The sequence below is a fragment of the Natronosporangium hydrolyticum genome (assembly GCF_016925615.1).
In the GTDB taxonomy this organism is placed as follows: Bacteria; Actinomycetota; Actinomycetes; order Mycobacteriales; family Micromonosporaceae; genus Natronosporangium; species Natronosporangium hydrolyticum.
The window spans coordinates 4,362,995-4,474,887 of the sequence record NZ_CP070499.1 but is presented as its reverse complement, the minus strand read 5'-3'; the positions used below and the strand labels follow the sequence as shown (position 1 = coordinate 4,474,887).

114 protein-coding genes, 3 tRNA genes and 4 pseudogenes (2 of these 121 running past the window's edge) are annotated in these 111,893 nt (G+C 70.1%); 67 read left to right on the top strand and 54 right to left on the bottom strand.

What is annotated here, in order from left to right:
• From JQS43_RS20110 to JQS43_RS20090, 5 genes are all read left to right on the top strand, one after another.
• Window positions 1-849: the 3' portion of a FecCD family ABC transporter permease gene (locus tag JQS43_RS20110; protein ID WP_420847605.1), read on the top strand. The gene continues 225 nt to the left of window position 1, outside the view; only the last 849 of its 1,074 coding nucleotides appear in the window; its start codon lies beyond the left edge, outside the window; it ends in the stop codon at window positions 847-849.
• Window positions 846-1,874, top strand: a complete 1,029-nt coding sequence (locus JQS43_RS20105) for a FecCD family ABC transporter permease (RefSeq protein WP_239675931.1) — start codon at window positions 846-848, stop codon at window positions 1,872-1,874. Before JQS43_RS20110 ends, JQS43_RS20105 begins: the two co-directional genes overlap by 4 nt.
• Window positions 1,871-2,713, top strand: coding sequence for an ABC transporter ATP-binding protein (locus tag JQS43_RS20100; protein ID WP_420847604.1), 843 nt, complete (start codon window positions 1,871-1,873; stop codon window positions 2,711-2,713). The genes JQS43_RS20105 and JQS43_RS20100 overlap by 4 nt, the downstream gene beginning before the upstream one ends.
• Before the next feature lie 73 nt (window positions 2,714-2,786).
• Window positions 2,787-3,218 (top strand): SPW repeat protein, encoded by a 432-nt coding sequence (locus JQS43_RS20095; RefSeq protein WP_239675930.1) that lies wholly within the window; start codon window positions 2,787-2,789, stop codon window positions 3,216-3,218.
• A gap of 86 nt (window positions 3,219-3,304) precedes the next feature.
• A complete protein-coding gene (locus tag JQS43_RS20090; protein WP_239675929.1) occupies window positions 3,305-4,090 on the top strand; it encodes an alpha/beta fold hydrolase in 786 nt (261 codons plus the stop codon).
• An 11-nt stretch (window positions 4,091-4,101) separates the two neighbouring features.
• Here JQS43_RS20090 and JQS43_RS20085 read toward each other — a convergent pair whose 3' ends face one another.
• Entirely contained in the window at window positions 4,102-6,351 is a 2,250-nt protein-coding gene (locus tag JQS43_RS20085) for an ATP-binding cassette domain-containing protein (RefSeq protein ID WP_239675928.1), read from the bottom strand.
• 115 nt (window positions 6,352-6,466) lie between these two features.
• Between JQS43_RS20085 and JQS43_RS20080 the strand changes: the two genes are divergently transcribed.
• Window positions 6,467-7,234, top strand: coding sequence for a TetR/AcrR family transcriptional regulator (locus JQS43_RS20080; protein ID WP_239675927.1), 768 nt, complete (start codon window positions 6,467-6,469; stop codon window positions 7,232-7,234).
• A gap of 85 nt (window positions 7,235-7,319) precedes the next feature.
• On the opposite strand, the gene JQS43_RS20075 is transcribed toward JQS43_RS20080, so the two are convergent.
• The 5 genes from JQS43_RS20075 to JQS43_RS20055 all read right to left on the bottom strand — a co-directional run bounded on the left by JQS43_RS20075 (window position 7,320) and on the right by JQS43_RS20055 (window position 11,759).
• On the bottom strand, window positions 7,320-8,003 hold the full coding sequence (locus JQS43_RS20075) for a hypothetical protein (protein WP_239675926.1): 684 nt from the start codon (window positions 8,001-8,003) through the stop codon (window positions 7,320-7,322).
• A 261-nt stretch (window positions 8,004-8,264) separates the two neighbouring features.
• Window positions 8,265-8,966 carry a class F sortase gene (locus JQS43_RS20070; RefSeq protein ID WP_239675925.1) on the bottom strand — a complete coding sequence of 234 codons (702 nt, stop codon included), beginning with the start codon at window positions 8,964-8,966 and terminating at the stop codon, window positions 8,265-8,267.
• The gene (locus JQS43_RS20065; protein WP_239675924.1) at window positions 8,950-9,900 is read right to left on the bottom strand and encodes a hypothetical protein; all 951 of its coding nucleotides are present in this window, start codon (window positions 9,898-9,900) and stop codon (window positions 8,950-8,952) included. Before JQS43_RS20065 ends, JQS43_RS20070 begins: the two co-directional genes overlap by 17 nt.
• Window positions 9,901-10,209: 309 nt before the next feature.
• On the bottom strand, window positions 10,210-11,124 hold the full coding sequence (locus tag JQS43_RS20060) for a class F sortase (protein WP_239675923.1): 915 nt from the start codon (window positions 11,122-11,124) through the stop codon (window positions 10,210-10,212).
• 11 nt (window positions 11,125-11,135) lie between these two features.
• Window positions 11,136-11,759, bottom strand: coding sequence for a hypothetical protein (locus tag JQS43_RS20055; RefSeq protein WP_239675922.1), 624 nt, complete (start codon window positions 11,757-11,759; stop codon window positions 11,136-11,138).
• A gap of 298 nt (window positions 11,760-12,057) precedes the next feature.
• On the opposite strand from JQS43_RS20055, the gene JQS43_RS20050 reads away from it, so the two are divergent.
• From JQS43_RS20050 to JQS43_RS26110, 10 genes are all read left to right on the top strand, one after another.
• Complete coding sequence (locus JQS43_RS20050) at window positions 12,058-13,320, top strand: S1C family serine protease (protein WP_239675921.1); 1,263 nt, start codon at window positions 12,058-12,060, stop codon at window positions 13,318-13,320.
• Between the two features lie 142 nt (window positions 13,321-13,462).
• The gene (locus JQS43_RS20045; RefSeq protein WP_239675920.1) at window positions 13,463-14,278 is read left to right on the top strand and encodes a serine hydrolase domain-containing protein; all 816 of its coding nucleotides are present in this window, start codon (window positions 13,463-13,465) and stop codon (window positions 14,276-14,278) included.
• Between the two features lie 186 nt (window positions 14,279-14,464).
• Window positions 14,465-15,088, top strand: coding sequence for a thiamine phosphate synthase (gene thiE / locus JQS43_RS20040; RefSeq protein WP_239675919.1), 624 nt, complete (start codon window positions 14,465-14,467; stop codon window positions 15,086-15,088).
• Complete coding sequence (gene thiO, locus JQS43_RS20035) at window positions 15,085-16,137, top strand: glycine oxidase ThiO (RefSeq protein ID WP_239675918.1); 1,053 nt, start codon at window positions 15,085-15,087, stop codon at window positions 16,135-16,137. Before thiE ends, thiO begins: the two co-directional genes overlap by 4 nt.
• Window positions 16,138-16,139: 2 nt before the next feature.
• The gene (thiS, locus tag JQS43_RS20030; RefSeq protein WP_420847603.1) at window positions 16,140-16,343 is read left to right on the top strand and encodes a sulfur carrier protein ThiS; all 204 of its coding nucleotides are present in this window, start codon (window positions 16,140-16,142) and stop codon (window positions 16,341-16,343) included.
• 2 nt (window positions 16,344-16,345) lie between these two features.
• Window positions 16,346-17,116, top strand: a complete 771-nt coding sequence (locus JQS43_RS20025) for a thiazole synthase (protein ID WP_239675917.1) — start codon at window positions 16,346-16,348, stop codon at window positions 17,114-17,116.
• Window positions 17,113-17,742 (top strand): thiamine phosphate synthase, encoded by a 630-nt coding sequence (locus JQS43_RS20020; RefSeq protein ID WP_239675916.1) that lies wholly within the window; start codon window positions 17,113-17,115, stop codon window positions 17,740-17,742. The genes JQS43_RS20025 and JQS43_RS20020 overlap by 4 nt, the downstream gene beginning before the upstream one ends.
• Entirely contained in the window at window positions 17,739-18,557 is an 819-nt protein-coding gene (gene thiD / locus JQS43_RS20015) for a bifunctional hydroxymethylpyrimidine kinase/phosphomethylpyrimidine kinase (RefSeq protein WP_239675915.1), read from the top strand. The genes JQS43_RS20020 and thiD overlap by 4 nt, the downstream gene beginning before the upstream one ends.
• Complete coding sequence (gene thiC, locus JQS43_RS20010; protein WP_239675914.1) at window positions 18,554-20,182, top strand: phosphomethylpyrimidine synthase ThiC; 1,629 nt, start codon at window positions 18,554-18,556, stop codon at window positions 20,180-20,182. Before thiD ends, thiC begins: the two co-directional genes overlap by 4 nt.
• A 280-nt stretch (window positions 20,183-20,462) precedes the next feature.
• Complete coding sequence (locus JQS43_RS26110) at window positions 20,463-20,588, top strand: hypothetical protein (RefSeq protein WP_275580933.1); 126 nt, start codon at window positions 20,463-20,465, stop codon at window positions 20,586-20,588.
• Here the strand turns inward: JQS43_RS26110 and JQS43_RS20005 are convergent.
• From JQS43_RS20005 to JQS43_RS19990, 4 genes are all read right to left on the bottom strand, one after another.
• Complete coding sequence (locus JQS43_RS20005) at window positions 20,585-21,325, bottom strand: ABC transporter ATP-binding protein (protein ID WP_239675913.1); 741 nt, start codon at window positions 21,323-21,325, stop codon at window positions 20,585-20,587. The two genes, JQS43_RS26110 and JQS43_RS20005, sit on opposite strands and share 4 nt — an antisense overlap.
• Complete coding sequence (locus JQS43_RS20000) at window positions 21,322-22,062, bottom strand: ABC transporter ATP-binding protein (RefSeq protein WP_239675912.1); 741 nt, start codon at window positions 22,060-22,062, stop codon at window positions 21,322-21,324. The genes JQS43_RS20005 and JQS43_RS20000 overlap by 4 nt, the downstream gene beginning before the upstream one ends.
• The gene (locus JQS43_RS19995) at window positions 22,049-24,829 is read right to left on the bottom strand and encodes an ABC transporter permease (RefSeq protein WP_239675911.1); all 2,781 of its coding nucleotides are present in this window, start codon (window positions 24,827-24,829) and stop codon (window positions 22,049-22,051) included. Before JQS43_RS19995 ends, JQS43_RS20000 begins: the two co-directional genes overlap by 14 nt.
• A gap of 167 nt (window positions 24,830-24,996) precedes the next feature.
• The gene (locus tag JQS43_RS19990) at window positions 24,997-25,725 is read right to left on the bottom strand and encodes a hypothetical protein (protein ID WP_239675910.1); all 729 of its coding nucleotides are present in this window, start codon (window positions 25,723-25,725) and stop codon (window positions 24,997-24,999) included.
• A 224-nt stretch (window positions 25,726-25,949) separates the two neighbouring features.
• Here JQS43_RS19990 and murI point away from each other — a divergent pair, with 224 nt between their 5' ends.
• The 4 genes from murI to JQS43_RS19970 all read left to right on the top strand — a co-directional run bounded on the left by murI (window position 25,950) and on the right by JQS43_RS19970 (window position 29,288).
• Window positions 25,950-26,771 carry a glutamate racemase gene (murI, locus tag JQS43_RS19985; RefSeq protein WP_239675909.1) on the top strand — a complete coding sequence of 274 codons (822 nt, stop codon included), beginning with the start codon at window positions 25,950-25,952 and terminating at the stop codon, window positions 26,769-26,771.
• On the top strand, window positions 26,768-27,517 hold the full coding sequence (locus JQS43_RS19980) for an MBL fold metallo-hydrolase (protein ID WP_239675908.1): 750 nt from the start codon (window positions 26,768-26,770) through the stop codon (window positions 27,515-27,517). Before murI ends, JQS43_RS19980 begins: the two co-directional genes overlap by 4 nt.
• Before the next feature lie 116 nt (window positions 27,518-27,633).
• Entirely contained in the window at window positions 27,634-28,848 is a 1,215-nt protein-coding gene (locus tag JQS43_RS19975; protein WP_239675907.1) for a glycosyltransferase, read from the top strand.
• The gene (locus JQS43_RS19970; protein WP_239675906.1) at window positions 28,845-29,288 is read left to right on the top strand and encodes a DUF7144 family membrane protein; all 444 of its coding nucleotides are present in this window, start codon (window positions 28,845-28,847) and stop codon (window positions 29,286-29,288) included. Before JQS43_RS19975 ends, JQS43_RS19970 begins: the two co-directional genes overlap by 4 nt.
• Here the strand turns inward: JQS43_RS19970 and JQS43_RS19965 are convergent.
• Genes JQS43_RS19965 through JQS43_RS19930 form a run of 8 tightly spaced genes read right to left on the bottom strand, consistent with a single transcriptional unit; the run spans window position 29,276 to window position 36,216 of the window.
• Complete coding sequence (locus tag JQS43_RS19965; RefSeq protein WP_239675905.1) at window positions 29,276-30,205, bottom strand: YihY/virulence factor BrkB family protein; 930 nt, start codon at window positions 30,203-30,205, stop codon at window positions 29,276-29,278. The genes JQS43_RS19970 and JQS43_RS19965 overlap by 13 nt on opposite strands.
• Window positions 30,206-30,257: 52 nt before the next feature.
• Window positions 30,258-31,424, bottom strand: a complete 1,167-nt coding sequence (locus JQS43_RS19960) for a cytochrome P450 (protein ID WP_239675904.1) — start codon at window positions 31,422-31,424, stop codon at window positions 30,258-30,260.
• The gene (locus JQS43_RS19955; RefSeq protein WP_239675903.1) at window positions 31,421-32,503 is read right to left on the bottom strand and encodes a glycosyltransferase family 2 protein; all 1,083 of its coding nucleotides are present in this window, start codon (window positions 32,501-32,503) and stop codon (window positions 31,421-31,423) included. Before JQS43_RS19955 ends, JQS43_RS19960 begins: the two co-directional genes overlap by 4 nt.
• A gap of 5 nt (window positions 32,504-32,508) precedes the next feature.
• Window positions 32,509-33,204 carry a lysophospholipid acyltransferase family protein gene (locus tag JQS43_RS19950; protein WP_239675902.1) on the bottom strand — a complete coding sequence of 232 codons (696 nt, stop codon included), beginning with the start codon at window positions 33,202-33,204 and terminating at the stop codon, window positions 32,509-32,511.
• Complete coding sequence (locus JQS43_RS19945; protein ID WP_239675901.1) at window positions 33,197-33,580, bottom strand: lycopene cyclase domain-containing protein; 384 nt, start codon at window positions 33,578-33,580, stop codon at window positions 33,197-33,199. Before JQS43_RS19945 ends, JQS43_RS19950 begins: the two co-directional genes overlap by 8 nt.
• On the bottom strand, window positions 33,573-33,944 hold the full coding sequence (locus JQS43_RS19940; RefSeq protein WP_239675900.1) for a lycopene cyclase domain-containing protein: 372 nt from the start codon (window positions 33,942-33,944) through the stop codon (window positions 33,573-33,575). Before JQS43_RS19940 ends, JQS43_RS19945 begins: the two co-directional genes overlap by 8 nt.
• Window positions 33,944-35,305: a cryptochrome/photolyase family protein gene (locus JQS43_RS19935; protein WP_239675899.1), complete on the bottom strand. Its 1,362-nt coding sequence runs from the start codon at window positions 35,303-35,305 to the stop codon at window positions 33,944-33,946. Before JQS43_RS19935 ends, JQS43_RS19940 begins: the two co-directional genes overlap by 1 nt.
• Window positions 35,302-36,216, bottom strand: coding sequence for a phytoene/squalene synthase family protein (locus JQS43_RS19930; protein WP_239679506.1), 915 nt, complete (start codon window positions 36,214-36,216; stop codon window positions 35,302-35,304). Before JQS43_RS19930 ends, JQS43_RS19935 begins: the two co-directional genes overlap by 4 nt.
• Window positions 36,217-36,344: 128 nt before the next feature.
• Here JQS43_RS19930 and crtI point away from each other — a divergent pair, with 128 nt between their 5' ends.
• The 7 genes from crtI to JQS43_RS19895 all read left to right on the top strand — a co-directional run bounded on the left by crtI (window position 36,345) and on the right by JQS43_RS19895 (window position 41,791).
• Window positions 36,345-37,826: a phytoene desaturase family protein gene (crtI, locus tag JQS43_RS19925; protein WP_239679505.1), complete on the top strand. Its 1,482-nt coding sequence runs from the start codon at window positions 36,345-36,347 to the stop codon at window positions 37,824-37,826.
• Window positions 37,823-38,389: an isopentenyl-diphosphate Delta-isomerase gene (gene idi, locus JQS43_RS19920; protein WP_239675898.1), complete on the top strand. Its 567-nt coding sequence runs from the start codon at window positions 37,823-37,825 to the stop codon at window positions 38,387-38,389. The genes crtI and idi overlap by 4 nt, the downstream gene beginning before the upstream one ends.
• Window positions 38,386-39,381, top strand: coding sequence for a MerR family transcriptional regulator (locus JQS43_RS19915; protein WP_239675897.1), 996 nt, complete (start codon window positions 38,386-38,388; stop codon window positions 39,379-39,381). The genes idi and JQS43_RS19915 overlap by 4 nt, the downstream gene beginning before the upstream one ends.
• Complete coding sequence (gene rph / locus JQS43_RS19910; protein ID WP_239675896.1) at window positions 39,368-40,093, top strand: ribonuclease PH; 726 nt, start codon at window positions 39,368-39,370, stop codon at window positions 40,091-40,093. The genes JQS43_RS19915 and rph overlap by 14 nt, the downstream gene beginning before the upstream one ends.
• Complete coding sequence (gene rdgB, locus JQS43_RS19905; RefSeq protein WP_239675895.1) at window positions 40,090-40,707, top strand: RdgB/HAM1 family non-canonical purine NTP pyrophosphatase; 618 nt, start codon at window positions 40,090-40,092, stop codon at window positions 40,705-40,707. The genes rph and rdgB overlap by 4 nt, the downstream gene beginning before the upstream one ends.
• 78 nt (window positions 40,708-40,785) lie before the next feature.
• The gene (locus tag JQS43_RS19900) at window positions 40,786-40,968 is read left to right on the top strand and encodes a hypothetical protein (RefSeq protein WP_239675894.1); all 183 of its coding nucleotides are present in this window, start codon (window positions 40,786-40,788) and stop codon (window positions 40,966-40,968) included.
• A 145-nt stretch (window positions 40,969-41,113) separates the two neighbouring features.
• Window positions 41,114-41,791, top strand: a complete 678-nt coding sequence (locus JQS43_RS19895; RefSeq protein ID WP_239675893.1) for a hypothetical protein — start codon at window positions 41,114-41,116, stop codon at window positions 41,789-41,791.
• Here JQS43_RS19895 and hutH read toward each other — a convergent pair.
• From hutH to hutU, 5 genes are all read right to left on the bottom strand, one after another.
• Complete coding sequence (gene hutH, locus JQS43_RS19890) at window positions 41,736-43,274, bottom strand: histidine ammonia-lyase (RefSeq protein ID WP_239675892.1); 1,539 nt, start codon at window positions 43,272-43,274, stop codon at window positions 41,736-41,738. The genes JQS43_RS19895 and hutH overlap by 56 nt on opposite strands.
• Window positions 43,271-44,434 carry an imidazolonepropionase gene (gene hutI / locus JQS43_RS19885; protein ID WP_239675891.1) on the bottom strand — a complete coding sequence of 388 codons (1,164 nt, stop codon included), beginning with the start codon at window positions 44,432-44,434 and terminating at the stop codon, window positions 43,271-43,273. The genes hutH and hutI overlap by 4 nt, the downstream gene beginning before the upstream one ends.
• Window positions 44,431-45,735: a formimidoylglutamate deiminase gene (locus JQS43_RS19880; RefSeq protein WP_239675890.1), complete on the bottom strand. Its 1,305-nt coding sequence runs from the start codon at window positions 45,733-45,735 to the stop codon at window positions 44,431-44,433. The genes hutI and JQS43_RS19880 overlap by 4 nt, the downstream gene beginning before the upstream one ends.
• Before the next feature lie 64 nt (window positions 45,736-45,799).
• Entirely contained in the window at window positions 45,800-47,011 is a 1,212-nt protein-coding gene (locus JQS43_RS19875) for an allantoate amidohydrolase (RefSeq protein ID WP_239675889.1), read from the bottom strand.
• Window positions 47,008-48,660: a urocanate hydratase gene (gene hutU, locus JQS43_RS19870; RefSeq protein ID WP_239675888.1), complete on the bottom strand. Its 1,653-nt coding sequence runs from the start codon at window positions 48,658-48,660 to the stop codon at window positions 47,008-47,010. Before hutU ends, JQS43_RS19875 begins: the two co-directional genes overlap by 4 nt.
• Window positions 48,661-48,812: 152 nt before the next feature.
• Here hutU and JQS43_RS19865 point away from each other — a divergent pair, with 152 nt between their 5' ends.
• The 4 genes from JQS43_RS19865 to JQS43_RS19850 all read left to right on the top strand — a co-directional run bounded on the left by JQS43_RS19865 (window position 48,813) and on the right by JQS43_RS19850 (window position 50,985).
• On the top strand, window positions 48,813-49,595 hold the full coding sequence (locus JQS43_RS19865) for a class I SAM-dependent methyltransferase (RefSeq protein WP_239675887.1): 783 nt from the start codon (window positions 48,813-48,815) through the stop codon (window positions 49,593-49,595).
• Between the two features lie 39 nt (window positions 49,596-49,634).
• A complete protein-coding gene (locus JQS43_RS19860) occupies window positions 49,635-49,871 on the top strand; it encodes a ribbon-helix-helix domain-containing protein (RefSeq protein WP_239675886.1) in 237 nt (78 codons plus the stop codon).
• Entirely contained in the window at window positions 49,858-50,205 is a 348-nt protein-coding gene (locus JQS43_RS19855; RefSeq protein ID WP_239675885.1) for a type II toxin-antitoxin system PemK/MazF family toxin, read from the top strand. The genes JQS43_RS19860 and JQS43_RS19855 overlap by 14 nt, the downstream gene beginning before the upstream one ends.
• A 63-nt stretch (window positions 50,206-50,268) precedes the next feature.
• Window positions 50,269-50,985 (top strand): YoaK family protein, encoded by a 717-nt coding sequence (locus JQS43_RS19850; protein WP_239675884.1) that lies wholly within the window; start codon window positions 50,269-50,271, stop codon window positions 50,983-50,985.
• Here the strand turns inward: JQS43_RS19850 and JQS43_RS19845 are convergent.
• The gene (locus JQS43_RS19845; RefSeq protein WP_239675883.1) at window positions 50,982-51,809 is read right to left on the bottom strand and encodes an alpha/beta hydrolase; all 828 of its coding nucleotides are present in this window, start codon (window positions 51,807-51,809) and stop codon (window positions 50,982-50,984) included. The genes JQS43_RS19850 and JQS43_RS19845 overlap by 4 nt on opposite strands.
• An 83-nt stretch (window positions 51,810-51,892) precedes the next feature.
• Between JQS43_RS19845 and JQS43_RS19840 the strand changes: the two genes are divergently transcribed.
• A complete protein-coding gene (locus tag JQS43_RS19840; protein WP_239675882.1) occupies window positions 51,893-52,714 on the top strand; it encodes an MOSC domain-containing protein in 822 nt (273 codons plus the stop codon).
• Window positions 52,715-52,731: 17 nt separating this feature from the next.
• On the opposite strand, the gene JQS43_RS19835 is transcribed toward JQS43_RS19840, so the two are convergent.
• A tRNA-Leu gene (locus tag JQS43_RS19835) sits at window positions 52,732-52,816 on the bottom strand.
• A 64-nt stretch (window positions 52,817-52,880) separates the two neighbouring features.
• Window positions 52,881-53,357 (bottom strand): thioredoxin-dependent thiol peroxidase, encoded by a 477-nt coding sequence (gene bcp / locus JQS43_RS19830; RefSeq protein ID WP_239675881.1) that lies wholly within the window; start codon window positions 53,355-53,357, stop codon window positions 52,881-52,883.
• 90 nt (window positions 53,358-53,447) lie between these two features.
• Between bcp and JQS43_RS19825 the strand changes: the two genes are divergently transcribed.
• From JQS43_RS19825 to JQS43_RS19805, 5 genes are all read left to right on the top strand, one after another.
• The gene (locus tag JQS43_RS19825) at window positions 53,448-55,109 is read left to right on the top strand and encodes a copper resistance CopC/CopD family protein (protein ID WP_239675880.1); all 1,662 of its coding nucleotides are present in this window, start codon (window positions 53,448-53,450) and stop codon (window positions 55,107-55,109) included.
• Between the two features lie 24 nt (window positions 55,110-55,133).
• Window positions 55,134-55,883, top strand: a complete 750-nt coding sequence (locus tag JQS43_RS19820) for a YcnI family protein (RefSeq protein WP_239675879.1) — start codon at window positions 55,134-55,136, stop codon at window positions 55,881-55,883.
• 89 nt (window positions 55,884-55,972) lie between these two features.
• On the top strand, window positions 55,973-56,992 hold the full coding sequence (locus JQS43_RS19815; protein WP_239675878.1) for a hypothetical protein: 1,020 nt from the start codon (window positions 55,973-55,975) through the stop codon (window positions 56,990-56,992).
• Between the two features lie 197 nt (window positions 56,993-57,189).
• Window positions 57,190-57,801, top strand: a complete 612-nt coding sequence (orn, locus tag JQS43_RS19810; protein ID WP_275580932.1) for an oligoribonuclease — start codon at window positions 57,190-57,192, stop codon at window positions 57,799-57,801.
• Window positions 57,802-57,859: 58 nt separating this feature from the next.
• Window positions 57,860-57,935, top strand: a tRNA-His gene (locus tag JQS43_RS19805).
• A gap of 39 nt (window positions 57,936-57,974) precedes the next feature.
• On the opposite strand, the gene JQS43_RS19800 is transcribed toward JQS43_RS19805, so the two are convergent.
• From JQS43_RS19800 to JQS43_RS19790, 3 genes are read right to left on the bottom strand one after another with little or no spacing between them, the layout of a single operon-like run.
• Window positions 57,975-59,105 (bottom strand): SCO6880 family protein, encoded by a 1,131-nt coding sequence (locus tag JQS43_RS19800; protein WP_239675877.1) that lies wholly within the window; start codon window positions 59,103-59,105, stop codon window positions 57,975-57,977.
• Window positions 59,102-60,943: a DUF8175 domain-containg protein gene (locus tag JQS43_RS19795; protein ID WP_239675876.1), complete on the bottom strand. Its 1,842-nt coding sequence runs from the start codon at window positions 60,941-60,943 to the stop codon at window positions 59,102-59,104. Before JQS43_RS19795 ends, JQS43_RS19800 begins: the two co-directional genes overlap by 4 nt.
• On the bottom strand, window positions 60,940-61,230 hold the full coding sequence (locus JQS43_RS19790) for a hypothetical protein (RefSeq protein ID WP_239675875.1): 291 nt from the start codon (window positions 61,228-61,230) through the stop codon (window positions 60,940-60,942). The genes JQS43_RS19795 and JQS43_RS19790 overlap by 4 nt, the downstream gene beginning before the upstream one ends.
• A gap of 329 nt (window positions 61,231-61,559) precedes the next feature.
• Here JQS43_RS19790 and JQS43_RS19785 point away from each other — a divergent pair, with 329 nt between their 5' ends.
• From JQS43_RS19785 to JQS43_RS19770, 5 genes are all read left to right on the top strand, one after another.
• Entirely contained in the window at window positions 61,560-61,913 is a 354-nt protein-coding gene (locus JQS43_RS19785; protein WP_239675874.1) for a hypothetical protein, read from the top strand.
• Window positions 61,914-62,229: 316 nt separating this feature from the next.
• Window positions 62,230-63,003, top strand: a complete 774-nt coding sequence (locus JQS43_RS19780; RefSeq protein ID WP_239675873.1) for a M23 family metallopeptidase — start codon at window positions 62,230-62,232, stop codon at window positions 63,001-63,003.
• 43 nt (window positions 63,004-63,046) lie between these two features.
• A complete protein-coding gene (locus tag JQS43_RS26375; protein ID WP_420847602.1) occupies window positions 63,047-63,745 on the top strand; it encodes a DUF6308 family protein in 699 nt (232 codons plus the stop codon).
• A gap of 58 nt (window positions 63,746-63,803) precedes the next feature.
• Window positions 63,804-64,163: a hypothetical protein gene (locus tag JQS43_RS19775; protein ID WP_239675872.1), complete on the top strand. Its 360-nt coding sequence runs from the start codon at window positions 63,804-63,806 to the stop codon at window positions 64,161-64,163.
• 545 nt (window positions 64,164-64,708) lie between these two features.
• Window positions 64,709-64,999, top strand: coding sequence for a hypothetical protein (locus tag JQS43_RS19770; protein WP_239675871.1), 291 nt, complete (start codon window positions 64,709-64,711; stop codon window positions 64,997-64,999).
• 202 nt (window positions 65,000-65,201) lie between these two features.
• On the opposite strand, the pseudogene JQS43_RS19765 reads toward JQS43_RS19770, so the two are convergent.
• A pseudogene (locus JQS43_RS19765) lies at window positions 65,202-65,570 on the bottom strand (transposase family protein); the annotation flags it as partial.
• A 496-nt stretch (window positions 65,571-66,066) separates the two neighbouring features.
• On the opposite strand from JQS43_RS19765, the gene JQS43_RS19760 reads away from it, so the two are divergent.
• Window positions 66,067-66,375, top strand: a complete 309-nt coding sequence (locus JQS43_RS19760) for a hypothetical protein (RefSeq protein ID WP_239675870.1) — start codon at window positions 66,067-66,069, stop codon at window positions 66,373-66,375.
• A 136-nt stretch (window positions 66,376-66,511) separates the two neighbouring features.
• Here JQS43_RS19760 and JQS43_RS19755 read toward each other — a convergent pair whose 3' ends face one another.
• Complete coding sequence (locus tag JQS43_RS19755) at window positions 66,512-67,918, bottom strand: IS1380 family transposase (protein WP_239675869.1); 1,407 nt, start codon at window positions 67,916-67,918, stop codon at window positions 66,512-66,514.
• Between the two features lie 403 nt (window positions 67,919-68,321).
• Here JQS43_RS19755 and JQS43_RS26370 point away from each other — a divergent pair, with 403 nt between their 5' ends.
• Window positions 68,322-68,813 carry a helix-turn-helix domain-containing protein gene (locus tag JQS43_RS26370; protein ID WP_420847601.1) on the top strand — a complete coding sequence of 164 codons (492 nt, stop codon included), beginning with the start codon at window positions 68,322-68,324 and terminating at the stop codon, window positions 68,811-68,813.
• 238 nt (window positions 68,814-69,051) lie between these two features.
• Here the strand turns inward: JQS43_RS26370 and JQS43_RS19745 are convergent, their stop codons facing one another.
• Complete coding sequence (locus JQS43_RS19745; RefSeq protein ID WP_239675868.1) at window positions 69,052-70,305, bottom strand: IS4 family transposase; 1,254 nt, start codon at window positions 70,303-70,305, stop codon at window positions 69,052-69,054.
• 116 nt (window positions 70,306-70,421) lie between these two features.
• Between JQS43_RS19745 and JQS43_RS19740 the strand changes: the two genes are divergently transcribed.
• The 3 genes from JQS43_RS19740 to JQS43_RS19730 all read left to right on the top strand — a co-directional run bounded on the left by JQS43_RS19740 (window position 70,422) and on the right by JQS43_RS19730 (window position 72,805).
• Complete coding sequence (locus JQS43_RS19740) at window positions 70,422-70,580, top strand: hypothetical protein (protein WP_239675867.1); 159 nt, start codon at window positions 70,422-70,424, stop codon at window positions 70,578-70,580.
• A gap of 499 nt (window positions 70,581-71,079) precedes the next feature.
• Window positions 71,080-71,493, top strand: a complete 414-nt coding sequence (locus JQS43_RS19735; protein ID WP_239675866.1) for a hypothetical protein — start codon at window positions 71,080-71,082, stop codon at window positions 71,491-71,493.
• 1,003 nt (window positions 71,494-72,496) lie between these two features.
• Entirely contained in the window at window positions 72,497-72,805 is a 309-nt protein-coding gene (locus tag JQS43_RS19730; RefSeq protein WP_239675865.1) for a hypothetical protein, read from the top strand.
• A 91-nt stretch (window positions 72,806-72,896) separates the two neighbouring features.
• Here JQS43_RS19730 and tnpC read toward each other — a convergent pair whose 3' ends face one another.
• Together tnpC and JQS43_RS19720 are read right to left on the bottom strand one after the other, a co-directional pair.
• Window positions 72,897-74,372, bottom strand: a complete 1,476-nt coding sequence (tnpC, locus tag JQS43_RS19725) for an IS66 family transposase (RefSeq protein WP_239675864.1) — start codon at window positions 74,370-74,372, stop codon at window positions 72,897-72,899.
• 664 nt (window positions 74,373-75,036) lie between these two features.
• On the bottom strand, window positions 75,037-75,861 hold the full coding sequence (locus tag JQS43_RS19720; protein WP_239675863.1) for a class I SAM-dependent methyltransferase: 825 nt from the start codon (window positions 75,859-75,861) through the stop codon (window positions 75,037-75,039).
• Between the two features lie 337 nt (window positions 75,862-76,198).
• Between JQS43_RS19720 and JQS43_RS19715 the strand changes: the two genes are divergently transcribed.
• Together JQS43_RS19715 and JQS43_RS19710 are read left to right on the top strand one after the other, a co-directional pair.
• On the top strand, window positions 76,199-76,867 hold the full coding sequence (locus JQS43_RS19715; protein ID WP_239675862.1) for a CPBP family intramembrane glutamic endopeptidase: 669 nt from the start codon (window positions 76,199-76,201) through the stop codon (window positions 76,865-76,867).
• A 49-nt stretch (window positions 76,868-76,916) separates the two neighbouring features.
• On the top strand, window positions 76,917-78,005 hold the full coding sequence (locus JQS43_RS19710) for a hypothetical protein (RefSeq protein ID WP_239675861.1): 1,089 nt from the start codon (window positions 76,917-76,919) through the stop codon (window positions 78,003-78,005).
• On the opposite strand, the gene JQS43_RS19705 is transcribed toward JQS43_RS19710, so the two are convergent.
• Complete coding sequence (locus JQS43_RS19705) at window positions 77,961-79,025, bottom strand: TolB-like translocation protein (protein ID WP_239675860.1); 1,065 nt, start codon at window positions 79,023-79,025, stop codon at window positions 77,961-77,963. The two genes, JQS43_RS19710 and JQS43_RS19705, sit on opposite strands and share 45 nt — an antisense overlap.
• Before the next feature lie 400 nt (window positions 79,026-79,425).
• On the opposite strand from JQS43_RS19705, the gene JQS43_RS19700 reads away from it, so the two are divergent.
• From JQS43_RS19700 to JQS43_RS19690, 3 genes are all read left to right on the top strand, one after another.
• On the top strand, window positions 79,426-79,932 hold the full coding sequence (locus JQS43_RS19700) for a hypothetical protein (RefSeq protein ID WP_420847600.1): 507 nt from the start codon (window positions 79,426-79,428) through the stop codon (window positions 79,930-79,932).
• Window positions 79,933-80,164: 232 nt separating this feature from the next.
• A complete protein-coding gene (locus JQS43_RS19695) occupies window positions 80,165-80,749 on the top strand; it encodes a hypothetical protein (protein WP_239675859.1) in 585 nt (194 codons plus the stop codon).
• Between the two features lie 442 nt (window positions 80,750-81,191).
• A complete protein-coding gene (locus JQS43_RS19690; protein WP_239675858.1) occupies window positions 81,192-85,511 on the top strand; it encodes a S8 family serine peptidase in 4,320 nt (1,439 codons plus the stop codon).
• A gap of 47 nt (window positions 85,512-85,558) precedes the next feature.
• Here the strand turns inward: JQS43_RS19690 and JQS43_RS19685 are convergent, their stop codons facing one another.
• From JQS43_RS19685 to JQS43_RS19665, 5 genes are all read right to left on the bottom strand, one after another.
• The gene (locus JQS43_RS19685; RefSeq protein ID WP_239675857.1) at window positions 85,559-86,719 is read right to left on the bottom strand and encodes a hypothetical protein; all 1,161 of its coding nucleotides are present in this window, start codon (window positions 86,717-86,719) and stop codon (window positions 85,559-85,561) included.
• A gap of 60 nt (window positions 86,720-86,779) precedes the next feature.
• Window positions 86,780-87,193, bottom strand: coding sequence for a hypothetical protein (locus JQS43_RS19680; protein WP_239675856.1), 414 nt, complete (start codon window positions 87,191-87,193; stop codon window positions 86,780-86,782).
• Window positions 87,194-87,289: 96 nt separating this feature from the next.
• Window positions 87,290-87,445, bottom strand: coding sequence for a hypothetical protein (locus JQS43_RS19675; RefSeq protein WP_239675855.1), 156 nt, complete (start codon window positions 87,443-87,445; stop codon window positions 87,290-87,292).
• Window positions 87,446-87,485: 40 nt separating this feature from the next.
• Window positions 87,486-88,298, bottom strand: a complete 813-nt coding sequence (locus tag JQS43_RS19670) for an ABC transporter permease (RefSeq protein WP_239675854.1) — start codon at window positions 88,296-88,298, stop codon at window positions 87,486-87,488.
• A gap of 45 nt (window positions 88,299-88,343) precedes the next feature.
• Window positions 88,344-89,303 carry an ATP-binding cassette domain-containing protein gene (locus tag JQS43_RS19665; protein WP_239675853.1) on the bottom strand — a complete coding sequence of 320 codons (960 nt, stop codon included), beginning with the start codon at window positions 89,301-89,303 and terminating at the stop codon, window positions 88,344-88,346.
• An 86-nt stretch (window positions 89,304-89,389) separates the two neighbouring features.
• Here JQS43_RS19665 and JQS43_RS19660 point away from each other — a divergent pair, with 86 nt between their 5' ends.
• A complete protein-coding gene (locus JQS43_RS19660; RefSeq protein WP_239675852.1) occupies window positions 89,390-90,016 on the top strand; it encodes a TetR/AcrR family transcriptional regulator in 627 nt (208 codons plus the stop codon).
• A 72-nt stretch (window positions 90,017-90,088) separates the two neighbouring features.
• Here JQS43_RS19660 and JQS43_RS19655 read toward each other — a convergent pair whose 3' ends face one another.
• The 3 genes and pseudogenes from JQS43_RS19655 to JQS43_RS26105 all read right to left on the bottom strand — a co-directional run.
• On the bottom strand, window positions 90,089-90,346 hold the full coding sequence (locus JQS43_RS19655; protein WP_420847714.1) for an asparagine synthase-related protein: 258 nt from the start codon (window positions 90,344-90,346) through the stop codon (window positions 90,089-90,091).
• A 121-nt stretch (window positions 90,347-90,467) separates the two neighbouring features.
• Window positions 90,468-90,542, bottom strand: a pseudogene (locus JQS43_RS19650) (hypothetical protein); the annotation flags it as partial.
• Window positions 90,543-90,652: 110 nt separating this feature from the next.
• Window positions 90,653-90,880, bottom strand: a pseudogene (locus JQS43_RS26105) (cytochrome P450); the annotation flags it as partial.
• A 14-nt stretch (window positions 90,881-90,894) separates the two neighbouring features.
• Between JQS43_RS26105 and JQS43_RS19640 the strand changes: the two are divergent.
• Window positions 90,895-91,521, top strand: coding sequence for an iron chelate uptake ABC transporter family permease subunit (locus JQS43_RS19640; RefSeq protein WP_275580930.1), 627 nt, complete (start codon window positions 90,895-90,897; stop codon window positions 91,519-91,521).
• Between the two features lie 57 nt (window positions 91,522-91,578).
• On the opposite strand, the gene JQS43_RS19635 is transcribed toward JQS43_RS19640, so the two are convergent.
• Complete coding sequence (locus JQS43_RS19635; protein WP_239675850.1) at window positions 91,579-92,133, bottom strand: hypothetical protein; 555 nt, start codon at window positions 92,131-92,133, stop codon at window positions 91,579-91,581.
• A gap of 128 nt (window positions 92,134-92,261) precedes the next feature.
• A complete protein-coding gene (locus JQS43_RS19630; protein WP_239675849.1) occupies window positions 92,262-93,488 on the bottom strand; it encodes a metallophosphoesterase in 1,227 nt (408 codons plus the stop codon).
• Between the two features lie 285 nt (window positions 93,489-93,773).
• Between JQS43_RS19630 and JQS43_RS19625 the strand changes: the two genes are divergently transcribed.
• From JQS43_RS19625 to JQS43_RS19600, 6 genes are all read left to right on the top strand, one after another.
• Window positions 93,774-94,688, top strand: a complete 915-nt coding sequence (locus JQS43_RS19625) for a nucleotidyltransferase domain-containing protein (protein WP_239675848.1) — start codon at window positions 93,774-93,776, stop codon at window positions 94,686-94,688.
• A 16-nt stretch (window positions 94,689-94,704) separates the two neighbouring features.
• Entirely contained in the window at window positions 94,705-95,451 is a 747-nt protein-coding gene (locus tag JQS43_RS19620; RefSeq protein WP_239675847.1) for an EI24 domain-containing protein, read from the top strand.
• A 48-nt stretch (window positions 95,452-95,499) separates the two neighbouring features.
• Entirely contained in the window at window positions 95,500-95,775 is a 276-nt protein-coding gene (locus JQS43_RS19615) for a hypothetical protein (RefSeq protein WP_239675846.1), read from the top strand.
• A gap of 63 nt (window positions 95,776-95,838) precedes the next feature.
• The gene (locus tag JQS43_RS19610) at window positions 95,839-96,660 is read left to right on the top strand and encodes an exodeoxyribonuclease III (RefSeq protein WP_239675845.1); all 822 of its coding nucleotides are present in this window, start codon (window positions 95,839-95,841) and stop codon (window positions 96,658-96,660) included.
• 54 nt (window positions 96,661-96,714) lie between these two features.
• A complete protein-coding gene (locus tag JQS43_RS19605; protein ID WP_239675844.1) occupies window positions 96,715-97,365 on the top strand; it encodes a hypothetical protein in 651 nt (216 codons plus the stop codon).
• A gap of 48 nt (window positions 97,366-97,413) precedes the next feature.
• Window positions 97,414-98,277 (top strand): amidohydrolase family protein, encoded by an 864-nt coding sequence (locus tag JQS43_RS19600; RefSeq protein WP_239675843.1) that lies wholly within the window; start codon window positions 97,414-97,416, stop codon window positions 98,275-98,277.
• Between the two features lie 6 nt (window positions 98,278-98,283).
• Here JQS43_RS19600 and JQS43_RS19595 read toward each other — a convergent pair whose 3' ends face one another.
• A complete protein-coding gene (locus tag JQS43_RS19595) occupies window positions 98,284-99,279 on the bottom strand; it encodes a hypothetical protein (RefSeq protein ID WP_239675842.1) in 996 nt (331 codons plus the stop codon).
• A gap of 62 nt (window positions 99,280-99,341) precedes the next feature.
• On the bottom strand, window positions 99,342-100,571 hold the full coding sequence (locus tag JQS43_RS19590) for a L,D-transpeptidase (protein ID WP_239675841.1): 1,230 nt from the start codon (window positions 100,569-100,571) through the stop codon (window positions 99,342-99,344).
• Between the two features lie 146 nt (window positions 100,572-100,717).
• Between JQS43_RS19590 and JQS43_RS19585 the strand changes: the two genes are divergently transcribed.
• The 5 genes and pseudogenes from JQS43_RS19585 to JQS43_RS19570 all read left to right on the top strand — a co-directional run bounded on the left by JQS43_RS19585 (window position 100,718) and on the right by JQS43_RS19570 (window position 104,867).
• Window positions 100,718-100,793, top strand: a tRNA-Lys gene (locus JQS43_RS19585).
• Window positions 100,794-100,920: 127 nt separating this feature from the next.
• Entirely contained in the window at window positions 100,921-101,694 is a 774-nt protein-coding gene (locus tag JQS43_RS19580) for a YaaA family protein (RefSeq protein ID WP_239679502.1), read from the top strand.
• 290 nt (window positions 101,695-101,984) lie between these two features.
• Window positions 101,985-102,206: pseudogene (locus JQS43_RS26365) on the top strand (aldo/keto reductase); the annotation flags it as partial.
• A gap of 334 nt (window positions 102,207-102,540) precedes the next feature.
• On the top strand, window positions 102,541-103,749 hold the full coding sequence (locus JQS43_RS19575) for an NAD(P)-dependent malic enzyme (protein ID WP_239675840.1): 1,209 nt from the start codon (window positions 102,541-102,543) through the stop codon (window positions 103,747-103,749).
• A gap of 101 nt (window positions 103,750-103,850) precedes the next feature.
• Complete coding sequence (locus JQS43_RS19570) at window positions 103,851-104,867, top strand: alpha/beta hydrolase (RefSeq protein WP_239675839.1); 1,017 nt, start codon at window positions 103,851-103,853, stop codon at window positions 104,865-104,867.
• Here JQS43_RS19570 and JQS43_RS19565 read toward each other — a convergent pair.
• Window positions 104,854-105,300, bottom strand: coding sequence for an MSMEG_6728 family protein (locus tag JQS43_RS19565; protein ID WP_239675838.1), 447 nt, complete (start codon window positions 105,298-105,300; stop codon window positions 104,854-104,856). The genes JQS43_RS19570 and JQS43_RS19565 overlap by 14 nt on opposite strands.
• A gap of 54 nt (window positions 105,301-105,354) precedes the next feature.
• Between JQS43_RS19565 and JQS43_RS19560 the strand changes: the two genes are divergently transcribed.
• Both JQS43_RS19560 and JQS43_RS19555 read left to right on the top strand, forming a co-directional pair.
• The gene (locus JQS43_RS19560) at window positions 105,355-105,609 is read left to right on the top strand and encodes a Smr/MutS family protein (RefSeq protein ID WP_239675837.1); all 255 of its coding nucleotides are present in this window, start codon (window positions 105,355-105,357) and stop codon (window positions 105,607-105,609) included.
• Between the two features lie 106 nt (window positions 105,610-105,715).
• Entirely contained in the window at window positions 105,716-107,236 is a 1,521-nt protein-coding gene (locus JQS43_RS19555; RefSeq protein WP_239675836.1) for a S10 family peptidase, read from the top strand.
• Between the two features lie 56 nt (window positions 107,237-107,292).
• Here JQS43_RS19555 and JQS43_RS19550 read toward each other — a convergent pair whose 3' ends face one another.
• The 6 genes from JQS43_RS19550 to JQS43_RS19525 form a co-directional block, all read right to left on the bottom strand.
• A complete protein-coding gene (locus JQS43_RS19550; protein ID WP_239675835.1) occupies window positions 107,293-107,910 on the bottom strand; it encodes an S-adenosylmethionine decarboxylase in 618 nt (205 codons plus the stop codon).
• A complete protein-coding gene (locus tag JQS43_RS19545) occupies window positions 107,900-108,970 on the bottom strand; it encodes a hypothetical protein (protein ID WP_239675834.1) in 1,071 nt (356 codons plus the stop codon). Before JQS43_RS19545 ends, JQS43_RS19550 begins: the two co-directional genes overlap by 11 nt.
• Window positions 108,967-109,461, bottom strand: coding sequence for a GNAT family N-acetyltransferase (locus tag JQS43_RS19540; protein WP_239675833.1), 495 nt, complete (start codon window positions 109,459-109,461; stop codon window positions 108,967-108,969). The genes JQS43_RS19545 and JQS43_RS19540 overlap by 4 nt, the downstream gene beginning before the upstream one ends.
• Window positions 109,442-110,671 carry a bis-aminopropyl spermidine synthase family protein gene (locus JQS43_RS19535; protein WP_239675832.1) on the bottom strand — a complete coding sequence of 410 codons (1,230 nt, stop codon included), beginning with the start codon at window positions 110,669-110,671 and terminating at the stop codon, window positions 109,442-109,444. The genes JQS43_RS19540 and JQS43_RS19535 overlap by 20 nt, the downstream gene beginning before the upstream one ends.
• 311 nt (window positions 110,672-110,982) lie before the next feature.
• On the bottom strand, window positions 110,983-111,708 hold the full coding sequence (locus tag JQS43_RS19530; protein ID WP_239675831.1) for a cupin domain-containing protein: 726 nt from the start codon (window positions 111,706-111,708) through the stop codon (window positions 110,983-110,985).
• On the bottom strand, window positions 111,705-111,893 hold the end of the coding sequence (locus JQS43_RS19525) for a DUF6807 domain-containing protein (protein ID WP_239675830.1). 753 nt of this gene lie beyond the right edge of the window; the window shows 189 of its 942 coding nt (coding positions 754-942); the start codon falls outside the window, past its right edge; it ends in the stop codon at window positions 111,705-111,707. The genes JQS43_RS19530 and JQS43_RS19525 overlap by 4 nt, the downstream gene beginning before the upstream one ends.

Below are 111,893 nucleotides of genomic sequence, written 5' to 3'. Positions count from 1 at the left end.
GCGTACCGGGTGGTGCGGCAGATGCGGGTGCCGCGTACCGCGCTGGGCGTCCTCGCCGGAGTGGCCCTCGGCCTGGCCGGCGCGATGATGCAGTCGTTGACCCGCAACCCGCTCGCCGACCCGGGGCTGCTCGGCATCAACGCCGGTGCGGCGGCGGCGGTGGTCTCCGCGATCACCTTCTTCGGCATTACATCGCTGCTCGGCTACGTCTGGTTCGCCTTCGCGGGGGCCGCGGCGGTGGCGGCGGCGGTGTGGACGATCGGCGGCGGTCGGGTCGCGAACCCGGCCCGGCTGGTGCTGGCGGGGATGGCCGTGAACGTCGCCCTGATCGCCTACGTGAACGCAGTCCAACTGCTCGACACCGCCTCGCTGGAGCGGATGCGCTTCTGGACAGTCGGGTCGTTGGCGGCCCCACCGCCGGGCACGGCCCTGCGGCTGGCACCGTTCATCCTGGTCGGCGTGGTGCTGGTAGCGCTGCTGGCGCAGCCGCTGAACCTGCTGGCGATGGGCGACGAGACGGCGCGGGCGCTGGGTGGGCGGCCGGGCCTGACCCGGGCGGTGACGGTGGTCGCGGTGACGCTGCTCTGCGGTGCGGCGACCGCCGGCTGCGGCCCGATCGCCTTCGTGGGGCTGATCGTGCCGCACCTGGTGCGCCGGTTCACCGGACCGGACCTGCGGTGGCTGCTGCCCACCTGTGCGCTGGTGGCGCCGGCGTTACTGCTCGGCGCGGACGTACTGGGCCGGGTGCTCGGCCGCCCCGGCGAGCTGCAGGTCGGCATCGTCACCGCGGTGCTCGGCGGCGCCTTCCTGGTCTTCGTGGTCCGGGGCGGGCGGCGGCTATGGCTGTGACGAGCGCACCGGTCCGCCAGCGGGCGGGCGGGTCCCGGCGCCGGCCGGTGCTGGTGGGGGTGGGGTGCCTGGCGGTGGCCGCGGTGGCGAGCGGGTTGACGATCGCCACCGGCGACTACCCGCTCGATCTGCCGACGGTGCTGCAGACGCTGGTCGGCCGGGGCAGCGCCGCCGAGCAGTTCGTCGTCTTCCAACTGCGGCTGCCGCGGGTGGTGACCGGATTGCTGGTGGGCGCCGCCCTCGGGCTGGCCGGGGCGGTGTTCCAGTCGGTCACCCGCAACGCCCTGGGCAGCCCGGATGTCCTCGGCTTCACCCAGGGGGCGGCGGCCGGGGCGCTGCTGGCGATCGTGGTGGCGGGCGGCGGGGCGGTAGCGGTGGCCGGCGCGGCGATGGCCGGCTCCGTGCTCGCAGCCCTGCTCATCTACGCACTGGCGTGGCGGCACGGGGTCACTGGCGCCCGGCTGGTGCTGATCGGCGTCGGGCTCGCCGCGACCCTCACCGGGGTGAACGGCTACCTGCTGACCCGGGCCCAGCTGGTCGACGCCGCCCGGGCGGTCCGGTGGCTCACCGGCAGCCTGGACGGTCGAGGGTGGAGCGAGGCGATGCCGCTGCTGTTGGTGGTGGTGGTGGCGGTGCCGGTGATCCTGCTCGGCTGCGGCCGGGGCCTGCGCGCCCTGGAGTTGGGCGACGAGGCCGCGGTGGGGCTCGGGGTGTCGGTCGGTCCGGTGCGGCTGACCGCGGTGGCGGCGGCGGTGCTGCTCTGCGGCGCGGCCGCCGCGGCGGCGGGGCCGGTCGCGTTCGTGGCGTTGACTGCGCCGCACGTGGCCCGCCAGCTGACCCGCTCGCCCGGTCCGAACCTGCTGCCCGCGCTCTGCGCCGGCGCGGCGCTGCTGGTCACCGCGGATCTGGTGGCGCAGCGGCTGGTGCCGGGCCGGCCGCTGCCGGTGGGGGTGCTGACCGCGTTGTTGGGCGGCGGCTACCTGGTCTGGTTGTTGATTCTCGGACGGCGGGAGGGCCGATTGTGACGGTGACCCTGAGCGGGCAGGTGACCCTGAGCGGGCAGGGGCTGACCCTGGCCTATGAACGTCGGGTGGTTGCGGAGGGGCTCGACGCCGAGATCCCGCCGGGTTCGTTCACGGTCGTGATCGGACCGAACGCGTGCGGCAAGTCGACGCTGCTGCGGGCGTTGGCGCGGACCCTGCGGCCACGCGCCGGCACGGTGTTGCTGGCGGGCCGGGACATCCATGCGTTGCCGACCCGGACCGTGGCCCGCCGGCTGGGGCTGCTGCCGCAGTCGCCGACCGCGCCCGCCGGCATCACCGTGGTCGAGCTGGTGGCGCAGGGCCGGTATCCGCATCAGCGGCTGCTGCGCCGGGATCCGGAGACCGACGAGCGGGTGGTCGCCGAGTCGATGGCCGCTACCGGGGTGGCGGACCTGGCCACGGTGCCGGTCGACGAGCTCTCCGGCGGGCAGCGGCAGCGGGTCTGGATCGCGATGGCGTTGGCGCAGCAGACCGAGTTGCTGCTGCTGGACGAACCAACCACCTATCTGGACATCGCGCACCAGGTCGAGGTGCTGGAGCTGTGCACCCGGCTGCAGCGGCGGCAGGGCCGCACGCTGGTCGCGGTGCTCCACGATCTCAACCAGGCCGCCCGGTACGCCGACCATTTGATCGCGATGCGGGACGGTCGGGTCGCCGCCGCCGGCCGCCCCGCCGAGGTGATCACCCCGGATCGGGTGGCGGAGATCTTCGGCCTGGCGTGTCGGGTGATCGACGACCCGGAGACCGGCGCCCCGCTGGTCATCCCCTGTCGTCGACGCGAGGTCTCCGATAACCTGTGTTTGTCTGCTCACGATGGGTAATGTTGACGGCGGGGCCGCGGACCGGGGGGACGGGCGGGCAAGGTTGCGGTTACCCGATTCGAGGAGGTGAGCGATGGACTCGCCGACACGGGCCATGGAGCAGCACCCCGACATCGTCGCGATGCGGATGCGTTACGAGCGTGCTGCCGAGTCGCCGATGACCCAGATTACCCACGGGCTGATCGTCCTGGCCGGGGTATATCTGGCCATCTCGCCCTGGGTGGTGGGCTTCAGCGGGCAAGCCACGATCACGGTGAACAACCTGCTCACCGGGATCGCGGTGGCGGTGATCGCGATGGGGCTGGCGTCCGCCTTCGGGCGTACGCACGGTTTGGCGTTTGTCGTCCCACTCGTCGGGGTATGGACGATCATTACCCCGTGGGTGGTCAGCGGCAACGTCGACACCACCAACGTCATCGTCAACAACGTCATCATCGGTGCCGTCCTGGTCGTGCTGGGCCTGGTCGGGTTCACCGTGGGGTTGGTGCACCAACTGCGGCGTTGACGCCCACCAACCGTTGACCGTTCACCAGGTCGGCTCCGGGCATTGCCCGGAGCCGCTCCTGGCTTGACGGCGAGGATGGAGTAGCCATGGAGGTCTGGGAACACCACGAGGTCACACCCGCCGCCGGGACCCGGATGCATGCGGCTCGGATGTCAGCCGCCCGTTCCGGCCCCGACGATGCCCCAGTAGTCGTGGGGATACCCGGGCTGGGCTGCTCATTCCGCTCTTTCGGGCCGCTGGCGCGGGCGTTGGCCCCGGACTTCCAAACCATCGGCCTGGACCTGCCAGGCTTCGGGCGTACCCCGGGTCCGCGTACCGGTCTGGATGTCCGCGGCATGGCCGAGGCGTTGGCCGACTGGCTCCGCGCCACCGACCGGGGCGGCGCCATCCTGGTCGGCGACTCCACCGGCGGTCAGGTGATCGTCGAACTGGGGGTGATCGAGCCGGAGCTGCTCGGCCCGGCGGTGCTCAGCGGTCCGGTCTTCGATGCGGACGCCCGGACCGTCCGGCAGCAGCTGCGCCGGATGCTGCGCAACTTCTGGGCGGACCGCAACGCCGGCATGAGCCTCACCACCATCCGGCTCCGGGAACGGTTCGAGTCGGGGCTCTGGCGTTGGTTCCGCACCTTCCTGCGGTGCCTGCACTATCCGCTGGAGGAGCGGATCGGGCAGCTGTCGGTCCCGGTCACCGTGGTACGGGGAGAGTGGGACCCGCTGGTGCCGGCCGGCTGGGCGGCCGAGCTGGCGGCCCGGCTGCCGCAGGGCCGGCTGGTGACCGCCCCGCGCGCCGGGCACAGCGCGAACTTCATCCGCCCGGAGGTGCTCGCCCGGGAGGTCACCAGCCTGGCTCATGGCCGGGCGATCACCCGCTAGCCACCGACCGGTCAGCCGGCGAGGTAGCTGTGCAGGTGCTGCCCGGTCAACGAGTGGCCGGCCTGGGCCAGCGCCCCCGGCGGCCCTTCGAAGACGATCCGGCCACCGTCGTGGCCGGCGCCGGGGCCCAGGTCGATCACCCAGTCGGCGCGGGCAACGATGTCCAGGTTGTGCTCGATCACGATGACCGTGCTGCCCCGCTCGACCAGCCGGTCCAACAAGCCGATCAGCTTGTCCACATCGGCCATATGTAGGCCGGTCGAGGGCTCGTCCAGCACATAGATCTCCGCCGGGCCGGCCAGCTGGCTCGCCAGCCGGATCCGTTGCCGCTCCCCACCGGAGAGGGTGCTCAACGGCTGCCCCAGCGACACGTAGCCGAGCCCGACATCGTCGAGCCGGTCCAGGATGGTGCGCACCGGCCGCTCGGTGAAGAAGTCCCGGGCCGCCGCCACCGACATCGCCAGCACTTCGCTGATGTCCTTGCCGCGCAGCCGATGCTGCAGCACCTCGGGCAGGAACCGCTTCCCCGCGCACGATTCGCAGACGCTCACCACCCCCGGCATGAACGCGAGGTCGGTGTAGAGCAGGCCGAGCCCTTTGCAATCCGGGCAGGCGCCCGCCGAGTTCGCGCTGAAGAGCGCCGGCTTGGTGCCGGTCGCCTTGGCGAACGTCTTGCGGATCGGGTCCAGCAGCCCGGTGTAGGTGGCCGGGTTGGAGCGGCGGGAACCCCGGATCGGCGACTGGTCGACAAAGGTCACTTGCTCGCTGCGGGGCAGGCAGCCGTGGATCAGTGAACTCTTACCCGAGCCGGCGACCCCGGTGACCACCGTCAGCACCCCCAGCGGCAGGTCGACCGAGACATCCCGCAGGTTGTGCTGGCGGGCGTGCTCGATCCGGAGCTTGCCGGTGGCGGGTCGGGGTTCGGTGCGCAGCGACTGCCGCTGCGTGATGTGCTCGCCGGTCAGCGTGCCGGAGCGGCGCAGGCCTGCCAGATCACCTTGGTAGACCACGGTGCCGCCGGCCGCACCGGCGCCGGGGCCGAGGTCGATCAGGTGGTCGGCGACCGCCATCACCGCCGGCTTGTGCTCCACCACCAGCACCGTGTTGCCCTTGTCTCGTAGCCGCAGCAGCAGCTGGTTCATCCGCGCGATGTCGTGCGGGTGCAGACCGGCGGTGGGTTCGTCGAAGACGTAGGTCAGATCGGTGAGGCTGGAACCGAGGTGACGCACCATCTTCACCCGCTGCGCCTCGCCGCCGGAGAGGGTGGCGGACTCCCGGTCCAGGCTCAGATAGCCCAGCCCGATCTCGTCCAGGCTCGCCAGCGTCGCCCGGAGCCCAGCCACGATCGGTGCCACCGAGGGGTCGTCGAGCTCGGCCAGGAAGCGGGCGAGGTCGTCGACCTGCATGGCGGCGCACTCGGTGATGGTCCGGCCCCGGATCGTGGCCTGCCGGGCGGCCGCGTTGAGCCGGCTCCCCGCGCACTCCGGACAGTCGGCGAAGGTGGCGATTCGCGTCACCGCGGCGCGCAGGTGCGGCTGCAGGGAGTCGGGGTCCTTCGCCAGGTAGAGCCGGCGGAGCTTGTCGACCAGCCCTTCGTAGGCCGAGTTGACACCGCCCGCGCTGACCTTCGGTCCGGTGCCGTAGAGGAACTGCTGCCACTCGGCGTCGGTGTACTCCCGCAGCGGCCGGTCCGGGTCGAAGTACCCGGAGTTGGTGAAGACCTGCAGATACCAGGAGCCGACCTGGAAGTTGGGGAAGTCGATGGCCCCCTCGTTGAGGGACTTCTCCCGGTCCACCAGGGCGTCGACGTCGACCGTGGCGACCCGCCCCATCCCCTCGCAGGCGAGGCACATCCCGTTCGGATCGTTGAACGAGAAGTAGTTCGACGGCCCGACGTATGGTTCCCCGATCCGGCTGAAGACGATCCGCAGCATCGAGTACGCGTCGGTGGCGGTGCCGACGGTGGAGCGGGAGTTGGCGCCCATGCGCTCCTGGTCGACGATGATCGCCGCGCTGAGGTTGCGCAGCGTGTCCACCTCCGGCCGGGGCGGGCTGGGCATGAGCGACTGGATGAAGGCCGTGTAGGTCTCGTTGATCAGCCGTCGGGATTCGGCGGCGATGGTGTCGAAGACCAGCGACGACTTCCCGGACCCGGAGACCCCGGTGAAGACCGTCAGCTTGCGCTTGGGGATGTCGACGTCGACGTCGCGCAGGTTGTGCTCGCGGGCGCCGCGTACCTCGATCTGTTCGTGCCGGGCCATCCGACCTCCGTTAGTCTTTACGCCGTAGAGAGAAACCGGGCAAGAGTAACGTACGGCGTAAGGAGTTGCTAGGCAATTGCCGGAGTACACCGGACGCGGCGACCAGCGACGGTCCATGGCCCTGCTATGGGGTCAGCAGACAACCCCCGGCCGGGGCCCCAAGCCCAGCCTCACCATCGCCGACATCGTGACCAACGCCATCGAGCTCGCCGACGCCGAAGGCCTGCCGGCGGTCTCCATGCGCAACGTGGCCCGCCGGCTCGGCCGGACCGCCATGTCCCTCTACACCTACGTCCCCGGCAAGGGTGAACTCCTGGAGCTGATGCTCGACACCGTGCTGGGGGAGCTGCCCACCCACTACGAGCGGGCCGGCGACGCCTGGCGACCGGCGGCCGAACAATGCGCCCGCGACACCTGGAGTCTCTACCAGCGGCACCCGTGGGCGCTGGACATCTCCTCGGCCCGGGCCCTGCTCGGCCCGCACGAACTGGCCCGGTACGAAGCACAGCTGCGGATCTTCGACGACCTGGGGCTGAGCGGGGTCGACATGACCCGACTGGTCGGGCTGGTCGACACCTTCGTCCGGGGCGCGGCGGCCGCGTTGGCCGAGGCGAGCCGGGCCGAGCGGGCCACCGGGCTCAGCGACGACGCCTGGTGGTTGGCCCGCTCGCCCCAGCTCGACGACCTGGTCGCCCCCGACGCCTGGCCGAGCCGGTATCCGACCATCCACCGGCTCAGCCAGACCCAGGCATACGACCCGGACGACTGGCCGGGCGACGACTCGACCCCGTATACGGTCCGGCTCGCGCTCGACCAGTTCGAGTTCGGCCTGCCCCGCCTCCTCGACGGCGTCGAGGCCTTCATCACGACGCGAAGACGATGAGCTGCCCCCAACCTGACAGCGGAGGGCCGGCCGCCATCCGGCGGCCGGCCCCATTTCCTTGTATCACCAACCCAACGGACGAACCTCAGTCATTACCGTCAATGTCGGCTACAACCGGCGCCAGTTGCACCAGCAAGGTGCCGGTGACGCCGTTCGCCTTCACGGGCACGGTGGTCACGCCGTTGGTAGTCAGGCTGGTGAACACGGCGAGGTCGTCGTCATCAAGAAGGTCGAGGAGCTGGGCGCCGGTGCCTTCGTAGACGAAGTGCGGTCCGCGCTTCTTCTTGTCGTCGAACTTCTTCTTGTGGTCGAACTTCTTCTTGTGGTCGAACTTCTTCTTGTGGTCGAACTTCCCCTTGTGGTCGAACTTCTTGTCATGGTGCAGTTGGAAAATCTCGTGGAAGATTAGGCCAGCGTCCGGGTAGACCAACTCCAGCGGTACTGCGATGTCGTATTCATCACCGTTCGGTAGCGAGACGATTGCGGCAGCCTCGGTCCCGCGTGGGGTCGAGCACGAGAGGTTGACGTAAGCGGTCGCCGTAACATCAAAGGTGTCAAAATCGTCCAGGTCCAACTCAACCCCTTCCTCACTGATGGTTGGGAGTGGCACGGTGAGTGAACCGGTGACGAAGCAGTCATCCTTCTTGTGGTCGGCGAACTTGTACAGATCGGGGTCGTAGGCATTGGCTGAGGGCGAGGTCATGAGGAGCGCGGCGGCCCCGAGCGCCACACCCGCCATGATGCGGCTGAGTTTCCTGTTCTTGAGCATAATTCGGGTTTCATCCCTTCGGGTCGATGGGCGATTAGTCCCTTTCGCCCGAATATAAGAGCATTCGCGGGCCCTGTGACGTTCTTCGGTAAACCGGGGAATGTGACGCGAGTGCATGGTAGTGACGGTTGATACTCGTGTGACCTGAGGGCAGCAGTCGATCTCCAGCTGATCGCACGGCTCGTGGACAGACCCGGAACAAGAATCGACCGGCCCCGTCGCAGCTTGCACGGCAGAGCCGGTCTAGTTGAGCGGGGTGGTTTACGACGCGAAGACGATGACATTGTCCGGGTAGTCGTCGAGTTCCTCGTCGAAGGCGCCGCCACAGGTGATGAGCCGCAGCTGCGGCTGGTTGCTCGGGGCATAGACCTCCTCGCTGGGGAACGCATCCTTGGGGAATGACTCCACCCGATCCACGGTGAAGGTGGCGATATGGCCATCGCGGCGCAGCACCTCGACCTGGTCTCCCGGCCGCAGCGCCCCCAGCTCGAAGAAGACCGCCTCGCCGGTGATGTGCGAGTCGACGTGGCCCACCATGACCGCGCTGCCCACCTCACCCGGCGACGGTCCGTACTGGTACCAACCCACCTGGTCGGCCTCCTCCAGCGGCGGGGTGTCGACCTTCCCCTCCTCGTCGATGCCGACGTTCATCACCAGCGCGGCGACATCGATCTCCGGGATCTTGATCGCGGCCGGCTCCGACCGGGGCAGGCCGCTGACCTCGGCGAGTAGCTCCGGCGGCACCGTGAGGTCCGGCAATCCGTCGGTGGGCCGGTCCTCCCCAAGTCCGAACCCGCTAGCCGGCGGCTGCGGTGGTTGCAGCGGATTCCGTCCCGTGGCGTCGAGCACCAGGCTCACGCCGGTGACTATCAGGAGGGCGACGACGAGGAAACCAGCGGCGCGCCACGGCGAACCGTGGCGCCCGCTGGTCCTCACCGTCGCCGCGTCAGGCGAGCGACCCATCGGCGGTCCGCTTCCGCATCAGCGCCAGGCCACCGAGGGTGGCCGCAGCGAGCGCGCCGGCCCCACCGGCGAGCACGCCGGTGCTGGTGGTGGTGCCACCGAAGCCTGCATCGACGCCCTTCTTCGGCGCGACAACCAGCTCGCCCTCGGCGCAGTCGCCGATCAGGTCGTAGGTGCCGGGCTTGGTGTCCTTCGGGATGAACACCTCAGCGAAGTACGCGAACGGGTGGTCCGCCTTCTTGTCGTGCTCGAAGCGCTTCTCGTGGTCGAACTTCTTGTCGTGGTGCTCGAAGTGCTTCTTGTCGTCCCACTTCTTGTCGTCGTGGTGGAACTTCTTGTCGTGGTGCTCGAAGTGCTTCTTGTCGTCCCACTTCTTGTCGTCGTGGTGGAACTTCTTGTCGTGGTGCTCGAAGTGCTTCTTGTCGTCCCACTTCTTGTCGTGGTGGTGGAACTTCTTGTCGTGGTGCTCGAAGTGCTTCTTGTCGTCCCACTTCTTGTCGTGGTGGTGGAACTTCTTGTCGTGGTGCTCGAAGTGCTTCTTGTCGTCCCACTTCTTGTCGTGGTGGTGGAACTTCTTGTCGTGGTGCTCGAAGCGCTTCTCGTGGTCCCACTTCTTGTCGTCGTGGTGGAACTTCTTGTCGTCGTGGTGCCACTTCTTGTCATCCGTGGCGGGGACCAGGTCGACCTCGCCAGTAACTTCAGAGAAGGCTGTGGGGTCGCTCTGCGGCTTCTTGCAGATCATCACGATGTACGCGAAGTCGCCCGGCTTCACCACCTTCGGATCTGTGTAGATCCAACCCTTGTCCTCGTGGTGCTTGTGGTCGCGAAGATCGTCGGCTGTGGCGATCCCGGGGGCGGCCAGCAGTGCCATACCGCCGAGTGCCGCGCCCGCGGCCAGCCGGCTGAGGAACCTCTTGTTCATACTCTCCTCCAACTCCTTCCTGTGGCATTAGCTCCGGAAGTCGAGCTATGACCAAATTAGAGGTGTTGGAGAGGCTCTGTGACGATTACTCGGGTTCTGGAGACATGCGGGTAAGGAGGTGGTATAAGAGAGCTTTTCACCTGTCGCTGGTTTATTGAGGTGATCATGTCGGAGTAAGCAAGATCACGTGGTAGGAGTATCCCGTTACAGGTCAGTCATCGCTTGTCTGGTTCAGAAACGCCCCAGGGTATGGCTCGGCTCACCTGCCTTGGTAGCCAGGTGAGCCGAGCCAATCCGGTTGTAGCAGCGCAACCGCGTGGTCTAAGTCTGATCCTCGTCTTCCGTCTCCTTCGCCTCCTCTGCCTTCTCCTCGTCGGCTTGCTCGTCCTCCTCATCGGGGTTCTCCTCGCTCGGCTCAGCGTCCTCGCTGGAGGAACCCGTCTCACTTCCGTCATCGTCCTCGTCAGCCGGGTCCTCGGCATCGGCAGCTAAGCTCGCCGAGACGATGACCCCACCGGAAGCGTCGTCGCTGCCGCAGGTGACGAGATGAAGCTGCGGTGTTTCTGGGTCGCTTCTCACTAGATCGCTCGGAAGCTCAGGCGGACAGACCCGGATCTGGTCGACGGCGAACCGAACGGACTCCTCTTCCTCCCGCTCGACTTCGACCTCGTCGCCGACCCGAATCTTGCGGAGGTCGGCGAGGCCTGCCTCGTTCGCGTCTGAATCACCGCCGGATTTCCCGAAGATCACTGAGTTCCCGACCTCGCCTGGGCTCGGGCCGGGCTCGTACCAAGTGACCGATGCGTCGCTGGCGGAAGCGGTTGCGGCAGCGAGGTCCGCCGCATCGGTGCCGCTCTTGCCCACCTCGACATCCACATCGAGGCGGGAGATGCGCACCCGGGTAGGGACCGCCTTGGTACTCGTCTCTGCTGGTTCGAGGGCGGTATCAAGTTGTCCCCACTCAGCCCGCTCCAGTCGTGCGAGTTCCTGCTCGTAGATCTCATAGAGCTCCAGGGGGTCCATGCCGAAGAACCTGGACGTTTCGTCGCCGTGCTCATACTCGGGGCTGGGCCTCTCCCCCGAGTGCCCGTCGAAGAGGTGGTGAGGTACCCGTTCGAGGACAATGCTGACGGCAGCGAGAGTGAGGATCGCGACGAAGACTAGGCCGATGGCCCGCCGCGCGTCGCCGCGGCGGACCACCTTCCTCGTGCCCCTCACTTTTGAGGACTCATCCATCTGCTTGACCGTCAGCCGTTGTTTAGGTCGCCCAGGTCAACAAGCTGGATCGAGCCACTTGCACAGGTGCCCTTCACCGCGAAGGGGCCGCCACCCTCGATCAGTTCGAGGGTGTCCAGATCGGTGATTGTCGTCGATCCTTCGTAGACGAAGAAGACGTCGCCCTTCTTGTCACGGTGATCAAACTTCTTGTGGTCGTCGAACTTCTTGTGGTCGTCGAACTTGCCGTGGTGGTCGAACTTGCCGCGGTGGTCGAACTTCTTGTGCTCGAACTTCTTGTCGAGCAGGAAGAGCTCCTGGAAGATCAGATCCAGGCCCGGGAAGACAAGCTCAAGTGGAAGTAGCTCGGGTCCGTTCTCCCCGTTGAAGAAGACCTTCGCCAGCGGCAGCGACTTCTGCGGCTTCGAGCAGACCTGGTAGACGAACAGTTGTGCTGCTTCCCCGTCGCTGTCGAGGACGACCGTGCCGCTGATGAAGCCGGTCTCCTTGATCTTCTCGTGGTGGTCGAACTTCTTGTCGTAGCCGCCGTAGCCCCAGTCGGACGCGATCGTGGCGGACGGGGCGCTGGCGAGCAGCGCGGCCGCGCCGAGCGCGACGCCGGCCATCACCTTGGTGAGGAAATTCTTCTTGGACATAGCTCGACTTCACTCCTTCCTGTCAGTAGCTCGGGAAGTTGAGCTATGTCCGAATCTAGGAAGGATGAGGCGAGATGTGCTCTTTATCGACCAAGTCGTCCGAAAAACCTTCAGAGGTGATATAACGGACAAGCCACGCGCAAGTGATGAACATGACGTTTTCTCACATCAGCCCCAGTGGTGAGCTGGTTCTTCTGCGACAACGACGCTTTGCCGGGGCGGTGACGGACCCGGCACTCCCACCCGACTTCCAGGTGACGTCCAGCCTGGTCGCAGTCGACCGAGTCACCGTTGGGGCATGAGTCTTCACCACAATCCGTCGATCGGGATCGGGAACACCGGCGGGGTCCCGGACCCGCCCGCTCGGCCAGCGTCGCCCACGCCGGCCCGCCCGTGGTACGAGGTCTATCCGGGGGGACCACCCGACCCGCCGCCGCCCGGGCCGCCAGCCGGTCAGGTGCCACCGGCAGCTGGCGGGGCTGGTCCGCCGCGACCGAGGGGGCAGCTGCTGATCGCCGCCGCCATCGTGTTGCTGCTGGTGGCGACGACCGCGGGCCTGCTCGGAGGCTGGGTCGGCAGCCGGCTCGCCGACGACTCCGGCGCCGTCGCCGGGACCGGACCGGTGACCGGGCAGGCCGGTGAGGCGTCACTGACCAACGTGGTCACCGCGGTGCAGCCGAGCGTGGTCTCGGTGCAGACCGGGCTGGGTGAAGGATCCGGAGTGATCCTGGACGCCGAGGGGCATGTGCTGACCAACGCTCACGTGGTCGCCGGCGCCGAGGAGGATTCGCTGCAGGTGACCTTGAGCGACGGCGAAGCCGAGTCGGCGACGGTGGTGGGGGCGGACGAGCGGAGCGACCTGGCGGTGCTGCGGCTCGCCGAGTCGGCCGGCTTGCCCGCGGCCAGCTTCGGCGACAGCGACGCGGTGCAGGTGGGTGACGCGGTGCTGGCCCTCGGCAGCCCGCTCGGGCTGGAAGGCTCGGTGAGTTCCGGCATCGTCAGCGCCAAGAACCGGACCGTCCAGGTGGGGCAGCAGGACCCTGGCCTGCCCGGTCAGCCCGGCGAGGCCCCGGGAGGTGGCGCAGCTCCGCTGTCGGAGATGATCCAGACCGATGCTCCGATCAACCCGGGCAACTCCGGCGGGGCGCTGGTGGATCTGAACGGCAACGTGGTCGGGATCAACACTGCGATCGCCACCGCGGGCGGCATGGGCAGCGTCGGGGTCGGCTTCGCGATCCCGGCGAACACCGCGGTCGACGTGGCGGAGCAGTTGATCGCCGGCGAGCAGGTGGAGCACCCGTACCTTGGGGTGGCGGCGGCGGACGCGCCGGAGGGCGCGCTGGTGCAGTCGGTGGCCGAGGACGGCCCGGCCGAGGAGGCGGGGCTGCGAACCGGCGACGTGATTACGGAGGTCGGCACCGAGTCGGTGCGGTCAGTGGATGAGCTGGTCGCGGCGGTGCAGCGCAGCGAGGTCGGCGCGGAGTTGCCGGTGAACTACCTGCGGGACGGCGCGGCCGCGGAGACGACCGTCACCATCGGCGACGCCCCCACCGATCCCTAACCGCGCCGATCATGGACCTAGGTACATCATCGGCGCCCAAATCGGTCCCTAACTCCATGGTCAACTCGGCGGGGCGGCGCCCAAATCGGTCCCCAACCCCATGATCAACGCGGAGGGGGAGGGGTCGGCTAGGGTCGGCGGCGTGGAGGATCTTTCGGAGCTGGTAGCGCAGTGGCCCGTCGAGCAGGTCGCCGCCGGGGTGACCGACCCGGCGGAGACCGTCGCGGCCACCGGCGATCTGGACTGGCGGGTGCGGACCGCCTCGGTGAGCAAGCTGCTGGTCGGGCTCGCGGCACTGGTCGCGATCGAGGAAGAGGCGCTGACCCTGGCCGAGCCCGCCGGGCCGCCCGGTGCCACCGTCCAACACCTGCTCGCCCACGCCGCCGGGTTCGCCTTCGACGACGACAAGGTGCTCGCCCCGCCCGAGCAGCGGCGGATCTACTCGAACGTGGGGATCGAGACCTTCGCCCGGCACCTGGCCGAGCGCACCGGGATCCCGTTCGGTGACTACCTCACCGAGGCGGTGCTGCAGCCGCTGGGGATGGCCGACACCGAGCTGGTGGGTTCACCGGCGCACGGCATCGAGTCGACCGTGGCGGACCTGCTGCGGTTCGCGCGCGAGCTGTTGGCGCCGACTCTGGTGAGCGCGGAGACCCTGGCCACCGCGACCAGTGTCCACTATCCGGCGCTCGCCGGGGTGGTGCCCGGCTTCGGGAAGTTCACCCCGAACCCGTGGGGGTTGGCCTTCGAGATCCGCGGCGAGAAGCAGCCGCACTGGACCGGGCAGCGCCACTCGCCGCAGACCTTCGGCCACTTCGGTGCCACCGGCACGTTCCTCTGGGTGGATCCGGCGGCGCAGCTCGGTTGCGCGGTGCTGACCGGGCGCGACTTCGGCCAGTGGGCCGGCGCGGCGTGGCCACCGTTCAACGACGCGGTGCTTGAGCGTTTCGCTCGCTGACTCCGACCCATCCCCGTACGGCGGGGGTTGCGGTGTGTGACGGTTGGCAACCAGCGTGGCGCCGCGTAGGGTTGGCCGCAGACGACACCCACGGGAGCCCGGTGCACCGGGCTGAGAGGCGGGCTGTGGCGGCCCGCGACCGGATGAACCTGACTGGGGTAATCCCCGCGCAGGGAGGAGGCCGCGGTGGCACCGCTGGGGCGGTTACACATCATCACCGACAGCAGGCACGGGCGTGACGCGCTCGGTGCGACCGCCGCTGCGCTGGCCGCCGGCGCCCCGGTGGTGCAGGTGCGGGTCGCCGACGAGACCACCGACCGGCTTGCGTACGAGTTCGCCGCGCAGGTCCGCCGGTTGACCATTGAGCACGGCGCGACCTGTCTGGTCAACGATCGGCTGCAGGTGGCGTTGGCGGTCGGCGCCGACGGCGGCCACGTCGGCGCTGACGATCTGCCGGTCGCCGCCGCGCGCCGGGTGCTCGGCCCGGCGGCGGTGCTCGGCGCCACCTGTCGGGACGCCGCCAGCGCCCGGGCCGCGGTCGCCGACGGCGCCAGCTATCTGGGGGTGGGCCCGGCGTACACCACCGCGACCAAGGCGGGGCTGCCGGCGGCGCTCGGCCCGGCCGGCGTCGGTGCGGTAGCCGCCGCGGTCCCCGGTACGCCGGTGATCGCCATCGCCGGGGTGACCGCCGCCCGGGTCGGTGAGCTGCGCGCCGCCGGCGCGTACGGGGTGGCGGTGATCGGGGCGGTCAGCGAGGCGGCCGACCCGGCGGCGGCGACGAAGGAGCTGCTCGCGGCGGTGACCCCGTGACCGTCGACGTGGCGGTGGTCGGTGGCGGTGTGGTCGGCCTGTCGGTGGCGTGGCGCTGCGCCCAGCGTGGCATGTCGGTGACCGTCTACGACAACGGCCGGGGTGCCTGGCAGGTGGCGGCCGGGATGCTGGCGCCGGTGAGCGAGGCGTACTTCGGGGAGGCGGAGCTGACCGCGCTGCTGGTCGCCTCCGCCGGTCAGTGGCCGGCGTTCGCACAGGAGCTGGCCGCGCACGGGCCCACCGGTTATCGCAGCGAGGGCACCCTGCAGGTGGCGCTGACTCAGGACGATCTGGCCGAGGCGCAGCGGCTGTGGGAGTACCAGCAGACGCTCGGGCTGCCGGTGACCCGGCTGCCCGCGGCCGAGCTGCGGGAGCGGGAGCCGTCGCTGCATCCGCGACTGCGCGCCGGGGCGCTCGCCGAGGGCGACCACCAGGTCGATCCGCGCCGGTTGGTGACCACCCTGCGGACGGCGGCCGGTGCCGCCGGGGCGAGCTTCGTGGCCCGCCGGATCACCGATCTGCCCAGCGTGGAGGCACGGGCGGTGGTGGTCGCCGCGGGCTGCGGTTCGGCGGAGCTCACCGGGGTCCCGGTGCGGCCGGTCAAGGGGCAGCTGCTGCGGCTGCGCGCCCCCGCGCACCAGCCGGGCTTCCAGCATGTGATCCGGGGGTACGCCGACGGCCGGAAGGTGTATCTGGTGCCCCGCGCCGACGGTGAGGTGGTGGTCGGGGCGAGCGAGGAGGAGCGGACGGATTCGGTGCCGACCGCGGGGGCGGCGTTGCAGCTGCTGCGCGCCGCCACCGATCTGGTGCCTGAGCTCAGCGAGTACGAACTGGTCGAGGTCGGGGTGGGGCACCGGCCGGGCACCCCGGACAACGCGCCGTTGCTGGGTCGGTGGCGCGACCGGGTGGTGGTCGCGAGTGGTCACTACCGGCATGGGGTGCTGCTGGCGCCGGCCACCGCCGACGCGATCTGCGAGCTGCTCGTCACCGGCGAAGCTCCCGAGCTGATCCGACCGTTCTCGCCCCAGCGTTTCGCAGAAGGAGGCTGACGTTGATAAGCGTCAATGGTGAGCAGCGGGAGGCGCCGGCACCGCTGTCGGTGGCGACGATCGTCGCCGAGTTGGTGGCCGACCCGTCCGCCCGGGGGGTGGCGGTGGCGCTCAACGGCGAGGTGCTGCCGCGGGCCGCCTGGGAGTCCACCTCGCTCGGTGACGGCGACCGGGTCGAGGTGCTGACCGCGACCCAAGGGGGTTGACAATGGACAGTTGGACTCTCGGCGGGCTGGAGCTACGGTCCCGGCTCATCCTCGGCACCGGCGGTGCCCACAGCCTGACCGCGCTGGAGCGGGCGATCGAGGCCAGCGGCACCGAATTGGTGACGGTGGCGCTGCGCCGGGTCGACCCGGGCGGCTCCGGCGGGCTGCTGGAGGTGGTGCAGCGGGCCGGGGTGAAGCTGCTGCCCAACACCGCCGGCTGTTTTACCGCCACCGAAGCGGTGAAGCTGGCCCAGCTGGCGCGGGAGGCGTTCGAGACCGATTGGGTCAAACTGGAGGTGATCGGCGACGAGCGCACCCTGCTGCCGGATGCGGTGGAGCTGGTCGCCGCCGCCCAGCGGCTGGTGGACGACGGGTTCACCGTCCTGCCGTACACCAACGACGACCCGGTGCTGGCGCGCCGGCTCGCCGACGCCGGCTGCGTGGCGGTGATGCCGGCCGGCTCCCCGATCGGCTCCGGGCTGGGGATCAGCAACCCGCACCATATCGAGCTGATCCGGGAGGCGGTGAGCGTGCCGGTCATCCTCGACGCGGGGATCGGCACCGCCTCGGACGCGGCGCTGGCGATGGAGCTCGGCTGCGACGCGGTGCTGCTGGCGAGCGCGGTGACCCGGGCGGAAGATCCGGCGGCGATGGCCGAGGCGATGCGGTACGCGGTGACCGCCGGCCGGATGGCGGCGGCGGCCGGGCGGATCCCCCGCCGGTACGGGCGGGCGCTGGCCTCGACGCCGGAAGCGGGGCGGCCGGACCTGTGAGGGGCGCCCGGGTTCCCAGCGGCGTCGTGGTGGTGACCGACCGCCGGCAGGCGGCGGCGCCACTGCCCGAAGTGGTCGCGGCGGCGGTCGCCGGTGGTGCCCGCTGGGTGCTGCTGCGGGAGAAGGACCTGCCGACCCCGGCCAGGGCGGCGCTCGCTGCCCACCTGCGTGAGGTGCTGGCGCCGGTCGCGGGTCAGCTGCTGGTCGCCGGGCCGGACCCGCTCGGCGGCGACCGGGTCCACCTCGCCGCCGCCGACCCGACTCCGCGGACGTTGGCCGCTGCCGGTCTGGTGGGCCGCTCCTGCCACAGCCCGGCGGAGCTGGCGCGGCTCACCACTGAGGACTACATCACCCTCTCCCCAGTCTTCGCCAGCGCCTCCAAACCCGGGTACGGGCCGGCGTTGGGCACGGCCGAGTTGGCCCGGCTGGTGCCGCTCGCGGGCCGGCCGGTGCTCGCGTTGGGTGGGGTCGAGACGCCCGACCAGGCGGCGGCCTGTCGGCGGGCCGGCGCGAGCGGGGTCGCGGTGATGGGCGCGGTGATGCGCGCCGCGGACCCGGCGGCGACCGTGGCGACGCTCCGCACGGCTTTTGCTCAGGCAGCCTTCGAGCAGGAGGTGACGGTATGACCACCCCGCCCGTGGCGCTGACCATCGCCGGGTCGGACTCCGGTGGCGGTGCCGGCATCCAGGCCGACTTGAAGACGTTCGCGGCCCAGCGGTGCTTCGGCGCCTCGGTGATCACCGCGGTGACCGCGCAGAACACCAAGGCGGTCACCGACGTTCATCCGATCCCACCGGCGGCGGTGGCGAGTCAGCTCACCGCGGTCCTGGATGACCTGTCGGTGGCGGCGGTCAAGACCGGCATGCTCGGCAGCGCCGAGGTCGCCGACGAGGTGGCCGCTCGGGCCCGCGACGGGGTGCTGCCCCACCTGGTGGTCGACCCGGTGCTGATCTCCTCGACCGGCTACACCCTGGGGGTGGTCGCTGCGATCGAGCGACTGCTGCCGTACGCGGTGGTGGCGACCCCGAACGTCGCCGAGGCGGCGACGTTGCTCGACCGTCCGGTGACGACACTGGCCGAGATGGCGGACGCGGCAAGGGATCTCGCGGCCGGTGGTGCCCGTTGTGTGGTCGTCACCGGCGGTGATCTGCGGGGCGGGGAGCAGGCGGTGGACGCGTTGTGGCTCGACGGCGAGGTGCGGTTCCTGCGCGGCCCCCGGGTGCCCACGACCCACAACCACGGCTCCGGCTGCACCTTCGCCGCCGCGATCGCGGCCCGGCTGGCGCACGGTGAGCAGCTGGTCGATGCGATCTCCCAAGCTAAGTCTTATGTGGCACGTGCGCTGGCCGGTGCGACCGGTTGGCGGATCGGCGGCGGGATCGGCCCGCTGGACCACTTCGAGTGGTCACCCTCGGTTGACAGTGAAGGAGACAACGCATGAACGCTCGCCGCAAGGTGTACGTGGCCGGGTCGCGCCCGGACATCCAGGTGCCGTTCGCCGAAGTGGATCTGGCCGGCGACAATCCGCCGGTGCGGTTGTACGACACGGCCGGGCCGGGCAGCGAGCCGGAGGTCGGGTTACCGCCGCTGCGGGGGCCGTGGATCGCCGAACGTGGTGATGTGGCGCCGTCCCGCGGGGCCGGCACCCCGCTCGCCGCGGCCAACGGCAAGCCGGTGACCCAGCTCGCGTACGCCCGGGCCGGGGTGGTGACCCCGGAGATGGAGTTCGTGGCGGTCCGGGAGGGTATGGACCCGGAGGTGGTCCGGGAGGAGATCGCCACCGGCCGGGCGGTGCTGCCGGCGAACATCAACCATCCGGAGATCGAGCCGATGATCATCGGCAAGCGGTTCCTGGTGAAGGTCAACGCCAACATCGGCACCTCGGCGGTGACCTCGTCGATCGCCGAAGAGGTCGACAAGATGAGCTGGGCCACCAAGTGGGGCGCTGACACGGTGATGGACCTCTCGACCGGCAAGCGGATCCACGAGACCCGCGAGTCGATCGTCCGCAACTCGCCGGTCCCGATCGGCACCGTGCCGATCTACCAGGCGCTGGAGAAGGTCGACGGCGACCCGACGAAGCTGTCCTGGGAGCTGTACCGGGACACCGTCATCGAGCAGGCTGAGCAGGGCGTCGACTATATGACGGTGCACGCCGGGGTGCTGCTGCGGTATGTGCCGCTGGCGGTCGGCCGGGTCACCGGGATCGTCTCCCGGGGCGGGTCGATCATGGCCGCCTGGTGCCTGGCGCACCACCAGGAGAGCTTCCTCTATACCCACTTTGCGGAGCTCTGCGAGATCCTGGCGAAGTATGACGTCACCTTCTCGCTGGGGGACGGGCTGCGGCCAGGCTCGATCGCCGACGCCAACGACGAGGCGCAGTTGGCCGAGTTGAAGACGCTCGGCGAGCTGACCACTGTGGCGTGGGACCACGGCGTCCAGGTCATGATCGAAGGGCCGGGCCACGTTCCGATGCACAAGATCAAAGAGAATGTGGATCTGCAGCAGGACTGGTGCCACGAGGCCCCGTTCTACACCCTCGGCCCGTTGACGACCGATGTCGCACCCGCGTACGACCACATCACCTCGGCGATCGGCGCCGCGATGATCGGGATGTTCGGCACCGCGATGCTCTGCTACGTCACGCCGAAGGAGCACCTGGGCCTGCCGGACCGGGACGACGTCAAGGCCGGGGTGATCGCGTACAAGATCGCCGCGCACGCCGCGGATCTCGCCAAGGGGCACCCGGGCGCGCAGGCGTGGGACGACGCGTTGAGCAAGGCGCGGTTCGAGTTCCGGTGGGAGGATCAGTTCAACCTGTCGCTGGACCCGGACACCGCGCGGGCCTACCATGACGCCACTCTCCCGGCGGAGCCGGCGAAGACCGCGCACTTCTGCTCCATGTGCGGGCCCAAGTTCTGCTCCATGCGGATCACCCAGGACCTGCAGAAGTACGCCGACGAGCAGGGCATCACGGTGGCCGAGGCGGCGCAGGCGGGCATGCAGGAGAAGTCGGACGAGTTCGTCGACGCCGGCGGCCGCGTCTACCTACCGGTCACCTCGTAACGTCGGTCGCTCCGGCGCGATCCCGCGTGGATCAACTACCCTACGGCTGTACGACACGCCGCGTGTCGTACAGCCGTAGGGCTTTGGATCTTCAGCTCGGCTAGCGGGCTGTCGGTGGGGATCGTTGCAAGATCGGCTCCGGACAGCTCGTCTCACCCGACTTGGTGGGGCGAGTGGCGCCTGTTTTGCCGTTTTGGAAGTAGTTTGTCGCCGTAGTGGATCACCACTCAACCCACCAAGAGCTTCTGCGGCCCGACTATCGTCCGGTTATGCACGTTTCGTGCTGCTCGGGCGGGGCGAGCGGGCGGTGGGGGGCGAGCGGGCGGTGGGGCGAGCGAGCGGTGGGGCGAGCGGGCGGCGGGGCGAGCGGGCGGCGGGGCGAGCGGGCGGCGGCGCGGAGGGCTAAGCCTGCTGGCTGGCCGGGGCGGGCTGGCTGGCCGGGGTGCCGGCGCGCTCGTCGGCGACGATCCGGCCATCAGCCAGGGTGATCACCCGGTCCGCGGCCGATATCACCTCCGGGTCGTGGCTGCTGATCAGGACCGCGCTGCCGTGGTAGGCGTGTAGCCGAAGCACCGAGAGCACCAGCGCCACCCGGGCGCGGTCCTGATGCCCGGTGGGTTCGTCGCCGAGCAGCAGCGGGGGGCGGAGCCGCAGCGCGCGGGCGACCGCGGTGCGCTGCTGTTCGCCGCCGGAGGTCAGCGACGGGTAGCGGCCCGCCAAGTGTCCGATCTCTAGCCGTTCCAGCAGCTCTTCGGTGCTCGGTGTGCCGCTGGCCGCGGCGGGGTTCAGCGCCGCCGGCAGGCTGACGTTCTCGGCGACGGTGAACTCGTCCAGCAGCGCGAGCGCCTGCGGCACGAAGGCGAGGTACGGCCAGCCGAGTTCGCCGGGGGAGACCCCGGTGGGCAGCGGCGGCAGCGGTGTGACCTGTCCAGAGTCGGCGGCTTCGGTGCCGGCGAGCAGCGACAGCAGGGTGGTCTTGCCGGAGCCGGAGGGGCCGGCGGCGACCGCCAGCTCACCTGGGTAGAGCTCCAACGACACATTGTCCAGCGCTAGCACAGTTTCCGCCCCGCGCTGGAACCGTCGGGTGACGCCGGTGACGCTCATGATCGCGCCGGAGTGCTGGGTGCCGGAGTACTGGGTCATGTCTCCTCCTGGACGACGGCGCCGTCCCGCATCCGCAGCACCTGGTCTGCGCGGTCGGCGACGGCCGGGTCATGGGTGGCGGCCACGATCGCCACCCCGGTGGTGGCGAGCACCCGGAACGCGGCGAGGACTTCGTCGGCGGTGGTGTGGTCGAGCTGCCCGGTCGGCTCGTCGGCGACCAGCACCGCGGGCGGGCCGATGGCGGCGAAGGCGATGGCGGTGCGTTGCTGTTCGCCGCCGGAGAGCTGGCGGGGTCGATGTTCGGCCCGGTCGGCGAGCCCGAGCCGGTCCAGCAGGCTGGTCAGCTGGGGGTCACGTTTCGGCAGCCCGCGGAGGGCGGCGCCGAGTTGGAGATGTTCGCGGACGGTGAGGTAGTCGAGCAGATTGTCGGCGGGTGCCTGGTAGAGAAAGCCCAGCTGGCGGCGGCGCAGCCGGACCCGGCCCGGGCGGGAGAGCGTGGTGACCTCGACCCCGTCGAGCCGGATCCGCCCGGCATCTGGCCGGTCGATGCAGGCGAGTAGCCGCAGCAGCGTCGACTTGCCGGAGCCGGAGGGTCCCACCAGGGCGGTGATGCTGCCTCGGGGCAGGGTGAGGGAGACCCCGCGGAGCGCCGGCACCAGCGAACCGGCCGAGCCGTAGGAGCGTTCGACTTCGTCGCAGCGCAGGGCTGGTTCGCCGGTGCGGGTGGCGACGGCCGGCGCTGGGTGGACCGGGCGACCGCGGTCAGGGGGTGTCACGGAGTACCTCCGCGGGGTTGGTGTGGTGGATTCGGTGGTGGGTGAGGACCGCCGCGAGCACCGCGATCACGATCGCGGTCGCGGTGATCACGCCGGTGGCGGTGACCGGCAGCACCAGCAGGGTGCCCGGGAACCGGGTCGGGTGGATGTCGAAGCCGCTGCGCAGCGTGTACGCCAGGGTGACCGCGGCGGCTACGCCGACCAGCAGCCCGGTCGCCACCGGTGCCCCGATCTCCAGCAACATTGCCCGTCGATGTTGGCCGGGGCCGAGCCCGAGCCGGCGCAGCAGCACATAGGCCCGGCGGTGGGCGGCGGTGCGGGCCTCCAGGTAGAGCAGCAGTCCGATGGCGGCGATCAGACCGGTGAAGATGGAGAGCGCGGTGAGGTACTGGAAGGTGTAGGTGACCGGTTCGTAGACGGCGCCGGCCCGGTGTTCCTCGATGCTGCTGCTGTAGGTCAGCGGCAGCCCGGCGGCCGAGGCGGTGGCGAGCGTCTCGGCCGGCTCGCCGGCGATCCAGATCTGGGGCGTGAACAGATCGAGGTACGACTCGTCCAGCTTGGCGGCGAGCCGGTCGCGGTCGACGATGACCAGCGGGTAGGCGGCCTGCGCCCCGGGCAGCGGCCGGGTGGCGGCGACCGCCACCTCGATCGGTTCGCCGCGCACCTCCAGGGTGGCCGGTCCGGGTTCGAACCGCCGGTTCGCCACCACGGTCATGGTGCCGCCGTCGGCCAGCTGGTCCACGGCGGTGGCGAGGTCCGGACCCGAGATCCGCGGGTCCCAGAACGCGCCGTCGGTGAAGGATGTCAGGTCGACGGCGAGCAGGTCGACGGTGAGGCCGTCGAGCCGTTGCTGGTTGAGCCGCAGCACTTCGGTGCTCTGGCCGGCGAGCTGGTCGGGGATCGGGGGCGGTGGTGGCTGTTCGTCGCGTTCTCGGTCGATCGGGCGCAGGTAGCTGATCACCGTGTCACTGCCCAGGTTGAACTGCAGCTTCGCCTCGGCGGTGGTGTGGATGGTGCCGGTGGCGGTGGCGCCGAAGGCGGCCATCGCCACCGGCATGGCGGTCGCCGCGGCCAGCACGGTGGTGGCGACCGCGGCCCGGCTGATCCGCCGCCAGGCGAGGTATCGGGCGGTGCCGCGGGCGGGGCGGTCGGGCCCCGGCCGGCGGAGCAGGGCGGCGGCGATCCGGGCGCCGAGGATGGTGATCGCGATGATGATCAGGATCGGGGTGAGGAGCAGGCCGGCGGGGATGTGGGCGACCGAGCCGACCCCGCCGACGACCGTGTCGGAGACCTGGTCGTCGGCGAAGATGAACCAGCTGGCGGCGGCGCCGCCGAACAGGGTCAGCTCCCATGGGAGCTTGCGCCACCAGCCGACCCGTCGGCTGGCCGGGGGCGTGTCGACCAGGCCCCGGGCGCGGCCGGCGGCGAGCAGCCCGACCAGCAGCACACCGATGGTGCCGGTGACACCGGCGGCGAGGGCGGCGGTGGCGAGGGTGCCTTGGGCGAGCACCGGGGAGGGGCCGACCGACGCGACCAGCCCCCAGGCGGTCAGCCAACCGGTGACGGTGCCCAGCAGCAGCGCCGGGAGCGCCTCGAATACCGCCTTCGCCCCGATCGCGCTGGCGCTGACGCCGTGGGCGGCCAGCACCGCCAACTCGCGGCGGCGTCGCTGGGCCCAGTAGAAGGCGGCGGCGCCGGTGACCGCCAGGCCGACCAGGGTGCCGGCGGCGGTGATCGGGAGCACCGGCGGGACGATCCCGGAGCGGACCAGCTCCGCCCGTTGCTGGAAGCGGTCCAGTCTGGAGGAGAAGGTGACCTCGTCGAGGAAGGTGTTCGGGAAGAGGTCCCGATATTCGGAGTAGAGCGTGGCCTGGAGCGCGGCGGCGCCTTCGGCGACCTCGGCGGCGGCCGGTGAGGTCAGGTCCGGGTCGGTGAGGGTCAGCTCAAGCTGTTGGCCGGCGCGCAGCTGGGTGGCGTCGCCGACCGCCAGCAGCGTCTCTGGCGTGACCATCGCCGCCGGTGGCGGGAGGTTGTCGTCGAACGGGTCCTCGCTGCCGCGGTAGACCTGGGCGACGCCGCACCAGTACGGCGGGTCGGGGGACGCCCGGAGGTCGCGGTAGATGCCGGCCACCGGCAAGGTGACGCTCCCGACCTCGGGCAGCGGGAGCAGCCCCTGCTCGTCCTGCTCGTACGTGTGCCAGCTGCCGAGGTCGGCGCCGCGGGCCGCCAGCTCCAGCTCGTCGCCGATCTGGATCTGTTGCGCCTCGGCGTACTCGTCGGGCAGCCACAGGCCGTCCTGCTCGGCGGGGCTGGCGGCGCCGTCGACTACCTCGATGTGGTCGGCGAAGTCGTCGCGGGCCAGCAGCAGCAGCCCGGAAAGGTCCGGGTTGGGTAGCGGCCGGTCGGTCAACTCGACGTCGACCTCGCCGTACCCGGTGTTGACGGGTGGGTCGAAGCCGGCCGGCGCGTGCGCGGCCACCGCTGCTTCCCGTCCCCGGAACCGGTCTTCGCCGAGGACCGCGTCGAGGCTGCCCTGCTGGCCGACGGGTGCCAGCTCGCCGGTGACCTGGACGCCGACGAAGCCCGGGCAGGTCTGGTCGATCTGCCGATGCAGGGTGGCGTGCTCGGCGGAGGAGAGGAAGATCGGGGCGGCTGCGGCGGGCAGCGCCGCGACCATCGCGGCGGCGAAGAGGGCGACCGCGACGCCCGGTCGGCGCAGCAGCAGCAGCGGCCCCCGCCGCCACGGGGTCAAGGTGAGCAGTCGCATCCCGGTCTGGTCCCTCCCCGGCGCCCCCGCCCGCCGCGTGTCGGCAAGCGGCCCGGGCGGTGTGCACCGCCCCGGCCGCCGTCGTCCCTACCCCTGGTCTCTTACAGGACGCGACGGCCCGGCCAGGTGGTTGTCAGCCGAGCAGAGTTTTGGGCCGGGTGGTCGGGTTACTCTCCGCCGAAGAGTCGGGGGCCGGCGGCGAGGAGGAGGGTGGCGAGGCCGAGTAGCAGCCAGGGGGCGCGTCGCCGGTGGGCGACCAGGAAAGCAGCCACCGCCAGTCCGATCCCGAGCACCCCGGTGAGCATGCCCGGGTCCGACCAGTCGGGCCGGGACCCGGCGGCGACGGTCAGCAACGCCCTGCCGGCCAGGGGCAACCCCAGCAGTCCGAGCAGCGCGGCCCAGGTGCACATGCCGGCGAGGCGCCCGGGTGGCGGTGGCGTGTCGCGGACCCCGGCGAGCGTCGGGTCGCGGGGGCGGAGCCAGCTGGGGAGCCGGCGGCTCAGTTCACTGGCGAGGAGCCGGCCGAGCGGTGGCCGGCCGAGGGTTCGGTCGCTGGCGGTGCGCCGGTGCCAGGCGCGGGCCATCCGGTTGCTCCACGCGGTTGCCCGGTACCGGGCGGCGTGCCCGAGCCGGCCGGTGTGCCAGCCCAGCTGGTGCGCTGCGGGTCGGAGCGCGGCGAGCAGTGGCTGGAGCCACCCCGCGCCGCGGATGAGTCGGCGGCGGGCAGCGGGCTTGGCCGCGGCGGTTGGCTGGTCGGTGCTGGGGTCGGTCTGTGCGGCGGCGCCGCGGTCGGTGGCTGGCGGCGCCGGGTGTGGTGCGGCGGCGACTGCTCGGGGGGCTCGGGTGGTGGGGCGCGGTCGCCGGCGGCGCGGCCGGGCTACCGTCGTGGTGCGCACGTATGGGTCCTTGGGTGTTCGATCGGACAAAACTCACTATCCGTAACGGCCTACTCCAAAAGCAGTAACGGCCGGGGGGACGTGTCATGTTCGCGACATTCTCGAGGCGGGTGCCTGCTGACCGCCGAGATCCGGCGTAGGCTGCGCTGGTGCAGGCGGAGCCGGCGAGCAGCGGTGCAGCCCGGAGCGGGGGTCCGGGCGGGGCAGCGTCTCCAGATGGGGCGGTGTCTCCAAATCAGGAGGCGCCGATCGGGGTCTTCGATTCCGGGGTCGGCGGGTTGACCGTCGCCCGGGCGATCCTCGACCAGCTGCCGATGGAGCAGCTGCGCTATCTGGCCGACACGGCCCACGTGCCTTACGGGCCGAAACCGATCGCCGAGGTACGCCGGCACGCGCTCGCCGGGTTGGACACGCTCGCTGCCAGCGGGGTGAAGGCGTTGGTCATCGCCTGCAACGCCGCCACCGCCGCCAGCCTGCACGACGCCCGCGAGCGCTATCAGGTGCCGGTGGTGGAGGTGATCCGACCGGCGGTGCGCCGGGCGGTCGCGGCGACCCGGAACGGTCGGGTCGGGGTGATCGGCACCCAGGCGACCATCAGCAGCGGCGCCTACCAGGACGCGTTCGCCGCCGCCCCGCAGGTGCGGGTGACCACGGCGGCGTGTCCGCAGTTCGTCGACTTTGTCGAGCGGGGCACCACCACCGGTCGGACCCTGCTCGGGTTGGCGAGCGCCTACCTGGAGCCGTTGCAACGGGCGCAGGTCGACACGCTGGTGCTGGGTTGCACCCACTATCCGCTGCTGGCGGGCATGATCGGGCTGGTGATGGGGGAGTCGGTGACGTTGGTCTCCAGCGCGGACGAGACCGCACGTGATGTCTACCGGGTGCTGACGCAGACCGGGTCGTTGCGGGCCGCGGATTCGCCGCCGCCGCGACATCAACTGCGGACCACCGGCGACGCCGCGGTGTTTCGCCGGTTGGCGCAGCGATTCCTCGGCGCGGAGCTGATGGAGCTGACCGCGCCCGAGTTCGCGGGGGTGGCCGAATGAGGTTGACGGTGTTGGGCTGCGCCGGCAGCTTCCCCGGGCCGGAGTCGGCCTGCTCTGCTTACCTGGTGGAGGCGGAGGGGTTCCGGCTGCTGCTGGACTTCGGCACCGGGTCGCTCAGCGCGCTGCAGCGCTACATCGGGCTGATGTCGGTGGACGCGATCCTGCTCACCCACCTGCACTGTGACCATGTGCTGGACGCCTGTTCGTACGTGGTGGTCCGCCGCTACGCCCCGGGCGGTCCGTACCCGCCGATCCCGGTGTATGCGCCAGCTGGCGCCCCGGACCGGCTCGCCGCGGCGTACACGCCGGAGGCGACCCCGCTCGACGATGTCTACACCTTCTACGGGCTGCAGCCGGGCACCTTCCCGCTCGGCCCGTTCACGGTCACCGTCGATCAGGTCAACCATCCGGTGGAGACGTACGGGGTGCGGCTGGAGCACGGCGGGGGGACGCTGACCTACTCGGCCGACACCGCCAAGTGCGATTCGCTGCTGCGGCTGGCGCAGGGCGCCGACCTGTTCCTGTGTGAGGCGAGCTACCTCGACGACGTGCCGCACCCGCCGGATCTGCACCTGACCGGCGGCGAGGCCGGGGAGGTGGCGAGCAAGGCCGGGGTGGGCCGGCTGCTGCTGACCCATCTGGTCACCGCGTGGGGTAGCGAGGCGGCCACCTTCGAGGCGGCGAGCGCCGCGTACCCGGGCCCGGTGGAGATCGTCCGGCCGGGCGCCCGGTACGAGATCGGCTGACTCTGCCGGCTGGTCGTCGCCCGACGGCCGCCGCGCGACGCACTCTTCGGCTACCGTTCGTCGACCGGTCAGCCGCGCGACGCCCGGTCCTCCGTTGCCGGGCGCACCGTGGTCACATGCGGATCGCGCTGATCACCGAGTCTTTCGCGCCGGACGTCAACGGGGTGGCGAACTCCGTCGGCCGGGTCGCCGACCACCTGTACCGCGCCGGGCACCAGCCGCTGGTGATCGCCCCGGCTCCGGCATCGACCCGGCGGCGGGTGGCCGGCCCGCGTCCGTACCCGGTGGTGCGGGTGCCGAGTGTGCCCACCCCGGGCTACCGCGGGTTCCGGATCGGGGTGCCGGGGCCGGCGCTCACCGACGCGCTGATCGCCCACGCCCCGGATGTGGTGCACCTGGCGAGCCCGTTTGTGCTCGGGGCCCGCGGGGGTGGTCTCGCGGCGTCGCTGGGCCTGCCCACGGTGGCGGTCTACCAGACCGACATGGCTGCGTACCTGCGGCTCTACGGGCCGGGCCGGTGGCGGCGCGCGCCCGCGGAGATGTTGGCGGGGCGGCGGGCGCCCGCGGAGATTCTGGCGTGGCGCTGGCTGCGGCGGATCCACAACACCGCCGATCTGACCCTGGCTCCGTCCAAGGCTGCGGCGGCGGCGCTGTCGGCTCAGGGCATCGAGCGGGTGCGGCTGTGGCCACGCGGGGTCGACCTCGACCGGTTCTCCCCGGCGCGGCGCAGCGAGCGGCTGCGGCGGCTGCTGGCGCCGGGCGGCGAGTTGCTGGTGGGGTACGTCGGGCGGCTCGCCCCGGAGAAGCGGGTGGAGCTGCTCGGTGCGGTATGCCGGCTGCCGGGGGTGCGGGTGGTGGTCGTGGGGGACGGTCCGAGCCGGCCGGCGTTGGCGCGGGCGCTGCCCGGGGCGGTCTTCCTCGGGGAGCGGCACGGCCACCAGCTGGCGCGGATCTACGCCAGCCTGGACGTGTTCGCGCATACGGGTCCGCATGAGACGTTCGGGCAGACGGTGCAGGAGGCGCTGGCGAGTGGGGTGCCGGTGGTGGCGCCGGCGGCCGGCGGTCCGATGGATCTGGTGACGCCGGGGCTGACCGGCGCGTTGGTGCCGCCGGCGGATGCTGGTGCGATCGCGGCGGTGGTGGCGGGGCTGCGGGCCGATCCGGGGCGTCGGGACGCATACGCCCGGGCGGCGCGGGAATCGGTCGCCGGGCGGAGCTGGTCGGCGATCGGCGACCTGCTGCTGGACCACTACTACGAGGCGATCGGGATCGACCTTCCCGGCAAACCGTCTCAAAAGCGGACTACTCTCGCGTACGCTCAGGGGAGGTGACCGATCCGAGGGGGTTCGTCATGGCGCACGCGAGCGCACCGCAGAGTCAGCGGGCCCGCGGCTGGGCGATCGGTGGTCTGGTCTTCGGCGCCACCGTGATGCTGATCATCGGCTTCTGGCAGGCGCTGATGGGCATCGCGGCGCTCGCTGCGGAGGACTTCTTCGTGGTCAGCCCGGAGTATGCCTACGAGATCGACGTGACCACGTGGGGCTGGATCCATCTCGGCATCGGCGTGGTGGTCTTCCTGGTCGGCCTCGCGATCTTCACCGGCGCGATGTGGGCGCGGGTGGTCGGCATCGCGCTGGCCATCGTGGTGGCGGTCGCGAACTTCTTCTTCTTGCCCTACTACCCGCTCTGGTCGCTGGTGGTGATCGCGCTGGCCATCTTCGTCATCTGGGCGCTCGCCGCGGCGCCCCGGATGATCGATCAGGACGCGTAGTAGCTGCCCCGCAACCCGTTGCGGCGCGCCAGGTCGACGACCCGGCCCTGCTCCGCGGTCGCGGTGAGCGACGCCGCAAACAAGATCAACTGGTTCAGGATCAGCAGGAACACCAGCAGCCCGGCGGCGCCGGCCACCACCTGGAACGCCGGGTTGTACTCGGCCCGGTCCACCACCAGCCGCCCCACCGAGGTCAGGAACTCCGCGCCCGCGGCGACCAGCAGCGCCGGCGGGAGCACCCGACGCAGCGGCATCCGCAGCCGTGGCAGCAGCGTCAGCGCCGCGATCGCCAGGATGGTGTTGACGCTGAAGTTCAGCCCGAACCGGACCACCAGCAGCAGCCACTCCGCCGGCGCCAACTCGCCGGCCCGGATCAGCTCCACCAGCCAGCCCAGCAGCGCCTCGGCGCCGAGCGCGACGGTGAGCGAGACCGCCAGCAGGGTCCCCAGCCCCACCAGCGCCAGCCCGTCGATGAACCAGCGACGGAAGAATCCGCCCGGGTACTCCTCGATCCGCCAGATCGCCCGCACCGACGAGCGCAGCGAGTCCACCCACAACAGGCCGATCACCAGCAGACTGGCGAAGGCGATCAGGCCGGTCGCCTCCCGGGCGTCGCGGACCGCGTCGGTGTCCACCCGGGGCAGGTTCTCGTCCAGGAACCGCTGCACCGCCCCCTGCACGCCGGGATCGTCGACCACGTATCCGAGTGCGGCGAAGCCCAGCAGCACCATCGCGAAGGTCGCGAAGAAGCCGTAGTAGCTGACCGCGGCCGCGAGCCGCCGCCCGTCGGCCTGCCGGTAGCGCTTACCGGCCCGGACCAGCCGGCGCACCGACCCGTGACGGCGTTGCAGCCGGCACCAGAAGCGGTACGCCAGGCGTTGGCAGCGCCGGATCAACGGCAGGGGTAACCAGGACACGGTGGAACCGTACTCGCATTGTCCCAGGCGGGGTCAGGCGCCGGCCGGCCAGTTACTCGCCCCGCCAGGACAGCCACAGCGGACCGTGCGGCCGCAGGGTGATCCCGGCGACCACCGACGGGTCGCCGTTGAGCTGTCGCAGCGGCCCGGCGAGGAACGGCTCACTGGCGCAGGTCAGCATGGCCCGCGCCAGCTGGGCGCCCAGGCAGGTGCGCCGGCCGGCGGCGAACGGGATGAAACCCCAGGCCGGCCGGCCGGCGGTGAACCGGTCGGGCCGGAACTGGTCGGGCTCCGGCCACAGGCCCGGATCCCGGTGGGTGAGGTAGGGCGAGTAGCAGACCATGGTGCCGGCGGGGATCGCCACCCCGCAGACCTCCGTGTCCCGGGCCGCGACCCGACTGCCCAACCACCCGGCCGGATAGAGCCGCAGGATCTCGTCGAGCACCATCGGCAGTGACTCCGGATCCCGCCACGCCGGCGAACCGGCCAGCCACCACAGTGTCCACGCCAGCGTGTGCGCGGTGGTGTCGTAGCCGGCGGCGAGCGCCACCCGCAGCTCGGCGACCGGGTCCAGGTCACCGCCGGCGGCCGCCTCTCCCGCCACCGCGGCGGCGAGCGTGCCCGGCACGGGGTCGGCGACCACCGCGGCGATCGCCGTGTTCATCCGCCGGAACAGCCTTGGCCGGGGCAGCAGCGGCGCCGGGTTGGGCCGGTGCAGCGGGGCCAGGAAGCGCTCGAGTAACGATTGCGGGATGCGGTCGCCGAAGAGCGCGGCGGAGAGCATCCGGCGGACCACGCTGCCGGCCCACGGCAACGCGTCGAAGTAGCGCCCCGGCAACCCTGACTGGACGGCGGCCCGCAGCCGATCGGTGAGCTGCCGCACCGCCTGGCTGTGGAAATGCGGGTTGAGGGCCCGCCGGTGCGGGGCGTGCGCCGGCAGGTCGGTGTGGACCACGCCGTCGGCGAGGTACGGCGTCAGGCCGCTGAGACTGCCCCGGCTGCGGAACGTGTCCAGGTCGCCGAGGACTGCCCGGTTCCACTCTGGACGGTAGCCGACCAGCGTCGACCGCCACAACCGTAGCCGGAACACCTCGCCGGTGCGGGCGCCCGCCGCTAACAGCGGCACCGGGGCGAAGGTCCACGGCCACAGGTGGCCGATGACCGGATGCCCCGGCGGCTGCGGCAACCGCGCCGGGCTCCGCAGGGTCGGCGCCGTCACGGGTAGCTCCGTCCCCGCCAACGCGCCCGGCGTCGGGCCGCCAGCAGGTAGACCGGGATCGCCGCCGGGGCGGTCACCGGCACCAGCAGCGCCTCCCACGGGCTGCCCCGCCCGGTCTTGGCGTTGACCAACAGCCGTTGGGCGACGCTGAGAGTCGCGGCGAGCCGCCAGCCGGGCGCGGACCGCCACCGCAGCCACGGGACCGTGTAGGCGAGCAGGTGCCAGCCCAGGCTCGCCAGTAGCAACGCGTCCCGGTCACCGTGCGCCTCGCGCATGCTCTTCCCCAGCCCGCGTACGGTCTGCGGGTACCCGTCGTACATCCGGGCGCTGACCAGGTCGCCGCCGAGCGCCAGGCCCAGCCGGAGGCCGCGTCGCCGCGCCAGCCGCCCCAACGCCAGATCTTCCACGATCCGGTCCGCCACCGCGCGGTGCCCGCCGATCGCCTGGTACGCCGAACGGCGGAAGGCGAGCAGCTGACCGTTGGCGGTGGCGGCGGCGGGCACCGGCAGCGACAACAACCGGTGCGGCAGGAAGCTGAGCAGCACCTCGTCGATCAGCGGCACCAGCAGCCGCTCGCCGAGCGTCCCGGTCTGCTGCCGGGGGAAGACCGAGAAGACCTCGCTGCGCTGGCGGGTCAGCTCCGCCCACAGCGCGGCGAGCGCTCCCGGTTGGAGCAGCACGTCGGCGTCGCAGAAGACCAGCAGGTCGCCGGTGGCCGCGGCGGCGAGCTGGTGGCAGGCCCAGCTCTTGCCGATCCAGCCGGGCGGGCGCGGGGTGCCCGGCACCAGCCGCAGCCGGGGGTCGTCAGCGGCGGCGCGGCGGACCACCCCGGCGGTGTCGTCGGTGGACTCGTCGTCGCAGACCAGCACCTCGGCGGCGGGCTGGGCCAGCAGGCCAGGCAGGCACCGCGGCAGCCGGTCGGCCTCGTCGCGGGCCGGGACCAGCAACGAAACCCGCGGCAGCGGTGGGGCGGCGCTCGGGCGCCGGCCGAGGACCGGGAAACTGGCCAGATTGTCCAGCAACCCGACGGTCTTGGTCAGGTGGAAGCCGGCGACCAGCGCGGGCAGGGCGCCGCCCATCCGAGTCACCGCTCCGGGCGCCACGGCAACCACCGGTGGACTCGGTCGATCCGCTCGTCCCAACTGCGCCGGCCCGCCACCGCGCGGGTGAAGCCGGGCAGCGGCTGCCGCGGGTCCGCACTGGCCACTGCCGCGTCGAGGGCGGCCAGCTCGTCGGTGAGCGTCGTGGTCAGCCGGCCGGTCAGCTCCCGGGCGGCGTCGCGGGAGGCCAGCCCGGTCGGCGGCGCGACCTGCGCCAGCGACAGGTACGCCTCCGGGGCCTGCTGGCCGCGCACCACCACCCGGGTGGCGACGGCGTAGAGCGGAACCTTGGCGGTGTGAGCGAACCAGCCGGCGCCGCCGGCCAACCGGCCCAGCGGCCCGGGCGGCCGCAGCTCCCCCTCGGGGAAGATGATCAGCACCCGGCCGGCGCGTAGATAGGACAACCCGCGCCGGTACTCGCCGGTGCCGAAACCGCCGAGCCGTTCGATGAACCGGTAGCGCTCCAGATTGGTCTGGGAGAGCAGGAGGCACCCGACCCGTCGCCACCGTTCCAGCAACGCGGCGGCTATGAACGGATCCCACCAGCTGTGGTGGTTGGCGGCCCAGACGAACGGCCCGGCGGGCGGGTCGCCGCGCCACCACACGCCGCGCAGGCTCTGCCGGACCAGCCACCGGAAGCCCTGGAACATCGCGCTGGCGGTCGGGCTCCGCTCACGCACTTGCCTGCTCCGCGGTCCGGGCCGGCGACTGCTGGGCCGCCGCGGGCGGGGCCGGCCGGCGTTGCTCACGATTGCGCAGCCAGCGCCACAGCAGCACGGTCAGGGTCACCATCGCGAAGCCGAACCCGAAATCTTCGATCGGGAACGACACCGGCGCCCGGATGCCGAGGATCTGCGCCTCGTCGTAGAGCACCACCGTGCCCTGCGGCTTGGTCAGCCAGCCGTCGACCGGGATCTGGAACCCGAGCACGATCAGCATGGTCAGCCAGTAGCGCAGGGTCCGGAACAGGCCGGTGCGCAGCACCAGCAGCTCCAGCGCCACCACCAGCAGCGGCGCCGCCACCGCGGCGACGGTGTACAGCGGCAGGTCAGGCATCCGAACCTCCGGCGGTGGTCGGGGCGGCGGTGGCCCGGCGGGCGGCCGCCCCTCGCCCGCGCGCCAGCACCGAGCCGACCGCCTCGTAGGTCAGCAGCGCGCACAGCGGCACGACGACGAAGAAGAGCCACTCTTCCAGCGGTAGGCCGGCCAGCCGGGGGCCGAGGGTGTACTGGTCGGAGAACCACCAGTGGCCGTGGTGGTAGGCGAGCAGGTCCCAGCCGACGAAGATCACCAGAACCGGGGCGATGCTGGCGAGCAGCAGCTTCGGCCGCCGGTACACCCGCACCCCCGGCAGCAGCTCCAGCGGCAGAGTGATCAGCAGACAGGCGGCGAGAATCAACACGTAGTGCCAGCGGTCCATCAGCGGCTCCGGGGGGTCGCGGGGTCGAGGGTCGCAGGGTCGAGCATCGGGTAGCGCAGCCCGCGGCGTACCGGCTCCGGCAGCCGCCACGGTTCATGCACCTGCGGGCCGGTCACCTCGGCCAGTTCGGGCAGCCACCGGCGCACGTACTCACCCGCCGGGTCGAACCGGGACGCCTGCCGGAGCGGGTTGAAACCTCGGTGCGGCCGGGTGTCGTTGCCGGTGCCGGCGACCCACTGCCAGTTGCCGTAGTTGTTGGCCAGGTCGGCGTCGACCAGCTGGTCGTCGTACCAGGCGGCGCCGTCGCGCCAGTCGCCCCGCAGCCGCTTCACCAGGTAGGTGGCGGTGATCAGCCGGGCCCGGTTGGGGAGGAACCCCTCGGCCTGCAGCTGCCGCATCCCGGCGTCCACGATCGGCAGCCCGGTGCTGCCCTCCCGCCACTGCGCCAGGGTGTCGGCGTCGGCGGGGGCGGCGCCGCCGCGGTCCACGCCGTCGGGGGTGTCCGCGCGCCGCCGGTACGGCTCCCAGGGCAGCGCCGGAAAGGCCGCCAGCACCTGGTGGTGGAAGTCGCGCCAGCAGAACTGGCGGACCAGCGCCTCGGGCATGGCCGGCGAGGTCGCCACTCGGCGCGCCGACAGCGCCCCGAAGTGGAGGTACGCGCTGAACCGGGAGGTGCGGTCGGCGGCGAGGTCGTCCTGCCGCTCGGGGTACTCGGCGGCGTAGCGACCGAACTGCCGAAACGCGGCCTCCGCCGCCGACTCGCCGCCGGTGGGCAGGGTCCGGGCGGTCGCGCGGATCCGGCCCAGCGCGGCGGCTGGTTCCTGGCGAGGGAGGTCAGCGGCGCCGGGTGGCAGCGACAGCGCCGCCGGTGCGGCCGCTGGATCCCGCCAGCGGATCTGTCGCCAGGCTCGGAAGTAAGGCGTGAAGACCCGGTAGTGGTCGCCGCTGGCCGGCACCAGGTCGCCCGCGGGCACCACGGTGATGCCCGGATGCAGGTGGACGGTGAGCCGGGCGGAGTCGGCCGCCGTCAGGAGCCGCCGCTGCCGGCGGGTGGCGTAGCCGCTGACATCCTCGGCGAGATGGATGGCGCCCGCGCCGATCTGTTTCGCGAGCGAGATCGCTTCGTGAACCGGGTCACCTCGCCGGACCAGCAGGTCGGCGCCGCGCTGCCGGAGCGACTCCCGCAGGTCGGTCAGGCACTCGGCGAGGAAGTGGCGCCGGTTTTCGCCGGCGGGTAGCCGGGGGTCCACCACGAACAGCGGGAGCACCGGCCCGCGGGCGGCGGCGGCGAGCGCCGGATTGTCGTCGAGCCGTAGATCGCGGGTGAACAGCAGCACGGCGGGCGTGGCCTCCCGGGTCATGCCGGCCTCCGGGCGCCGGGTGGGGTGACCGGGGTCCCGGCTCGGGTGAGCAGGCTACGGGCGGCCAGCCGCGCCCGCCGGGCACGCGGTACCACCGCGCGGCGGCGGAATACGTCGAAGTCGACCCGGGCGACCTCGGTGAGGATCTCCGCGTACAGGTGATAGGCGGCCCGGATGCACGCCTGTGAGCTGGGCGTGAGCATGGTGACGCCGGGTGCGGCGGCGGCGTAGTGCTGGTGTGCCCGGGTCACCTGATAGCGGATCAGCGACCGGATCGCGGGATCGGCGCTGCCGCGCGCGGCAGCGGCCCGCAGCCCGGCGGGGGTGACCCCGAACCGGGCCAGGTCCTGCTGCGGCAGGTAGATGCGGCCCCGGTCGAGGTCCTCGCCGACATCCCGGATGAAGTTGGTGAGCTGGAACGCCAACCCCAGCTCGCGGGCGGGTCCGCGGGCGGCTGCCGGGTCGGTCGGGTCGAGGATGGGCAGCATCATCGTGCCGATCACCGCCGCGGAACCCTCCATGTAGGAGAGCAGCTCCTCGTAGGTCTGGTACTCGGTGACCGTGAGGTCCATCGCCATGCTCTTGAGGAAGGCGGCGAAGTCGTCGGGGTCGAGCTGGCAGGCGTCGATCGTGTGCAGCACCGCGGGCAGCAGCGGATCGGTGACCGGTGCACCGGCGAGGCCGGCGAGGAAGGTCTCCGACCACTCCCGGAACCGTTCGGCCCGCTTATCCGGGGGGAGATCTTCGGTTCTGTCCACGATCTCATCGGCATATCGGGTAAAACCATATAAAGCGTGGACATGTGGTCGCTTGTGCCTGGGCAGCAGGCGAGTGGCCAGGTAGTACGTCCGCCCGTGGTGTCGATGCAGCTGCCGGCACCGCTGGTAAGCGGCGGCGAGCGCTGGCTCCACGATCACCAACCCCCTCGCAAAACGATGCAACAATCGACGCAACTTACCGCACCAGGCTATCCTAACCGGGTACCGCGGGGCGGGGATTCGACGTGGACCGCCGCGCACCGTGGGGAGTGGGGGAGCTGATGCGCCAGGTCACGGGAGCCACCGAGCGGGTGGTCGTGGTGGGCGCCGGGCTCGGTGGCCTGGCCTGCGCACTGCACCTGGCCGGCGCCGGCCGGCAGGTGACTGTGGTGGAGCGGGCGGCCGAGCCGGGCGGCCGGGCCGGTCGGCTGGCCCTGGCCGGGTTCGAATTCGACACCGGGCCGACCGTGCTCACCATGCCCGACCTGATCGCCGAGCCGCTCGCGGCGGTCGGCGAGTCGCTCACCGACTGGCTACCGCTGACCACCCTCGACCCGGCGTACCGGGCCTGGTTCCCGGACGGCTCCTCGCTAGACGTGATCACCGATCCGGAGCGGATGGCGCAGCAGCTCGCCGAGGTCTGCGGCCCGCGGGAAGCCGCCGGCTACCGGCGGTTCGTGGCCAGTGCCCGGCAGCTGTGGCAGCTGGAGCGGGACGACTTCATCGCCCGCAACCTCGACGCCCCGACCGACCTGCTCAACGGCAACCTGCTGCGACTGCTCGCCGTCGGCGGGTTCGGCCGGCTGCAGGCGTACATCGACCGGTTCTTCCGGGACCCGCGCACCCGGCGGATCTTCTCGTTCCAGGCGATGTATGCCGGCCTGGCGCCGCACCGGGCGCTGGCGATCTACGCGGTCATCGCCTACCTGGACGCGGTGTGCGGGGTCTACTTTCCACGCGGCGGGGTGCACGCCCTGCCCCGGGCGCTCGCCGGCGCCGCCGACAAGCACGGCGTCGAGCTGCGCTACGACACCACGGTCACCCGGGTGGAGACCCGCGCCGGCCGGGCGGTCGCCGTCCACACCACCGGCGGGGAGCGGATCCCCGCCGACGTGGTGGTGCTCAACCCCGACCTGCCCGCCGCCCATGAGTTGCTACCGGGCCCGGGTCTGCGCCGCCGCCTGCGCTACTCGCCCTCCTGCGTGGTGGTCCATATCGGCTCTCGGCAGCACTACTCGAAGATCGCCCACCACAACATCCACTTCGGTCGTGCCTGGCGCCGGACCTTCCAGGAGGTCATCGACGAAGGGCGGTTGATGAGCGACCCGTCGCTGCTGGTCACCAACCCGACCCGGACCGATCCCCAGTTGGCCCCCGCCGGCCAGCACAGCTACTACCTGCTCGCGCCGGCGCCGAACCTGGCCACCGGCGCCCAGGCGTGGCGCTCCGGGCTCACCGACGCGTACGTGTCGCAGCTCTTCGAGGTGCTCGAAGCCCGCGGCTACCACGGATTCCGCGATGCCGCCACGGTCTGCCACCCGGTCACCCCGGCCGACTGGGCCGACCAGGGGCTGGCCGCCGGCACCCCGTTCGCGGCGGCCCACACCTTCGCCCAGACCGGCCCGTTCCGGCCGAACAACCTCCACCCGGCGCTCGACAACGTGGTCTTCGTGGGCTCCGGGACGCAGCCGGGCGTCGGCGTGCCGATGGTGCTGATCTCCGGCAAACTGGCCGCTGCCCGGGTGACCGGAGCGGCCCGATGATCCCTGACCTGGACCGGGCGCTGTTGCCGGTCGAGCTGGTCGACTCGGGCGGCGACCCGATCGGCAGCAGTACGGTGCTGCGGGCCCACACCGCCCCGGGGCAGCTGCATCGGGCGTTCTCGGTGCTGCTGCTGGCGTTGGACGGCCAGCGGCTGCTGCTGCAACGCCGGGCCGCGGTGAAGACCCGGTTCCCGCTGCGCTGGGCCAACTCCTGCTGCGGCCACCCCGCCCCGGGGCAGTCGGTGGTGGCGGCGGCCACCGACCGGCTGGCCGAGGAGCTCGGCGTCACCGGGGTCGAGCTGCGCGAGGTCGGGGTCTACCGGTATCGGGCCACCGACCCGGCGAGCGGCTGGGTGGAGTACGAGTACGATCACGTGCTGGTCGGACAGATCCCGTTGGACCAGCGGCTGGCGCCGGACCCGGCCGAGGTCGCCGAACTCTGGTGGGTCGCCCCGGTGGAGCTGCACCGGCTGCTCGAACAGCAGCCGGCGGCGTGCGCCCCGTGGCTAGCCGGGGTCGCCGCACCGTTGGACACTGTGGCCGGTAAACACTGGGGTGGATGATCGAGACTGGACTCACCGCGGGTGAGGCCGCGCGGCGACTGGGAGTGGCGGTGACCACGCTGCGTAGCTGGCACCACCGATACGGCCTGGGGCCGACCCAGCACGAAGCCGGCCACCACCGCCGCTACAGCGCCGACGATCTGGCCAGGTTGGAGCTGATGCGCACGCTGACCTCGCAGGGGGTTCCGGCCGCGCGGGCCGCCCGGCTGGCCCGCGCCGGCGCCCCCGCACCAGGCTCGGGGCGGGCCACCGCCGCCCGGGCGTTGCCGGATCACCCGGGCCACGGCCCCGCCGACGAGCCGGAGGCCGTCTCGTCGGCGGCGGTCCGCGGGCTCGTCTACGCGGCCGAGCGGCTGGACATCGGCTCGGTCCGCCGGGTGGTGTCGAAGGCCGTGGCCGACCTGGGCGCGGCGGCCGCCTGGGACGGGCTGATCCGCCCAGCGCTGGGCCGGATCGAGGCGAAACAGGCGGGCCCCCACGGGTCGGCCGGCGGCCTGGTGGCGGTGGAGCACCTGCTCTCCCGGGGCATCTCCGAGGTGCTCGGAGCGGTGCCCCGGCCGGCCACCCCGCCGCAGGCGCTGCTCACCTGCGCCGCCGAGGAGCAGCACTCGCTGCCGCTGGAGGCGCTCGCCGCGGCGCTGGCCCAGCGGGAGATCAACGCCTGGCTGCTCGGTGCCCGCCTGCCGGCGCCGGCGCTGGCGGCCGCCGCCCGGCGTACCGGGCCGGGGCTGGTCGTGGTGTGGTCGCACGCCCGTCGTACCGCCGACCCGGCGCCGCTGGTGGCGCTGATCGCCAGCCGGCCCCGGCCAGCGGTGGTGGCGGCTGCCGGGCCCGGCTGGTCACAGCCCTTGCCGGCGGGGGTGACCAGCCTGGCCAGCCTGCCCGAGGCGGTGGCGGCGGCGGTGGCGGTCGCCAGCGCCGCCCCGCCTGCCGAACCAGGAGCGAGCCACGCTGCCGGCCTGACATATGGTGGCGGGCATGACGCGACCTGACGGGCGGAAGCCCGAGCAGCTCCGGCCGGTGCGGTTGACCCGGGAATGGAGCAGCCACCCAGAGGGATCGGTGCTGGTGGAGTTCGGCGACACCCGAGTGTTGTGCACCGCGAGCGTGACCGAGGGCGTCCCCCGCTGGCGCCGCGGGTCGGGCCAGGGGTGGGTGACCGCGGAGTATGCGATGCTGCCGCGCGCCACCACCAGCCGCAACGACCGGGAGAGCGTCAAAGGCCGGATCGGCGGCCGGACCCACGAGATCTCCCGGCTGATCGGGCGCAGCCTGCGGGCCTGCATCGACCTGGGCGCGCTCGGCGAAAACTCGGTGGTGCTCGACTGTGACGTGTTGCAGGCCGACGGGGGCACCCGGACCGCGGCGATCACCGGGGCGTACGTCGCCCTCGCCGACGCGGTGTCGTGGCTGTCCAACCGGCAGCGGCTCCGGAAGGCCCCGTCGGTGGTGCTGCACCGGTCAGTGGCGGCGGTCAGCGTCGGCGTGGTGGAGGGTGAGCCGCGGCTAGATCTGTGCTATGCCGAAGATGTGGCGGCCGACGTGGACATGAACGTGGTCTGTACGAGCAACGGTGACTTCGTTGAGGTGCAGGGGACCGGGGAGGCGTCGGTCTTCTCCCGGTCGGAGCTGGACGCGATGCTGGAGTTGGCGGTCGCCGGCTGCGCTGAGCTGTCCGAGGCGCAGCGGGTGGTCCTGACGTGACCGCGACGCACCGGCTGCTGCTCGCCACCCGCAACCGGCACAAGCTCACCGAGCTACGGCGAATCCTCACCGGGGTGGGCAGTGTGGAGCTGGTCGGCCTCGCCGACGTCCCAGAATATCCAGAGGCGCCCGAGACCGGCCTGACCTTCGCCGAGAACGCGCTGTTGAAGGCCCGCGAAGGGCTCCGGCACACCGGCCTGCCGACGATCGCCGACGACTCCGGCCTGGTGGTGGACGCGTTCGGCAACGCTCCCGGGGTGTTCAGCGCCCGCTGGGCCGGCCGGCACGGCGACGACGAGGCGAATCTGCAACTGCTGCTGGCGCAGCTCGCCGACGTGCCGGACGCGAACCGGCAGGCGTCGTTCGTGTGCGCGGCCGCGCTGGCGCTGCCCGGTGGTCGGGAACATCTGGTGGACGGCCGGCAGCCCGGGGTGCTGACCCGCGGCCCGCGGGGTGGTGGCGGTTTCGGGTACGACCCGATCTTCGTCGCGGACGGCGAGACCCGCACCAACGCCGAGCTCGACCCGGCGGAGAAGGACGCGATCAGCCATCGGGGCCAGGCGTTCCGGGCGATGGGCAAGCTCATCGCCCGGGTCCTCATCGACGGCAGCTGACTCGGCCAGGCGGTTAGCCGCGGTAGAGTCACGGTCCCTGGCCGCTGCGCCGGCCCGCTCCGGAGGGACTGATCCACGATGGCTTCGCAAGGTGAGAGCACGACGTTCTGGCTCGGTGGAGCAGTGGCGATCGGGTTGGTCATGGGCCTGGTGCTCGGCTTCGCGACCTCCGTTTACGGTGGCGTGATCGCGGGGGTCGCGGCCGCCGGTGTCTGGTTCATCGTCGGCGCGCTCCGCCGGCGCCGAGCGGCGCGCCCGTAGCTGAACCGCCCGTAGCTGAACCGTCCGTAGTCGCACTTGCACCCTTCGCCCCCATCGCTGCGTACAAACGCTCTTGTAAGCCCTGAATCGGGCATATCATTCGGTACGGGGATGAGTGCCGGGGCAGCTGGGCGGGGGGTGGGCGATGCGGCGCGTACTCGTGGTGGCGGCGGCGGTTACGCCGGCGGTTCTGGCGGTGCTGCTCGGCCTGGGCACCGCGGTCTACTGGTGGGCGACCTCGGAGCCGGAAGACGAATGGGCCCGCTTCACCGAGGCGACCGAGGTCCAGGAGCTGGTCATCGCGGTCGAGCGGGACCGCGAGCGGGTCCGCTCGGGTAAGCAGACCACCTACACGATCGCCGTCGGGAACCGGGGGCAGGCCGCGCAGCCGGTCACCGTCCGGGCGAGCGTCCCGCCCTGGCTGACCCCGACCGGCGCCACCGCAGACAACGGGTACGTCGAGTGGTCGCTCGTCGTCCCGCCGGGTGGGGTGGAGACGACCAGGCTGGTCGGCGTCTACGCCGCCCCCCGTAGCGCCGCCGACCCGGCCGGCGGCGCCGCCCCGGTGGTTGGCACCCCGCAACGGGTCACCTTCACCGCCTGCGCGCTCGACCAGGCCGCGGGTGAGCCGATCGTCTGCGACACCGACGCCACCCATCTCGCCGCGCCGATCTCCGGCAGCAGCTTGGGTTGGCTCGCGCTCGGCGCCGGCACCCTGGCGGTGGCGACCGCGGTGGCGGCGGCCACGGTGATCCGGGCGGGCACGCTCAGGCGAGTGGCGGACCGGCTGCCTCGATGGCGGCGCGCAGCTCGCGGCCCTTGATCACCGCGCGGCCGGACTCCATCGCCGGGGCCAGGAAAGCGTCCGGGCCCGGTTCGCCGAAAAACTCCGAGACCGCGGCGATCGCCGCCTGACCGGCCGGGGAAGGGGTCAGCGGGGCCCGCAGCTGCAACCCGCGGACCGCCGCCAGCAGTTCCACCGCGAGCAGGCTGGTGAGGTTGTCCAGCACCGTGCGCAGCTTCACCGTCGCCGCCCACCCCATCGAGACGTGGTCCTCCTGCATCCCGGAGGTGGGCAGCGAGTCCACTGAGGCGGGCGCGGCCAGCCGCCGGTTCTCCGCCACCAGGCCGGCGGCGGTGTACTGGGCGATCATCAGACCGGAGTTGACCCCGGGGTCGGGAGTCAGAAACGGCGGTAGCCCGCGGGACCGGGTCACGTCGAGCAGCCGGTCGACCCGTCGCTCCGAGATTGCCCCCACTTCGGCGGCGGCGATCGCCAGATAGTCGGCGGCGAAGCCCAACGGCGCGCCGTGGAAGTTGCCGGTGGACTCCACCCTGCCGTCCGGCAGCACCACCGGGTTGTCGACCACACTGGCCAGTTCCCGGTCGGCGACGCCCACGGCGAACGCGAGCGTGTCCCGGGCGGCGCCAGCGACCTGTGGCGCGCACCGCATCGAGTAGGCGTCCTGCACCGCGTGCTCCAGATCGTCGCGGTGGGAGTCCATGATGGCCGAGCTCCGCAGCAGCCGGGCCAGGTTGCCGGCGGAGTCGCGCTGCCCCGGATGCGGCCGGATGGCGTGCAGCTCCGGCTGGAACGGGCGGTCGGTGCCGAGCATCGCCTCGATCGCCAGCGCTGCGGTCACATCCGCCATGGTGAACAGATGTGCGGCGTCCTCGGCGGCCAGCAACAGCATGCCGAGCATGCCGTCGGTGCCGTTGATCAGCGCCAGCCCTTCTTTGGCGGCGAGCTCGACCGGCGCCAGCCCGGCCTCGCCCAGCACCTGGCCGGCGGGTAGCCGGGCGCCGTCCTTGCCGACGACCCAGCCTTCGCCGGTCAACACCAGCCCGCAGTGGGCCAGCGGCGCCAGGTCGCCGGAGGCGCCGAGCGACCCGTGCTCGGGTACCCACGGGGTAATGCCGTGGTTGAGCAGGTCGATCAGCCGTTCGGCGACCACCGGTCGGACCCCGGAGAGCCCTTTCGCCAGCGACCGGACCCGCAGCAGCAGCATCGCCCGGACCACCTCGGTGGGCATCCGGGCGCCGACGCCGGCGGCGTGCGAGCGCAGCAGCGCGTGCTGCAGCTCAGTACGGCGTTGGGGGTCGATGAAGGTGTTGGCGAGCGCGCCGAAGCCGGTCGACACCCCGTAGACCGGGCGCTCCTGCCGCTCGATCTCGGCCACGATGGCGCGGCTGTCGGTCATCGCGGCGCTCGCCGCGGCGGAGAGTTCGACCGTGGCGTCGCCGCGGGCGACCGCTACCACGTCGGCCGGGCTGACGCCGGTCGGCAGAATCTCAACTACGCTCACATCAACACTCCGTTGTGGATGACTTGGCGGACGAGCGGCACCCCCGGCCGGTAGGCGAGGTGCAGGTAGGAGGGCGCGTCGAGCAGCACCAGGTCGGCCCGGGAGCCCAACCGGACGGTGCCGACATCGTCGCGCCGCAGGGCCCGGGCGCCGCCAGCGGTGGCGGACCACAGCGCCTCGCCGGCGGTCATGCCCATCTCCCGCACCGCCAGCGCGATACACAGCGGCATCGATGAGGTGTACGACGACCCGGGGTTGCAGTCGGAGGCCAACGCGACAGTGGCGCCCGCGTCGAGTAGCCGCCGCGCATCCGGGTACGGCGAACGGGTGGAGAACTCCACGCCCGGCAGCAGCGTCGCGACGGTATCCGAACCGGCCAGTGCGGCGATGTCCTGATCGGATAGATGGGTGCAGTGGTCTGCGCTGGCGGCGCCGAGCGCCACCGCGAGCTGCACTCCGGCGCCGGGGCCGAGCTGGTTGGCGTGGACCCGGGGCGCCAGGCCGAGCGCCATCCCGGCCCGCAGCACCGCTTCGGACTGGTCGGCGTCGAAGGCGCCCCGCTCGCAGAAGACATCCACCCAACGGGCGTACGGCTCGGCGGCGGTCAACATCGGGCCACAGACCAGCTCCACATAGTCGTCAGGCCGGTCGGCGTACTCGGGCGGCACCAGATGGGCACCGAGGAAGGTCGACTCTGGCGTCACCTCGAAGGCGATCCGCAGCGACCTGGTCTCATCGGCGATGGTCAACCCGTACCCGCTCTTGACCTCCAGCGTGGTGGTCCCTTGACGCAGCGCCTCGGCCCGCAGCCGGCCGGCGGTGGCGCGCAGCTCGGCGTCGGAGGCGGCCCGGGTGGCGGCGACCGTGGTGAGGATGCCGCCGCCGGTGTAGGGTTCGCCGGCCATCCGGGCGGCGAACTCGGCGGCCCGGTCACCGGCGAAGACCACATGGGAGTGGCTGTCGACGAAGCCCGGCAGCACCGCGGCCCCGGCCGCGTCGACCCGGTCGTCGGCGGCGGGCGCCTCGGCGCCGGGCCCCAGCCACGCAACTCGTCGCTCCTCGATCACCACCGCCGCGTCCCGCAGGATGCCCAGCGGGTCGTCGCCGTAGGACGGGTCGTTGGTGACCAGTTCACCGATGTTGTCCACCAGCAGGCTCACGGTGTCGCCTCCTCCAGCGCCCGGGGCACATCCATGGCAAGATGCCGGCCGTCGGCCACGACCTGCCGGCCGTCGACGACCACCTGGGTCACGTCGGCGGCGGTGGCGGCGAAGATCACCGCGGCCGGGTCGGTGGCGGCGGTGCGCACACTGTCGAGCGCGACGGTCACCAGGTCGGCGCGGGCGCCCGGCGCGATCACGCCGGCGTCCTCCCAGCCTAACGCCTGGTGGCCGGCGACCGTCGCCGCCGCGATCAGCTCATCCGGCCGGAAGTGGCCACGCCGCTGATCAGCCAGCCGGGCGTTGAGTTCGACCGCCCGCCCCTCCTCGAACATGTCGATCATCGCGTGGCTGTCGGTACCGAGGCTGAGCCGCGCCCCCGCGTCGACCAGCGCGCGGGCCGGGCCGATGCCGTCGGCGAGGTCCCGTTCGGTGGTGGGGCAGAAGCACACTCCCGCGCCGGCTGCCCCGAGCAGTCGCCGGTCCGCGCTGGTGAGGTGGGTGGCGTGTACCGCGATGGCCCGGGGGCCGAGCGCCCCGGCGTCGGCGAGCAGGGCGGTCGGCGTGACGCCGTAGCGGGCGAGGCAGGCTTCGTTCTCCGCCGGCTGCTCGGAGAGGTGCACATGCAGCGGCGCCGCCGCCTGCTCAGCCCAGCCGGCGACGACCGGCAGCTGATCGGCCGGCACTGCCCGCACCGAGTGGATCGCGGCGCCGACCTGCCAGTGCCCCGCCGGCCGCAGCCGCGCCACCCGGGCCGCCCAGGCGTCGGCGTCACCGTCGCCGAAGCGGCGCTGCGGCCCGGTCAACGGCGCCCCGGCGACGTCCGCGGTCAGGTAGCAGGTGTCGAGCAGGGTGAGCCGGATCCCGGCCCGCTCCGCCGCTTCGACCAGCGCGGTCGCCATCTCGTTGGGGTCCGCGTACGGCCGGCCGTCGCGCTGGTGATGCAGGTAGTGAAACTCGCCCACACAGGTGATCCCGGCGAGCGCCATTTCGCCGTAGACCGCGGCCGCTAGGGCCGCGTAGCTAGCCGGATCGAGCTGGTCGGCGACCGAGTACATGCGTTCCCGCCAGCTCCAGAAGTCGCCGGCGCCGCCCTGGGTACGCCCGCGGAGTGCTCGGTGGAAGGCGTGCGAATGGGTGTTGGCGAAGCCGGGCAGCGTGAGCCCCGGGAGGCGGCGGGCGTCGGCCGGCTGGGCCGTGTCCGGGGCGACGGTGGTGAACCGGCCACTGTCGACCTCGATCAGCACCTCCGGCGCTGGCCGGTCGCCCAGCCAGGCCAGCTCCGCGTGGAACCGGTTCATCGATCCGTCCCCGTCCCCGTCCCGGTGCCGGCGGTGGTGGCCGGCCGCGGCCGGCCTGCCGGGGTCACTGGCATGCGAGCTCCGCCAGCACGTCGGCGAGCGCGACCACCCCGGCGGCGCAGTCGTCGTCGGTGGCGTGCTCGCCGGGGGCGTGGGAGACGCCGGTCGGGTTGCGGACGAAGAGCATCGCGGTGGGGACGTGGCCGGAGAGCACCCCGGCGTCGTGGCCGGCGCCGGTCGGGAGCACGGGCGCGTCGCCGAGCCGGGCGGCCAGCCGGTCCCGCAGCGTGACGTCGAAGTCGACGACCGGGCTGACCGACTCGGCGGCGACGGTCACGGCGGTGCCGTCCCGGTCGGCGCGGTCCTGCGCCCGCACCGTCACCGCCTCGACCAGGCCGGTGAGCGTCTGCTGGTCGGGCGCCCGGGCATCCAGCCAGGCGGTGACCCGGGCGGGGACGGCGTTGGTGGCGTTCGGCGCCACCTCGATCCGGCCGACGGTGGCGTGGCCGCCCCGCAGCCGGGCCTCTTTGTTCGCCGCCAGCACCGTGTACGCGGTGGTGAGCATGGGATCGTGGCGGTCGGCCATGGCGGTGGTGCCGGCGTGGTTGCCTTCGCCGGTGATCTCGATCCGCCACCGGCCGTGCGGCCAGATCGCGCTCGCCACGCCGACCGCGGCGCCCCGGTCGACCAGCGCGCGGCCCTGTTCTACATGCAGCTCGATGAAGTAACCCCATCGGGCCAGCAGCTCCGGCTCCGGGCCCAGCGCCGCCGGGTCCAGGCCGGCGGTGCTGACCGCGTCGGCGAGGCTGACCCCGGCCGGGTCGGTCAGCTTCCGGGCGGCAGCCGGGTCCAGCGCGCCGGTGAGCAGCCGGGAGCCGAGGCAGGCGACGCCGAACCGGGAGCCCTCCTCTTCGGCGAAGGCGGCCACCGCCAGCGGCCGGTGCGGGGTGACCCCCCGCTCGGCGAGCAGATCGACGGCGAGCAGCCCAGAGACGATCCCGAGTGGACCATCGTAGGCGCCGCCGTGCGGGACCGAGTCGAAGTGGCTGCCGGTGACCACCGCGCCGTCGCCGGCCGGGTCGCCCCACCAGGCGTACAGGTTGCCGTTGCGGTCGGTGGTGACCTGCAACCCGCGGGCCTGGGCCTGGGCGGTGAACCAGGCCCGGCAGGCGAGGTCCGCCTCGGACCAGCCGTACCGCAGCCAGCCGTCACCGGCCGGGTCCTGGCCGATCGGCAGCAGCGTCTGCCACAGCGCCCGGAAGCGGGCGGGGGTCACTGGGTGCCCCGCATCGGGATCGGCACCTGGTGTTCGGCGGCGACCGTGTCGGCGAGCTCGTAGCCGGCGTCAACGTGCCGGATCACGCCCATCCCCGGGTCGTTGCGCAGCACCCGGGCCAGCTTCTCGGCCGCCAGCGGAGTGCCGTCGGCGACCGAGACTTGTCCAGCGTGGATGGACCGGCCGATGCCTACCCCGCCGCCGTGGTGGATGGAGACCCAGGAGGCGCCGGAGGCGGTGTTGACGAGCGCGTTCAGCAGTGGCCAGTCGGCGATCGCGTCGGAGCCGTCGGCCATGCCCTCGGTCTCCCGGTACGGCGAGGCGACCGAGCCGCAGTCGAGGTGGTCCCGGCCGATCACGATCGGCGCCCGGAGCGTGCCGTCGGCTACGAGTTCGTTGAAGCGCAGACCGGCCCGGTCGCGTTCGCCGTAGCCGAGCCAGCAGATTCGGGCCGGCAACCCTTGGAAGTGGACGCGGTCGCGAGCGAGTCGTAGCCAGCGTTGCAGCGATTCGTTCTCCGGGAACAGTTCGGCGACGGCGGCGTCGGTGGCGGCGATGTCCGCCGGGTCGCCGGAGAGCGCCACCCACCGGAACGGGCCCTTGCCTTCACAGAAGAGCGGCCGGATGTACGCCGGGACGAAGCCGGGGAAGGCGAACGCCCGGTCGTACCCGCCGAGCTGTGCCTCGCCGCGGATCGAGTTGCCGTAGTCGAAGACCTCGGCGCCGGCGTCGAGGAAGCCGACCATCGCCTCGACCTGGCGGACCATGCTGGCCCGGGCCCGGTCGGTGTACTCCTGCGGTTTGGCGGCCGCGTACGCCGGGGCGTCGTCGGCCGCGACTCCCTCGGGGACATAGCTGAGGGGATCGTGGGCGCTGGTCTGGTCGGTGACGATGTCGATCTCGACGCCGCGCCGGAGCAATTCTGCGAAGACGGTGGCGGCGTTGCCGACTACGCCGACCGAGCGGGCCCGGCGCTGCTGCCTGGCCGACACCGCCTCGGCCACCGCGCTGTCCAGATCGTCGGCGACGGTGTCGAGGTAGCCGCTCTCGACCCGGCGCGCGAGCCGGTGCGGGTCGACGTCGACGATCAGGCAGGCGCCGCCGTTCATGGTTACCGCCAGCGGCTGTGCCCCGCCCATGCCGCCGCAGCCGCCGGTGAGGGTGAGGGTGCCGGCGAGGCTGCCGCCGAAGCTCTTCTCCGCGACCGCGGCGAAGGTCTCGTAGGTGCCCTGCAGGATGCCCTGGGTGCCGATGTAGATCCAGGACCCGGCGGTCATCTGCCCGTACATGGTGAGCCCGAGCTGTTCCAGCCGCCGGAACTCGGGCCAGTTTGCCCAGTCGGGCACCAGGTTGGAGTTGGCCAGCAGCACCCGGGGCGCCCACTCGTGGGTGTGCATGACCCCGACCGGCCGGCCGGAGGCGACCAGTAGCGTTTCGTCGTCGGCGAGTGTGGTCAGGCTCTGGCAGAGGGCGCGAAAGGACGGCCAGTCCCGGGCGGCGCGGCCGGTGCCGCCGTAGACGACCAGGTCGTCGGGGCGTTCGGCGACCTGCGGGTCGAGGTTGTTCTGCAGCATCCGCAGCGCCGCTTCCTGCGGCCACCCGCGGGCGGTCCGGGCGGTGCCACGGGGGGCTGAGATCGGCTCCGGCATGTCAGCTCCTCCATTCCTTAACCAAGACTAAGGTACGGCGGGGGAGTGGCCGGGCCGCACCGGCCTCGGTGGGGGGACGGGCATGATAGAACCGCGTGGTGATGTCTGTCGCTGATTTACGCCGCGCTGTCGCCGCTTCCCGGTTCGCGCCCGTGGCCATCTTTCCGAAGCGGGCCGCCCGGGTCGCCCGGCACGACGCCCAGGTGGTCGGGGCGTCCGTGCGCTGGCTCTTCGGCTCTCGTGAACACCACAATTACACCTACGAGCTGACTCGGCGCAACCGTAATCATCTGGCCTGGTATGTCGCCGCGGTGTGTGGGGTGCCGGTCGCCGAGGTGCGTGGCTGGTTCGCCGAGCTGGAGGGCGACGAGCAGCTTCGTCGGCACATCGCCGCGGCGACGGTCGCCTCGTCCCGGCGAGGGCTGGCCGACCGTACGGTCCGGTACGGGCGGCGGCTGGGCTGGTACGCGATGGTCCGCGCCCGCCGCCCCGCGCATGTGGTGGAGGCCGGGGTGGATAAGGGGCTGGGCACCTGTGTGTTGGCGGCGGCGCTGTTGCGCAACGCCGAGGAGGGGCATCCGGGCCGGCTCACCGGGATGGACATCAATCCGGCTGCGGGCTACCTGGTGGACGCGGCCCCGTGGTCCGGGGTGGTGGACCTGATGATCGGTGACTCGGTGGCGGCGATCCGGTCGCTGGACACCCCGGTGGAGCTGTTTCTGCACGACAGCGACCATTCGGTGGCGCACGAGCGGGCAGAGCTGGCGGCGATCTCGGGCAAGCTGGCCCCGGGGGCGCTGTTACTGACTGACAACGTCACCCTGACCGATGTGCTGGCCCGGTACGCCGAGACCACCGATCGCCGGTTTCTCGCCTTCACCGAGCGTCCGGCCCGGCACTGGTATCCAGGCGACGGCATCGGCGCCGCCTGGTAGCGGTGGAATCAGGGTAGCAACATGGGTAGTATTATCGGTATGAAGCTGAGTGTCAGCCTACCCGAGGCCGACGTGGCCTTCCTGGACGACTACGCGACCCGGGCCGGAGGGTCGTCTCGGTCCTCGGTCGTCCAGCGGGCGATTCGGCTACTCCGGACCGCCGAGCTGGAGGAGGCGTACGCGCACGCTTACCAGGAGTGGGAGGCGAGCGAGGACGCCGAACTCTGGGATCGGGCGGCCGGCGACGGTGATGGTTACGGCGATGCGTCGCGGTGAGGTCTACCTGGTCGATCTCGAACCAGCGCAGGGTGCCGAAGCAAACAAGGTGCGCCCCGCGGTCGTGGTCAGCAACGACGCCGCGAATCGAAGCGCGGAGCAGACCGGCCGCGGGGTGGTGACGGTCGTCCCGGTCACCTCCAACACCGGCCGGGTCTACCCTTTCCAGGTGCTGCTGCGGGCTGCCGACAGTGGCCTGCGGGAGGATTCGAAGGCGCAAGCAGAGCAGGTTCGTTCGGTGGCCGTGCGGCGGATCCGGCAGCGGGTCGGCGGGCTGCCGGCGCCAGTGCTGGCGGAGTTGGACCGGGCGCTGCGGCTCCACCTCGCGTTGTAGCCGATCCGGGCCGCCGGCTCGTTGGACCCGAGGAGGTCCGGCGGGCGGGAGGCGGCGCGGGAGATGGATCGCACACGGGTGCTGGCGGCGGTGCTCAGCCTGACCGCCGGCAGCGCCGACGCGGTCGGGCTGCTCGGGTTTGGCCTGTTCACCGCCCACATCACCGGCAACCTGGCGGTGCTGGCGATGTACGTCGCCATCGGGCGGCCGGCGAGCCTGGCGCTGGTGCTGTCGATCCCGTTGTTCATCGTCGTGGTGGCGGCCGCCCGGCGGCTCACCGACCGGTGGACCCGCCGCGGCCGCCCGGCGCTGCGGCCGCTGCTCTGGGCCCAGCTGTTGCTGCTGGCGGGGTTCTTCGGGCTGATCGCGGTGGGGGAGGCGGTCGGCCTCGCCGGTTTCGAGGGCCGGGAGGTGCTGGCCGGCCCGCCCACCACGGCCGGCACGGTTACGGTGCTGCTGGCCGTGGCGGCGATGGCGGTGCAGAACACCCTGGTCATGATCGCTCTGACCGGTCCGCCGCCGACCACCGTGATGACCACGAACCTCACCCGGTTCATGGTGGCCGCCAGCGATCTGGCGGTGCGCCGCGGTGACCCGGCGGCGAGGCGGCCGGCGCGCGCCCAAGTGGCCAGGATCTGGCCGGTGCTGGTCGGGTTCCTGGTCGGGGCCGGACTCGCCGCCGCCGCGTACGCCGGGTTGGGTTGGTGGTCGATGGCGCTGCCGCTGGTGCTCGCGGCGGTGGCGCTGGTGGTGGCGCCGAGCGGGCGTCGCCCGAGCTAGGCGGCGGCGGGCCGGCGGGCGTTGCGCACCGACCAGACCAGCACCTCGTCGGCGATTTCCCGCCAACCCTGCTGAGCGGGCAACAGGTGCGCCCGGTCCGGATATTCGCGAAGCTCGGTCACCGCGGTCGAGGTGTAGTGGCCGGCGTTCGACCGCTGGACCGCCGGTGGCATCAGGTGGTCCAGGCCGCCGGACACGAAGAGCAGCGGCGACCGGTCGTGGTTGTGGTAGTCGACGAAGGTGGGCTGGTGGGTCCGGCGCAGGCCCGCCAGCGCCGTCTGCCACAGGATCCGGCCCGAGGCGGGCACCGCGTACCGGTCGTAGAGCCGCCGTGACTCGTCCGCCGGGAACGGGTTGGTGAACGCGTACCGCCATTGGGGGTAGGTCATCCCCACCGCCCGGTGCCGGCTGGCCGGGTTGCGCAGGAGCGGGAAGAGCACCCGGGCCTGGGTCAGCGGCAGCACCCGGACGCCCTGGGTGGGGGCCGAGTTCAGCGCCACCCCGGCCGCCCCGAGCCCGCGGTCCAGCAGCAGCTGGACGAAGGTGCCGCCGGCGGAGTGCCCGATCAGGATCGGCGGGTTCGGCAGCTGCCGGACCAGCGACTCCAGCCGATCCATGATCGCCGGCACGGTGAGTTCGGTGATCGGGGTCGGGTCGGCGTTGAGCGCCTCGACCTCGGCTTCGCAGCCCGGGTACGCCGGCGCCAGCACCCGGTACCCCCGCTGCTGGTAGTGGTCGATCCACTGCTCCCAGCTGCGCGGCGTGACCCAGAAGCCGTGGATCAAGACGATGGTGTCAGGTGTGTGGTTGCTGCCCGTGTTCATCAACCAATGGTGCGCCGGTAGTTGCCTTCTGACTACTCTAAGTAGCCTTTTCTGGCTGTGAAGTACCTGGTAGACAGACCGTCATGCACCTCGGTTCGCTGCACACCTACCCGGTGAAGAGCTGCCACCGGCTCGATCACCACGGCTCACCGGTAACCGTCGAGCCCTGGGGGCTCACCGGCGACCGGCGCTGGCTGGTCGTCGACCCCGCCGGGGTGGGCATCACCCAGCGGGAAGAGCCGGCGATGGCCAGGATCAACCCGGCGCCGGCCGCGGGTGGCGGGCTCACGCTGCGGGCCGCGGGCGCGCCGGAGCTGCCGGTAGCGGCGCCGACCGGCGAGCCCCACCGGGTCCGGGTCCACCGCGACGAGCTGACCGCCACCCCCGCCGGGCCCGCCGCCGACGAGTGGCTCACCGGCGTCCTAGGCCGCCCGGCGCGGCTGATGTGGCTGGACGACCCGGCCCGCCGACCGGTCGACCCGGCCTACGGGCGGGCTGCCGACCGGGTCAGCTTCGCCGACGCGTACCCGCTGCTGTTGACCAACACCGCCTCGTTGGGCGCGGTCAATGACTGGCTGCGGGCGGCCGGCAGCGGCGAAGGGCCGCTGCCGATGACCCGGTTCCGGCCCAACCTGGTGATCGCCGGCGCCGACCCCTGGGTCGAGGACAGTTGGCTGGGCCGCCGGCTGGCGGTCGGTGCGGTGACCTTCCGGGTGGTCAAAGCGTGCGGCCGATGTGTGATGACCACCACCGACCAGGAGACCGGCGCCCGCGGGAAGGAGCCGCTGCGGACGCTGGCGCGGCACCGGACCGTGAACCAGAAGGTGATCTTCGGAGTGAACGCGATCCCGGACCCGCCCTACGGGGAGATCACCGCCAGCGACCCGGTGACCCTGCTCGACTGAGCAACACCGGGCAAAGCTGGTGCGGGAGGGGGGACTTGAACCCCCACGCCCGAAGGCACAGGTACCTAAAACCTGCGCGTCTGCCTATTCCGCCACTCCCGCCAGCCCGGCCGATTCTAGTCGAACCCGCCAGCGCCTCGCCGCCCGGCGCGGCGCCGGACCGGGCTCAGGAGTCGAGGCCGAGGTCGCGGCGGAGCTTGGCCACGTGCCCGGTCGCCTTCACGTTGTAGAGCGCCCGTTCGATTTTTCCCGCCTCGTCGATCACGAACGTGGAACGGATCACCCCGGTCACCACCCGGCCGTAGTTCTTCTTCTCCCCCCACGCCCCGTACGCGGCCAGCGCGGTCTTCTCCGGGTCGGAGACGAGCGGGAAGGTGAGCTTGTCCCGCTCCTTGAAGGTCGCCAGCTTCGCCGGCTGGTCAGGAGAGATGCCGACCACCTCGTAGCCGGCGTCCTGCAGCGAGCTGATCGAATCCCGGAAGTCGCAGGCCTGCTTGGTGCAGCCCGGCGTCATAGCGGCCGGGTACGCATACAGGATCACCTTCCGGCCGCGCAGATCAGCCAGCGAGAAGGTGCTGCCGTCGTCGGCGGTACGGGTGAAAGCGGGCGCGGTGTCGCCCGGCTGCAATCGGGTGTTGGTCATGCCGACCACGTTACTGGTGGCCGGGTCGGGTCAAATAAATCGACCAGCCGGCGGAACTCAAGTGGCGCGGCGGCCGACTATGTGGGCATCATGGCGCGCGTGACCCCCACCAGGATCCATCGACTCGCATCAGTGCTCGGCGGGCTGGTGCTCGGCGCCTTCGTGGCCGTCGGGTTACTGGCGGCGCCGGCCTCGGCCCACGCCAACCTGCTCGGCACCGACCCGGCGAACGGTTCGGTCGTGTCGCAGCCGCCCGAGCAGATCGTGCTCACCTTTTCCGAGCCGGTCCGGCTGATCCCGGACCGGATCACGGTGGTGGCCCCGGACGGCGAGCCGGTGCCGCTCGGCGAGCCCCGGGTCGAGGGCACCGACGTGGTCGTCCCGGTCGAGCGGGTCACCACCATGGGCACGTACCTGGTCAGCTATCGGGTGATCTCGCAGGACAGCCATCCGGTGGGCGGTTCGATCACCTACTCGGTCGGCGCCCCGTCGGAGCCGCCGGAGCTGCCCGACCAGAGCGAGGAGCTCACCGAGCCGGCGGTCGCCGCCGCCATGAGCATCAACAAGTTCGTGGGGTACGCCGGGCTGGTGCTGGTGGTGGGGCCGGCGGTGATGCTGGCGGTGCTGTGGCCCCGGCGGCTCAGCCGCCGCGGCGCCACCCGGCTGGTGTGGGCGGGCCTCGGGCTGATCGGCGTGAGCACGGTCGTGGCGATGTGGGTGCAGGCCCCCTACAGCACCGGGCAAGGGCTCTTCGAGGCCAGCATGGCCGACCTGCGGGAGGTCTTCGCCAGCACCTACGGCACCGCATTGGTGGTGCGGCTGGGCGTGCTGGTCTCGGCGGCGCTGCTGCTGCGACCGCTGCTGGCCGGCCACGCGACCCGGTCGGATCTGCTGCTGCTCGGCGGGCTGGGCGTGGCCGGCATGAGCACCTGGTCGTTCACCGGCCACTCGATCGCCTCGCCGATCCCGGCGGTGTCGGTGGTGGTCAACACTGTCCACGTCGCCGCCGCCGCGTTCTGGATCGGCGGGCTGGTGGTGCTCGCCGGGTTCCTGCTGCGGCTGGCGAGCGAGCGGGAGTTGGGGGTGATCCTGCCGGAATGGTCGCGGTGGGCGGCGCTGTCCGTCTCCGGGCTGCTGTTGGCCGGCCTGATCATGGCGGTGGTGGAGATCGGTCCGCCGGAGGCGCTCTGGACCACTCGGTATGGTCTGCTACTGCTAGGCAAGATCATTCTGGTGGCGGTGGTGATCGCGGTCGCCGGCTACTCCCGAAAACTGGTCCGGCAACGACTCGGCGCAAGCCGGCCCGGGGCGATGCGGCTGGCGGTGATCGCCGAGGCGGTGGTGCTCGCCGGGGTGCTGGCGGTCTCGGCGGTGCTGGTGCAGACCACCCCCGGCCGGACCGAGGCGGCAGCGCCGCCGGTCAGCGACCGCACCGACTTCGTCACCTCGCTGGAGAGCCCGCTCTACCAGCTGGAGGTGACGGTCGATCCGGCGAGCCAGGGCAGCAACACCGTGCACCTGTACGCGTACGACCTGGACGGGGAGCCGCAGCGGGTGGAGGAGTGGACCGCCACCGCCACGCTGCCGGAGGGCGAGATCGAAGCGATGGAGATCCCGCTGCTGGCGCTGACCGACAACCATGCGCTCGGCGACATCGTGCTACCCGCCGAGGGCGACTGGGAGTTCAGATTTACCCTGCGGCTCTCCGATATCGACCAGGCGGCCGTGGTAGCGACCGTACCGATTGACTAAGCAAGCCAAGATAGGAGCAACGTCGTGCCCACACATCGCTGGCGCAGGGGAGCGGCCGGTCTGAGCGCGGTCGCGGTCGCAGCCGGGGTCCTGGCGGTGACCGCCGCGCCCGCCGCCGCCCACGTGACCGTAGCCCCGGAGGAGGCGGCCCAAGGCAGCATGGCGCGGGTGGACTTCCGGGCCCCGACCGAGAGCGACACCCTCTCGACCACCGGGCTGGAGGTCCACTTCCCGGAGGACCCGCCGATCCCGTCGGTGCTGACCGCGCCGGTGCCCGGCTGGACCGTCGACGTGACCACCCGCACCCTGGACGAACCGGTGGAGGGTGCTCACGGGGAGCAGATCACCGAGGTGGTCGAATCGATCACCTGGACCGCGGAGAACGAAGCCGCCGAGATCCGCCCCGGGGAGTTCGGCGAGTTTCCGGTCTCGATGGGGCCGATGCCCGAGGTAGATGAGGTCTTCTTCCGCGCCCTGCAGACCTACTCGGACGACACCGTGGTGCGTTGGATCGAGCTACCGGCCGGTGACGATGATGAACCGGCGCTGCCGGCGGCGTCGCTGCGGCTGGTCGAGGGCGACGGGCACGGGCACGGGCACGGGGCCACCGGTGACGCCGCCGCCGACGACGACCAGGCGGGTGAGAGCGGGCAGGCGGCCGGCGCCGACGACGGCAGCTCCGCCGGAGTCTGGCTGGGGCTGGGCGGGCTCCTCGCCGGGCTGGCCGGGCTGGTGCTCGGCGGGCTCGCCTTCCTGCGTACCCGGGCCGACTGACCCGACCCGGCGCCGCGCGTACGCCGGAGCGTCGTCACCCTTTGGTCCGTTTCAAGCTGTATGGTGCGCTTGAACGATCAGGGGGGAAAATGGTGCTAAGGGTGGTACGCGCGGTGCTGGGCGCCGTGCTACTGATGGTGGGCGTGCCGCTGTTGCTCATCGGCGGCCTCATGTACGTCGCCACCCAGCACCAGCATCCGACCGGTGGGTACGCCGCGGAGCTGGCCACCGTGAGCAGCGGCGGGTACGCCGTGGTGGTGCCCGACATCGACGAGCTGTTGCGCCGGGATGCGCCGTTCGCCCGCGCCGGCCAGACCAGCCTCCGGCTCGCCGCCGAGACCGGCGACGGCGCCCCCACCTTCATCGGCCTGGCCCCGGCCCATGAGGTGGCGGCGTACCTGGCCGGGGTGCGGCACACCGCGGTGACCGAGGTACACCTGGGTCGCGGGCCGCTGCCCGTCACCACCAGCGGGGTGACCGGCGACCGGGCACCGGCCAGCCCGCCCTACCAGCAGCCGTTCTGGCTCGCCAGCAACACCGGCGGCACCCTGGAGTGGACCCCACACGAACTGCGCGGCGAGCAGCTGGCGTTGGTGGTGATGGCGCTGGATGTCTCGGCGCCGTTGACGGTGGAGCTCGCCGCCAGGGTCGATCCGGGCTGGCTGACCTCGACGACCTACGGCCTGCTGGTGCTGGGGACCCTGGTGACGCTGCTGGCGGTGGCGGTGCTGAGCTGGCCGAGGCGCGCCCGGCAGGTGGTCTATGTGGTGCCGCCGAGCCAGTTGCCGGAGGTCGCGGCCCACCTGGGAGTGCCGATGCCGCCAGAACCGGCCGGCGTTGCGGTGCCGGCCGAGCCGGCGTTGGAGCCTGCGTTGGATCCGGCGGGGCAGCCTGGGCCGGCGTTGGAGCCGGCGGAGTTCCCCGAGCCGGCGGAGCTTGCTCCCGCTGGCGCCGGGCGGCCGGAGAGCGCCGACTCCGCACTGGAGTGGCCGCTGGCCACGACGAGCTCGCAGCATGTGACGGCGACGCCGATGGCGATGGTCGCGCAGGAGCCGGCCGGCTCGTCCCACGCGGTCGTCCTGGCCCCCGACCGCACGCTGGTGCCATAGCCGGCCTGCCTACATAGCGGGTGGCCCCCCACGGAATCCGCGGGAGGCCACCGGCACCGGGGGATCGGTGCAACCGGGGGAACGTACGCCCCGTTAGGTGTAGACTAGCGCGTTTTGCAGAGAATCGATAGCTCTATCATTTGAGTCGTGAATGTGGTATATTCCCTTGGCATCGTGGCACCCTCTAGGCTGAGCGGGTGACTGGCAACGGAGGCACCGACCGACTGGTCTGGGTGGACTGTGAAATGACCGGGCTCGACCCGGCCAAAGATGCGCTCATCGAGGTGGCGGCGCTCGTCACCGACGCCGAGCTCAACGTGCTCGGCGACGGCGACGGCGTCGACGTGGTCATCCACGCCGACGAGGCCGCGCTAGCCGGCATGCCGGAGGTGGTGCGTGAGATGCACGCCGCCTCCGGCCTTACCGAGGCGGTCCGCGCGTCCACGGTCACCACCGCCCAGGCGCAGGACAAAATCATGGCGTATATCACCGAACACATCCCGCAGCCCCGGACCGCACCGCTCTGCGGCAACTCGATCGCCACCGACCGCGGATTCCTCGCCCGGGACATGCCGGTGCTAGACGGCCACCTGCACTACCGGATGATCGACGTCTCCTCGGTCAAGGAGCTGTGTCGTCGCTGGTACCCGCGGGTTTACTTCAGCCAGCCCGCCAAGGGGATGGCCCACCGCGCGCTCGCCGACATCCGGGAGAGCATCCGGGAGCTCGAGTACTACCGGCGGACGATATTTGTCCCGCTCCCGGGGCCAGATGTCGACGCGGCCAAAGGGGTCGCGACGCAGCTGTAGACACCAGGTATCATTAGTCGGCGCCTCGTACCGGTGATCCCGTGGCGGGTGCGTCGTGGTGGCCGTAGCTCAGTTGGCAGAGCACCGGGTTGTGGTCCCGGGGGTCGCGGGTTCAAATCCCGTCGGTCACCCCACGAAACACCAGCTCAGCGCCCTGATCCCGCAGTTGTGGATCAGGGCGCTTGATCATTTGTCATCCAGGTGTCATCAGGACAAGACCCGACTGGGTGACCGAGCACGTCGTGGTGTACCGGCTGCCGGGGTGCCTCGTGCCAGGCCCACGACACCGAGGTGGCGCCGTCGTGCTCGTAGCGATCGCGGTGTTCGACCGCCGCTACCGGGGTGGCGTTGTCCCAGGCCAGCAGTTCGCCCGACGGGTGGACTCCGCCTGCGGCGAGGAGCGCGAGGTCGCCGCGGCTGCGGGGGTCGAACGCTGCCCGTACGGTGGCGGCGAGCTGGTCGGTGGTGGCCCGGCCGAGGACGGTGACGCCGCAGGCGGCCAGCCCGTCGGCCAGACCAGGTAGCGCGCGGTTGACCTCGGCCAGTGCGGCCTCGACGGTGCGGGGATGGGCAGGCGAGGCGTACGGGTCGAGGGTGACCGACACCCAGGTGGCGACGTCGGCGGCGGCCGCTGGTGAGGCGGCGACGAGTTGCTGCAGGATCCGGCGGGCGGCCGCTGGCCCGTCCGGGGCGAGGCGGGCGGTGACGTGGTCGGCCAGCCGGGAGCCGGTGTCGGGTGCGGTGTCGATGGTGACCGCCACCCAGCGGATGGTCTGTTGGTGCCCGAGGCCGGCCAGCCAGCCGCTCCAGTTCGCGACCCAGGCTGCGGCCTGCGCCGGGTCGGCGAGCCAGGTCGACTGTGCCGCGCAGCGCCAGCTGACGGTCATGGTCCGCAGCCGCCGGTTGTGGACCACCCCGTAGCTGCTGCCCTGTCCGTCGTCGACCGACAGTAGTTCGGTGGCGGCTAGCACCCCGGGGAGCTGCCAGCCATGACGGTGGGCTGCCATCATCCCGCCGCGCCAGGTGCGGCTGCGGCGGCCAATGGCCCAGCGGAGCCGCTGCAGCAGCGCCTGCCCGAGCGAGACCTCGTCCCACTGCAGGACGGTGCCGGCGATCACCGCGATGCAGGCGGGTGCGACCACCAGCAGCGTCACCGCAGAGATAGAGATGGTGATGACCCCGACCGTCAACGTCGCCAGGACCGCCACGGTGCTGGCGGGTCCGAGCCCGAACATTCCCATGCCGCGGGCGCGGCGCCAGCCACCGTACGTACGCGGCGTTTCGGAGTCGGCCGTGCCGGTCACCGCTGTCCCTCCGCAGTGTTCTCGCTGGCGGCCTGGGCGCCTTTCTTGACGGCGCCGACGGTGGCCTGGCCGACGGCGACCACCCCGGCCACGACCGGGGCGGCGGGGCCCGAAGCTGCGGCGGCACCAGCGGTGGCGCCGCTGGCTGCCGTTCCGCTTGCCGCAGTGCCGGAGGCGGCGGTTCCGGCCGCGGCCGTTCCTGTCCCGGCCGCTGGCGCGGCGGCTGCGGGGGTGGGGCCGGTGAACACCGGCGGGGTTGCGGTCGGCGGAGTCGAGGCGGTGCTGGTCGGGGCGGAGGGTGGGTTGCCGGTGTTGGGTGTGTGGCGGCGTTCCATGTCTCTGGCGTGGTCGGTGACCCCGCGCAGGGACGCTGCGGCGTGCAGGCTGGCGCCGCCGGCGGCCGCGAGGGTGCCAAGTCCGCCGGTGCCGGACTGGATGCCGCCGACCGGCCAGGAGAGGAACCGCAGCAGCGCAGGTAGCGCGATGATGCTCATTCCCAGCGTGGCCATGCCGATGGGCCACAGTTGCAGGCCTTCGTTGTCCTCGTCGCCGATGAGCATGAACGCGATGGCATAGATGGTGGCCGCCAGCGGCTTGTATAACACCAGCGCCAGGTGCCAGGTGAGAACCTTGCGCAGCCAGCCCGAGGTGCCCGTGGTGAAAGAACCTGCGGCAGCCAACTGCAACAGTCCGGTAAGGATGATGACCGCCGCACCCCGAAACAGCAGCAGCGCCAGCTGGAAGAAGTTGGCGATCATGACGATCGGGCCCAGGATCAACACCAGGGCCAACGGCGCCCCCGGCCAGGCGATCATGAGGTTGCTCAACCGTTCGACGAGGTCGTCAGCGTTGCCGTCGAGCCCGCCGGTGAGAATCCATCGGGAGTAGGCGTCGGTGAAGGCCAGCAACAGGTTGGTGCCGGTCACGGCGACCACGCCCCACAACGCCACCGCGACCAGGCCCTTGATCACGTTGATGAGCGGCTCGCCCCGGCGGGTGAGGATCATCAACAGCGCCTGCCAGAGAATGCCGCCGGTGGCGACGAGGATGGTGAACGGCAGCATCCAGCCCTGCAGGATCGTGGCCGGGTTGGTGATGTCCGGCGGGGGCATGTTTACCCACGCGGTAACCGCGCGGACGATCAGGCTGCGGAGGGCCTCCCGGATCGAGTCTGCTTCGAGCCAGGTCAGCTGCATCAGCACGCCCGCCAGCTGCGGCACACCATCCACGCCGGGGGCCTCGATCAGTAGCCGCAGGCTCGCCGCGTCCGGGGAGAAGCTGTCCAGCTGGAACCCTCGTACGGTGCCGTAGATCGGGCACAGCGGTTCCCCGTAGGGCACCTGCGCGATCTCCCGGGCGTCCTCGTACTGGTCGTGGACCCGATGGGCGAAGACTGTCGCGTCCGGACCGATCACCCGCCCGGTCAGCGTCGGCGCGAACGTGTCCGGCCCCACCTGCGGGCTGACCAGAACGGCTAGATGCAGCGCGGCCAGAACCGCCCCGGCGGGTTCCCGGGCGAAGCCCAGTCCGCGGTCACCCTCGCGCCGGTGCGGCCCGTACCGGTCGGAGTACGGCAGCGGCACCCCGCACAGGCTGGCCCAGACGAGCTCGTCGTCCGGCAGGATCGGCGCCGCCGGAGGCGAGTCCGGTTGCGCCGGGTCGACCGGCCGGTCAGTCTGCTGCGGGTGTCCGGTCGGCCCCGGCTGCGGGTCCGGACCACCATCGGACAGGCGCATGTGGAGGGCGGCGGCTACCGCGATGATGGCCAGTGCCGCGGCCACCGCCGCGTACCACAGGGCCCGGTTGCTGCCGCGGCGTCGGTGCAGTCCCGGGCTCATAGGGCGATCGCCCCCACGATGCTGGCCGCCACGGCAGCGAGGAACAGCCCGCCGAGCACCCACGGCACCCCGGCGGCCCCGTCGACGGCGGTCGCCGAGCGGTTGCGCCGGCCGATGATCATCATGCCGCCGCAGATGAACATCCCCAGCACCCCGGCGACCACCAGGATCCACTTGCCCCAGCCAATGAACTGGTTGGCGACCGCCTCCATCCCGGGCGGGGCCTCCGGGCCAGGGTTCGGTGCCTGCGCCAGCACCACCGACAACACGTCGAACAAGATCAGCACGTCGCTGCTCCTTGCGATCCAGGACCACCTGGTGCGGCCCGCAGCAGCGACGTTTCTCACCGACGGTTATCGCCGTCGTTAGTCGAAGAAGCGCCGGTGGCGCTACTGCGCTACCCGTAGCGCTACCGGCTGCCGTGCCTGGTCAGCGTGGTCGCATGTCCCGCCTGACCCGCGCCATCCCGCCTGCGGCGGTCGTGACCACGGCCCTGCTTCTCACCGCCTTGTCAGTGCGCTGCTCGAGCCCGCAGCCACCCCACGACGGTGAACTAGCGGGTCGACCGGCGGTGAGCGCTCCGGCCGCTCTTCCGTCGCCGGATCCGGCGGTGGACATGACCGAGCCCGACGCCATGTGCGAGGCGTTCGCCATAGCCCTGCACACCGCACCGGCGGGCGGCAACCTGCAGCCCGCCGCGTACGCCACCGACGACCTGGCCCTCGAGCTAGCCGCCGACCCGGGGCGGCACCCGGCCGGATCGGAAGACGGCCACCCCGGCGGTGCCGCCGTCGACACCGGCCCGTACGCCGGACACCTCCCGCCCGACCGCGACGGACACTCCCACCGCGCGGTGGTGCTCCGCAGCGGCGGTGACGCCGAGGAGCCGCGGTGGATCGTCTACTGCACCCTGCAGCAGGTCGGCGACCAGTGGCGAGTGGCCGCGTACGAACGGGAACCACGGCCATGAGCCAGCAACCCTCGCACGCTTCGACACTCACCTCGCTGGTGATGGTCGCGCTCGCGTTGGTCAGCGGCACCGTCCTGATCTTGGTCGGTGGGGTGGCCGGGACGGTCGGAGTGACCGCCGGACTCGCCGGACAGTCCACCGTCCTCAACGTCGAAGTCATCCCGGAGCACGCCCGCCACCTCGCCAGCTGGGTGATCCGCGCCGGGTCGATCTGCCCCCAGATCACCCCACCGTTGATCGCCGCCCAGATCGAGCAGGAAAGCAACTGGAACGCCGATCGGTCGCGCACAACCCGCCCGAGCGCGGCGGCGACGCGATGGGCATCGCCCAGTTCCAGGCCGGCACCTGGGCCGAATGGGGCGAGGACGCCAACGGCAACGGAATCAACAGTCCGTTCGACCCCGAGGACGCGATCTGGGCCCAGGGTCGGCTCATGTGCGACCTGGTCGACTGGGCCCAGCGGCAGTTGGCCGCCGGAGCGCTCCAAGGTGACCCAGTTGATCTGGCGCTGGCCGCCTACTTCTGCGGCCGGGCCTGCGTGCTGGCCGCCGGCGGGGTCCCGGCCGGCGGGCTGGCCAGCGAATATCCGGGGCAGGTGCGGGCCCGGGTGCCCACGTACAGCCTGACTGCGGTGGTGCCGGCCGGTGAGTGGACGCTGCCGCTACCGGCTGGAAGCTACGAGCTGACCTCCGGCTTCGGGATGCGCTGGGGCCGCCTCCACGCCGGTGTCGACTTCGCCGCGCCCACCGGCACCCCGATCTATGCGGCTGCGGGCGGGGTGGTGCTCGACGCCGGCTGCACCAGCCCACGCTGCGACATCCCCGGCAGCATCGACATGCCGGGCTGCGGCCTGCGCGTCAACATCAACCACGGCGGCGGGATTGTCACCCGCTACTGCCACGCGGTGGCCCTCAACGTGGCGGCCGGCGAGCCGGTCGTCGCCGGGCAGGTCATCGGCTGGGTCGGCTCCACTGGCAACTCAACCGGGCCGCACTTGCACTTCGAGATCCATCAGGGCGCTCCACCCGCCACGAACGACACCGCGATCGACCCCATCCAGTTCCTGCAGGCGGCCGGCTTGAACCCGTAGCGCGGTTGGCCGCTCGGACTCCCTCCAGTTGTACGCAAGGTCGATGCTCCTCCCTTGTGTTCTGTGCCATGCTTCCCCGATGGGATTTAGGGAGCCTCGGTCAGTAAGCGAGTTTCGCGAGTCCGCGCGGACCTATATCGACCAGTACACCGATCCCGCACGGCGCTACGCTTTCGCCACCTACGATTTGGCACCTACCCACCACGGCCCGCTGCAGCCGTCCGATATCTTCATGGCGAACCTCTTGAGTCTGCGGTTGGGCTGGGACGCCGTCACGCCGCTATTTGTGGAAGGGGCAGACCCCTATACCGACTTTCGGGTCAGGCTCGACACTGCTCTTGAGGAGGCACGACAGCTTCCTGCTCTTGAAGACTGTAGCGATAGCCAGCTCGACATGCCGGCCCTCGGGCGCGCCAACGCCGCAGCGAAAGCGTTAAGGCCTGTCGTCGGGCGCAAACGTATATGGACCCCAGTTACGGTATCGAAGGTTCTGCACCGACTCGCACGTAATGTACCTCTAATCGATAGTCGAGTGCGGAGTTTCTATCGGACGCAGTCGCCGGAAGGTGTACGGCGTAGGATGAGTAGTGATCTCCGGTTGAACCAAGGCTGGTTAAGCGAGGTCGCAGAGAAGTACCCGATACGCAGCGCACCGATGCCATTGTCCCGGGTCGCCGACATTCTAATATGGATCGGGGGAACTATCCCACGGCCTTCCTTGGGCGTTAGTGACGTTCGGTAGATAAAGTTTATATCAGAAGTACGGGGATTAGATAATTTTCGGTCATTAGGATGTCGATGTGAATGAGCGACTGTTGTGCGCGTTCTTTGAGGATCTTGCCAAGTCAGAGGAGCAGGCCGAGAACGCGGCAATAGAAATAGTCACTAGCCCCGAAGTGCCCACCTGGGTCGAGAACCACCAAGTCGTCAACGTGCTTCGTGGCGCCTTGTCGGAACCTGAGCATTTTGAGGCGCTGGCAAAGGTGGTTCGGGAACTAGTCCATTCAGCATTGCACTCTGCGCTGGTGTCACTTGACGGGGGAGCTGAAAGTGCCGAAGTGGGACAACTTGATTTGGTAGACAATGAGGGTGCTTCTCTCGGCGGTTCTCTACATGAAAAGTATGTTGATTACCTCTTCGAGACTGGTCGAATGACCTGAGGCGGTCGCGGGTCAGGGTCTTTTCCTGCCGGTGCGTTGATCTTTGTGCCCGGCCTACAACCGACAACTTCGGCCTAGTGCATGCCCAGCGAGTGGCGACCACGGCCCGCGCCGGTTGCTCCAGGCTCTCAAGTGCTCCAGCGAAAGCAGTAGCGCTGTAGATAACGCGGGCGCGATAGCTCTTGACCATGCGAGCGCTTCGGGAAGACCGGGCTTACGTCTTTGTCAAGGGCATACCGGAGGCAACGGCTATCCCGGCGTTGCACAGCGGTGGGAGCAGCGCTATGCCGAACGAGCGATGGGTCTCCGATGCGAGCGCTTCGGGAAGACCGGGCTTACGTCTTTGTCAAGGGCATACCGGAGGCAACGGCTATCCCGGCGTTGCACAGCGGTGGGAGCAGCGCTATGCCGAACGAGCGATGGGTCTCCGACGCTGGTGCCAGCACCTGGGGTTACCTTGGCTAGGGGATCGCGGCGGCTTGGAGATCAGCCGGAGCTGGAGTTCCTATGGGGACCACCAGATGGGTCGGTAGGGGAGGCGGATCTTGAATCAGTACGGCAGCCAGGCGAAGCGGTATTGGCAGAAGAACCTGCCCCGCCAGTACGGGCAGATCGAGGACCCGGTGGCGTTCTTCGGCGAGATGGGCGAGGCGATGGCGGAGCAGATCGACGAGCTGAGCCGCCAGATCGCCGGTCCGGATCAGCCCGGCGAGGGTTACCTCGGCAAGCTCGGTCGGCTGCAGATGGCGCGCGTCGAGGCGGAGACCGAGGTGATGCGCGAGCTGCTGCCGCAGCCGGAGGACGCACAACAGGTCGAGGGAGATCCCGCGGCGTAGCTCCTGGTGTAGCTGAGCAGCCGGATCTGTTCGAGGCCCTGGCCGAGGGCTGGCAGACGATACCTGCGAGCAGCTCGCCGTCTCCCGCCCCACCGGCATCCGTCCCGCCGCCGGCGCCGCGGTTCCGTCCGGACTCTCAGGTCGACCTGGCTCCCTCTGGGGAACTGGCTCGGATCCGCGCCAACCTGGCGGCCATCCAAACGTGCTTGCCCGAGAAGTAGGGTCGGTCTTCGGCTACCCGGTCGATCGGGATCAGGGTGCCATCGAGGATCGCGTAGGCCAGCCTGCCGATGCGTTTCATCGCGGTGGCCTGGTCTGCGGCCTTGGCTGCGAGCAGGTCGATCGCTTCCTGGATGTAGCGCCAGGCGGTGGTGATGCCGATGGCGAAGCCCGCGGCCAGTCGGGTGTAGGTGTCGCCGTTGCGTAGATGTGCCAGGACCAGCAGCGCTTGTTGGCCGGGGTCGAGGCGTCGCCACCGGGTGCGCAGGATGCTGCGGCGGGCGCGAATGAGGTCGGCCAGGTGGTTGAGGGTGCGGGTGGACAACGCGACCGTCGAGGGGTAAGACAGCATGTCAGAGGGGCTCCTGTGCGGGGCATCGTTTGGTCGACTGCTGTCCTATCGGGAGCCCCTCCCTACCTCGCAGCCGCCCCCTTGCCCCTCGTCGACTACCCCGCTGACCTGCTCACACAGGTTGAAAACGGCTCACTATTACGGGGAACACCCGCCAACGCCGGCAACGCACCAGACACCCGCGAACTGTAGCGGCTCAAACCTAATTGGCGCATCGGCCGGTACGCGGTTCGGTGAAGTCCTGGCGCGGCAGTATCCAACGAGCCAGATCCACCGCCAGTTCGAGGTGCACACGCCATATGGTAAGCGCGTTGTCGACTACGCGGTTTCAGACGGCAATGGAGGCTATAACCTGTTTGAGGTGAAGGCGAACCGATCTCGATATACTATCGTCCAGCGACGGAAGACAACTGGATTAGCCAGCATCTGGGCTGGGGCGCTACTGTTGTTCGGATGAGCCAGAGCTGTCCGCTGGGCTGTTGACTTGGTGAGGATGATGAGCTTCGACCTGTGCTTCTGGGCCTCGGGTGCGGGTGCGGCGGAGGAAATCTACAACGATGCGTGCGATGCTGACGACAGCCGTCTCGCAGCCAGCGAGAACGTGCTCCGGTTCAGATCGGAGCTGCTCGGTCGGTGGGTTAGCTTCAATGATTTTATTGAGCCATTGGAATATGACCTTGACACGGGTGAGCATCTCAATCTTGACAGATACGTCCTTATTACCGTTCCGGTAAGTTTGATTGGAGAGCTATCGGAGATCGTTAAGCTCGCTCGTGATTATGGGTTAGCCTCGGTCTTTCACTAGCGTTGTGATCTTGGTTGTCCGAGCGGGTTTGTTGATGGGTGTCGCTGTCTTTCGCTGGTGGGCAGCACGAGGGGACCGGCCGGCGCCGGTCGCGTCCCTGTCAGTGGGTCGAGGGTGGATAGCAGCGGCCAGGGGTTCAGGTGACCGGTCTGGGAAGTGCGGCCAGCCGGGTGAACGCGGCGGCCAGCTCGGCTGCCCACGGCCAGGAGGCGGCGATGCGTAGCCGGACCTGCCTGGCGCCGCGGGTGATCCGGGCCGCGGTGTGCAGCAGTCGGTAGCGCAGCTTCTTCGGCTCAGCCTTGGCGAGTTCGCCGTCCAGGAGCAGTAGTTGGAGCCAGGCGAGCAGGTCGATGCCGGTCAGGGCGAGTTCCAGCCAGACGGTGTTGATAGCGAACTGGCGGGAGGGGAACCGGCCAAAGCCGGTGTTCTTCCCGCAGCGGATCCGGTCCTCGACGCGGGCATGGGCGCGGTGGCGCACCTCCAGGTACTGCAGCGAACCGGTGGCGGTGTCGGTGGCGAACACCTGGTGGCGCATCTCGTTGATGGTGTCGAACAGGTCCAGCTGTGCTCCGGGGTGGGGCCGTTCCCGCCGTACCAGCATCCTGGTTCCGGGCGGGTAGTTGGCCAGCAGCTGTGGATCGACCAGATGCGTGATCTCGGCGATCTGCGCGCCGTCGCGGACCCCGCCGTCGGCGTCCAGCGCTGGTTGCCACATGTCCTTTCCGGCGGTGCTGATCGCGGCCCGGATCGGTTCGGTGATCGGCACCCCGACTGAGAAGCACGTGTCCATCCCCTGCTGGCGCAGGCTGCGGACATGCGCCAGGAACCCGTAGGTGCCACCGGCGGTATCGGCGCGGATCAGGATCGGCGTGCCGTACCGGTGCGGGTCGGGGATTTGGGCCAGGGCCTGGTCCAGCACGGTGATGTGGTCGGCGGTGGTGTTCGATCCGGCGCTGCCGGTGCGCAGCAGCCCGGACAGCGCTTCGGTGGTGTTATCAAGGAAGCAGAACAGAGGATGGAACCCGAAGGTTCTCTTCCAGGTCTTGCCGGCCTGTTCCTTCTCCGAGTGGGCCACCACAATCGACGCGTCGATGTCGAGGACCAAACCGGCCACCGGCCGGTCGCCTGCCATCGAACTCGGCAATCCGCCCCGGGTCTCGTATCGTTGCGCCCACGCCACCTCCCGCGCGGCCGCGCGCGCCGCCCGCAGCCCGCCCAGCCCACTGCCGGCGGCGCCGGAAAGCACCCGCCACGCGGTCGCATCCGAGGCCACCGACCCGAACAGCTCCGGCTGGCCACGCAACACCGCCAGATCGGCGATCGCCTCACCGCCGTCGGCGATCATCACCGCCACATCGACGGCCACCCGGCCGGGATCATGGCCACTATCGCGCTGGCGCAGCCCCGCCAACGCGTGGCTGAACTGGCCACACAGCCCTGTCACCTCCGCCAGGTCGGCCAGCAGCCGAGCACCGGCATGTCCGACCACGCCCTTCCCGTCCGTGGTGGCGATGATCTTCGGGCGGGTTCCGGTAGCCTTCACCTGGCAAGTGCCTTCCGTGACGGGACAGATCGACCTTCAGCAAGTCAGATCATCCCAGATCAGAAGGCACTTCCTCTTTCTTGATCCACCATCCGGACCGCCGCTACTGCACGGCCAAGGTTAACGATCTATGACCCTCAAGCGGAGCAGGTGCTGCGAGCGTAGTCGATTGGCCCGATATCCAATTTGATTGGAAAGAGCGGCTATCTGAGAAAGATGCATCTCGGCGTCAGAACCGGCTGAGCAGTGAGGTGATCTCAGCAAGAATCGTCGGGCAGCTCATCTTGGCTCACGCCTGATCCAGTTCGGACCCCCGCACGCAGGCGTGGAGCCCTTCAGGTAGGAAGTTCTCACCACAAGATCACCTACCGCGAAGGATCCCACGTGATCGCCTATCCTGCCAATGCTCGACGTACCCCGTGAACTCGTCCACCACCTGGCCCGACTCCTGACCGCCGAACGACGCACCCGCGGCACCCGACGACGCACCCGAGCGCTGACCTGCTTCAAACAGGCCCTTCTGGTACTGGTCTGGTACCGCAAACGCGAGGACCTCACCCTGCTGGCCGCCGGATTCGGCATCTCCCGCGCCACCGCCTACCGCTACCGCGACGAAGCCACCAACGTGCTGGCCGACGGCGCCCAGACCTCCACCAGGCGCTACGCCGGGTCGCCAACCAGGTCATCAGCGGGTTCGCCGCTTCGCACCAGGTCGTCGAGGCCCTCGATCGTGTCCGAGCCTGGCTTCAGCGAAGCCCTGACAACGCACAGCTGGCCGACATCGTCGCGGCTTGCCAGCTGGGCGTCGCGGTCACGACAGCCGCGGTACGGATCGATCCCAGCAACCGGGCCCCTTGAACAGGGGAGCAAATGGGGGCCGGGGGGTCAACCCTAGCCTTGGCCGTGCAGTAGCGGCGGTCCGGATGCAATGCCGTTAAGGTAGGGCGTCTGGGCAGGCCAGGATGGGTGTGGGTGGTCCGGCATGTCGGATGATCTTGTCGGTGGGTCGCTTGACGCGGTAGGAGTTGTGGCGGGCGCGTTTCACCGCGCGGGGGCAGGTACGTTGACGCCGTCGTGGGTTGAGATGCCGCAGGATTTCCTGTGTGGACTCGGCGATCGCTTCGGTGAGGTGTTCAGGGGGAAATAGCCGCCTGGTCGGTGACCTGGCGGCGGACCACACGAAGGCCACGTATGAACGATGTCCGGTCGGGGTCGTAGCCAGCCTCGTCGGCGGCGTCGACCAGTAGGGCGCGGATGCCGTAGTGTGCCAGCAGCAGGCCCCACAGCTCCTGCTCGACCAACTCGGGGGTCTTCGACCGCAACACTTGGCCACGGCCCCGCAGGTCGGTCTTGACCTCGTCGATAGCCGATTCCTCTTCCCAGCGCTGGTGGTAGGCGCCGGCCAGCTCGCCAGCGTCGACCTGCCGCGGATCCAGCATGGTGGTGACCACGGCGATCAGCTCACCGCCGGGGTTACGGTCGGGCACGGTGTACTCGACCACCCGCACCAGGCGGGCCAGTTCGGCAGGCACCTCGGCGCCGGTTTTGGCCGCCGCGGCCAGCCGGGCACGCCGGTCGGCGTCCAGCCCGGGCCGGTAGATCAGGGCCAGGTAGGAGCCGTCGGCCAGCCACCGCAGGTGCCCGATCGACACCGACGCGCCGATGCGCCAGAGCAGGTCAGCACCCGTATCGGCGAAGCTGTTGAACAACTCCCAGGAGTACAAGCCGGCATCGGCGGTGACCAGCATGTCCGGCTCGATCTTGTCGACCAGTTCGGCGGCCAGGGTTCGTTCCCCGGCGCGGGCCGCGCCGGGCACCGCGGCCACGATCGCCCGGGTGCCGCACTCGGCCAGGGCCATCACCTGCAGTTTCGGGAACGCCGAAGCCTTCGGACCCGACCCGATCCGCCCGAAATGTTCCACGTTGGCGTCGCTGTCGGGCACGTCGAAGCTGGTGCCGTCGATAGCCATCAGCCGGCGCCTTGCCAGCCACGCCCCCTTCGTACCAGTGGTGGCGATCGGCACCGCTGCCCGGTCGAACAGTTCCTTGACCGGTGCCGCACCCAGCCGTTTACGGGCCTGGCAGATCGCCGAGGCGGTGGGCACCTGCCAGTCATCGACCCACGAACCGAGCTTACGAAGGTTCCCCACCAGCCGCCGCATCACTTCCTCATAGGACTCGTTTGAGTACAGGCCCAAGGCGATCGCGTAGCGGATCATCACATGAGCAGGAAGCAGCCGGCGGCGTTTCTCCCGTACACCGGTGTCGTTGATGACTTCCTCGATCAGGTCCCGGCCGAACCTCGCCGACAGCACACCCAGCCCGATGTGGTCGGTCAGCCGGTCACCCGAAACCTGCTCATCTTCCTGCCCCTGCGGCACCGCCATGACCGGGAACGGTAACCCACCCGCCGGCGCAACGCTCACCCCACCGCGCTGACCTCGAAAAACGCCCCTACCTTAACGGCATTGCCTCTGGGTCCGGGGCTGGCATCATAGCTCCGTTGCTCTGGCCGGCGTTTATCGCATTCTTCGTGGGTGTGCTGATTTTGTTGGTTTTCGTTCCGCTGATCATGTTGTATAATAAGCCATCCTTCCTGGTGGCGCCCCATGATCGCGGCAAACCGGGTGGACTCGAACTCAAGCGGATCTACCGCGAATAGGTTCGGGTATACGGTGTGTCGGCGGTCCTGCCGTTGGTGTGGGTTGCCTTGGGTTTCTCCTGTTCGTTGGGCCGGCGCTACGGCTTACATGTGTCATCTACTAGCGGTCTTGCCGGTGGAGGTATACACACCGCCGAACGGCCACACTTGATGATCACCACGAAACACCGAGGCTAAAGACTGGGAAGCGGTTCCTGCCGGCCGCTGACTTCACGCTCGACTACATTGATGAATTTAGAGTGGCTGCTCGCGGCACGGCTGCGGCTATCAGCGGAGGCGGACCATCGGTAGCGTAGCCGGGGGATATGGAGGGCCGGCAATTGGTAGCGTACTCGCAGCGTCGCTCAGGTGTGGTCCAGCTGCGCCAGGGCGTGCTGCTCTTGGTAGCTGGGTTGGCCGTGGCCGGAGGGCTCATAGATGGCTGGGGTGCGGAGTTAACACGCTGGGGGTTGGGTCGGCGGGTTGGTAAGCTGAGTACAGTCGGAGAGGGTGTCTGCTGATGTGGCTGGTGGCGATATTCTTTACAGTTGCGGCGGCGACTGGGTGGTACATGGTTCGGCAGTATTGGCGGCAGTCTGACAAGTTCTTCCAACAGCGCGAGACATTTCGGCTAGTCTTCCAAAGCCGCTGGCTCAGCGAGTCCTTTATGCGGACCCCATTGGTTGTTGCCGTCACGTGCACGCTCATCGCCGTATCGACGTTGGGTTTCGCCATATCCGGTTCGCCCGAAACTGCTTCCGGCGGCACCGAGGTGCTCCTCTGGTCGTTGTTCATCCTTTTCTTCGCCGGTTGCTTTGTCACAATTGTTCTTGCGCCACTGATTATTTTCTTCAATAAGCCATCTCTTATGGTGGCGCCACACGATCGCGGCAAACCCGGTGGTCTTAAGCTTAAGCGGCTCTACCGAGAGTAGGCTCTTATCCTTTACCCGTCGGGTGGTGGGACGACCTGTGGGAGACCGCCGCTGCGCGCATCGACGCCGATGACGCGGCACGGCTGCTGCTCAACGTCCAGCCGTGGCGGCCCTGGCGCGGCCGCGACTCGCAACTCGACGCTGTACTCGACGCTGCGGAGCGTCCCGTCGCCCGGCCTCGCTCGACCGACCGGGCGACGGCGTTCGACGCCGACCTGGTCGCAATCTTGAAAGCGACCGGCGCCGACCGCCCGGCGGTCGGATCGGTGCTGCGGCAGATCGGCCGTCGTAGGCTGCCGCTACCAGTTGTCTGGCTCACGGTCGTGGTGCCCGCACTCTTCGACCGGTCAGCTGAGAGATGCCAGCGGCGCGAGGCCCGCACTAGATATCGGCAACTACCGCTCTTTTGGTAGGGCTGGTAGATTGTCCGAAATTCTATGAAACAGTTTCACCAATATCAACGTAGCTAGGTGTCCCATGGTCGGATGGTTTTGGAAGCATGTTGCCTTGCCCCTTTTGGTGGGCGCGGCTTTGATCGGCGCGGGAGTTGCGACCCACCTTGTGATGGTGAATAGGGTAGGGGACAGGCAAACCATGGGTGTTGCCCTTGCTGCAGAAGTTGTCGAGGTGAACAGTAAAAGAGGCTTTAAAAGTGTGACGATCAGTTACACTTACTCCGGCGTCGCGCGAGAGGTGACTCTCAGGAAATTGTTTGGCGATGTTAGCGTGTATGATTTAGGCGATCGTGTTACTGCCTACATAGAGCCCGCTGACCCCGACAAAGTGGCACTGGCTGAAGGATTCGCTAGTGAAGGGTGGCGGACGCAACTCCCCTTACCATTAGCGTTGGTCGGCGTCGTGCTCCTTATCCGGTCGGCCCTCCGCCCTTTTCGGCATAAGCCGCCGTTCACACAGGATATTAGGTAAACATTCAGCCGCCCTGTCGAAGCCGGCGTCGTGTGGTGGATCTTGCTGACCCGGTGGTGACGGTTACTGTGTGGGCATGGCCATCGAGGACGCCCGTGTGATGATCGCCGCGTTGGCGCAGCCGGAAGCGTTGCTGGTGTTCGGTGCGATCGCCGCCGCTACGTCAGGGGCGCGGCTGCGGGACGAGTTAGGGCACCCGCCATCGGGGACTTCTTATGTCACGCCGTTTGGTTTGGAGGAGAAGACATCGCTGCCGCGAGACGTGATCGAGCAGGCCGCTGGGCGGCTGAAGCGGGCGGGTTTGCTAGAGGTCTTGCCCGACGAGCAGGGTCGGTACGAAAGCTGGCGTATCAACGAGGCCGCGCTGGCGGCCGCATCGACGTGATCGCCCGAGGGGGTGGGTCGCAGTGCGCTTGAGGCGCAGCGTGCGGTGGCCGCCCGGTGATGCTGCCGGCGGCTGGTGTGGGGTGTGGACCTCAGACGGTTGCGGGTAACTCTGGCATCCAGGGTCGGCCGAGGATTGCCTGGCGTAGGACGGTTATCTGGTTGAGTCCGTGTTTGGTCGCGGTGGACAGGTAGCCGAGGATCTGGAACCGGTCGCGGGTGCGGTCTTCGCTGGTGAGTCGGCCGGAGATGTTCTGCTGGATCTTGGAGGGTCGTAGGTCCCGCTCGGCCTGGTTCGAGGTGGCCGGCACGCGCAGGTCGGTGGTGAAGCGCAGCACGTCGTCGGGCCGGTCGTGGAGCTCTTCCAGCAGCAGTCGGGTCTTGCGTTCGCCGGGCCGGTCGCCGTGGCTTGCGGTGGTCTTCAGCCCGACCAGCACCCCGTGGCGGAACCGTCGTACCAGCTCGTCTTTGACCGTGGGGTCGATCTGGTCGGCGCCGGCGGCGCGGGCGGTGTTCGCCTCGTGGATCAGGCCGCGTAGCGCGTCGCGGATCTGGGTCGGCCAGTGCTCGTCGGGGTACAGCTCGACCGCCGTCTCGAGATCACGAACGAGGTGAGCGGTACAGAGCTGGTGCAGCAGGTGCGCGTACGGCGCGGCGTCGTAGTTCTGGTAACGGTCGTGCACGATCACCGACCCGGCGGCCAGGTCGGCGATGGCCAACGCTTTGAAGGTGTCCAGGTCCCGCCCGCCGAGCAGGTAGTGGGTGTACAGCTCGGTGCAGGCCACCAGCAGGTACTTCTTGGACCCGGCCGGGCCGACCCGCAGCGGGGTCTCATCAGCGGCCACGACGTGCGCCAGGGTGAGCAGCGCCCGGATCCGCTTGTCCACCACATCCAGCAGCCCGGCGGCGCGGGCCAGCATGCCGTGCACGAACCCAGCCGAGGGTGCGGTGCCGGTCAGCGACTCCAGCAATCCGAGCACCCGCCCGACCGGCAGGAACTGCACCGCCAGCAGGTAGACCGCCAGCGCCTGCAGGTTCGGCCCATAGCCGACCGGCCCGCTGCGGGCACCCTCGGGCCGGGCGGCGGTGTGCACCTGCCCGCAGCCGCAGGCCACCGCATGCTGGTCATACTGGGTGACCTTCACCGCCACCGGCGGGATCTCGTGCTGCTGGTACTGGTCGACGATCCCCAGATCCCGACCCTGGGCCAGCTCCGTGCCGCACTCGCAGCGGCCTTGCGGGAACCGGTCGACCCGATCGTCGGGGTCCTGCCGCCAGGCCAGGTTCGCCCCAGGCGCCCCCGGCTGCTTGCCCCGCGGCTTCGAACCCCTACCACCGGACCGCTTCGGCTTCGGCGCGCTGCGGCCCGGATCGTCATCGCGCGACGGCGGCACGGACGAGTTACCCGAGTTCCGCGACAGCAGGTGCTCCAACCGGGCCAGCTTCGCCGCCAGCTCCTTGTTCGCTTCCTCCAGCCCAGCGATCCGCTCGCTCTGTGCCCGGACCAGCACGATCAGGTCCTCACGAGACAGCTCCTCCAGCTCGGCCACCACAAGATCGAACCACACCAGACAGACAGCCCGCTCGACAGCCCTGGGCTCACTCAGCCCGCGACCACCGCTACCCTCCGCGCCACGGCTGAATGCTTACGATATTAGCTATCTGGGCGACCTGGAAAGAGTGTCAGACTTATCCGTAGGGGCGATCATCCACGGCGACTTCACGGACGTGTGGCTTCCGGCCTATGAGCGGGTCCGCGACGGTCTTCGTAAGGAGCGAGGGTTCGGACTTCGGATTCACGTGCGGTTTCTGATTGGTGAGGCGGGCCTGGGAGATTTTGAGGTTAAAGGAGGTGATGTCAGGGTCTGTGCATTCTTTCAGAAGCACCAGTTGCTGGTGGTTGAAGCGTTCGTGCCGCTCGGATCATCGACGCCCCCAACGGCGATTCTCTGTGGGCTTCTTGAGCAAGCCCTGGCTGCTGGCGAGCAGCACGCCCCAAGCGAAGGCTCTTCCCGGACTCGGCAACCCGCGTAGGGTTTTTGATCGTATAGCGCTGCCTGATCTATAAGACGGGTCAGGGGAGCCTCGAATCGACCAGTGCGGTCAGCGGCGGTGCCGGTGTCCGGCAACGTGGCGACCGCCCAGTCATACTCGCGGCGGCGGCAGGTACAGTTTCCGATCGATCAACACCCGCGGTTCCGGAGTACTGGCGCTGAGCTCGGGAACGGCTACTCAGTTGGGCCTGCGGGCCATTAGCACCTCGGTATCGCCCGGCCAGTCCCAGAAGATCCCTTCGGGCGAACGGTTGGCTAGTAGTGCCCGCACCTCCCCGGCAAAGTCGTCAAGACGATCACCAAACAGGTGCGGCGCCGAGGACGAGAGGGACAGGTAGCCGGACAAGACGCTTTCGCTGTCTCGCAGGAGGTCGGGGATGCCTGGGAGGAAGAACGGCTGCGGAACACCGAAGCGGGTCCGCGCCAACACATCCTCGAAGCGGTGAGCCCGCTGCTGGGCAGTGCCCTGGCCGGCGCGCCGGGTAGGGCCGAGATACTTCCTGACGAGCGCCTCGATCTCGTCGTGGGGGATCGCAGGCACCCCTGGATCCGGTGGCTGTGGCCGTCCCGTCACAGTGTGGACGATGAGGGCCAGCGCACCGCCGGGCTCCAGCATGTCGTAGACGGCCTCCGCGACTAGGCGTTCGTCAGTCCAGTGGAAAGACTGGCCGAAGGTCACCAGCTGGTACGGCCCTGGCGCGACTGCGGGCAGGTCCTCGGCGAGCCCCTGGACCCATCGGATGTTCCCGACCGCCGCTTTCTCGGCCGCGCGGCAGCCCTCCGCCAGCATGTCGCCATCCGGATCCAGGCCGATCACTTGCTCGAAGAGGTTAGCAAGCCGGACGGTAAGGATGCCTGGGCCGCAGCCGGCATCCAGAAGCCGGCCGCTTCCGTCCAGACCCAGTTCGTGCGCTAGGAAGGCCTCGAGCTCTGGTGAGTACATGGGGCGGCCGCAGCGATAGTGGACAGCGGAGCCGAGGTAGATCGTGGGGTCATAAGGCACCCCACCAGTTTCCCGCGATCGGCAGCTACACCCGCGGCTGACACACCGTGGGTTCCGGGCACGGGCAGAGCTCACACCTGCCCCGGCGACCCGAATGGAAGTACGTCGCTGGGGCCAGGTCAATCTGGCAGAATGGCACCATCGCGTAGCTAGGTGATCGGAGTCTGTAATCAGATCCGACCTGGACCGTTCGACGGCATCCTGGCCCGTTGCCAAGAGGGACGCCTCCCACCGGGCGATGCTCGCCGGGGCCTGCATCCTTGCACTGGGCGGGTGCGCTGTCTTTCCTATCCGACCGGAGGCGCCACTGCGAACGGCGGTCGTCGGCCTGGTCGCTATGGCGCTGATCGCCTGCGCGTTGATCTTGCGATCGCCGGCATCGATCCGCACGTCGGCGTTCATCGGTACGTTGTTCGGCTGTTTTTCGGTGGGAATCCACTTCGGCTGGCCCCCAGCGCTCACCACGGCTCTGGTCTGCGTCCTCCCGCTGGGGTGCTTGCTGATAGTTGGCCGCCGTTCATCCCTGGGGCCGGCAGCGCCCTGGTTGAGACGCGGCTCGATCACGCCTGAGATTTTCTGGCTGGGACTGGTCACCGTGGTCCTCGGTGGAGTCGCACTCGTCGTGTGGGCGCTCATTGCGCGGCCAGTGCCCGCTGAGTATTTCGGCGGGCTACAACGCCTCCCGCTGTGGCTTGCGATCCTTGGCACCGTGGCGTTCGCGCTGGTCAACCCGATCTGGGAAGAGCTGCTCTTCCGTGGGGTGCTGCTCACCGAACTAGCCTTGGTCTGGGGCACCAGGGCCGCCGTGGCATTGCAAGCCGTGTTGTTTGGAGTCGCGCACTCTGCGGGTTTCCCGTCCGGCATCGCAGGCATGATCATGGCAATGTGCTGGGGGTTTGTCCTCGGCGTGATCCGGGTGCGCAGTGGCGGCATCCTGATGACCTACGTTGTGCATGTGACCGCAAATGCGGTGATCGGGACGCTCGCCGTGCTGATCCTGATTTGATAGGGCCCACGCGATCCTACTGCCGCCGCTGTATTGCTAGTCTGTCGGTATGATCGATCGACGCCCCCTGATGCGCCGCCAGTTGGCAGCGCTGACGCTGACCGGCCTCGCGCTTGCAGGATGCAGTGGCGGAAACGGTCCGGGGGTCGGCGATGCTGCCTGGTCATCGACTCCTTCGCCGTCGCTGGAGCCGGATGTGCTTGAGGTCTGGCCGGAAGAGGTCCCGTTCGAGGGCATGCTTCCGGACCTCCCGGCGGGGACGTTTCTCTACAATGAATCTATCCTTGGCACGAGTTCTGTCATGGTTGACCGCTACGCCGGGCTCGCGCAGGCTACCGACGAAGACTTCGACGACTTCCTCGAGTACTTTCAGACCGCCCTGCCAGAATCCGGCTGGACCATAACCGAGGAGACCTCGCAAAGTACCACCAGCGATGAGGTGTACTCGCGAATTATGGACATCGAAGGGCATGAGCTAACTGGTAGGGTGTCACTCCGCATGTCAACGGGAGCGGAGGATAGCTCCCGGCGTACCTTGGCGATCTTCATGCGTCTGGTTCAGGCGGGTGACGATTTCGCCGCCGGGATAGCGATGGCTCCGGTGCCCAGATGGTGGAATGAGGCAGTCCCACCGGCTCCGGATGGTTGGCGCCAGACGTCGGTCGACCTGCAGTACGGAGGTAGAACCGTCCCGACCGGCCCTGCTCAGGTGGATGATGAGATCACGCTCCATGCGATTTCCACGGAGGCCCTTGCGCTCGAGGAAGACGTCGAGTGGGACCGTACGGTTGAGCAGGCCGATGCGCAGCTCGATACCGCGGCCGAGCACTATCGGTCTGTCATGCCCGAGCATGGTTGGACACTGGTCAGCGACTCCGATGCCAGCGATGAAGGTGATGAAGGTTGGGGGGACCGAATTCAGGAACTGGTGTTCTCCGGTTACCGAACCGACCTGACCATCCGCGTGAGCTACCCCCACAACCCAGACGGCAGTCCGATGGGCTGGGTGAGGGTGTACATGACCTTCCAGGCCACCGCGCCCGCTGCAGCCACTACCAGCGAAAACCCCACCACAGCAGGTGCGGCCGGAGCGTTAGAGGCTCGACCCGCCGAATGCTGCAGTGCCCGGGAGTCGTAGCAGATCGGCCCTGCTGACGGTCGTCAAGTGCCGCAGCTCACCATCGACCGATACCGCGTACAGGATCCGCCCAAAACCCCGGCCGTCAGGGCTCAAGGACCGCATGTTTGAGATGACCACCTGGCCATCGAACTGGCCCTCGACATGCCAGCTTCCCTGCTCCTGCGGTAGCTCGAGCGGTACCCGACTGGTCACATCACCCTCGTCGGACACATACAGCAACGCCACCGGACCACGCGCCTCCCCAAACACCGCGACGATGAACCCCTCGCCGGCTGGGTTGCTCAGCAGCTGTACGCCCTCGAACTGGCCAGTGCCTTCGGAGAGGCTCTCGCCCTGGTCGAGCCACTCCCGGCCGTCAATCTCCACTGACGCCACTTCACCGGAGATCGGGTCCACCACCTCACCCTCAATCATCTCCACCATGCCAGGGGTATCCGGCAGCCGGTCGATCGCCAGCAACCGACCGTCAGGGAAGACGGACACCACCTCCCGGTCGGCGATCGCTTCAACTTCAACCATCGACTGATTAATCAAATCCACCAGCCAGTAGGTCGAGAGAAGCCTGTCGGCTTCCGGCTCGGCCACCAACAGCTGACGTGAGTCGCTGGACCAGGCCCACGGGATCATGCCCCCAAGACCCTCAAAGATCTGGGCCTGCCCGTCGCCGAGGTCCCGGAGAAACACTCCGCTGAGTGTTCCCTGCGCCAGCCATCTGCCGTCCGGCGATAGACTAAAGGCGAGTCCTGCACCGAACTCGGCGTCCTCGGCCAGCACCAGCTGCTCGCCACCATCGAGGACCAGCACTGGATCACACTCGATGCACTGGTAGACAATCCTCCCGAGACCCACAGCCCCCTCCTCAGGGACCACAGCCACCGCTGCGGACGGGTTGATCTCCTCAGGTAAGCCAGTCACCGCCGTTGAAACCCCGGCGTTCTCACCGCTGGCCTGCCGCACCGCTAGCGCAACTATGAGCGCCACCACGAGACCCACCGTAGCCAGGAGGAATCCGACCATACGCCAACGCTTCGTTGATCGGCCGGGCTCCTCCGCAGTCTTGCTGGTGCAAGCCGGGTTCGTCGCCACCATCCAAACAGTCTAGTACTTGAGTCTTGCAGCTCGATGGTCTGGTCCGGGAGTTCGCAACCAGGTGCGGGGGTGGATGGGGACGCCGAGCATAGTCTGTTGTATACCCTGAGACAACCAGCGAAAGAACGGAGTCCGGGCTGTGAAGCTATCTGGTTTACACAGAGGTTTGCTGGCGTTCGCGGCTGTCTTGGCGATGATCGGGACGGCTGCATTTCTTATTCGCCTTGAGGGGTCAGATAGAGAACTTCGTAGGCACGGGGATCCTGTCTCAGCTACGGTAACGGACGAGCGCAGACTGCCCCATGCACCTCGCAGTGTCACGCAGAGTGTGACCTACCACTATGGTGGCGAGGAATTTACCGGTGCCGTTCGATGTTCGATGGACTGTCCGGAGATGGGGGAGCAGCTAACGATTTATGTTGAGGAAGACAACCCGGAGCGATTTGTTAGCTCCAGGGGCGGAAGTGCCGCGCCGTGGCGCGGCCTTTTGTGGGGTGCGCTGATCCCAGCGTTTGTGGGAACGCTCTGTATCATCGCGGGAATGCTTATGAGTTACATGAGGCGAGTGGCCGAACCTGACCACTTCTTCAGCATCCCGCAAAGCAGTCGGCCGGACCCTGATCAGAGCGCAAAGAAGCTGGCGACGAAGCGGGACATGTTTGCGTATATCGCCGGTGTCGCAGGCGCACTAACATTGCTCGGTGCGATCCTGGTAAACGACCCAGCCGCGCAGTTGATGGGAGGGGTGTTGGCGCTGCTGCTTCTCGCTGCAGCGTTCCTGCGGGGTAGGTTTGTATCTAAACGCGCCGATGCGGAGAAGTCTCCACCGCTTTGATCCTCCTGGTCGAGCAGCGGTGCCCGTCAACTGTTCCGGTTCCGAGGGGTCGACGGGCGAGCGCGAGGACGCGTCTCAAGGGGTTGCGCCCCGGCCGGTGGAGTCCCGTTGGGACGGGTCGAAAGTCCCGTCCGGGAACGGGCCTCACGCCTCTGCGGGCAACGCCGCTCAACCGGTGTCATAGACGCATCACAAGGACCACCGCGCACCACCCCTTGGAAGGATCCCTACCATGACCGCCATCGCCAACCAGCCAGAAGTCCAGGTCCCCCAGACCGCCACCCCGGCTCCCGCCATCCCCGCCACAGCTCCCGCCGTCGAGCCTCGCCGGCAGGCCGCTACCCGCTACATCTGGGCGACCCTGCGGATCGCGCTCGGTTGGGTGTTCATGTGGGCCTTCCTCGACAAGGCGTTCGGCTGGGGATTCAGCACCGCCAGCGAGAACGCCTGGATCAACGGCGGCAGCCCCACCGAAGGGTTCCTCACCTTCGGCACCAGCGGGCCGCTGGCCGGCACCTACCAGAACCTCGCCGGCGCACCCTGGGCCGACGTGCTGTTCATGGCCGGCCTGGCCGGTCTCGGCTTCGCCCTGCTGGCCGGCGTCGGCCTGCGGATCGCCGCGGTCGCCGGCACCCTGCTGATGGTCATGATGTGGAGCGCCGCGCTGCCGCCGGAGACCAACCCCTTCCTGACCTACCACCTGATCTACGCGGTGATGCTGGTCGGCTTCGCAGTGGTGGCCGCTGGCGACACGATCGGCCTCGGCAAGCTCTGGGCCCGTACCCCCCTGGTGCAGCGCCTGCCCTGGCTGAAGTAACCCGATAGATCAGCGGCCGGTTCAGGGCCTCGGGCGATTCGCCCGGGGCCCTGAACCGTTCCGAGTCAACTCAGATTAGGTGGCGGACTCCTTGCGCACGAGGCGCCGTACCGGAAGGGACCTTCGTGCGGGTGGCTACATACTCACCGTTGTGGCCCACAACGGTGAGTATGTAGCCCTGAAAACAGGTCCAGTCTCCCGCCCGTCGGGGCGAGGAGTCGCCAGCGCACCGCGGTTCCGGCCCATCGCCATCCCGACCGTTCGGCTAGATCCGGTCGCCGAACAACTGATCTTGGGATACCCGGCCGGACCGTTGCCCCGGCCGGAGGGCCGCTCCTAGGTTGAATCCACACACCCAGTGCCGGCCGGGATGTGGGGTGCTCCAGCGTCGGCAGACCGCCGGGTTCCGTTTGTGACGGGGCCGACGACTAGGAGCTACATCGTGCTTCCGCTGCGCCATCGCCGGCGAGGAAGGTTGCTGGTCGCGCTGCTCGCTACCGGCGCCGCCACCGCCACCACGCTGCTCCTCGCCGCCGCGCCGGTCGCGGCGTCACCGGTCGCTCCACAGCTGCCCGCCGAACCGCCGACCCCGCTGGTGGGCGGGGAGGCCGAGCCGGAGAGCGGTTTGTGGCTGGTGCGGCTGGCCGAACCCTCGCTCGCCGCCGCCGCAGCGGCCGATCGGCCCGAACTCGCGGCCGCCGGCGAACTGGACGTAGCCGCCCCGGCGAGCGTGTCCTATCTTGACCACCTGACCCAGCGGCAGGAGACGGTCCAGGCCGAGATCGAGACCACCCTTGGTCGATCGGTCGAGGTCGTCCACGCCTACCGCAATGTGGTCAACGCGCTCGCCATCGACGTTACCGCGGCCGAGGCGGCGCAGCTGACCTCGCTCACCGGGGTCGACGCGATCGAGGCCGATCAGGCTCTGACCCTGGAGACCGATGTCAGCCATGAGCTGATCCACTCCGACGCGGTCTGGCAGGGCGAGACCGGCGACGGGGTCGGCACCCGCGGCGAGGGGGTGATCGTGGGCGTGCTCGACACCGGCGTGAACCCGCACCACCCATCGTTCGCGGCGGTCGACGGCGACGGCTACCAGCACACCAACCCGTACGGTGAAGGTGTCTATGCCGGAGTGTGCGATCCGGCGCACCCGCAGCACGATGAGATCTGCAACGACAAGCTGATCGGCGCCTGGGCCATGACCGGCACCTCCGCCCGCGACGACAACAATCATGGCAGCCACGTCGGCGCCACCATCGCCGGCAACCGGCACGAGGCACAGATCACCGTCGGCGACGACACCCACCCACTCACCGTCGCCGGGGTGGCGCCGCGGGCCAACGTCATCTCCTACAAGGTCTGCGCCGGCATCAGCTGCTTCGCCAGCGCCTCGATCGCCGCGGTCGACCAGGCGATCACCGACGGCGTGGACGTGCTCAACTACTCCATCTCCGGGCCGGACGACCCGTGGGGCAACACCGTCGACCAGGCCTTCCTGGAGGCGTACGCCGCGGGTGTCTTCGTCGCCGCCTCCGCCGGCAACGACGGGCCGGGCGCCGACACGGTCGCCAAGACCGCGCCGTGGAACGCCACCGTCGCCGCCACCACCCACCACCGCCTGGTCGCCCACCGGCTCGACGTCACCGCGCCCACGCCGGTGCCGGCGCCGCTGACCGGGATCGCCGCAGTCGCCGGCGAAGGCTCGCCCAGCGAGGTCATCGAGGGCGAGCTCCGCGACGTCGCCGACCTGGCCGGCGACCGGTTGGCCTGCACCGCGTTGCCAGCGGACTCGCTGACCGGCGCGGTGGCGCTGGTCGAACGGGGGGACTGCAACTTCTCGGTGAAGGTTGGCCACGCCGCCACCGCCGGTGCGGTTGGGGTCATCGTCAGCAACCAGTACGCCGGTCCACCGCTGACCATGGGGGCGTTGGAGAACGCCGCCATCCCGGCGGTGATGATCGGGCTGACCGAGGGCGAACTGCTCCGGGAGCAGCTCGCGGACGCCGACGGGGAGCCGGTCGAGGTCCACGTCGGCACCGGCAGTGAACTGCTGCTCGACCCGGACTGGGCCGACATCGTCGCCGACTTCAGCAGCCGCGGGCCGAGCCAGTTCGACCTGCTCGCCCCGACCGTGGCGGCGCCGGGCCGCAACATCCTCGCCGCGTTCGCCGAGTCCGGCGACGACCCCGACCAGTACGGGTTCCTGCAGGGCACCTCGATGTCCTCGCCGCAGGTCGCCGGCGCCGGCGCGCTGCTGGCGGCGCTGCATCCGCAGTGGTCCCCGGCGCAGATCCGGTCGGCGCTGGCGGTCACCGCCGACCGGGACGGGCTGCTGAAGGAGGACGGGGTGACTCCGGCTGATCCGTTCGATGTCGGCTCCGGCCGGATCAACCTTGAACGGGCCGGCCGGGCCGGGCTGACCTTCGACGAGCACCACGACAACTTCGTTGCCGCGAACCCGGCCACCGGCGGCGATCCGCGTACCTTGAATCTGCCGGCGATCGTGGACCAACACTGTGACCAGACCTGCACCTTTACCCGGGAGGTGACCGGAGTGGCCGGGGTCAGCGCGGGCTACGCCGTCGAGAGCACCGCCCCGGCTGGAGTGTCGATCACGGTGGAGCCGGCGGAGTTCACGCTGGCTCCGGGCGCCAGCCAGCGGCTCGAGATCACCGTGGACGTTGCTGGCCTAGTCCGCGGCGACTGGCTGTTCGGGGCGGTCGACCTCACCACCGACGCCGACCACGGCGCCGATGGGCCGGCGGTGGCCGGCGCCCACCTGCCGGTGGCGCTGCTGCCGGCGGCACCCGAACTCACGGTGGCGCCGGAGTCGTTGGCGTCGCTGCTCGACGTGGCCCAGACCGAGTCGCATCTGGTCACCGTCGGCAACGATGGCGGCGCGGAGCTGACCTGGCAGCTGGGCTGCGACCTGCCCGACTGGGCCACGGTCAGCCCTGACCAGGGCACCCTGGCGCCGTTCAGCGAGCAGCAGCTCGAAGTGGTCTTCGACACCTCCGAACTGCCCGACGGCGGTGAGTTCACCGGCGAACTCTGCCTCGACAGCGACGACCCGCACCGGCCGACCGCGTCGGTGGCGCTGGAGTTGACCGTGGTGCCGGTGCCGGTGATCGACGTGAATCCGGCGGCCGTGAGCGCGCTGCAGCCGGCCGGGCTCGCGACCGAGCACGACCTGGCGATCAGCAACGTCGGCCACGGAGTGTTGGAGTGGACCCTCGCCGACGAGACCGCCGGTGCGTCCGACGAGCGGCTCGACCTGCTGCGCGACGGCGTACTGCTGATCCCGAACTCCAGCGCCGCCACCCGCGGCGTGATGGCGTTCGACCCGCACACCGGTGACCTGCTCGATCCGGAGTTCGTCCCGCACCATGCCTTCGATCCGAGCAGCACCCTCTATACGCCGTTCCACATCATCGCCAAACCGGACGGCAGCGGGTTCCTGATGTCTGACCAGGTGCGCTGGGTGGTGACCGAGTACGACCTGGAGGGCAACTTCCGCGGGGTCTTCGCCCCCGATGGTGGCCGTAACCCGGAGATCATGGGTAACACGCGGGGGATGGCGCTCTCGCCGCACGGCACCGTGCTGGTGACGGTGGCGGCGCAGGACAACGCCCACTCGGTGGTCGAGTTCGACCTCGACGGCAACTTCCTCGGCACCTTCATCGAGCCGGGTCTCGGCGGGATGCAGGGCCCGTGGGGGATCCTGATCCGCGACGACGACGTGTTGGTCTCGGCGAGCAACAGCAGCGCCGTCCACAGTTTCTCGGCCGACGGAGCCACCGCCAACCCGATCTTCGCCGACGAGTTCAACTGGCCTGGCCAGTTGCACGAGCTGCCCGACGGCAACGTGTTGGCCGCCAGCTATGGCGGCGGCGGCGACACCGCCGGGGTGAAGGAGTACACCGCCGACGGCGAGCTGGTGGGCGTCTACACCGGTGGCGGCAACGGCCATCAAGGCGTACACCCGTTAGGCAACGGCAACCTGCTGACCACGAACTCCGGTGGGGTGCACGAGATCGACCGGGCCGGAAACCTGGTGGCCACCAAGCACGACCAGGGCCAGGCCCGGTTCATCACCCACGTGCAGCTGCCGGACGCCCAACCGTGCCTCACCCCTGACGAGGTGCCGTGGCTGTCGGTGAGCGCGGCGTCGGGCCAGACCGGGGCGGCGCAGACCACCGACCTCACCGTCACCCTCGACAGCGCCGACCTCGCCCCAGGTACGCATGAGGTTCAGCTCTGTGTGGTCAGCAATGATCCGGCGACGCCGCTGGTGCCGGTGCCGGTCTCGGTGACCGTCATCGAGCACTCCTGTGACCGGGTGGTCGATGGTGAGCACCACGGCCCGTTGGCGGTTCGTGGTGGGGTCACCTGCCTGCTGCCGGGCACGGTGGTGCACGGCCCGGTGGCGGTGCAGCCGGGGGCCGGGCTGGTCGCGGCGGACGCGACGGTGGCCGGCCAGGTGACCGTCTCCGGCGCGGCGACGGTGGACCTGACCGGGGTGGAGATTCGCGGCCCGCTGTCGGTGACCGGGGTGACCGGGTCGGTGTCGCTGGCCGGTTCGGAGATCTCCGGCCCGGTGTCGGTGACCAACAACCGGACCGGGCAGATCCCGACCGTAGTCTCCGGCAACCAGATCGGTGGACCGTTGCGGTGCGCGGCTAACCAGCCGGCCCCGACCAACCTCGGCGTGCCGAACACGGTCGCCGGCCCCACCAGCGGACAGTGCGCCGCCTTGTAAGCCGCCCGCCCGACCGGGCTGATCATGAACCTGTTGGGGCCGGCTGGTCACTCCCTCTCGGACAGGTCTGTGCTGACTCGTTCGAGGACCGGCCGCATCGTGAGGTCTGCCAGCAGCAGAGCGATCGCGCCGATCACCATGACGCCAGCGAAAGTAGTGAGGGTGTAGGGATTGAGTGGGTTGACGACGCCGAGGGAGGCGCCGCTGGCGATCCCGGCGATTGAAGCGACGCCTGCGAGCAGGACGGTTGGCAGGATAATCTCGCGACGCTGGACGGCGATCAGGAGGCTCTGTGGCGTTCCGGAGAGGCTGAGCGCGAGCAGGCTTCCTCGCTGATCGAGGATGCGCGCGACGGTGCCGATGACCATCGAGGCCAGGGCGACCAGCGCCGCGATGGGTATGAGCAGGAGACTCACGATGATTCCGTCCTGTACCATCCACACGGTGGGTAGGTCGTCGGAGAGCCTCAGCTCTGGCCCCCAGAGGCCCTGTGCGGTTAATGCCGTGCGGGCGCGGTCGATCTCCGAATCCGGGCCATGAGTTGTCAGGCTGAGCGTGGCCCAGCTGTCGCTGCCCAGCCAGAATGGTGGCGCCGTGGCTTCTACGTCGGCGTCGAGGTTCTCCGTTCGGATGACGCTGGCGACTTCGTGCGCAATGTCGTCAACCGAGCGTGACGGCACCACGAAGTCGAGGTGATTGGCTCGCGAGGCGTAGTCGCTCACGTTGCCGAGGCCGACCGGCAGGCTGATCGCGACGAAGCCGGCGAGGAATGCCGCCAGTGCCATCCCGCCCACCGCTCGCCATGCACTGTGTGGACTGTCGGACAGCCGCCGGCCCGCGAGGAACGTTGCTGGTCGAGAGGCCCTCCGGGCAAGCAGTCGTCCGAGCCCAGCGACGATCCACGGTCCGGTGGAGATGAGTCCCCAGCCAAGGATCACGGCGAAGGTGAATGCAACCGCGACGAAGGGATCGCTGCGGAGCCAGAACAGTGCGACGACTGCGCCGATGAACACGACGCTCCACCAACGTAGGCGTGCGTTGTCTGGTCGTGCGCTCCGGTACGTGCCGATCGGGTCGCGCACGGCGCGAATGAGTCCGGTCAATGCGGCCACGGTCAGCACGGCTACCACCGTCACCACCACGGCGAGCGTGAGGAGCAGGCTCGGCTGCACGTCGGAGAGGAACCAATGTTGGCCCTTGATGGGCACACTTGAGGTCCAGGGAAGGGTGAGCCGATGTCCCCGGAGGCGTGCTTGGGCTGGCACTACTCATAACGCTGGCGCCCGTAGGGCGTCTTCGATCTTGCGTAGCATCTCCGACTCGGCTGGGTTTGGGCCTGCCTTGTTGGCCTTCGTAGCCGACTCGGCAACGATCTGCATCGTGCGGCGGAAGTTGTCACCCTCCCCGGCTTGGGCGCGATCGAGGATCTTCACCGATTCGGTGAGGGCGGGAAGAACGATCTCGGCGGTCTTGGCCACGCTTCCGTCAAACGGGAGCTTTGGCGGCTTTTCGGCCAAGATCTCGCCGGTGAGTCCGGTCGCGGTCGACATCGCCTTTGCGGCCGCGATCCCGGCCTTGGGCGCGGTGAAGGTGCCGGGCGTGCTGGAGGCCATCAGCGCGACGACGCCGTGCGCTGCCACCTGGATGGTGTACTTGTCGGGATCACTGAGTTGCTTGGACATTGGTTCTCCTTCTTTGGGTGGTGTTGGGTGGCCCGGGGACCGCGTGGCCTGCTGCCGGATTCACCAGTCCGAAAGTGTGCGCGTGAGTGGGACCGGTCAGGGTCGTCGAGGCCGACGCCGGAACGTGACGACGACGGCGGCCAGACTCGCGACCACGAGGCCGAGCCCCAGGCCGACTCCGACAGGTGAACCCCAGCCGTGCCAGGACTGCTGCATCAGGGCAATTTCGTCCGGTAAGTCCTTCTCGGTCATGGCATTCCTTTCTGCGTCGTGGCGCGGGAGATCGATGGACTTAGCTCACCCGGGAGCGTAGGGCAAGCATGGCGAGGGTCACTGTCGCTACGGCCATTGCGGCGATAGCGATGAATCCAGCGGCGATCTGGCCGCTGTCCCAGCCGGTCAGCATGAGTCCGCGTTGTGCCTCGATCACGTAGGTGACGGGGTTGACCTGGGCGACTGCTTGTACCCATCCGCTCATGGATTCGCGGGGGCCGAACGAGGGGGCGAGGAACAAGAAGGGGAAGAAGATCGGGAACGCGGCCTGGGTGATGGCGGCGCTGCCGGTTTTGAGGGCGATCGCGTGGCTGATGGCGCCGTAGGCCAGGCCCCAGCAGGCGGTGAGCGCGATGACCAGCAGCGCGCCGCCGATGCCGGTGGCGAAGGTGCCGTAGCCGTCCTGGGTGAACGGCAGGGTTACTACCAGTACCACGATCGCGATGGCAGCGGCGCGTAGGGCGTCGCCGATCATCCCGCCGAGCAGGATCGCGAGTCGGGAGGTGGGGGTGGTCAGGAGCTTGCTGAAGTAGCCGGCTTCGATGTCCTGGACGACGAGTTGACCGCCGCTGGTGTTGATGGCGCCGAACATCAGTGTGGTGGCGACGAGGTAGGCCATGTAGTCGGTGATCCCGAATTCGGTGGCGTAGCCGCCGAACAGGCCGCTCATGAGGAAGAAGGTGCCCAGCGCGACGAGCAGCGCGGGAAACAGCAAGGCGGGTGCGGCCAGTGTGCGGCGGACTTCACGCTGGACCATGTAGCCGAGCGTTCGGAACAGCCCCATTCGGGCCCTGGCCGGGGCCGGGGGTGCTGTCGTCGGGACGGTGGACATGGTGTGTCCTCTCTGGTGTGTTAGTCGGGTGCGGGCCTGGGAGGGTTAGTTCTCCATGCGGTGCCCGGTAGCGAGGAGGAATGCGTCGTCCAGGGAGGGACGGGACACGGTGATGGCGCCGATCGGGATTGAGGATCGGTCCAGCAGGCGCAGGGTTTCGGCGATGCGGCTGGGGCCGTCGGAGACGTAGAGGCTGACTCCGGTGGCGTCGGTGCCCGGCTCGCGGGTGTCGGACAGTTCTCGTACCGCCTCGCAGGCCTTCTCGGCATGTTCGGGTGATACTTCCAGGTGGATCACGTCGGTGCCGACTTCGGCTTTGAGTCGGTCCGGTGAGCCGCTGGCGACCAGGCGTCCCTTGTCGATGATCGCGACCCGGTGGGCCAGTTCGTCGGCTTCCTCGAGGTATTGGGTGGTGAGGAAGACGGTCATGCCTTCTTCGGTGTTGAGTCGTCGCACCTCTGCCCACACTTGTCGGCGGCTGGCCGGGTCCAGGCCGGTGGTGGGTTCGTCCAGGAACAGCAGGGTGGGTCGGTGGACCAGGGCGCTGGCCAGGTCCAGGCGGCGGCGCATGCCGCCGGACAGTGCGCGGGTGCGCTGCTGCGCGGCGTCGGCGAGTCCGACGATCTCGAGCAGTTCGGTTGCCCGTTGTTTGGCGGCCCGCCCGGAGATCCCTTGCAGGCGGGCTTGGAAGGTGAGTAGTTCCAGAGCGGTCGCTGCCGGGTCGAGCCCGGCGTCTTGCAGCGCCACGCCGATTGCGCGGCGTGCCCGGTCTGGTTGGGCGGCCACGTCGATCCCGGCAACTTTCACTGTTCCGGTGGTGGGCCGCAGCAGTGTGGTCAGGATCAGCAGGGTGGTGGTCTTGCCTGCTCCGTTGGGTCCGAGGAACCCAAAGATCTCTCCTGGCGCCACGGCTAGGTCGAGCCGGTCCACGGCGACGACCTCGCTTCGCTTGGTGGTGAAGACGCGTCGTAGGCCCGAGACCTCGACAATGTTCTCGGCAGTCATGATGCCTTTATAAACCACAGCCCTGACACTGTCAACCGTAGGGATGACTAACTTGTCGGTTCGGGTAACCCTGGTATGTTGGGTAGGTGGGTAAAGGGACAGCGCCGCGCCGGGCACCGGCGCCGGAGGCGCGACAACGCGATGCCGAGCGGTCCCGCCAGCTGCTACTCGCGGCCGCGGTGGACGAGTTCTCCGCCAAGGGGTTCGCCGGCGCCAGAGTGCAGGACATCGCCGACCGGGCCGGGGTCAACAAACAACTGATCGCCTACTACTTCGGTGGCAAGGAAGGCCTCTACCGGGCGCTGCACGAGGCATGGTTGGAGCAGGAGGCGGGCTTCGCCGGGCCGGACGTCCCGTTCGACACGCTGGTCAGCGAGTACCTCCGCGCCAGCCTGGCCGACCCACGCGGGATCCGGCTCATGCTCTGGGACGCCCTCACCAACGGCAGCCAAGACCTGCCAGCCGGCGACCAGGCCGGGCAGGCGGACGTGGCCGACATCCGTCGCCGCCAGGACGCCGGCGAGATCGCCTCCGACCTCGACCCGGTGATGTTCCTGCTCGCCATCATGGGTGCTATCACCGCACCGCTCACCCTGCCCCAGGTCGCCCGCCGGATGGGCGTCGACCCGAGCTCACCCGAGTTCGAGACGCGCTACGCCGAAGAGCTCAAACGGCTGATCCGACATCTCACCGGACCGGACCGTCGCTCCTGACGGTGGACGTCTGGGCCGGCCCGGCCGGCTTAGGTGCCTCGACACAGCGTTTCGAGGCACCTAAGTTCACGATCAGCCCGGCCGGAGTGCTCGTTGGAGGGCCAGCGCCCGGGCATAGGGGTCGTCGGCCGTATCCCGGGTGTCGTCGGGCTGGAACTTCTCGCTGTAACCGGCGAAGGTCGTGGTGACGGTCCGGACCGGGGAGCCGTTGGTCTTGCGGAGCCAGCGCGCTGCCAGCGCGGTGATTGCGCTGGAATCGAGCCCGCCCGACAACAGCGTGCACAGCGGTACGTCCGCGGTGAGTTCCCGCAGCACAATGTCCTCGAGCAGGGAGCGGATGTGGTCGACCGTGCCGTCGAGGTCGACCGGCGGCCCGCGTCGACGGGTGTGTCAGCAGGGCTTTTGGTTCCGAGGCGAAGATTACTTCGCCCGGGTTCGCGATGTAGAACAGCGGCTTGATCCCGAGCCGGTCCCGCACCAGCACGGGCTGCTGGGTGCGCAGGTCCCAGACTCCGAAGGCGAACATCCCCTCCAGGTGACCGGCAGCTTGTGGGGGCCGTAGATCTGCATGTCGGTGCGCATGGGCACGGTGTCGGCGGGGATGGTCAGGCGCAGTTCCGGCAGCCGCTCGACCAGCTTGCTGAACGCGATCCGCATCTCCATCCGGGCGAGCTCCTGGCCGAGGCACTGGTGCAGGCCGTACGCAAAGCCGACGTGCCGCTTCGGGGTCCGGGTCACATCCATCACCTCGGGCGACTCGAACTGGCGAGGATCCCGGTTGGCTGACTCCGTCGACAGTAGAATCTGTTCGCCGGAAGCGATCCGCTGCCCAGCGATCTCCAGGTCCTCCTTTGCCTTGCGCGGTAGGCAGTACGGCCATGAGGTTGCCGATGGCGATCAGCTCGCCGAGCACGAACCCGTCCCGGTCGGGGGCGGATGGTGGCGCGCTGGATCTTCTCCGGGACCCGGGGCGCGTTCATGCGGGACCGGCGCTAGGGTTCCGGGCCATCGTGGTCGCCTACGACCCGTGGAACACCGGCAAGGCGCTGACCTGGCTCTCCGGCTCCACCTATGGGCGGACCGCCGGCCAGGTGGCACCGGTCGCCATCGCGCTGCTGCTGCTCACCCCGGTGGTGGCGTCGGCCCGCCGGGAGCTGGACCTGCTCACCCTCGACGAGGACACGCCGCGGGTGCTGGGGGTACGCCTGGAGCGGGTACGGCTGGTGGCGTTGGCCGGGGCGGCGCTGCTCACCGCCGCCGCGGTCTCAGCGATCGGGGTGGTCGCGTTCGTCGGGCTGGTGGCGCCGCACGCGGCCCGGGCGTTGGTCGGCGGCCGGCATGCCCGGGTTTTGCCGGTCGCGGCGTTGCTCGGCGCGGTCCTGGTCAGCACCGCCGACACGGTGGGCCGCATCGTCATCGCCCCGGCCCAGGTCCCGGCCGGGTTGGTGACCGCGATGATCGGGGCTCCCTACTTCGTCTGGTTGCTGTGGCGGAGCCGGTGCTGACCAGGCAGCGTTACGGGCCCCGGGTGGACAGCTCCCGGGGCCCGCTGATCTATCGGGTTACTTCAGCCAGGGCAGGCGCTGCACCAGGGGGGTACGGGCCCAGAGCTTGCCGAGGCCGATCGTGTCGCCAGCGGCCACCACTGCGAAGCCGACCAGCATCACCGCGTAGATCAGGTGGTAGGTCAGGAAGGGGTTGGTCTCCGGCGGCAGCGCGGCGCTCCACATCATGACCATCAGCAGGGTGCCGGCGACCGCGGCGATCCGCAGGCCGACGCCGGCCAGCAGGGCGAAGCCGAGCCCGGCCAGGCCGGCCATGAACAGCACGTCGGCCCAGGGTGCGCCGGCGAGGTTCTGGTAGGTGCCGGCCAGCGGCCCGCTGGTGCCGAAGGTGAGGAACCCTTCGGTGGGGCTGCCGCCGTTGATCCAGGCGTTCTCGCTGGCGGTGTTGAATCCCCAGCCGAACGCCTTGTCGAGGAAGGCCCACATGAACACCCAACCGAGCGCGATCCGCAGGGTCGCCCAGATGTAGCGGGTAGCGGCCTGCCGGCGGTCGGTGGCGGGGGTGGTCACGTCGGGAGCCTGGAGTCGGGGGCGGTTCGCCAGTGCGCTCATGATCAGGTCCTCTCGTGGTGCGGTGGTTGGTGCCCTGCTATAACACCGGTTCACCGAGGCTGTACGCAGAGGCGAGCGTCCCGATCGGGGCCGGGTCTTTCGGCCCTTCTTGGCGGGACGGGACCGGATCAGGCCTGTGCGGAGCGGAGCGTCATTACGGTTATGTCAGACTTTGCCCCTACTCGTAGGGGCGGGCCGTTGGTGCCGGCTCCATTGGTGACGTAGAGCTGCGTACCGTCGTAACCCTGCAGGCCCCCGAGCTGGACGTTGCGCATCCGGGTAAGGGCGTGGACCGGCCACAGCTGACCGCCGTGCGTGTGGCCCGACAACTGTAGATCCACGCCCCAGTCGACCGCTTCGCGGATGATGTTGGGCTGGTGGGCGAGGAGGATCGACGCCCGGGCCGGGTCCCGGTCGCTGAGGGCGGCGGCCAGATCAGGCCCCACCTCACCAGGCAGGTCCCGCTCCTCGACGATGAGGTCATTCACGCCAGCCAGGTCGAAGCCGGGCAGCTCGACCCGGGTGTTGGGGAGCGCGGTGAGCCCTAATTCTTCGACCCGGGCGATCCACTCGTCGGCGCCGGTGTAGTGCTCGGCGTTACCGACCACATAGTACGCACCGTCGCGTGCGCGGAGTCCGGCGAGCGGTTCGCTGGCGTCGCGTAACTGGTAAGCCTCGCCGCTGGCCAGGTCGCCGACGATGGCGATGAGGTCGGGCTGGGCGCGGTTGATCTGTGCCACCACTCGTTGGCAGAAGCCGCGGCCGTGGAGCGCCGAGAGGTGGACGTCGCCGACGACCGCGATCCGGTAGCCGTCGAACTCGCGGGCGAGTCGAGTGAGCGGGAGCGACACCGGTTTCAGGCGAGGGGTGCGGTTACCCTCGACTGTGCCGTGGCCGACGATGGTGCCGGTGGCTACCACCGCGCCCAGCCCGATCGCCCGGGACAGCACCACCCGCCGGGGCATACCGGCCGCAGCCGGCGAAGCGTCGGCTGATCCCCCGGCAGGTCTTTCATCCGGGTCTCGGCCGGCTTCCCTACGGATCGCCGGCTGCGCGGTACGCCGGGCGCGCAGCAGCCACCACCGGCCGGGCTCGGCGACCGCGAGTAGACCGACGAGATACATTGCAGCCCCGAACCACAACCAACCGGGCCAACCGATCAGCTGCTGTAGCCATAGTGGAGCAGGGGAGGGGACGAGGAACCTCGCCGCCAGGCCGGAGCCGGCCAGGGTAGCGAGCGCTGCGGCGCCGATCGGCCGCCAGCGCGACCCTCGTTCGGTGGTCGCGTAGACCAGCCGCCACCAAAGAAAGAGGTGAAGGGCGGCGAAGCCGGCGGTGGCGAATAGCAGGCGCACCGCGAACCAGAAGAGTTCATGCAATGCCGACGACCGCCTCAGCGGACTGACTCACGTCGCCAGGATCGGGGGTGGGAGTTGCCGCGGCCACATCCGTGATGATAGCGAGCGGGATCGAGCTCAAAGCCGCGGCGAGCCCGGGGTGTGCCGGCATGAGCAGTCTGGCAGGGTAGGAGACTCGGCGGCGAAAGCTGCCCATCGACGATCTTGATGGGGAGTCGGCGATGAACAGGGGAGGCGCATCGTGGTGGTCAGTGGTGGCGGCGAGTCGGGGGCGGTGGCTCGATGACCGTCGAGTTGGACGAATCGACCGGAGACGCCGTCGCTGACCGGGTGGTCAGCGGGGTGGTCGGCGTCTTCGAGCGGGCGTTTCCGGGCCGGGTACACGGCTACCTGCTCCGCGGCTCGTACGCGAGCGGCGCCAACATCGACGGTAGCGACCTCGACCTGTGCATCGTCTTCCAGGAGGAGTTCGCCGACCCCGCGGAGGCGGAGCGGGCCCGCGGCGCGGCCGCCTCCTGCGCGCAGTTGAGTTCGCTGCCGCTGGAGGCCCTGGTGGTCAGCGAAGCGCAGCTGCAGCGGCCCGACAACCTGGTGTTGGCGTTACAGCTGCGACTCACCAGCCGGCCTGTCTACGGCGGTGATGTCCGGGGCAAGCTGCCAGCGCTGGAGACCGACACCTATGTCCGGTCGGTGGTGTATACGCCGCTGCACAGCTACCTCTACCCGAAGCAGCGCGCTGGCGGCTCGCTGCACTACCCGCTCGAACATATCGACCCGGAGGGCGAGTTCTTCGGCTTCGACCAGTGGCGGATGCCGGGGCCCGACGGGCAGGACGTCCCGAGCACGAAGCTGCTGGTGGCGACGGTCGGTTGGACCGCGACCGCGTTGATCGCTCTGACCGTTGGCCGGTACGTCCGGGACAAGCGGGCCTGCGTCGCGCTCTATCGGCAACACCTCGACGACGACTGGTTGCCGCTGGTGGCCGATGTCCACGAGCTCTGCCGGGACCGCTGGCGGTATCAGCTCCCGGAGGCTGGGGCCGAGCGGCGTCAGCTGCGGGAGCTGTGTGAGCGGACCCTCGGTTTCCAGAATCACTATCTCCGCCGCTATCGGGAGTACCAGCTCGCCGAGGCGAAGTCGGACGATCCGGAGCGGCGGGAACTCGCGCTGCACCGGCTCGAACAGATCCAGCTGTAGGTAGGGATCGGCGTCGATGGTCGGCGAGTTCGTACGCGGCGCGGGTCTACTCCTTCGCGGCATCGGGATGTGGTCCCGCTCGCCGCGGCTGTTCCTGCTGGGGCTGATCCCGGTGGCGGTGACCGCGGCGCTGTTCCTGATCGGGCTGGTGGCGTTGCTGCTCTTCCTGCCCGACCTGGCTGCGGCCGTCACCTGGTTCGCCGCCGACTGGTCGGAGACGGCCCGGGGCACGACCCGGGTGCTGGCCGGGGTGGCGCTGCTGGGGGTCGCCCTGCTGATCGGGATCGTGAGCTTCACGGCGGTGACCCTGACGCTAGGCAGCCCGTTCTATGAGCGGATTTCGCAGCACGTGGAGCGGTCCGTTGGTGAGCTGCCGCCAGAACTCCCGGTCGGGTTCTGGCGTTCACTCGGGCGCAGCGTTACCGATTCGGCCCGGTTGCTCGCGGTCACGATTCCGATCGGCCTGTGCCTGTTCCTGATCGGCTTCCTGCCGGCGGTGGGGCAGCTCGTCGCGCCAGTGCTCGGGGCCCTGATCGGTGGCTGGTTCCTCGCCCTGGAGCTGGTCAGCATCCCGTTTGAGCGGCGCGGGCTGCGGTTGGCCGATCGGCGCCGAGCGCTGCGCAGACTCCGGCCGGCTTCGCTCGGCTTCGGAGCGGCGGTCTTTCTTTGTTTCCTCATACCCGGTGGTGCGATCCTGGTCATGCCCGCGGCGGTGGCCGGCGGGACCCTCCTGGCCCGGCGTGCACTCTCGCCGCCCACTTGAGAGCATGGATAGTCGCAGCACCTGGTCGGCCGGGAAGGGAGCTTGCGGGTGGAAAAAGTAGGGCATGTCGTTGCGCAAGATTCCTCACCACTGAGCCAGGTGCTGGATCCGGGGACCGGATCGTTGCTGGCGATGGCGGGCAGCTCGGTCTGCACCGGGGTGGTGGCCGGGGTGGTGGGCGCTATGGTCCTGTGGCTGGTCCAGCGTCGCGGTGGCGACTGGCGGGCACTGCTCTTCACCGTCGCCGGGGTGCTGGGGTCGTTGCTGCTGCTCGGGCTGCTCCTGCTGGCGATCGCTGGCGCGGTCAGCAACGCCAGCGGCTGACCCGGCCGGCCCGACGGCGGGCCGCCGAGCCGGCCGCGAACGAGGGTGCGGGAGACTACCGGAATGAGAGTCGCTACCTGGAACGTCAACTCGGTCACCGCCCGGCTGCCCCGGCTGCACGAGTGGCTCGACCTGGTCGCGCCGGACGTGCTCTGCCTGCAGGAGACGAAGTGTGCGGCGGAAGCGTTCCCGAGCGACGGCCTCACCGAGCGGGGCTACCAGGTGGCAGCGGTCGGCGACGGTCGGTGGAACGGCGTGGCGATCCTGTCCCGGGTCGGGCTGACCGAGGTGGCACACGGCTTCGCCGGGCAGCCGGGGTACGCCGCCCAACCGGACGGCGACGACCCGGCGCTGCTGAGCGCGCCGCCGGTGGTGGAGGCGCGGGCGGTCGGCGCCGACTGCGGGCAGCTGCGGGTGTGGTCGGTGTACGTACCGAACGGGCGTACCCCGGAGAGCCCGCACTACGCGTACAAACTTGACTGGTTGGCGGCGCTGCGGGCGGCGCTCACCCCCGAACTGACCGGCGATCGGCCGTTCGCGGTGATGGGCGACTTCAACGTGGCACCGGGCGACGAGGATGTCTGGGATCCGGATGCGTTCGTCGGCGCCACCCACGTCACCCCGGCGGAGCGGGAGGAGCTCGCCCGGCTGCGGGCCGCCGGCCTCACCGATGTCCGGCCGCGGGCGATGAAGCACGACACTCCGTTCACCTACTGGGACTACCGGGCGGGGATGTTCCCGAAAAATATGGGCATGCGCATCGACCTGGTCTACGCCAACGCCGCAGCGGCCGCGGCGGTCCGGGATGCGTACGTGGATCGGGACGCCCGCAAGGGCAAAGGCCCCTCTGATCACGCCCCGATCGTGGTGGACCTTGACATCTGACCTCACCCGGGGCGCTCGGCGCGCCGGGTGGCGGGCTCGGCGATAATGGGCGGGATGTTCGACTTTGGATTGGCCGGCTACCAGCCCTGCTGGCTGCGTGGGCGCAACCAGTTGGCGAGCCGGCACGGCCCGCGGTTGCAGGCGCTCGCCGGCCGCCGGCTGACCCGTACCTGGGTGGTGTGGGACGAAACCGCAGACGCCTGGCTGGCGGACTGCCCGGTGGTGCTGGACTTCGACGGCGAGCGGTTGGAGGTCAACCACCAGCAGCGCGACCTGGTGTCGTTGACCTGGAACAGCATCGACCTGCGGCAGACCCCCCGGTGGTCGGTGGCCGACCAGGAACGCAAACTCGGGTGGCGGGGCGACGCGCCCGAAGCCGTCGCCGCGGCCCACGGCCAGCAGGTTGCTGCGGTGGCGCTGCTGGAGTGGACCGGCGAGGATGAGGCCCGTGGCTCAGTCGCGGTCGGGCTTCGGCTCGCCAGCGGCTGGCTGACCGTCTACAACGCGCTCGACGAGAACGGCTTGGCGTTCGGTCCGCTCGACCCGGCGTACCAGCCACCGTCGCCGGGGCTGCTGCGCCGGAGCCGTCCTGGGCCGGCCGGTGCGGCGGCCGGGGAGTCCGCCGGCCGGGAGCGTCGCCGGACCTGCCTGGCCAGCTCGGGGGCCGCCTGGATGTGGAACCGTCGGCCGAGCAGTCCGACCTGACCCGGCCGACCTGACCTGGCCGGCGCCGGAACGCGATAATCGGTGGCTATGACCCTCATCGACGCGCACCTGCACCTGTGGGACCTCTCGGCGGTGGCGTACCCGTGGCTGACGCCGGCGGCCGGGCCGATCTACCGCACTTTCACCCCGGCCGATGTCGAACCGGAGTTGCGAACCGCGGCGGTCGACGGTGTGGTGCTGGTGCAGGCCGCCAACAGCGCCGAGGACACCGAGGCGATGTTGGCAGTGGCCGCCCGGCAACCGTGGGTTGCCGGAGTCGTGGGCTGGGTGCCGCTCACCGAGCCGGCACAAGCCGCGGCGGCCCTCACCCGCTACGCGACGGTGCCGGCCTTCACCGGGGTACGCCATCTGATCCACGACGAGCCGGACCCAGACTGGGTGGTGCAGCCCGCGGTGGTCGAGAGTCTGCGCCTGCTGGCCGAACACGACGTCAGCTTCGACGTGGTCGCGGTGCTGCCGGAACATCTGGCGCACGTCGCCACCCTGGCCCAGGCGGTGCCGGAGCTGCGGCTGGTCATCGACCACCTCGCGAAACCGCCGATCCAGCAACGGGGTTGGCAACCCTGGGCCGATCTGCTGGCGGCGGCCGCGGCACACCCCAATGTGTACGCGAAGATCTCCGGCCTGAACACCGCGGCCGACCCAGCGCGGTGGTCCGCCGCCGACCTGCGCCCGTACGTCGAGCATGCGCTGGCGGTCTTCGGCGCGGACCGGTTGATGTTCGGTAGCGACTGGCCGGTGGCGTTGCTCGCCGGGGATTACCAGCAGGTGCTGCGGGAGACGCTGGCTGCGCTGCAGGGCTGCGATGAGCAGCAGCGGGCGGCGATCCTCGCCGGCACCGCCGCGCGCTGCTACCGGCTGCCGCCGGGGTCCGACGCCGGGTGGGCGTAGCCGCGGTCACCACTGGCTAACCGCGAGCACCTCACCGGTGGTGGCTAGTACCGGGCGGTCGCCCACCGGGGCGGCTAGCTGGATCGTCACCTCGGCGAGCACTAGCTGGTCGGTGCACATGTCGACGCCGGGCTCCGGCGCCGCGAGTCCGCCGACCACGATCACCGCCGCGGTCTCATACCAGACCGGGACGGGTTCGGTGTCGCAGGCGCCCACGCCGACCTGGAAGCCGAGCGTCTCCGCGGTGGGGTCCGCGGCGGTGAGGTGCTGGCCGGTCGCCAGACCGGGCTGGTGCGAATAGTCCACATCGGCCATTCTGGGTGGGTCGGCGAACAGGTCGGCCGGCACCGCCACCCGGGCGAGCGGGTCGGTGACGCCGTCGATCGTGAACAGCCACGCCGGGGCCTCGACGGGGCCCTGGTTGGTGGCGAGCGCTACGGCGCCCAGCCGGGCGTCGGTGACCACCGCCACCGCGCAGAGCGCCGGGCTGCTGACCGAACCGTCCGGGTCGGCTGACCCAGCCGCCCCCGGCCCGGTCGCGGTGGGCTCCGGCGAGGGGTCGGGGCACTCCGGCGCACCGGTGGCGACCTGCGCCCAAGCCTCGGCGGCAGAGTGCAGCGGGACCGGCCTAGTCTCCCCGTCGGGGAGGGTGAGCTCGCCGGCTTCGGGGTCGTTGCCCAGCTCCAGGTCGGTGTCGAGCCAGCCGGCGAAGATCGCCTGCGCGAGCGCCTCATCGGCGACCGCGGGGGTCACCGTCAACGGTTCCAGGGTGACCAGCTCATGGGCCCAGACCTCGGCCGCGGCCGAGGTCGGCCAGGCCTCTGCGAGCTGCGCCGCCCGTCGGTCGAACTCCTCGGCCGCAGCGTCGACCGCGGCCGGCGATCCTGGCGGGTCCGGGGCGTCGGGAGCGGCGCAGCCGGCGGCGAGCAGCGTCACGGGCAGGAGGAGGGCGCCGAACCACGGCCGGACGCCGGGCGAAGAGCGGGGCGCGAAGGTACGCATACCGGGTTGGACGCTGGTTGAACGTCGCTGGCTCCCCGCCGCGCCGAACAGTCTGCGCCCGATCACCCTTCGGAGTAGAGCGCGCTGCCGCGTTGGATCTCTTCCCAGTCGAGGTTCCAGTCGGTCCAGCCGTCGCCGGGCTCAGCGGTCTGGCTGGTGCCGGTGACGATCACCGGGTCACCCCAGGAGTTGGTCAGGTCGAAGAGCCACTCGGCGTTGTCTTCCGACATGTTGATGCAGCCGTGGGTGACGTTCTCGTTGCCAAGCTCCTCACCGGAGCGGACGGTGGCGTGAATGTACTCACCCTGATATGTGAGCCTCATCGCATACTCGATGTCGACGACGTACCCGTCTTCCTCGCCCATGGTCTCGAGGGTGTCGAAGACCGTCTCCGACTCCTTCTCCATGATCACGAAGGTGCCGCTGGAGGAGGGGTAATCATCCCGACCCAGGCTGACCGGAATGGTCCGCTCCACCTCGCCGTCGACCTTGACGGTCATTTCCCGGGTGGCGTCGTCGACCTCCATGATCACCGATCGGCCGACGGTGAGGTTCAGGTTCAGGTCATTTCGCAGGTAATAGTCGTCGCCGAGCGGGAGCCCACCGGCCGCGGCCCGGTAGCTGATCTGGGTGCCGGGCTCCCAGAACTCCATCGGGCGATAATGCAGCTCCGAACCGCGTACCCAGTGCCAACCGCCCGCTTGCGGCGGATCGGTCCGGACGGTGATCCGCCGTTCGATCTCGGCGCGGGCCGCCTCGGGGATGTCCCAGCCCTGGTCGGCGTCGTCCTTGAACTCGATCCGCAGCGGCATACCGACCCCGACTTCGGAGTCTGCTCCTAGGAAGCTGAAGACCCGGATGGTCTGGCTCGGCTCGGCCATGGTGGTGAAGGTGCTGGTCGTGATGGAGTTCTGGCCGTCATCGCCGACCGCGGTGAGGGTCGCGACGTACGTGGTCTGATACTCCAGCTGGCTCTGCGGCAGCCAACTGGTGCCTGACTCGGTGGGCTCGCCTTCGATCGGGTTCCCGTCGAGGTCGGCCAGTTCGACAGTGGCCTCGGTGGCGTGCTCGGTGTCGAAGTGGATCTCCAACGCGGTGGGGACTCCGCTGGTGGCGTCGGCCGGCTCCAGGATCGTCGCGCCGACGTGCGGCCCTTCCTCTGGGTCCCCGCCCTCGCCGTCGCCGTTGCTGGAGCAGCCGCTCAGCACGAGCACGGCCGGCAACAGCACTGCGAGCGCGATCCGCCAGGTCGACCGGCGCCGTGGCGCCGCGTGGAGAATCGTGGGGGTCACTAGCTCCGTCCTCCCGCTACGTTGGTTCCCTATGGTGCCTCACGTCGGGTATGCAGCGCACCTTACTTCCTCAGCGCAAGGTTGACCGGCGTGCTAAAGTGTCAGATGTTGTGCGCGGCTGACGCCCCAAGCGTCGGCAGCACCGTGCGTCGCTAGCTCAATAGGCAGAGCAGCTGGCTCTTAACCAGCGGGTTCGGGGTTCGAGTCCCTGGCGGCGTACCAACCATTCGGAGCGGGCCGAGCGTTCGCGCTCGGCCCGGCCTCTCCGAGTGCGGACCCGCCGAGTGCGGACCCGCCGCAGGTCACGCTCACCGGGTCGACAGTGTGACAGGATGCGCTTGTGATCTTGATGCACAGCTCCAAGACCATGCGCCCGCCGGCGACGGGTGATGCGCCGGCCGGTCAACCGGCCCTGCTGGCGCGAGCGGTCGAGTTGGTGGACTATCTGCGCACACTCTCGACCGAGCAGGTCGCCGAAGTGATGTCCATCTCCACAGAGCTGGCGGCGAAGACCCGACAGCAGTACGCCGAATGGGGTACCGACCCGCAGCGGCAGACCCCGGCGGCGGCCACCTTCGTCGGCGACATCTACAGCGGCCTGCAGATCGACACGTTCGCCGCGGCCGACCGCGCGTACGCGCAGGAGCATCTGCGGATTCTCTCCGGGCTGTATGGCATGGTGCGGCCGTTCGATGGGATCAGCCCATACCGGCTGGAGATGGGGTACCGACTGCCACCGGGGCCTTACCGCAGCCTCTACCGGTTCTGGGGTTCGGCCATCGCCGAGCAGCTGCCCGCGGCCGGCCCGATCGTCAACCTCGCCGCCAACGAGTACAGCAAGGCGGTCCTGCCGCACGTCGACCCCGGCCGGGTGGTCACCCCGAAGTTCCTGACCGTAGACCCGGCGACGCAGAGACCGAAGTTCGTCGTGGTCCACGCCAAGATCGCCCGCGGGGCGTTCGCCCGGTGGCTGGTGGTCAACCGGGTCGCCGAGACCACGGACCGGATGCCGAAGTTCCAGGAGATCGGCTACCGGTACGACGAAACGTTGAGCACCCCGGCCGAGCCGGTCTTCGTCTGCCAGGAGTTCGCCGGCAAAGGGCTCTCGGTCCGGCTCACCTGATCCGGTGCCGCCGGCTCCCTACCAGGGTCGCCCTCACCGCGGCTGGTGGTCTCAGTTGACCTTCTCCGGGTCCCTGCGGCTCAGGTGGTCTTGCTGAAGCGTTTGCTTTGCTTACGCGGCACCTGATTTGCCAATATGGGACCGGTTTGTCGCCGTAGTGGATCACCACTCAACCCACCAAGTAGCAGTCGCGCTCCGGTGGCGCCGCCGCCGGTACTGCTCCGTCTGTGCTAGCAGCTCTCGTAGGCGAGTAGTGGGCCCCGGTCGACTTCCAGTAGTCCAATGTACGGATGGGAGCGTCGGGGTTACCAGATCTGAGTTGCCCGCCCCGGCTCGCCCAGGGTGTACACCCGGTAACCGCCTTGCAGAGCGAGCGGTCGTTGTGGGAACGTGGTCTGGAACCGGAAGTGGTGCCGGTCGCCCGGAAACTGGGTGTCGGCATCGTCCCCTTCGCGCCGCTCGGGCGCGGGTTCCTCACCGGCGCCATCCCCGCCGGCACGAGCTTCGACCCCGATGACCTGCGGGCGAACGATCCCCGTCGGCGGGCGAGAACCTGCTTCGTAACCAGGAGTTGGTGTCGGTGCTGCGCCGGATGGCGGAGTACCGATCGGCTACCCCGGCCCAGATCGCCCTGGCCTGGCTGTTGGCCCAGGGCGACGACGTGGTGCGATTCCGGGTGCTGAGAAAATGACCTATGTGGAGCAGAGTGTTGCGGTGGCCGGCTGCGTCAGGGGAGCTGACCAGCGGAATCCGCCCGATCGCGGTACCGGTGGCGATTGTCTGCTCCCCGCCGTGAACCGCGGTGTACAGTGACCCGTCATCCGGGCGGAAACCACAGGAGTAATCGTGCAGCTCACTGCGCTCTCAGATGATGAGATCTTCGCTGGCCATCAGGGCGGCAAACTGGCCGTGACGTCGACCGTGCCACTGGCCGACCTGCGGGACCTGTCGATCGCGTACACCCCGGGGGTGGCCCGGGTCAGCGAGGCGATCGCGGCCGACCGGTCGCTCGCCGACGCGTACACCTGGACCTCGCACGTGGTGGCGGTGGTGACCGACGGCTCGGCGGTGCTCGGCCTCGGCGACATCGGCCCCCGAGCCGCGTTGCCGGTGATGGAGGGCAAGGCGATCCTGTTCAAGCAGTTCGGCGGGGTCGACGCGGTGCCGATCTGCCTCGACACCAAGGACCCGGACGAGATCGTGGCCGCGGTGACCGCGCTGGCGCCCACCTTCGGCGGGATCAACCTGGAGGACATCTCGGCGCCCCGGTGCTTCGAGATCGAGCGCCGGCTCGACGCGGCGGTGGACATCCCGGTCTTCCACGACGACCAGCACGGCACCGCGATCGTGGTGCTGGCTGCGCTCCGCAACGCGGCGAAGGTGCTGGAGCGCAAACTCGGGGACCTGCGGGTGGTGGTGGTCGGCGCCGGCGCCGCCGGGGTCGCGGTCACCCGGATGCTGATCGCCGGCGGGGTCGACGGTGGTGTCGCCATGGTCTGCGACTCGCAGGGGATCATCCACGGCGGCCGGCCGGAGCTGGCCGGCACCAAGGCCGAGCTGGCCGAGCTCACCAACGTCGAGGTCCGCACCGGCGACGTGGCCGATGCGCTGCGCGGCGCCGACGTGCTGATCGGGGTCTCCGGCGGCTCGATCCCGGAGGCGGCGGTGGCGCAGATGGCCCCCAACGGGATCATCTTCGCGCTCGCCAACCCGACCCCGGAGGTCGACCCGGCGGTGGCCGCCCGCTACGCCGCGGTGCTGGCGACCGGCCGCTCCGACTACCCCAATCAGATCAACAACGTGCTCGCCTTCCCGGGCGTGTTCAAGGGTGCGCTCGCCGCCCGAGCGACCCGGATCACCGAGGGGATGAAGGTGGCGGCGGCGCGGGCCATCGCCGAGGTGGTCGCGGACTCGCTGCGGCCGGACGCGATCGTGCCCAACCCGTTCGACGCGCGCACCGCCGAGGCGGTCGCCGAGGCGGTGGCCGAGGCGGCCCGCGCCGAGGGGGTCCGCCGGCCAGTCGGGTCGGGTCGGGGGCGCCCGGAAGACCGGTGACGAGAAGCCAGCCGGCGGCTACCGTGGCTTTGCGTTCCCCGGCCCACGCGGCCGGGCAGTGAGCGGCGCCCCGCCGCAGCACGGCTGATACTGGAGGCAGCATGACTACCCTCGACCCGGCGACGGTGGCGCCGCTCGGCCCACCCCCACCCTTCGACCCCGAGCTGGCGGCCGGGCTCGCCGCGTTCCGGCAGCAGCAACCCGACCGGCCGACCACCCTCACCCCGGAGCTGATCCCGGTCGTTCGGCGGATCCGGGCGGCCGCCGAGCCGCCGCCCAGCGACGCCGAGCTGAGCTGCGACGGTGCCTTCGAGGTGAGCCACGAGCAGGCACCGGGCCCCGACGGCGGCGAGGTGCCGCTGGTGATCTGCCGGCCCACCGGCAGCGCCGCGCCGGTGCCGGCGATCTACTTCATCCACGGCGGCGGCATGGTGATGGGGGACTACCGCACCGGCCTGCCGACCGGCGCGCTCCGGTGGGCCGCCGAGGTCGGTGCCGCGGTGGTCTCGGTGCAGTACCGGTTGGCGCCCGAACATCCGCATCCGGCGCCGGTGGAGGACTGCTACGCCGGGCTGGCCTGGACCGCCGAGCACACCACGGAGCTCGGCATCGACCCGGCGCGGCTGCTGGTGGCCGGGGTGAGCGCCGGCGGTGGCCTGGCGGCCGCGGTCTCGCTGCTGGCCCGCGACCGGGGCGGGCCGGCGCTGCGGGCCCAGCTGCTGATCTGCCCGATGCTCGACGACCGCAACGACAGCCCGTCGAGCCGGCAGCTGATCGGGGTCGACACCTGGGACCGCGACTCCAACCGGACCGGCTGGGGTGCGTTGCTGGGCGACCGGGCCGGCGGGCCGGATGTGCCGCCCTACGCCGCCCCGGCCCGGGCCGTCGACCTCTCGGGGCTGCCGCCGGCCTTCATCGACGTGGGCTCCTGCGAGACCTTCCGGGACGAGGACGTCGACTTCGCGGTCCGGATCTGGCGGGCCGGGGGTGAGGCGGAGCTGCACGTCTGGCCGGGCGGTTACCACGGCTTCGACAACACCGCTCCCGACGCCGAGGTGTCGCAGGCGGCGCAGGCGGCGCGGTTGCACTGGCTGCGCCGGGTGCTCAACGGTCAGTGACCGGCCACTCGTAGGGCAGATCCGGGGGGACATCCCGAAACAGCTCCCCGTAGTGCGCGGCGTCTTTGCGTAGCAACGCGGACCGGTGGCTGCGGTGCAGTGGTTCCCAGCCCAACCAGGGCGGCAGCTCACCCGTGGCCGCCAGTTCGGCCTGGCTGCGGGCTGGGCGCCCAAACTCCCGTTCGAGGGTGGCGGCGACGGTGTCGGCGCCACCCTCGCTACGCCATCGGGCGCAGATCGTGGTCCCGTAGCAGACCAGCGCTTCCTGGTAACCGGACCACATCTTCGCGGCCGGGTGGTGACGCCAGCCGTACCCGGGCACCGTGATTGCGCGGAGGACCTGCAGCGCCTCGACCCGCTGCTTGCCGAGCCGGCGGCGGTCGAGCACAGCTGCGGTCACCGCGAAGTCCGAATATGGGAGAAATGTCTGCACAACTACCTGGTACGCCGGGGTGACGCGAGCTAAACCCATAGGCATAGTAGGACTGTGAAGCTGAAGCTGGATCTCCACGATGTCTACAACCGGGGCACCGAGATCGACCGAGCGTTGCGGGAGATCATCGACGAGGCGATCCGCACCAAGGCGCCGATGGTCGAGATCATCCCCGGCAAGGGTTCGGGGCAGCTGAAGAAGCGGGTGCTCCGGTTCCTTGAGCAGAAGGAGATCAAGGCGCTCTATCACCGGGTGGAGAAGGACTCCAAAAACTTCGGCCGGCTCTTCGTGCACTTCCGGTGGAAGTAGCGCCGCCTCGCAGGAGTCGCCAGAGCGGGGTATACGGTGAGGATCATGGTCGCGCAGCGCCGATCGTGGGCGTGACCGTTGGTGTTCGCGAGCACGAGGAGGTGCGGTGGCCGAGCAGAACGATGCCCGATCGCAATCACGTCAAAGCAGTGATTCCGGGCCGGAAGAGAAGAGCGGCGGGCAGAAAGACAATGGCGAGACCGCGACGCCGATCGACGAGCTGGTCGTAACCAGGCATACCGTACGGATCGCGGACGGCACTGAGCTCGCCTACACCGCCACCTGCGGCCGAGTGGTGCTCCGCCAGGAAGTGGCCGAGGAGGACAAGTTCCGGGGGCACCGGCCCAAGGCAGAGGTCTTCCTGACCGCGTACACCCTCGACGACGCGGATGCCCGGCAGCGGCCGGTGACCTTCGCCTTCAACGGCGGCCCTGGCTCCTCCAGCGTCTGGCTCCACCTGGGGCTCCTGGGCCCCCGACTGGCCGACAGCGGCGACGTCGAGCAGCTGACCCCACCGCCGTACGGGCTGGTCGACAACCCGCACACCCTGCTCGCCCACTCGGACCTGGTCTTCATCGACCCGGTCTCCACCGGCTACTCGCGGCCCACCGAGGGTGAGAAGGCCAAGGAGTTCCACGGCTACCAGGCCGACCTGGAGTCCGTCGGCGAGGTGATCCGGCTCTGGACCACCCGGCAGCGGCGGTGGCTGTCGCCGAAGTACCTCTGCGGCGAGTCATACGGCACCCTTCGCGCCGCCGGGTTGGCGCGGCACCTGCAACGGACCTACGGCATGAACCTCAACGGCCTCATGCTCGTCTCCACTGTGCTCGACATCGGGCTGCTGCGTGGCAACGGCCACAACGACAACCCGTACGTGATGTTTCTGCCGACCTACGCCGCGGTCGCTCATTACCATGGGCTGCACGGCGACCGGCCGCTGCGGGAGGTGCTCGACGAGGCGGAGGCGTACGCCGAGCGGGAGTATCCCTACATTCTGTCGCGTGGTTCCCGGCTCTCCGCCGAGGAGCGGGCGGCGGCGGTCGGCAAACTCGCCTCGCTCACCGGGCTGTCGGAAGACTATGTAGACCGAGTCGACCTGCGGGTGGAGCACATCCGGTTCTTCACTGAGCTGCTGCGGCACCGGCGGCAGACGGTGGGCCGGCTGGACGCCCGGTTCACCGGCTGGGAGAGCGACTACGGCAAGGAGCACTGGTCCGGCGACCCGTCCCACGAGGCGATCAATGGTGCCTTCACCGCCGCGTTCAACCACTACGTCCGGGATGAGCTTGAGTTCTCATCGGATCTGCCGTACCAGATCCTCTCCTTCGAGGTGAACTCCAGCTGGTCGTACAAGGAGTTCGAGGGCATCTCGGTGAGCGTCGCGGACAAGCTGGCCGAGGCGATGCGCGGCAATCCGCACCTGCGGGTGTATGTGGGTTCGGGGTACTACGACGGGGCGACGCCGTACTTCGCGGCCGACCATACGGTGGCGCACTTGGCGATCCCCGAGCAGCTGCGGGAGAACCTGACCGCGGAGTATTACCCGGCCGGGCACATGATGTATGTGCACGAGCCGAGCCGGATTGAGCAGGCCGCGCACCTCGCCGCCTTCGTCAACCCCCACTGACGCGATCATGGACTTAGGGGCAGGAAACCAAGGGATTCCCGCCCCTAAGTCCATGATCAGCGTGATGGGAGGTCGCCGCGCGGGATGCAGGTGTGCCGGGTCTCGGTCAGGCCGAGCAGGCCAGCAAGTCGAGTCAGCACCGCGCCGCCATCGATCGCGCCGCAGCTGAACAGATCACAGGCGACCAGCTGCTCCTCGGGCCAGGTGTGAATACACAGATGTGACTCGGCGAGCACCATCACCACGGTGATCGCCCCGTTCGGGAAGACCACGTGCCGCTCGCCGAGGACATGCCCGCCGGCCCCGGCCACCGCCGCCCGCATCTCCCGGATCAGCCCGGCCGGGTCGGCGAGGAGACCGCTACCGTCGGCCCGGCCATCCAGCAGGTGCAGAGTCTTCGGGGTGAGGGCGGTCGGCCCGGCCGCTGCGGCTGGTGCCGGCCCGTGGCCAGATAGGAACCGGGCCAGCGAGGCCAGCGAATCCAGCGAACTCAGGCCGAGATCCTCGGCGGCTACGTCCACCCCATACCGTTCGCGCACCGCCGCCAGCAGTTGCACCCCCGTGACCGAGTCGAGCCCGGCACCATCGCGCAGCAGCGGCCGATCGGCCGGCAGCCGGCGCAGCGCTGGCCGGCCGGTAACCTCGGCGAGGAGGTCCCGCAGATCATCGATCACAGTCGGTCACCACCCGGACCCCATCCACCATGGCACGGTGGCGATCGGCGTCGCTGACCGGCCGGACGAACGGCACCGGTGCCCGGGTCGATACCGCATCGGAGACCACCGCGGCGCGGAATCCGGCCCCGACCAGGGCCAGCCGAAGCGGGAGGTTGCGTTCGGTGGCGTGGACCGGGACCCGTAGTTCGGTGGCACCGGCGCGGGCAGCTGCCGCTGCCAACCCGGCAAGCAGCACCTCGATCACCCCGCGCCCGGTCGCCCGGCAGGACATCATCAGCAGCTCCACCTCCCACCGGTCCGGGCCGGCGTCGACGAGCGCCGCGCCGACCGTCCCGTCGTCGCTGAACCGGTCGCGCAGGCCGGCGCAGAAGATCCGGTGCCGGTCCGACCCGAGTCGATCGGCGAAGACCTGGTCGGGTACGGCTGCGGCCCGCGAGTTGAACTGGGAGGTACGCCAGGAGAGCTCGGTGAGCCGGGGAAGGTCGGCCGCGGTCGCTGGCCGCACCGTGACCGTTGTCCGGCACCACCGGCGAAACTCCGCCCGGGACCCCCCGAAGTCCGCGGACGCCGACTGGCGGCGCTGCGCCTCACGGTAGCTCGCTGCCCGCCGCCGGCCCTCCTCCGTCACTACCGGCGGGTTGAACTGGGGCCAACCCAGCGCATCCGGAAAGGCATCCGGCGGCAACACCGTTACCGACGGCTCGACCGCAGCCACCTCGGCCCGCTCATACGGGTCGTCATCGACGAAAGCGACCGTGCCCAGTCCGACCTGGAGCGTCTCCGCGATCCGCCGGACCGCCCCGGACTTCGGCCCGAAGCCGTACTGCGGGCAGAGGAACGGGACCGGCCACGGCACCGACTGTACGGCTGCGGCCGCCAGCTCTGGTGGGTTGCGACTGGCGATACTGTGGATGATGCCGCGGTCGCCGAGGGCTGCGAGCAGGTCGACTACGCCCAGTCGCGGTGTGGGTGATGGGTCGTCCGGCTGCTCCAGCAGCACTCCGGTCAGTAGCGTGCCGTCCAGGTCCCAGACCACGCACTTGATGTCTCCGCTCATGCCGGGTCCGCCCAACTCAACCGGCGACGCACCGTGAGGTGCACCGGTTCGAAGCCGAACGCCCGGTAGAGGGTACGCATCGGCAGGTTGGTCGCGTGTACTCGACCCACCACCTCGGAGATCTCGTTCGACCGGCAGTGATCGAGCACCGCCGCGAGCAGCCGTTCCCCGATGGCCGTACGCTGTGGATGGTCGGCAACCGCCAGCGACCGGAAGTTGCCGTACTCGGCGCCGGTCATGGCGTTCGTCCGCCGGGACAACCAGGCCCAGCCCACGGTGGGGCCAGCCGATTCGGCCGCCACCAGGGTAAGTTCGCCGGGCCGGCCGAGTGCGGCGCTGACCCGCCGGGAGTGCACCGCCGGGTCGGTCACCGCCTCCACGCCGAACGATGCCCGGGCGATCGTCACCTCGAACTCGGCCAGCCACGGCAGGTCGCTGGCGTGCGCCGGCCGGACCCGGAACCCGTCCGGATCACTGTCCGGCAGCGCCATCGCCGACCACCTCCTGCTGTCGCGGCAGCGGCCGGAACCGGTGCGCCCCACAGTGGGGACAGCCCGCCTGCCGTAGGTCGGCGACGACCGGCCAGGTCTGGTCTGGCCCCACCGTCAGCCGAGCCCGGCACCCCAGGCAGCGGTACCAGCGGGGCCGCCGGGAGCCGGTCTGCGCAGTGTAGAGCGGTCCCTGGTGCCGGCCCACGATGCTGGGCCGGGACCCGGCGGTGGTACGAAGGTGGTAAAGGTGGCTGGTGCCGGCCAGCGACCCGGCGCCGTGATACTCGTTGAAGTTCGGGGCCATGGACCGTAGTGCCAGGCCCAGCTCCGCGAAGAGCCGCTGCAGCCGCACCGTCTCGTCCGGTGGCCGGGCCCCGAACGCGAGGAGCACGTGCCGGCCCCCACCCGGGGCGAGCGCCGCTACCGCCCGGGAAAGGAAGAGCTCCGCCCCTGGCGTGGTGTACGGCGGATCGGTTACCACCACGTCGAAGGCGCCGGTCAGTCCGGCGGGCAGCGGGTCGACCAGGTCGTGGTGGATCAGTTCGAGCGTCGGGCCACCGATCGGGGCGTGCCGACCGAGATAGTCGAGCACCCGAGGGTCGACGTCGACCACCGACAGGCGCCGGCTCGCCGCCCCGGTGCGGTGCGCTAGCAGCGCCACCGCCAGCGAGGTCAGATCGTCGTCGCCGAGGAACAGCAACCGCTGGTGGAGCAGCCCGTGCTCGGCCAGGAAAAGCACCCGCCGCAACGCGGTCTCGGCGGTGCAGTGTGCCTGGTCGAGCGTGACCGCCGCGGGTGGGGCGCTGGCGCCAAGGGCGGCCAGCTCCGGTAGCGCGTCGGCGGCGCGAGCCGGGGCCCGGGTGCCGTGGCCGTCGCAGCGGTCGCAGCGGTCCGGGGCCGGCCATGACCCGGGGCCGGCTGCCGGAGCGAGGCACGATCTACCCAGCTCCGTGAGGCGTACCGGTCGGGCTGGGGCGACCAGGCCGCGGCGGCGCAGCTCATTGCAGACGGCGGCGACCACCGGCACCGGGATCTCGACCAGCCGGCTGAGGTCGCGGATGGCGACCGGCTCCCGCCGGCGGATGGTCGCCAGGAGCTCCACCACCCCGGTGGGCCCTTCGGCCAGCTGGGTAGCGGCGGCGACCAGGCCCGCGAGCTGGTCGAGTGGGTCGGTGGTGGAGGGCGGCTGATAGCGGCTGGTGACGGTCATCCGCGCCACCTCGTCCCGGCGGCGTACCAGTGGTGGGGTCGGTGGCTGGTGGTGCCCACGCGTCGCGGCCCGGGCCGGGCAAGGCGACGGTGGGCCTCGAAGAATGGCAGCATTGTGCCGGAGGCCTTTCCTAGGTGAGTTGGGCACGACGAGACTCGCCAGCGCCCGCGAATCTGCGGGGCGGCGGCGCGTGGCAGCAGGCGACCACCGCGTCAGCGGTGGTGATGTGCCTACTTACCGTCGGCAGCTCTCAGCCATGAACCTCACCTCGGCCGCGACACTACCGGAGCGGGCCGGCCGAGGCATCCGATTTATCGGGGCGTCGCGTCCCACCGGGAAAGGTGTCCGCACATGCCGAAGCGGCTGGCCGCCGGTGTGGCGTTGCGGACCCCGGACTCGGCCAGGTGTTCGCACTTGCCGGCGCCGAGCGCGTCAAGGTGGTCACCGGTGTCGACAGCCCGGGCGAGCGGCCCGTCCCGCCATCGTTCCCGCCAGTCCGGCACCCGGTCGCGCACCAGGGCGGCGGCGGCGTAGTACAGCTCGGAGAGCGCCCCCGGCCCGTCGGCCCGGACCCGCTCCCGCAGCGCCAGGTAGCCCTCGATCGCCAGATCGCGCCGCCGCCGCGCCGCCTCGGCGACCACCTGTGGATCGGAGCTGGCCGGCAGGGTCGCCGCCGCCGCGTAGGCGGCCGGATCGGCGAGCACCGCTGGCGGAAAGGTGAAGATTGCATCGCCGGCCTCGGGGAGTCCGGCGTTGCCCATCACCACCAGGACCTCCAGGTCGCGGGTGTTGATGAGGCGGTGCACGGTGCCGGGGGTGAACCAGAGCATGCTGCCGGGGGCCAGCGGATGCTCAGCGGCGCCGTCACCCGAGAGCGTCTGCACCGCGCCCTCCCCGGCGACGACCACATAAGCCTCGGTGGAGGTGGTGTGCAGGTGCGGCGAGCCGCCGTGCAGACCGTCGGCGGCGGGCCAGTCGTAGACCCGGACCCGGGAGACCGCGGTGCCGCCAGGGAAGGTGTCGGCGGCGGCGGTCACGGCGTCCCCACCTCCCACTGCGCTAGCGCCGCCGCGGCGGTGGTGGCCAGTTGCTCGGTGCCGGAGTGCCCGAGGTCGCCGTCGGCGATTGCTACCGCGTAGCGCAGGGGCAGGGTCGCTGCCGGGGCGAGCTGGTACTCGTCGGCGAAGAACGGCGCCGGGCAGACGCAGGCGAACATCTCTGA

Bases quoted from the DNA above. Each gene is read 5' to 3' on its own strand.
- JQS43_RS20095 (WP_239675930.1), top strand. From the start codon at position 2,787: ATGGACTCGCCGACACGGGCCATGGAGCAGCACCCCGACATCGTCGCG.
- JQS43_RS20090 (WP_239675929.1), top strand. From the start codon at position 3,305: ATGGAGGTCTGGGAACACCACGAGGTCACACCCGCCGCCGGGACCCGG.
- JQS43_RS20085 (WP_239675928.1), bottom strand. From the start codon at position 6,351: ATGGCCCGGCACGAACAGATCGAGGTACGCGGCGCCCGCGAGCACAAC.
- JQS43_RS20080 (WP_239675927.1), top strand. From the start codon at position 6,467: ATGGCCCTGCTATGGGGTCAGCAGACAACCCCCGGCCGGGGCCCCAAG.
- JQS43_RS20075 (WP_239675926.1), bottom strand. From the start codon at position 8,003: ATGCTCAAGAACAGGAAACTCAGCCGCATCATGGCGGGTGTGGCGCTC.
- JQS43_RS20070 (WP_239675925.1), bottom strand. From the start codon at position 8,966: ATGGGTCGCTCGCCTGACGCGGCGACGGTGAGGACCAGCGGGCGCCAC.
- JQS43_RS20060 (WP_239675923.1), bottom strand. From the start codon at position 11,124: ATGGATGAGTCCTCAAAAGTGAGGGGCACGAGGAAGGTGGTCCGCCGC.
- JQS43_RS20055 (WP_239675922.1), bottom strand. From the start codon at position 11,759: ATGTCCAAGAAGAATTTCCTCACCAAGGTGATGGCCGGCGTCGCGCTC.
- JQS43_RS20050 (WP_239675921.1), top strand. From the start codon at position 12,058: ATGAGTCTTCACCACAATCCGTCGATCGGGATCGGGAACACCGGCGGG.
- JQS43_RS20025 (WP_239675917.1), top strand. From the start codon at position 16,346: ATGGACAGTTGGACTCTCGGCGGGCTGGAGCTACGGTCCCGGCTCATC.
- thiD (WP_239675915.1), top strand. From the start codon at position 17,739: ATGACCACCCCGCCCGTGGCGCTGACCATCGCCGGGTCGGACTCCGGT.
- thiC (WP_239675914.1), top strand. From the start codon at position 18,554: ATGAACGCTCGCCGCAAGGTGTACGTGGCCGGGTCGCGCCCGGACATC.
- JQS43_RS20005 (WP_239675913.1), bottom strand. From the start codon at position 21,325: ATGACCCAGTACTCCGGCACCCAGCACTCCGGCGCGATCATGAGCGTC.
- JQS43_RS19995 (WP_239675911.1), bottom strand. From the start codon at position 24,829: ATGCGACTGCTCACCTTGACCCCGTGGCGGCGGGGGCCGCTGCTGCTG.
- JQS43_RS19980 (WP_239675908.1), top strand. From the start codon at position 26,768: ATGAGGTTGACGGTGTTGGGCTGCGCCGGCAGCTTCCCCGGGCCGGAG.
- JQS43_RS19975 (WP_239675907.1), top strand. From the start codon at position 27,634: ATGCGGATCGCGCTGATCACCGAGTCTTTCGCGCCGGACGTCAACGGG.
- JQS43_RS19955 (WP_239675903.1), bottom strand. From the start codon at position 32,503: ATGGGCGGCGCCCTGCCCGCGCTGGTCGCCGGCTTCCACCTGACCAAG.
- JQS43_RS19945 (WP_239675901.1), bottom strand. From the start codon at position 33,580: ATGCCTGACCTGCCGCTGTACACCGTCGCCGCGGTGGCGGCGCCGCTG.
- JQS43_RS19940 (WP_239675900.1), bottom strand. From the start codon at position 33,944: ATGGACCGCTGGCACTACGTGTTGATTCTCGCCGCCTGTCTGCTGATC.
- JQS43_RS19935 (WP_239675899.1), bottom strand. From the start codon at position 35,305: ATGACCCGGGAGGCCACGCCCGCCGTGCTGCTGTTCACCCGCGATCTA.
- crtI (WP_239679505.1), top strand. From the start codon at position 36,345: ATGCGCCAGGTCACGGGAGCCACCGAGCGGGTGGTCGTGGTGGGCGCC.
- idi (WP_239675898.1), top strand. From the start codon at position 37,823: ATGATCCCTGACCTGGACCGGGCGCTGTTGCCGGTCGAGCTGGTCGAC.
- JQS43_RS19915 (WP_239675897.1), top strand. From the start codon at position 38,386: ATGATCGAGACTGGACTCACCGCGGGTGAGGCCGCGCGGCGACTGGGA.
- rph (WP_239675896.1), top strand. From the start codon at position 39,368: ATGACGCGACCTGACGGGCGGAAGCCCGAGCAGCTCCGGCCGGTGCGG.
- JQS43_RS19900 (WP_239675894.1), top strand. From the start codon at position 40,786: ATGGCTTCGCAAGGTGAGAGCACGACGTTCTGGCTCGGTGGAGCAGTG.
- JQS43_RS19895 (WP_239675893.1), top strand. From the start codon at position 41,114: ATGCGGCGCGTACTCGTGGTGGCGGCGGCGGTTACGCCGGCGGTTCTG.
- JQS43_RS19880 (WP_239675890.1), bottom strand. From the start codon at position 45,735: ATGAACCGGTTCCACGCGGAGCTGGCCTGGCTGGGCGACCGGCCAGCG.
- hutU (WP_239675888.1), bottom strand. From the start codon at position 48,660: ATGCCGGAGCCGATCTCAGCCCCCCGTGGCACCGCCCGGACCGCCCGC.
- JQS43_RS19860 (WP_239675886.1), top strand. From the start codon at position 49,635: ATGAAGCTGAGTGTCAGCCTACCCGAGGCCGACGTGGCCTTCCTGGAC.
- JQS43_RS19855 (WP_239675885.1), top strand. From the start codon at position 49,858: ATGCGTCGCGGTGAGGTCTACCTGGTCGATCTCGAACCAGCGCAGGGT.
- JQS43_RS19850 (WP_239675884.1), top strand. From the start codon at position 50,269: ATGGATCGCACACGGGTGCTGGCGGCGGTGCTCAGCCTGACCGCCGGC.
- JQS43_RS19845 (WP_239675883.1), bottom strand. From the start codon at position 51,809: ATGAACACGGGCAGCAACCACACACCTGACACCATCGTCTTGATCCAC.
- JQS43_RS19840 (WP_239675882.1), top strand. From the start codon at position 51,893: ATGCACCTCGGTTCGCTGCACACCTACCCGGTGAAGAGCTGCCACCGG.
- bcp (WP_239675881.1), bottom strand. From the start codon at position 53,357: ATGACCAACACCCGATTGCAGCCGGGCGACACCGCGCCCGCTTTCACC.
- JQS43_RS19825 (WP_239675880.1), top strand. From the start codon at position 53,448: ATGGCGCGCGTGACCCCCACCAGGATCCATCGACTCGCATCAGTGCTC.
- JQS43_RS19815 (WP_239675878.1), top strand. From the start codon at position 55,973: ATGGTGCTAAGGGTGGTACGCGCGGTGCTGGGCGCCGTGCTACTGATG.
- JQS43_RS19795 (WP_239675876.1), bottom strand. From the start codon at position 60,943: ATGAGCCCGGGACTGCACCGACGCCGCGGCAGCAACCGGGCCCTGTGG.
- JQS43_RS19785 (WP_239675874.1), top strand. From the start codon at position 61,560: ATGACCGAGCCCGACGCCATGTGCGAGGCGTTCGCCATAGCCCTGCAC.
- JQS43_RS19780 (WP_239675873.1), top strand. From the start codon at position 62,230: ATGGGCATCGCCCAGTTCCAGGCCGGCACCTGGGCCGAATGGGGCGAG.
- JQS43_RS26375 (WP_420847602.1), top strand. From the start codon at position 63,047: ATGCTCCTCCCTTGTGTTCTGTGCCATGCTTCCCCGATGGGATTTAGG.
- JQS43_RS19760 (WP_239675870.1), top strand. From the start codon at position 66,067: ATGAGCTTCGACCTGTGCTTCTGGGCCTCGGGTGCGGGTGCGGCGGAG.
- JQS43_RS26370 (WP_420847601.1), top strand. From the start codon at position 68,322: ATGCTCGACGTACCCCGTGAACTCGTCCACCACCTGGCCCGACTCCTG.
- JQS43_RS19745 (WP_239675868.1), bottom strand. From the start codon at position 70,305: ATGGCGGTGCCGCAGGGGCAGGAAGATGAGCAGGTTTCGGGTGACCGG.
- JQS43_RS19735 (WP_239675866.1), top strand. From the start codon at position 71,080: ATGTGGCTGGTGGCGATATTCTTTACAGTTGCGGCGGCGACTGGGTGG.
- JQS43_RS19730 (WP_239675865.1), top strand. From the start codon at position 72,497: ATGGCCATCGAGGACGCCCGTGTGATGATCGCCGCGTTGGCGCAGCCG.
- JQS43_RS19715 (WP_239675862.1), top strand. From the start codon at position 76,199: ATGGCGCTGATCGCCTGCGCGTTGATCTTGCGATCGCCGGCATCGATC.
- JQS43_RS19710 (WP_239675861.1), top strand. From the start codon at position 76,917: ATGATCGATCGACGCCCCCTGATGCGCCGCCAGTTGGCAGCGCTGACG.
- JQS43_RS19705 (WP_239675860.1), bottom strand. From the start codon at position 79,025: ATGGTCGGATTCCTCCTGGCTACGGTGGGTCTCGTGGTGGCGCTCATA.
- JQS43_RS19695 (WP_239675859.1), top strand. From the start codon at position 80,165: ATGACCGCCATCGCCAACCAGCCAGAAGTCCAGGTCCCCCAGACCGCC.
- JQS43_RS19680 (WP_239675856.1), bottom strand. From the start codon at position 87,193: ATGTCCAAGCAACTCAGTGATCCCGACAAGTACACCATCCAGGTGGCA.
- JQS43_RS19675 (WP_239675855.1), bottom strand. From the start codon at position 87,445: ATGACCGAGAAGGACTTACCGGACGAAATTGCCCTGATGCAGCAGTCC.
- JQS43_RS19670 (WP_239675854.1), bottom strand. From the start codon at position 88,298: ATGTCCACCGTCCCGACGACAGCACCCCCGGCCCCGGCCAGGGCCCGA.
- JQS43_RS19665 (WP_239675853.1), bottom strand. From the start codon at position 89,303: ATGACTGCCGAGAACATTGTCGAGGTCTCGGGCCTACGACGCGTCTTC.
- JQS43_RS19640 (WP_275580930.1), top strand. From the start codon at position 90,895: ATGAGGTTGCCGATGGCGATCAGCTCGCCGAGCACGAACCCGTCCCGG.
- JQS43_RS19635 (WP_239675850.1), bottom strand. From the start codon at position 92,133: ATGAGCGCACTGGCGAACCGCCCCCGACTCCAGGCTCCCGACGTGACC.
- JQS43_RS19625 (WP_239675848.1), top strand. From the start codon at position 93,774: ATGACCGTCGAGTTGGACGAATCGACCGGAGACGCCGTCGCTGACCGG.
- JQS43_RS19620 (WP_239675847.1), top strand. From the start codon at position 94,705: ATGGTCGGCGAGTTCGTACGCGGCGCGGGTCTACTCCTTCGCGGCATC.
- JQS43_RS19610 (WP_239675845.1), top strand. From the start codon at position 95,839: ATGAGAGTCGCTACCTGGAACGTCAACTCGGTCACCGCCCGGCTGCCC.
- JQS43_RS19605 (WP_239675844.1), top strand. From the start codon at position 96,715: ATGTTCGACTTTGGATTGGCCGGCTACCAGCCCTGCTGGCTGCGTGGG.
- JQS43_RS19600 (WP_239675843.1), top strand. From the start codon at position 97,414: ATGACCCTCATCGACGCGCACCTGCACCTGTGGGACCTCTCGGCGGTG.
- JQS43_RS19595 (WP_239675842.1), bottom strand. From the start codon at position 99,279: ATGCGTACCTTCGCGCCCCGCTCTTCGCCCGGCGTCCGGCCGTGGTTC.
- JQS43_RS19580 (WP_239679502.1), top strand. From the start codon at position 100,921: ATGCACAGCTCCAAGACCATGCGCCCGCCGGCGACGGGTGATGCGCCG.
- JQS43_RS19570 (WP_239675839.1), top strand. From the start codon at position 103,851: ATGACTACCCTCGACCCGGCGACGGTGGCGCCGCTCGGCCCACCCCCA.
- JQS43_RS19545 (WP_239675834.1), bottom strand. From the start codon at position 108,970: ATGAGCGGAGACATCAAGTGCGTGGTCTGGGACCTGGACGGCACGCTA.
- JQS43_RS19540 (WP_239675833.1), bottom strand. From the start codon at position 109,461: ATGGCGCTGCCGGACAGTGATCCGGACGGGTTCCGGGTCCGGCCGGCG.
- JQS43_RS19535 (WP_239675832.1), bottom strand. From the start codon at position 110,671: ATGACCGTCACCAGCCGCTATCAGCCGCCCTCCACCACCGACCCACTC.